The following is a 115,343-nucleotide window of genomic DNA, read 5'->3' as shown; positions in this document are numbered from 1 at the left end:
CTGCGGCATATCACGACCGCGAACACCGCCCGTGACCTGGACGCGATCCGTGCCGCGCTCGGCGAAAAGAAGGCAAGCTTCTTCGGTGCGTCGTACGGGTCGGCCCTGGGTGCCGCGTACGCGTCGATGTTTGCGGACACCACCGACCGTGTCGTGATCGACAGCAACCTCGGCGACACTCACCTCGACTATGCCGCGCAGCGCCGCTTCGGCCTGGGTGTGGAGCAGACGTTTCCGGAGTTCGCCGCGTGGGCGGCGGCCCGGCACGGGGCCTACGGCCTGGGCCGTACCCCGGCGCAGGTACGCAAGACCTACTTCCGGCTCGCTGAACGGTTGGACGAGACTCCGGTGGGCTACGTCAACGGGGCAGCCTTCCGGTTCACCACCTTCGCGGCGCTATACGGGAAGGTCAACTATCCGGCACTGGCGCAGGACTGGCAGTCGCTGCTCCGCGGCGATAACCGGGTCGGGCGACGCGACCCCGCCGGAGGTGTTGCCCTGGGACAACTTCTTGTCGGCGTACCTCGCCGTGACCTGCAACGACGTCAACTGGCCCGAGGACGTCAGCACCTACCGGCACCCGGTCGCCAAGGACCGCGAGAGATACCCGATGTACGGCGCGGCCAGCGCCAACATCACCCCCTGCGCGTACTGGGCGCACGAGCCGTCCGAGCCGCCGGTGCAGATCAACGGCAAGGGGCCACGCAACGTACTGATCGTGCAGAACCTTCGCGACCCGGGCACGCCGCACCGAGGTGGTGAGCTGATCCGGGAGAAGTTCGCCGAGCGTTCCCGGCTGGTCAGCGTCGACGGCAGCGGGCACGGCGTCTACGTGTACGGCGACAACGTGTGCGCGCTGAACGTGACCACGGCGTACCTGGTAGACGGCACGATGCCGAGGGACACCTTCTGCGGGCCCGCCCCCCGCCTGGAGCCCGGGACTGCTGCATTCGGAGCGAATGTCGGGGCCGCCGAGTTGCGAACCCTCACCGCAGCCGGCCGGACTGCTGGTGCGCGAGGCCCCGCGGACAGCCTCCTCGAGAACCTGAGGAGGGTCGATGCGGCCAGTTGTTCCCGACTATCTGCTTGAGGTGCTCGGGGATGTCGAATCGGACACCTCCGGGGAGTTGGCGGGGTATATCCCCGAGCTTGCGACAGCTGATCCTGATCGTCTCGCGGCGGTCTTCGCCACGGTCGACGGCACAATCCACGGTGCCGGTGACGTCGATGCCGAGTTCACGATCCAGTCGATCTCGAAGCCGTTTGTGTACGCGATGGCGCTTGCTGATCGTGGCTTCGCTCGGGTGCTTGCCAGGGTCGGGGTCGAGCCGTCCGGGGAGGCGTTCAACGAGATCTCCCTCGAAAGCGACACGGGGCGTCCCCGCAATCCGATGATCAACGCGGGTGCGATCACCACTCACTCACCCGCCGGTCCGGAGAACCTCACGCCGGCCGAACGGGTCGACCGCGTCGTTCCGGGGCTTTCGGCGTTCGCGGGCCGTCAGCTGACGGTCGATGAGACGGTGTGCGCATCCGAGATGGAGAACGCGCACCGCAACCTCGCCAGCGCGCACATGCTCCGCAGCCACGGCATCCTCACCGAGGACCCGAGGGCCGTCGTCGATGGCTACATCCGTCAGTGCTCGGTGCTGGTGACCGTACGGGATCTGGCGGTGATGGCGGCGACGCTGGCCAACCGCGGGGTGAATCCCCTGTCGAACGAGCAGGTGGTGGACGGGGCAGTGGTGCGCCAGGTCCTCAGCGTGATGGCCACCTGTGGGATGTATGACGCCGCCGGTGACTGGGCCACGCAGGTCGGCATTCCGGCGAAGAGTGGGGTGGCGGGGGGACTGATCGGTGCACTTCCCGGTCAGCTCGGTATTGCCACCTTCTCGCCTCGGCTGGATCGGCACGGCAACAGTGTTCGCGGAGTGTCGCTGTTCGAGCGGTTCTCGGCCGACATGGGGTTGCACGTGATGGAGGTCCCGCCCGCGGCGCGCGCGGTCGTGCGTTCGAATCGAGTACGGGGTTCCGGAGCGGACGCGACCCGGGTTCTGCGGCTGCAGGGTGGAATCCGTTTCGCGGGAGCCGAGCGGATCGTCCGCGAGCTGGTGGAGAGTGCGCCTTCGGAGCCCCGAGTGGTCCTCGACGTTTCTCTGGTGCATTCCATCGACGATGTGGCCCGACGGATGCTCCTGGAGCTTGCGCGTCGGCTCACGCTGGACGGTCGTGAGGTCTATCTCGTCGATCCGGAGATGATGATCCCGGACCCGGACCCCGGCGATGGTGGCCGACTCACGGTCATCGACGCAGCTGATCACGTGCGATCGTCGGCGATGTGAGTGCCGCGCATCGGGCGCGCTACCCCGAGCACGACCGACTGATTGACCGGCCGCTCCGGCGCAGGCCGCAGCCTCCGCCACTCGTTACGTGGACCCACCCACCCGACCGACAGGCCGACGGCACGACCGACAACGCCGACGGGACGACCGATTACCAGGAAGGATCCCATGACCGCTATGGGGATTGAGAAGCCCAATTTCATCGGGTTACGCGCGATGTACATCAACTGCACCCTCAACCGTTCTCCCGGCCGTAGCCACACCCAGGGGGTGGTCGATCGCAGTGTGGCGATCATGGAGGCGAACGGGGTCAGCGTGGACCAGATCCGTGCCGTCGATCATGAAATCGCTACTGGTGTCCGACCTGATATGACCGAGTACGGGGCGGAGACCGACGAATGGCCCGCGCTGCTGACCCGGGTGCTGGAAGCTGACATCCTGGTCATCGCCGGCCCGATCTGGCTCGGTGATAACAGTTCGGTGACCCGTCGGGTGATCGAGCGGCTTTACGGCTACTCCGGTATGCTCAACGAGCAGGGTCAGTACGCCTACTACGGGCGGGTCGGTGGCTGTCTGCTCACCGGTAACGAGGACGGCCTGAAGCACTGCGCGATGAGCATTCTCTACAGCTTGCAGCACATCGGCTTCACCATTGCGCCGCAGGCCGATGCGGGTTGGCTTGGTGAGGTCGGCCCCGGGCCGTCCTACCTCGACGAGGGTTCCGGCGGTTCGGAGAACGACTTCACCAACCGCAATACCGCGTTCATGACCTACAACCTGCTCCACCTCGCGTCGATGATCCGTCGTGCCGGCGGGTTTCCGGCCTACGGCAACCAGCGCACCGCCTGGGACGCCGGAGTTCATCCGGACGCCGCCAACCCCGAGTACCGCTGATCACACAGGACGGTTGTGAGTGTTGATGACAAGCCGGGCGACGATGAGCTGGCCGAGCCTGCGGGTCTCGGACTGGACCGCCACCCGCGAGACCCTGCACATGTGGACCCAGATCGTGGGCAAGATCCGCATGGCGCACGCTCCGTTTCTCAACCACTGGTGGCAGGTGCCCCTGTACGTGAGCCCGCGCGGGTTGACGACGTCCGCCATCCCGTACGGCACGGGGGCTTTCGAGATCGAGTTCGACTTCGTCGGTCATCGGCTCGACGTGCGCAGCAGCGACGGCGGTGCGCGGAGCCTCCCGCTGCGGCCGATGTCGGTCGCCGAGTTCTACTCGAGGGTCATGGCCATGCTCGACGAGCTCGGGATCGAGGCACCGATCCGGCCGCACCCCAACGAGGTCGATCCGGCGATCCCGTTCGCCGAGGACCACGACCACGCCTCCTACGACGCTGAGGCGGCGGCCCTGTTCTGGCGACAGTTGCTGCAGGCGAACCGGGTGATCGGCGAGTTCCGGTCGCACTTCGTGGGCAAGGTCAGCCCGGTGCACTTCTTCTGGGGTGGGATGGACCTCGCCTGCACCCGCTTCTCTGGCCGGTCGGCCCCGCCGCACCCCGGGGGCGTGCCCAACTGCGCGGACTGGGTCATGGTCGAGGGCTACTCCCGTGAGCTGTCCAGTTGCGGGTTCTGGCCCGGCGGCGGTGCGGAGGGCGCCTTCTACTCCTACGCCTACCCCGCTCCCGACGGGTTCGCCGAGCAGCCGGTCGGCCCCGAAGGCGCGTATTTCAATACCGAGTTCCAGCAGTTCCTGCTGCCCTACGAGGTCGTACGCGCCGCACCGGACCCCGACCGCGCGGTCGCGGAGTTCCTCCGCACCACCTACGAAGCCGCCGCGAACCTCGGGCACTGGGACCGCTCCGCGCTGGAGGACAACCCCTCTCGCTGGGATCAAAAATCTGCTCGGTGAAGACCAACAATGTGACCGCACGATCGCGGCGTTACCGCCGGTCGGCCGGTGTCGGAGATGAGACCTGATGGAGGAGAACGTGGTATTGAATGTGAAAGATGTCCCCGAGGCCAAGCGGTACGAGGCGCGGGTCGAGGGAGAGTCCGAGGTCGCGGGTATCGCGCAGTACATCCGCACCCACGAACTCATCGCGTTCGTGCACACCGAGGTCTCGCCGGAGTACGAGGGCAGGGGAGTTGGGGCGGCCCTGGTCCGCGCCGGCCTCGACGAGGCCCGCGCAGCGAATCTGCTGGTCCTGCCCACCTGTCCGTTCTTCGCGGGGTGGATCGCCAGGCACCCCGAGTACCAGGACCTGGTTTACCAGTCCCGCAGCAGGGTCACCGACTGAACAGGGCGAGTCGATCACCGTGACCTTTGGGGCCGGGCGTTGCCTGCACGCCGCCGTCATGCCTCTGCCCGCGCGGCGAGGGCCTTATTCATTGCCGCGAAGCCTGACTCGGTCAAGCGCAACACGCCGGGCAGCATCATCACGAGCAGTCCGGAGAAGCGTTCTGACTGAGTGAACCGGGTCGACGCGGTGGTGAGCGGTTCGTCGAAGGAGTGCGCGCCGTCGAAGATGCCCGGGATGAGCAGACGGCCGAGCCACGCCAGCCGCCGCTCGGGCTCGACGGCGGTAACGGTGGGCGTGAAACGGCGCGGCTTGGCCCCGGGCAGAACGATGGTCACCGCCAGCCGAGATCCACGGGTCAGGCTGCCCTCAAGGTTCGTGATGAATGGGTTCCATTCCGGGTACGCAGCGGCGTCGGTGAGGATCGCCCACACGCGATCCGCGGGTGCGGCGATGTCGATCGTGTGGCTGAGGGTAGGCATGATCATCCTCTCGTGGTCTGGCCTGCGGGCGACTCGGTGGCCAGATCGGTTGTGCGACATGGGATCGCATAGTTTCAGGTTATTTCGGGATAAGGTCTTGCAGTCCGAATCGCCGTCGGTCATCGTCGGGTCACCAGGCTCGCACCCGCGGCGACAGCTCGCGTCAGTGGAAGCTACTGAGGTCCCGACCGGTCGCACCGTGCTGGCAAGTTGTCTGAGCACGGCCGACGCCTCACCGGTCATGAGCCGCGATCGCGAGTAATGAGGTCAAGGCTGCCGAACGCGGCTGGTAGATCGAGTATCGCCGATCGGCCCTGAGTTTGGTCACTGCCTCGCGGCGCGATGGGGCGTAGTGCTCTGAACTGGGGTGATGGGTGCTGGCGGGGTGTTTCTGAGGCACTAATTGGTCCCCTACGCTCGGGTTCGTGGCGTGGATTCGGCGGCTACGGACGGCGTCTGGCGCGACGGCGGTGCAGATCGCCGAGTCGGTCGGCGGGCGTCGGCGTGCACTTCAGCTGGGACTGTAAAAACAACGGTGTAACTCCGATCAAGGGAGTAGCACCTGATGACGGTCACGACCGATGCGGTGGACACTGCCGCTGTGCCTGGTGATGAGAAGGCCAAGCGGCCGCGTACGAAGACGACGCCGGCGGGTGTCGATCCGGCGTTGGTGTCGCAGCTGGTGACCCAGGCCCGCGAGCAGGGGCTGCAGCTGTCCGGTGAGGGTGGGCTGCTGCAGCAGTTGACGAAGATCGTGTTGGAGTCGGCGTTGGATGGGGAGATCACCGACCACCTCGGCTACGACAAGCACGACACGGCTGGCGCGAACTCCGGTAACTCCCGTAACGGCAGCCGGTCCAAGACCGTGCTCACCGATGTGGGGCCGGTGCAGATCGACGTGCCGCGGGATCGGGCGGGCTCGTTCGAACCGGCCATCGTGAAGAAGCGTCAGCGTAGGTTGTCCGGGGTGGAGGACCTGGTGCTGTCGCTGTCGGCGAAGGGCTTGACCACCGGTGAGATCAGCGCTCATTTGGCCGAGGTCTATGGCGCCGAGGTTTCTCGTCAGACGATCTCCACGATCACCGACAAGGTGATGGACGGCATGGCCGAGTGGCAGAACCGGCCCCTCGATCCGGTCTACCCGGTGGTGTTTCTCGACGCGATCAACGTCAAGATCGGCGATGGGAAGGTCGCCAACCGGCCGATCTACGTCGCCCTCGCCGTGACCGCCGACGGCCACCGAGACATCCTCGGCCTGTGGGCCGGCGACGGCGGCGAGGGCGCCAAGTTCTGGCTGCAGATCTGCACCGAACTCAAGAATCGCGGCGTCGACGACGTGCTCATGGCCGTCTGCGACGGACTGACCGGGCTACCCGACGCCATCGGGCAGGTGTGGCCCCGCACCGTGGTGCAGACCTGCGTGGTGCACCTGCTGCGCAACTCGTTCCGCTACGCGGCCCGCCAGCACTGGGACGCGATCGCCAAGGCACTCAAGCCTGTCTACACCGCACCCACCGAGGCCGCCGCCACCGAACGGTTCCTGGAGTTCGCCGAGGCCTGGGGCAGCCGCTACCCGGCCATCGTCAAGTTGTGGGAGAACGCCTGGGCCGAGTTCGTACCATTTTTGGCCTTCGACGCCGAGATCCGCCGGATCATCTGCTCCACCAACGCCATCGAAAGCGTCAACGCCCGCATCCGCCGCGCGGTCCGCGCCCGCGGACACTTCCCCAACGAGCAAGCCGCCCTCAAGTGCGTCTACCTCGCCGTGATGAGCCTGGACCCGACCGGGCAAGGCCGCAAACGCTGGGCCACCCGCTGGAAGAGCGCACTCAACGCCTTCGACATCACCTTCGACGGACGCCTCTCCACCGCCCGCAAGTAGAAGATCAACCAACCCCAGTTACACCGTTAACTTGATGCGATGAAGGAGCGGGGCCTCCGCTCCTCGTGACAGTCACCCTGGTCAGGGGTTTCCCTGGGGTTGTCACGACGTACCACGACGAAGGAGGCCCCTGTGGACGAGTATGACGGCCGGCAGTATGTGGGGATAGATCTGCACCGGCGGCGCAGTGTGATCGTGCGGATGAGGCCGGACGGTGAGCGGATCGGGCCGGTGGTGCGTATCGCCAGCGACCCGGTGGAGTTCGCCGCCCAGGTTGGCTTGTGGGGCGAGGCTCCGGAGGTGGTGCTGGAGGCCACCTATGGCTGGTACTGGGCCGCGGACGTCCTCGCCGACGCCGGCGCCACGGTGCACCTGGCTCACCCGTTGGGGGTGAAGGGTTTTGCGTATCGGCGGGTGAAGAACGACGAGCGTGACGCCGCCGACCTGGCTGACCTGCTGCGTATGGGCCGCCTGCCGGAGGCGTGGATCGCGCCGCCGCAGGTGCGGGCACTGCGGGAGCCTGTACGGCACCGGGCCAAGCTCGTCGCGTTGCGTTCCGGGCTCAAGGCACAGGTCCACGCCGTGCTCGCCCGGCAGGGCGTCACCCTGGCGCCCTCGGACATGTTCGGCGCGGCCGGCCGGCGGCAGCTCGACGAGCTGCGACTCGATCCACCGTTCCAGGCCCGCGTGCTGTCACTGCTCCGCCTGATCGACGCCTACGGCTTCGAGATCGACCTGGTCGGCAAGCGGATCAGCGCCGAGTTGACCCACCACGCGGGGTTCCGGGCGATCCAGGCACTGCCCGGCGTGGGTCCCGTGCTGGGCGCGGTGTTCGTCGCCGAGATCGGCGATGTCACCCGCTTCACCCGTCCGCAGCAGCTGTGCTCCTGGGCCGGCATGACACCCCGGCACCGCGAGTCGGACACGAAAGTCCACCGTGGGCGCATCACCAAGCAGGGCAACAACCTCGTCCGCTGGGCCGCGGTCGAGGCCGTCCAACGCGTCCACCACGGGCCCCTCGCCGCCACCAAAGCCCGGCTCGCCGCCCGGCGGGGCACCAACATCGCCAAGGTCGCCGCCGCCCGCGAACTACTCACCCTCGTCTTCTACGGCCTCCGCGACGGACACATCCGCTGCCTGACCAACCACCGAGCGGCATGAACACCCCCAGTCCCGGCGCGGCCAGGCGCGAGGTCGTGGTCTGTCTGACCCCCACCGGCGTGGTCGAGCGATTTTGATTGACCCCGCCTGGCCGCGGCCGTTTCACTTCATGCCACCAGGGCAGACCTGCGTGGCGAAGGAATGACCGGCACCGGGACCCTCCCGGCTTGCCAACTCGTCCACATTACGGACGGTGAAGAACACGGCCACACCCCCCACAACTTCACCAGCTGAGCGTGTGTCTCCCGGCGCACCGATTGTGCGCCGCACGGGATCGGCGTCAAGACCAAGCCGCTGACGCGGCCGACCTCCGGTCGAATCTTGACCCCGACCCCTCACCGGCGTTTGCCTGTACCAAGCCGGGAATCAGCACAAACCGGAGGCAGCAGTCCGGCCAAGAAGGGTTGACACGGCCCCACTCCTTCAGGAATGACAGACCCGCTCCTACACGTCGCCGCCCGCATCACCCGCACCGCGCGACGCACCCGGCTGCGTATCGCCGAGGGCTGGCCCTGGGCGACCGACCTGGTCAACGCGTTCGCGCGGCTGACCGCACTACCGCAACCAGTCACCTGAACCCCACTCCGCGTCCCGACGAGCAGTCTGGAGGACCCCGGCTACCGCGTCGGGCCATCAGCATGCCCACGAACTCCAGAAAGCCCCAGAGAGATCAACTCCGTTGACTACGGTCTTGATCACCGGCTAACGAAAGACCGAGGCTAATTGAGGTGCTCGGCAGCCACCTTGAGTTGGCTGCTGTCGGGTGGACGTAGACCCGCTTGGCGAGCGTGCCGCCGTCGGCGTGGCCGGCCCAGGCCCCCAGCACCACATCAGCACTCCGGCGCCGGTGAGGTAGTTCCTGCAGGCGTGGCGGGCGCCGTACGGCCGGACCTTGCGTACTCCGACCTTGGCCATCAGCTCGTACACCCGGCGGCGGAGCCAGTCGGTGCGCTGCGGCTGGCCGAGTTCGTTGACCAGGACGTACCCGGTGTCGACGGCCTGATCCCGTCGACCCACTTCCAACAGGAAGGTACCGAGGTTGTTCAAACGCCGGCTGAATTGTCACGCGGTGCCGACACCACCCATCCGGCTCCTGATCGTGGTTGTCCGTCAACGCGGGTCAGACCCTCTGGCCTTGCCGATCAAGCCGAGGTGGGTGTGCTCGAATCCTTCGGCCGTCTTGAGGCCGTAGCCGAGGCCGCGATCGACGCCGATGTGGAACACCCAGGCAAGGGCCAGAACTCCGAGCCAACCGATCCGGTCGCCGAACTCGGCCGCGGCCACGGCTACCGCGCCCAGCGCAGCCGGCAGCGTGTAAGAGTGTGCCAGGTTGTAGCAGAAGGCCCCGAGACGTGGCCCGCGCAGGTAGCCGAGCATGGACAGGTCGAAGACGAGGAAGAGGGCAAGCAACGACCACCACGGGTACCCGGCGGTGACGGTCACGACGACGGCGAGAGCCGCGACGACGAGGCCCTCGACGCGCTGCACTGCGACCGGACTCAGATACGGCATCTCACACCTCGTTGTCGGTCAGGGACGCTCGTGGGTTGTCTTCCCGTCGCTGGCCTGACCTTGGGAAGAGGATAGACCGGTGATGACGACCCTCGTGCTCCGTTACCGGACAACAGCTTCGGCAAAGAGGACCAGCGGCCCCGCGGGGTCGGCCAGATGGGGGTAGTCGTCGGCGCGCCAAGGATTTGGTCGACGAGGCTCTTGCGAGTTGCCCGAGCCGAGGGCCGCGTTGGTCCTGCAGCACCTACGGATGGGGTAGCGGGTCAGCCTTGCCTACCCGCACGCACACAGGCCGGCCCTGGTCCGCGCACGGTCAACTGTCCGACGGAGTTGCGCGTCATCTGCTCGGGCCGGTCTGGTTCTCGGCCCCGCCGTCCACGAGTTCGTACTGCAGTGCCCCCGAGGGGCAGCGCCGAACCACTTCGGCCAGGCGCTCGGCCTCGGCACCGTCGGGCCGGATCCACGGGCGCTGGCTTGGGTCGAAGACCTCCGGCAAGTCGCGGACGCACTCGGCGGCGTGCAAGCAACGCCTCGCCTCGAACGTGACGGTGATCTTCTGGCCCTCGTACGCCTTCTTCTCGGTTCCGCCGCTCGTAGCGACCTCCGTCGTTGCCCTGCTCGGCCGTTCAGCCCCTGACCCTGCTCTAGGACTGGTACACCAGATCCTGATACTCCGGGTGCCTGGCGATCCACCCCGCGATAAATGGGCAGGTCGCCAGGACCAGCAGGTTCGCGGCCCGCGCCTCATCGAGGGCGGTGCGGGCCAGTGCCGCCCCGACTCCGCGGCCCTCGTACTCCGGCGAGACCTCGGTGTGTACGAACGCTACGAGTTCCGCGGTACGGATGTACTGCGCGACGCCCGCGACCTTGGACTCTCCCTCGACCCGGGCCTCGTATCGCTTTGCACACCATGCCTGAGCAAGGTGGGGGTCAACTGTTCGAGTTGCTGGCCGTGGAAGGCGCGTTCGTACTCGCCGACGACGATCGCGTCGAATCCGCGCGCCGGGTCTGCCACGGCGGCGAGCAGCCGTGCCGCCTGCGGCCGATCCGGCCAAGCGATCCGGCGAGCGACACCCTCGTCGAAGAACTCGACCACAATCCGACCGTGGCTGGCGATCAAGTCCTCGGCGTAGTTGCGTTGCCACCGACACGACGACGCCCGATCCTGGAAGTCAACGGTGGACATCCGGCCGCAGAAAAGCGAAGTGGATGACCGGGTGGATTCCATTTTGTCGGGCGCCGCGCCCGCTGGCGGCCTGGCCGATTGGACTGCCGTATCCACGAGCCGAGCAGGTCGGGGCCGTCGAGCTCCGGCGCGTACTGCATCAGAACCCTCCCCACACACGGCGTTGCAACCATCCGACTTGATATGGATGGTTAACGATGTGAGGGGTCGGGGGACTCGGCCACTCCGCAACATCTGTTGGCTCAACCAAGGTGCGCGGGCCCGGCTGGTCACCTGGACTGCAACTGTGCGGTCGCCGTCCAGGCAAGTTCGCGGCTCCCGCTCACCGGCCGGTGGCTGGACTTCGCCAAGGTGGACATCGTGGGAGACGCGGCCGGGACGGTCACCGCCCCGGCTGCTGGTGCCCGGCCCGATGATCGGGGGAACCCAGGTGACGGCGTTCCCCGGGCGGTTCCTGGTCGACCGCCGGTTCGTCCTCACCGCCGTGGCCATTCCGGATTCCGATCGCGCCGGTGCGCCTGCTGAAGTACGGCTTAGTTTGCCGTGAGCCGGCTCTTCTGCACCTTGTCGAGGTGGGCCGGCCGTAGCGGCGCAGTCAAGGTTCGTAGCCGTGATCGGCACGCCGGTGTGCGGGTTGTGCATCAGCCCGGCGGCGTCGAGGACGAACAGCCACACCGGGTGCAGGACCGCCATGCCGACGGCCATCGCCCCGACCATCTCGGTGGAGTAGGCGAACTTCTTGGCGCTCAGACGGTGGCCGCTCTGCGTCACGGCGTCATTTGGCGCGGTGGCTGCGCTCGGGGTGGCGGGTGGCTGTGCATGGCATGTCGTCAGTTCGGTGGTTCGCCTCGTCGTGAGTACGATCCGGCGGTGCCCGTATCTCGTAAGCGGAAGAAGAAGTCCGGGTCCGGCCGCCGGTCCCCGCGTCAGCCGATGGCCCCGACGTCGAGGAGAGCGCCCTTGGCTGATGCCTTCGGTGAGCTTTTCGACCATCGCCGGAAGCTTGCCGAGCATCGCACCGCGCTGGCCGGGGACGCAGCCCGGGCGGTGATCGACTCCCTGGTCACGGTCGCCCCAGGCCGGTCCGACGACGAGCTCGAGGACGAGTTCTGTGCCCGCTACGGCGCGGCGATGACGCAGTTTGAGGGCCGCGCCCTGGAGGACATGGTCAACCCGGAAGACCTCACCCACGCCCTGCTGGCAGTGATCGACGAGCGGCTGCACGAAGCAGCCGGGGCTGGCGCGGACGTCGCTGTTCTCCAACGGCTGCTGACGGTTGTTGCCGGTGTGTTGCCGGTCCCGCTGAGCGAGTCCGCCCGCGATCTGGTCGCCGAGCACGTGAGTGCCGGCGCGGCGAAACAGGTCGCGCGCGGGCGTGCCGTGACGGGCCCGGTGCTGTGGGCGCGCGACGTCTACGGCAGTCGTCGGGCGGTGGTCGCACCGTTCACGTCGCCGGACGGCCCGGATCGGTGGTACCTGTGGGACGTGGATACGTGCGGTTACGAGGTGGTCGCCGTACACAACGGTTTCTACCCCTCGACAGAGTCCGCATTGGCCGCTTGGCGTGAATCGGTCGGGCAGGCGGCGGCCGGTGCGGCCCTGATACCGGTGGACGACGCGGAAACGCTCGGCAGCCTGCTGAGCGGCGATATCGAAAGATTGCGGATCGGCGGGGAGAACGAGGAGCAGTACGCCGAGTTCCTGCGCAGTCGGCGGCTGAGCAGGACCGTCCGGGAGGCGGTCCGCCGCGCGCGCGGCCGAACTTCCGTACGGCTCACGGCTGCCGAAGCGGAGGCACAGTTCGCTCAGCGGCTGCGGCAGCTCGGCTACCACGACGGCACGGCAGGCGATCGGCCGGACGAGGGCCCGGCCGGCGCTGACGAACTCGCCGCGGAGATGGCCGAATCCTGGTCCCCGCACGATCAAGCCGCGCTGTATCCGTTCTGCTCGCCGCACAAGGTAGCGGCGACCGTGCTGCACCTGCGGGATTTCTACAACGATGACTTCGCCGCCGCGCTCGTCGCGGTGCTACCGGAGTGGATCCGCTTCCTCGCCGAACATACCGGCATGGCGGCGGAGCTGACCGAGCGCTGCCTCGCGTACGCCTCAGATGAGCTTCAGTTCCCCGGAATCCTCGACGACAAGGGACGACCGAACCCCATGGCACGAGTAGCCGAATAACGGCCGGAAGTAGGAGAACGGGACGAACACCCGCCGGCCGCAGTGCGTGACGGACCGCCATCCCACTCGGAAGGGCGTGCCTGCCACAACGCCCGTGGCCGGAAGCCACACCGTTTGGCCACATGTGGCGGCGACGAAATCGTGTTTGCCGACCAGCGGCGGATGCGCCACGTCGCGGGTGTTCACCCGCTGTTGCATCAGGCTCCAGCGGATACGCACGAGCTTGGCGAAGCTCCCGCTGCCTCGCGCGACCGACGGCCGCCTGGTCTCGGCGGTGGATGGTGATCGCCTACCCACCACGCGTCCCGGACGGCGCCCGGCCTCGGCGTCTACGGGCAGGACACCCCGCGTGAGTTCCGCAACGGCCACAACGTCGCGCCGGAGATATACGTTGGCGTCGAGGGCGCGCCGGGGCACCGGGCGGGTCCGCCCAACGGTGGGGCCCGGGGCGGCTACGGCAACCGCCCCACCTACGGGGCTTCGACCAGATGACCGCCCGGGTCGGTGGGCTGTGGGACTCGCTGCTCGGTGAGGGCCGGCGCTGGTGGATTACCGCCACGTCCGACTCGCACGTGCACTGGACCCGCGGCGATTCCGACTTCTGGCCGGGGAGTACAGCAAGACGTACGTGCTGGCCCGGCAGGACTACGGCGACATCATGGATTGCCTGCGCACCGGACGAATTTGGGTGACCACCGGTGACCTGGTCACCAGCCTCGATTTGACGGCGAGGGGCCAGGGCCGGTCGGCCGCCGGGATAACGGCGCCGGCAACCGGCTGATGCGGCTACCTGGGCGCCGCTGAGGGTCCACTCCAACCTCGCGGCCGGATTCGGCGGTGGATACGCGGTCGGCGGCTCGTTCTCCCGGACCGCGCTCGGGCGACTGGCCGGCGCCCGCACCCGCGTCAGCGGGGCAATGACCGGCGTGTTGGTGTTCTGCGGATGGATGGCCGGTCGAGTAACAGTCGGTCAGTCGGTTCTCGCTGGAGTACGGGGCGCGGTGTCCGCAGCGGGGATCAATCGGCCGTCGACCTGGGACCAGACGGCCTCCGGGGTGTCTCCGGCCGCAGCGATGTAGCGGTCGGGGCGGACGAGCGCTACCCGCGCCACGCCGTCCACGTGGCGGAGCAGCGAGTCGTCCGTGACGTGAACCAGTGGCAGTCCGTTCCACCGGGGGTGGTTCGGGTCAGGGGTCATTTCGCCGGCGGGTGCCCGTACCACCCAGGTATGCCGGGTGCGGTCCAGTCGCTCGTAGAGCCGGCCGCCGGACCGCATTTCCGGGTTGGGCATGCGGCGGCCGGCGCCGGCCGGGACCGCGGCGGCGGGCACGATCGGGCTCTCCGGGTAGGCGATCTCAAGCATGCCGACGTTGCGGCCGAGTCGGGCCTGGACGGCGGAGCGTCGGATGATCCGTGGCGCCATCGCACCCACCACCGTTCGGATCAGACTGCCTCGGGTCGTCAGGATCCGGGTGACCTGGGCGGTGCCCCGGACCATCGCGTGGCCGACCGGACGACGCTCCGCCTCGTAGCTGTCGAGCAGCCGCTCAGCGGCCTCGGCGTCCATCCGCCGGGCGAGGCCCAGCTTCCAGAGCAAATTGTGCGCGTCCTGTACCCCGGTGTTGAGGCCCTGCCCGCCGACCGGGCTGTGGACGTGCGCCGCGTCACCGGCGAGGAACACTCGCCCACGGCGGTAGTGATCGGCCACGCCGTGGCTCAGGTTGAACTGCGACTCCCACACGACGTCGTGGCTGCCGAACTCGATCCCCGAGCGTTCCCGGATCAGCTCATCAAGGAAGGTGGCGTCGATGGTGATCGGCGCGCCCGCCGGGGGAGTCGGCACGTGAGCGATGATCCGCCACCGCCGGGGCTCCGGCATCGGCACGATCAGCAGCAGTCCAGCCGGGTGGAGAAAGACGTGTCCCTCGTCCTCGACCAGGTTCGCGCTGGTTCTGACGTCTGCCAGGATGAAGGTGGCGCCCGCGTCCGCACGGTCCAGCCGCAGGCCGACCTGCTCGCGTACCCGGCTGCGCCCGCCATCGGCACCGACCACCCAGCGAGCCCGTACCACCTCGTCCTCGCCGTCGGGGTGGGTCAGCGTCACTTCGACGTGGTCGCCACGATCTCGAAGGCGATCGAGGGTGACCTGCCATTCGACATCGCCCCCCAGATCGTTGAGGTGTCCCTCGAGGATGCGTTCGGTCGCGTACTGCGGGATGGACAGCCAGAATGCATAGGTGGTGTCGCCCCAGGGCTGATCAAGCAGATCGACGCGGACGGGGCGACGCCGGCGACCGGCGTGGGTGTTCAGGGCTGCGAACCTGGTGCCCTCGGCGAGGACCTTGTCGGCGATCCCCATCGTCTCGAACACCTCGAGCGTGCGGGCATGGGCCACCAGAGCCTTCGAGAAGGTGGAGCGGTACGGACTGCGCTCGACGATCCGGACAGTCAGGCCATGTCGGATCGCTTCGGACGCCGCGGTCAGACCGGTCGGACCGGCGCCGACAACCAGGACGTCGACCTGGGGGTCCACGTCGTCCTGCACCGGCAGCGGCTGGTGCTGCGGCACATTACGGGTAGCGGTCTGCGCGGCGTTCAGGACGGGGTGCTCGAAAGTCACTTTCTTTCTCCTCCGGGCAGTGAGGTCGGGGAGGTGACTGCCGGCAGCAACCGTAGCCTAAGTGAGACACAGGAGTCTAGTTTCGTCGAGGAAAGCCCGTCTCCTTCGTTCTGGCGTCTCCGGCCAAGCGGCTTTCGACCCGCTGTGTCCGATCCGCACGCGACCGAGCGTGCTGGCCACCGCCGCCACGGCGGCGACGGCGGTCCGAACGCCTTCCCGGACTGATTGAGGCGGTGGTCAGTCGAAGATCAAGGACCTCGAGTACGCCTGCGAGCAACCATCGCTGGCCCTGCTCAACAGGAGCGCCGGCAAGGGCCATCCGTGCGCGCACCTCAAGGGTTGGCGGCGATGCCGTCGGTGAGGGTCTCGAAGCCAGATTGGCCACGGCGCCATGATCGGTATCGCCGGCCATCGTGCGGACGCCCGCTGCCAGGAGCGCGGCCATCGCCGTGACCATCCACTGGGCCGACAGCTCGGGGCGGATCAACCCCGCTTCGTGTCCCCGCCGGACGACTTCATGCAGGGAGGCGAGCACCTCGGCACGCTGCTGCAAAAAGGGCGGGATCCAGGTCGGCGCCCTCGACGAGCAGGGCCCCGAAGCGTACGCCGTGCGACGCCAGGGCCTCTGCTACCGGCAGCCAGGACGAGCAGTTCCGCAGGGGCGGGCACCCGAGCCGGCCGGTGGCCGAGCCGACGAAAGTCGTGGCGCTGGGCGGGCAACCATGGCGGTTCGGCTCAGGGCCGGCAGGGCTCCCGTCGCAATGCCGCATCGGGTTGGTCGGCGGCGTGCCATGCCGGGTTGAGTGCCAACGGCAAGGCTGGCGCCTGCCATGCCCCGGCGACCCGCTGGAGGGCCGAGTATTCCCAACGGAGCAGGTTGCTCGGCGGCTTGCCGGTGAGCTGATCGGCCAGGTGGCGCAGTCCGGCTGGCCGGTCGAGCAAGTGGCCATGGAAGCCGCCCATTTGGACCACGGGAATCCGGGCGTTGAGCTCCGCCGGGACCGTGATGGCATCGACTATTGGCAGTAGCGCGATCATCCGTACGCCCGGCACCGGGCAGAGCAGGCGGTTGCGGTAGAACGGGGCGTCGTCCAGCAGGGAGCGGATGAACGGCGAGTCGGGACTGTCCGGTGCCTCACTGGTGGCCTCCATCAGCCTGAACATGCCGCGCAGTTGCCAGCCCGTGGCGATGCCCCAGCCCGAACGGGCCTGCGGCGGCGGGTAGTAGATTCGCCCGGCCCGCAGGATCGGGCTGTCCAGCACCACCGTGTCGACTGCGGGGTGCGGGTAGCGGTCCAGGTAGTAGCGTACGACGAGAGCGCCTTCGCTCTGTCCGACCAGCGAAACCCGTTTACCGCTACGCGCGTGAAGCTGATCCACCTGGGTGGCGAGCAGTTGGGCGCTGGTGGACAGCGACTGGTGGGTGTCGACCGGGGAGTAGAACACCGGCTTGCCGTGGTTGTCGGTGCCCCGGTACGAGAAGCGCACGATGGGAGGTTGGGATTCCGACGGATCGCCGTAGTGGGCCGAGTTGTAGCCGCCGAGGAAGATCACCGGGTGGTCGATGTCCCCGAACTGTGGCAGGGCGTCGATGGGTTGCAGCGACTGGCCGGCGCCGCGGGCCCCCAGGTCCTCGGCGTATTCGACCAACAGCAGGCTGCTCACGACCAAGGTGAGGACCAGCGGCGTTACGGGCAGTCGAGCCCATCGCACCCGGCGCTGGAGCACCGTGGCGCGCACCTTTTGCTGCCACAGCAGGCCGTTGACCATTCCGGCCACGGCGGCCGCCGGCACCGTCAACCAATCCGGGACGGACCAGACGAGCGCGGCGCCCGCGGCGAGGGTCACGAAGTTGAGCAGCGACCAGCCGACCATGGCGGCCGACGGCAGGCCGCGCCACCAGTTCGGCACAATCCCACCCCGCTGGAGCAGCGGGGCCAGGATTATCACCGGCACCAACTCGAGGAACTGGAAATAGGCCAGCGAAACGTCCGAGGCGACCACGGCCAGTGCGGTCCACGGCGAGAGAACCACGGCGACGACGGCCGTGAAGGCCAGGTTTCGGCCGGCCAGCTGGCGAAACGACGGACACGGCCGCTCAGCCGGCCAGGCGAGCGCGACGAGTACGGCCGAGAACAGTCCGCGGAGCACGATGGCGCCCAGCAACAGGCCGGCGAACATGGCCCAGGAGTTGTGATACACCAGGATCCAGCGCAGGTCGAAGAACGCCCCGTACGGCGTGATCGCACTGGCCTGGGGCGCCAGGCCGAACGCCGAGGTGAAGTTGACGGCGTACAACACGGCAGCCACGGCCGCCGCCGGCACGGCGGTCAGGACGAGCAGCCACAGCAGACGTACCCGCTCAGGGCGCACGGTTCCTCCCTTCCGCCCGTCGACCGGAGGGTGCGAGACCAGTTGGGGTCAACTTACCGTTCTACGACTATTACCGGACCAAGTAGGCGAGCCCGGGGCAGTCTGCGGCATAGCACGTCCCATCCCCTGTTCCGCCCTCATCGAGATAGTCGCAACTGACCCGTACGGCCGAGACGAGACGGTAGGATGGGGCAGGGCGATCGGCCGACTGCTCGTCTTGCCTGCCGCCGTCGACACCCGGTCGGCCAGCCGCCCGCGCCGCGGCGGTGCAGCCCACGGCGATGCTCTTCGACGAATGGTCCGTTGCGCTCGACCCGCACCTGGTCGGTGAGCGAGCGGCCAAGGACTTCCTGCGACGATCCCGACGCGTGAGGGGGTCCCGGGTGGGTGTGCGGCTCCGGGGCCGTGCGCGGTCGAAGAAGGGGAGAGGAATGCGTGTCACGCGGGCGGCGATGGTCGTGGTCGCGGCACTCTCACTCACCACCGGCGCCTGCGGTGGGGGCGACAGCGGCCCGGGTGTCATCGAGAAGGCCGCGAAGACAAAGACGCTCACCATCGGCGTAATTCCCGATCAGCCGGGCCTCAGCCTGAAAACGGATGGCACCTACGTGGGCTTCGATGTCGAGATCGGGAAAATCGTCGCCAAGGGACTCGGCGTCGACCCGGCCAACATCCAGTGGAAGGACACCAACGTACCGATACGCGAACAGGCCATCAAGAAGGGTACGGCCGACTTTGTCGTGACCGCCTACACCATCAACGACGCGCGCAAAAAGGAGGTCAGGTTCGCCGGTCCGTACTACGTCGCCGGCCAGGATCTGCTGGTCAAGACCGACTCGGCCATCAGGGGCCCGGAGGATCTGAAGGGCAAGGTCGTCTGCTCGAACACCGGCTCGACATCGGCCAGGCGGCTCCGGTCCCAGTACCCGGAGGCCCGCTTGCAGCAGTACGACCAGGACTCGAGGTGCCTCCCGGACCTCGAGTCAGGCGCGATCGACGCGATGAGCACCGACGACGTCGTCCTCCTCGGCTACGCCATGCAGCCGGAATACGCGGGCAAATTCAAGCTGGTGGGCAAGACCTTCTCCGAGGAACCCTACGGCATCGGATTGAAAAAGAAGGACAAAGCCGGCTGCGAGAAGATCAACGAGATTCTAAAGGCCGCCGCGCGGGACGGGTCGTACCAAGCGGCCTGGGAGGCCACGTTGGGCAAGAGCGGCAATCCGCTACCGACACCGACGCTGGATGCCGGCAGAATGAGCCACTGCAGTGCGTGAGTGACCCAATGTCGGCGGCGACAAACGTCACGATCCTGCCGCCTCTGCGGCGGCGCGCTTCGTGGCGCTAGCGCTCAGCGGACCTTCTTCGTCGCTCGCTTGCGGGGTGGGGTCAGCAGGTCGGCGATCGCGGATATCGCGGCCGGCACCAGACGGTAGTACGCCCAGACGCCGCGCTTCTCGCGCTCGAGCAGGCCGGCTTCCGTGAGGATTCGGAGGTGGTGACTCACGGTCGGCTGGGAGAGACCGAGCGGTGCGGTGAGGTCGGTGACGGATGCCTCGCCGTTCGGAGCGGACTGGATCAGACTGAGCAGCCGCAATCGGGCCGGATCGGCGATTGCCTTGAGCACCCCCGCGAGCCGCTCGGCGTCGGCACGCTTGATCGGCTCGCCAGCGAGCGGCGAGATGGCAGGCAGTGCAGTTTTCACGATTCCCACGTCCTCCATCGTTCCACCAGCACCATCGACAGGTCCGTGGAAGCGCGGGACCAGCCCCACCAAGACGTACGAGGAACGCTGCGACCCCCAACCCTTGCGCATCCGGACGGGCGACCAGCCCGACGGCGCGCTCACTCCAGCATCGCTGGCGGCAGGATGTTCAGCTCGAGGTACGGCGTGGTGCCGGCTCACCGGGCTGGTCCGTGTGGTCCCGACGAGATGGCTGTTCTGCTCTGTTCACGCGCCGGGGCGGCAGGTAGCGTCGCGTCGATGTTCACGCGGTGAGGGGTGCCATGTTCGGCCGGGGAGACCAAATCGAAGCGCTGCAGGCGCAGGTGGCGCAGCTGCAGGCGCAGGTGGAGCGGCTGGCCCTGGAGAACGCGACGATCCGGCCGCTGCTGGACGACACGTTGCGGCTGCGGGACCTGGCCGCCGAGGCTGATCGGTTACGGGAGTCGGCCGAGACCGCGCTGGCCGCGCTCAGGCAGCTGTCCGCGGCCGAACACGTGGCGCAGGAGCGGTACACGGTGGACTTCAACCTGGTCTATCAGGCCGAGTGCACCGGTTATGTCTCGGCGTACTTCGACAGCGGCTTCACCGACACGGTCCAACTGCTAGTGGGGCCTTCGGACCCGCCAACCGAGCGCGTGTGCGAGGCGAATACCGGCAACGACATCAACTCGTACGCGGGCACGGTGGTGCGCAAGGGCGAGTACTGGATGGTCAAATCCAAGCGTGGGGCGAGGTCCGGGTTCATGTGCGTGTTCACTCCGCTGTTCTAGGTGTTGTGCGGCGCGCTTGCCGGGGCGGCTGGTATCAGCGATGCGGCTCGCAACCGCTGGCGGGCGAAGCGCTCGCCGGGGACGCGCTGCGGACCGTCCACGCTGGTGCCCATGATCCTCGGCAACATCAGGAACTTCGAGCCGGGAGCCGGCGAGCGGCGCTTCGAACAGGGGCGGCAGGAGGCCCGGAAGAAGGAGGAGGCAGCCTCCATCAGCCAAAGTCGACAACCAGAGCCTTACCGCCTGCCGCATACCCCTCGTATCCGGGGGCCATACGCCACGCGCCGCCGGTTGTTGCGGGTCGGAACTGGCTCCCGTGGCGTCAACTGGCCTCGTGGCTGTGCGCGTACTCGGCTCGACGGTGCAACAGCACCAGGGCCATGGCGGGCAGCATCAGGACGTGACCCACGGTCATCACCGCCGACTCGGGCAGCGCGCCGGCCCAGAACGGCACGAGCAGTACCGCGAACGACAGGAGCATCGCGGCGTTCATCTCGACGATGCCGGCCCACCGGTGGCGGCGGTAGGCCATCCAGACCGTCATGCCCGCGCCCATGCTGAACATCATCAGGACGACCCGCGCCTCAAGCGAATCGAGCAGGTCGGCGTGGCCGAGCAGGGTGAGGGCGAGACGGGTGGCCATGCCCAGCACCGCCATGCCGATGAACATCGCCGCCACCATCTCGACGAAGTGCCGAGACAGTCGACGCCAAGGCGCAGCCGGAGCGCTCGCTCCGGTGGGTAGTTCGTCTGCCGCGGTCACCGTCGCCGTCCCTTCACACCCATGGCCATTCCTGCCTCCTCAGGTCGCGGTGGTGCGTCCCACGGTCGTCGGACCACGCAGCCTCCGCGCCACTGTGCCCGAGCCCGGCCAACCCGACGACCAGGGCGGCGACCGGCACTACGACCACCGTGGCGTGCACGACCAACGGGTGCGTCGGCAGGCCGGCAATGGTGTCGAACACGGGGCTCCACTCCTTCCAAACAGCAGGCCACGTGGCCGTGGCGGGACCCGGGCAGCGGGTGCCGCGGGAGGGGCGGACCGGTTGGCCGCCGGCCTGACTCTAGGCGAACTGTGACATGAACGTCTAGCTTCTAGAGGTGCGGATGTATGCGAGGCGCGTGCCGGATGCAGGCACACCGGAGGGCCGGGGCATGCTGCTGACGGCACGAGGCCGCCGCTGCGGCCGGGGGAGATCGGCAGACGGTGGGAGGATCGATGGCACGGACCGGCAGGCGCCCGGCTGGCTCGGACACGCGCGAGACCATCCTCGCCGCCGCGCGGGACGCCTTCGCCGCGCGCGGCTTCGGTGGTGTCACGATCCGGCAGATCGCTTCGGCCGCCGCCGTGGACCCTGCGTTGGTGCACCACTACTTCGGTGCCAAGGAGCAGCTCTTCCTCACCGTACTGCGCAGTGCGGTCGATCCTGACCGGATCCTCGCACACGTGCTCACCGGTGCCGTCGACACGCTGGGCGAGCGGATCGTTGCCGAGTTTCTCCGGTTGTGGGAGGGCGGCGCGGGTGCGAACGCCAGCGCGCTGTTGCGTACGGCGGCGACGGGCGACCAGATCGCACGGTTGGTCCGGGAGGTCATCTTTCCCGACGTGGTCGACGCGGTGATCAGCAGGTGCGGGCTCGATCGGGCCGAAGCACCGCTACGGGTGGCGTTCGTCGCCTCGCAGCTGGCCGGCCTTGCGTTCAGTCGCTACCTGGTCGGGTTGGAGCCGTTGGTGGCGGCCCCGGCCGACATCGTGATCAGGACCGTCGGCGCGACCCTGCAGCGGTACCTTACCGGTGAGCTGTCGTCCGCCGAGCGGTAACCGCAGGGTCGAGCGGCATCGGCGGCCGGGCCCGGCCCGGTCGGGAGCGGGAAACTGCTATTAAGGACAGGTGCCGGCCAAGCCCCCGCCAATGTCGCGTAGCGACGCGGAGCGTAACCGTAGGACGTTGTTGGAAGCTGCCACGGCTGCGCTTGCGCGTAGCCCCGGCGCATCCATGGCCCAGGTCGCGCAGGCGGCCGGTCTCGCCCGCGCGACCCTGTACCGGCACTTCAGCACCCGGCAGGAGCTCTTCGCGGCGATGCGTGCGGAGGCGCTGGTCCGCGCCGCCGAGGCGATCACCGCATCCCGGCTTGACGAGGGTACGCCGCTGGAGGGACTGCGCCGCGCGGTCGAAGCGCTCGCGTCCCTCGGTGTACGGTTCCGCGCACTGATCGTCGAAGGGGCCGACCTGGACGCGACGTTCCTCCAGCAACGCGCCGAGGTGCTCGCCCCGCTGCAGGCGGTGGTGCGGCGTGGGCAGGAGGCGGGACTGATCCGGTCGGACCTGCCGCCGGAGTGGGTCGTGATCGCGATGGCCTCGATGCTCGTTGCCGCTGTCCGCGCGTCGGCCGACACGGGGTTCGGTGACGGCCAGGTGGCTGACCTCGTCTTCGGCACCCTCACCAGCGGTATCACGCCACGCCCCTGACCGCCCCGTCGCGGGGTGCACCCGCACCAACCTGCGCCACGGCTTTGCCGACCGTTACCGGCGGCTGTTTCTGGTCGCCGGTGCCGCGATAGCCCGGCGGGCCCGGCCGCAACGCGGCCGGGCCCGACAGGGGTACGGGTCGTGCCGTCAGGAAGCGGACCTCGACCCGTCGCCGCTCGCCGCCGAGGGCTGGTCAACCCCGGGACGCCCAGCTCGATCGCGGAGCGACCGTCGGCTGGCCCGACGTTTCCGGCCCGGCATCCACCAGGCGGCCCGGCCGAGAGTCGTGAGCAGCGCCGGGGTCAGTACGAGCATGGCGACGAGCGCGTACATCGCGATCGCGGTCGCCAGCCCGAAGCCGAACAGTTGGACGGTGCGTTGGTCGTTGAGGACGAAGCTGGCGAAGACGACGACCATCACCGACGCCGCGGCCAGGATCACCCGCGAGGTGGCGCCGATACCGCTGACGATCGAGCGTCGGGCGTCGCCGGTCTTCTTGTACTCCTCGTGGACGCGGCTGAGCAAGAACACCGCGTAGTCGGTGGAGAGGCCGAAGAGGACGGCGAAGAGCATCACCGGGGCGAACGACTCGACCGGTCCGGGCTGGGCGCCGATGAGGTCGGCGGGCCACCAGCCCCACTGGAAGACCGCCACGACCGGGCCGTAGGCGGCGCCGACGGCGAGCAGGTTCATCGCGACCGCGACGAGCGGGACCAGCAGTGAGCGGAACTCGATCAGCAGGACCAGGAAGGCCAGGCCGACGACGAGCAGCATGAACCAGATCATCCGCTCGTCGAGCTTGTCGGCCAGGTCGATGCTGGTGGCCGTCGCGCCGCCGACGTGGGCCTCGGCCGCATCCGCCGCTGACGGCAGCACGTCGCTGCGCAGCTGGTGCACCAGGCGCTCGGTGGACTCGTCGTCAGGCGAACCGATGGGCACCACGGTCAGCACCGCCGTGCGGCCGTCGGAATCGAGGCGCGGTGGCGACACCTGAGCCACGCCCTCGGTCGCCGCCAGGTCGGCGCGCAGTTCGCCGCTGGCCCGCTGGGCCTGCTCGGGCGAGGTGCCCGTGGGGTAGCCGACGGTCACCAGCAGTGGGCCGGTCATGCCGGGGCCGAAGTCCTCGGCCACCAGGTCGTACGCCTTGCGTTGCGTGGACTCCGTCGGTTGGGAGCCACCGTCGCCGGTGCCCAGCCGCAGCGAGGCAAGCGGCAGGGCGAGGACGACCAGCAGCGCCGCGGCCAGCGGTACGGCGATCCACCGCCAGCGCTGCACCCCGCGCGCCCAGCGGTGCCAGCCGCCCTCCCGGCCGTGGTCGAAGCGGATCCGCCGGACCCGCAGCCGGTCAAGCTTGCGGCCGAAGATCCCGAGCAGGGCGGGCAGCAGCGTCACCGCGGCCAGCAGCGTGGCCGCCACGGTGATCGCGCTGGCCAGACCAAGCGCGGACACGAACGGAATACCGATCAGGTAGAGGCTCAGAATCGCCACGATGACGGTGGCGCCGGCGACGAGGACAGCACGGCCGGCCGTCCGCATCGCCTGCTCGATCGACTCGGCCGGGTCCTGGCCCTGGGCGAGCCCTTCGCGGTGCCGAGTGACGACCAGCAGCGCGTAGTCGATGCCCACACCGAGCCCGATCATGGCGGCGACCACCGGACCGGAGGTGCCGATCGTCACCCAGTTGGTGAGCAGTTCGATCACCGCCAGGCCCAGCCCCAGCGCCATCAGCGCGGTGACGATCGGCACGAGCATGGCGAACAGTGACCCGAACGCGACCAGGAGGACGACGACGGCGGCGATGAGCCCGTAGACCTCGCTGCCCGAGGGGCCGGACTCCGTCTGCACCGCCGGGCCGCCGTACTCGACCTGCACGCCCAGGTCGCGCAGCGAGTCGAACGACGCCTGCGCCTGCTCGACCGCGCCCTCCGGGATGTCCTTGGCGCGATCGGTGAACTGCACGGTGGCGATCGCGGTCCGGCCGTCGTCGGAGACCAGACGCTGGCCGGGCCCGTACGGCGACTGCGCCGTCGCGACGTCCGGGTCGGCGCGCACCTGCGACAACGACGCGTCGACCGCGCGCCGCACCTCGGGCGAGGTCACCCCGTCGTCGCTGTGGATGACCACCTGCATGCCATCACCCGACATATCGGGAAACCGCTCGCGCAACGTGTCGTACGCCGCCTGCGAGTCGGTGTTCGACAGCGTCAAGTCGTTGGTGAACGACCCGCCGTACTGCTGGCCGCCTGCCAGCGCGCCGACCAGCAACACAGCCCAGGCGATCACCACGAGCCAACGGTGCCGTACCGAGAATCTACCGAAAGCAGCTAGCAAGGCTGAAACCTCCAAAACGGGACAAGGTACGGGTCAATCGAACCCCCCGGAAGGGGGCGGTGTCCAGAACGAGACACGTGTCTAGACAGACGATACACACGCGTCGAAGTAGCAGTCTCACGGCGGGCGACGGCGGAGGAGAGAGCCGACTGGCGTAGATTTGTGGCCAGGTGACCGTCAAGGCGTGCCCGGACCCGCGCGACCGGATTTGGAGGATCAGATGGCCGTACGCCCACCCGGCTTCGGCCCGGTCGGTGCCGACCTGCGCGAACGGGCCCGCGACCAGCTGCTGGAAACCGCGTTACGGCTGTTCGCCGAACGCGGCTACGTCGGCGTACGGGTCGAGGACATAGCGAAGGCGGCGGGCATCTCCCGCGCCACCTTCTACAAGCACTTCGCCGAGCGTGAGGAGATCCTCGCCGAACTCTTCGCCCGGCTGCTCGGCCGAGAGCCCGTGGCCGCGCCACCAGGACCGCCCGCCGAGGCGCTACCTCGAATCCGCGAACTCCTGGTCGGTGCCGCGACCCGGATGGCGAGCAACGAACAGCTCGCCAGGTTCGTCTACACCCTGCCCATCCGGCACGCCGCTCTGCTCGGCCAGGGAGCCCGCCCGCCCGTCCTCGACGTGGTGGAACGCATGATCGAGGAGGGTGCAGCGGCCGGGGCAGTCCGCACCGACATCCCTCCGGCCCTGATCACCGCACACATCGCGCGAACCTTCGAGGCCGCCATGCGCGACTGGGCCGAGGGTCGGGCGAAGGACGTGGCCTCGCACCTGACGCTCCTGCTCGACCTGGCGTTCCAGGGGGCCAGGACAGCGTCGCACGGGCCAGAGGGCCAGAGCCCGGATCGGCGACGGTCACCGGGGCTGCCGTAGCCACCTCAGCGTGTCCCTGCCGCCAACGCGAGGCGTGCGGCTGCCGCAGGTGCCCGGAACTGGCATATCGTGCCCGGCGCATCGGAACGTGTCAAGGGATTGAGGCCAGCGGGAGTTAAGCGGCTTGTGGGAGGGGCTTCGTTTCCTGGTCGGGCTTGTTGATCCAGACCTGTTCGGGCAGGTCGAGGATCTTCGGTAGTAGCCGGGTGGTGCTGAACCGTTCCGGGTGCGCGGCGCGGGCTGCGGCCAGGGTGTCCTCCCGGTGGGCGCGGACCGTGTGGTGCCGGCCGTGGTGGATGTCGGCGGGGGTGTGCAGACCGATGCCGGAGTGCCGGTGGGCATGGTTGTACCAGGTCACGAAGTTGGTCATGAACGTTCGGGCGTCCGCGAGGGACGCGAACCGGTCGGGGAACACCGGCGCGTACTTCAACGTCTTGAACCAGGCCTCGCTGTACGGGTTGTCGTTGGACACCTTCGGCCGGGAGTGTGAGCGGGTAACGGCCAGGTCCTCGAGCAGGTCAGCGACGGATTTCGAGGTCATCGAGGTGCCCCGGTCGGCGTGGACCACGTGCGGGACGCCGTGGGTGTCGAACACCTGGCGGATCATGGCCTCGGCCAAGGGCCCGGACTCGCGGGCGTGCACCCGCACCCCGACGATGTACCGGGAGTAGATGTCGATCATCACGTAGGCGTCGTAGTAGACGCTCTTCGCAGGGCCGGGCAGTTTCGTGATGTCCCAGCTGTAGACCTGCCTCGGGGCGTCAGCGACCAGCTCGGGACGCCGGCGGGCCGGGTGCCGGGCCAGCCTGCGCCGCTCGCGGACCTGCCGGTGCTCGCGCAGGATCCGGTACATCGTGGCGATCGAGCCCACGTACACACCCTGGTCCAGCAACGCCGCGTAGATCTGCGCCGGCGCGGCGTCAACGAACTCGGGACTGTCCAGCAGCTGCAGGACCTGCTCCCGTTCGGCCGGGCTGAGCGCGTTCACCGGCGGACGCCGCGCCGGGCGTGACGGTGTCGGCCGACGTCGGTCACGATCGGCGCTGGACCGGGCGATCCCGGTCAGCCGCTTCGCGTCCCGCGTGGTGGTCCCCGCACCGGTCAACGCGTGGTAGGTGTCCATCAGCGCCTGCCGAGCCCGAACACGTCCGGATCGTCCGGCTCGCTCCTGGAGATCTCCTCCAAGAGCTCGCGCGCTTTTCCCATGATCGTCAGCGCCGTCTCGGTCCGCGCCAGCTTCGCCTGCGTACGCTCCAGCTCCCGCCGCAACCGGGCGATCTCGGCCTGCTCGGCGCTGGGCCGCCCGACCGTCTCCCCAGCCGGCTTGCCCTGCAACAGCCCGGCATCGCGGGCCCGGCGCCACTCACTCATCAACGACGAGTACAAGCCCTCCCGCCGCAGAAACGCCCCGCCCTCACCCGCCGCGACAGCCTGCTCATACCGGGTCAACAGGTCCAGCTTCTGCCCCGGGCTGAACGACCGGCGCGCCCGCGGCCCGTCCGACCGCGGACCCTTCTTGCGACTCATGACCCCATCCTGGGCCACCGTCATATCAACAGCAGTACTCAACGCATCTCGATCCTGAACTCGCCCTGCCAGACGGACTTGCTATGAACCGTTGGCCTCAACTCACCCTGGCAGACAGGGCATCGACGACGCGGCGAAGGTCTGTCTCCAACGTGGCTCGGGGCATGACGCCATGCCACTTCATCGTCCGCCGGTGGCGCAGGCGTGGGTGGGGGGCTTCCTCGGTGAATTGGTAATCCCCGTTGGGTGGGCGCGAAAGCGTCAGCGGGTCGCCGCCACCGATGAGGAGGTGGGGTCGCTCGCCCTCGCGGCCGGAATGGACGTCGAACTGCCGGCCGGGCGAAGAACAGTGCACGCGAGGTACCGGCGGCGTGGCGACCACCACCTGGCCTGCTCGGCGCGGTGCGGCGCCGGGCCTGAGGCCCGGCGCCGCGATCCGAATCGCCGTCCCACCGCCGGCCCAACAGACGGGCAGCGAGGCGGTGAAGGGGTTAGTTGAAGCCCTTGGCGTCGATGTGGAGTTCTTCGATGCGGGTCTTGTCCTTGTTCCACTTGCTCACCCTGTGCATGAGGTACGCGAACGTTGTCCCCTCCTCGAGCACGATCGTCGCCGAGCCGCGCGAACCGCCCGAGTACTTGGCGGTGAGCTGCAGCTTGGCGGCCGAGGTGATCGCGGCCTCGACGGCGTTGGTGGAGGTTCCGGCCGCTTCGAACGACTCGGCGATCTCGCCTTCCATCACGACCCAGATCGTCGAGACGATCCGGCCGTCCCGGCCCTCGTCGGCGAGGAAGCGCCGCGCCCCGGAGGCCTCGTTGTTCAGCAGCGACTTCAGCGGGCCCTCGTCGATGACGAACTTCGCGAGCTTCAGGTGGCTGCTCTTCGCCTTGTCGTACGAGAACCTTGCAGTGCCGGAGGCACCCAGGGTGAAGTACTTCAGTCGGCCCTCGGTCTCGACGTCCGCTCTGGTTTCGCGTTCCCACTCGATGTTCGCGGTGGTGACGAAGCGGACCCTGCCCTTCAGCAGGTCCCGCTGGATGTGGTTGGTGACGTTGAGGCTGGCTTTCGTACCCAACGGGTCCTCCTTCTCGCCGAAGGAGCAGATCAGCACGTCCTCGGACTTGTCTCGGAAGTAGCGCTCCCCGTTGTAGACGAACGTGTGCTTGGCGACCCTGGTCTCAGCCATGATCCGGTTCCTTTGCTCGTGGGCCCGAGCGGCCCGGCCTGCGGACACACCGAGCATCGGCGCCGGTCAAGGCGCGCAGTAGCGGGATTTCCCTACACCTTCCGCGGCGGTCAGCGGATGCCGCTGCCGTGCCGATGCGCCGTGTCGCCGCCGCCCCTCCGGCGTACCGTAAGGCTGCCGTCGGTGACCAGCCGGGTGAGGTCACTGCGGGACCGGATCCGCAGCTTGCGGTACAAGCGCGTCAGGTGGGCCTCCACGGTGGCCACGCTCATGAACAGCTCTCCGGCGATCTCCCGGTTCGTACGCCCCTCGGCGACCAGCGCGGCGACGCGGGTCTCGGCCGTGGTCAACTCACCGGAAGCGCGGCCTGGGGCGACCCGCTCGAGTCCCTCGGCCGCGCGCTGCGCCCACAACCGGGCACCCATCGCGGCGAACTCCCCGCGTGCCTCGGCGAACGCGTCGGCGGCGAGGGTGCGCTGCCCGGCCCGCTGGTGCGCGCGAGCGGCCAGCAGGACGGCGCGCGCCGCGTCCGGCCGGTATCCGAGCGCGCTGAACGTGGCGGCCGAGCGGCGCAGCACCCTGGCCGCCTGCCCGTCCCCGCGCGCCAAGGCCACCGTGCCCGACGCCCGATCAAGAGCCGCGTCCGCCCAGGCCCCGCATCCCGGCACCAGGCCGGCCAGCCGTTCCAGGAGGGCCTCGGCGGTGTCGTACTGCCCGGCCAGGACCGTCGCCTCGACCGCGTCCGGCAACGCCGGCACCGCGCCCGGGTGGCGCAGCCCCATCTTGTCCAGGAGGTGGACCGCGTCCAACAGTTCCCCGGCGGCGGTCTGCGGATCGCCCTCGGAGAGGGCCAGCAGTCCGATGACGCTCCGCGCCCGGGCGATGCCGGGTCGCTCACCGCGCCGGGTGGCCTGGGCGATGCGCCGCCCCGCGACCGCGCGGGCCTCGTCGGCGCGGCCCAGCCATGCGGCCACCAGGGCACGCCGGTAGAAGATCCAGGACTCGACGTGGGCGTCCTCGCAGTCCCGCGCGGACTCCACCGCCTGCCCGAGCAGCCGGTCGGCCCGGGCCAGATTGCCGGCCGCGCCCTCGACGGCGGCCAGGTCGTAGAGACTGTACGGTTTCCACCGCTCGTGGTTCTGCCGCTCGGCGTGCGCGACGGCGGCCTCCAGCAGCTCCCTCGCCCGGGCCAGGTCGCCAGTCCACATCAGCTGCTCGGCCCGGAGCACCCGCGGGCCGGCCCACAGCGGCGGGCGTCCGACTTCGTTCTCCAGCGCGACGGCTCGGTCCATCAGCTCCGGTCGCGGCGTGCCCGCCAGCGTCATCATGTTGGACAGACCCGCGGCCGCCGACATCTGAAACTCTCGGTCACCGCTGCGGTCGGCGTACCGGAGGGCCTCCCGCGCGTACCGGATGCCACCCGGCAGGTCGCCCCGGAACACACCGCGCAGCCAACCCAACTGGTCGAGCAGCCGACCCCGCAGCGCCTCGTCGTCACCGGCCTCGCTCAGTGCCCGCTCCAGCAGTGCCTCGCCGGTGTCGATGTCGTCGTCCTCCAACTGTGCGCGCGCGACCAGCGCCTCGGCCCGCGCCGGCCCGCTCGGCAGCCGGGCGATCGCGCGGTCGGCGATGTCGAGCGCCTGGCCCATGTCCCCTGCGGCGGCCAGGTGCCGGATCAGCTCCAGCGTGCGCCGTCGTTCCGCGTCGGCGTCCGGCGCCGGGGTCAGTCGCAGGCTGTGCTCGGCGAACTCGGCGGCCAGTCCGAGGGCACCCCGCGCGCTCGCCCGGTCGGCGGCCTCCTCCAACGCGGTGGCGATCGCCGAGTCCGGCTCCTCCGTGCACCGTGCGAGGTGCCGTGCACGCAGATCGGGGTCGTCGGTGAGATCGGCGAGGCGCGCGTGCAGGTGCCGACGGGCGAGCGGCCCTATTCGGTCGTAGAGGACCGAGCCGATCAATGGATGCGTGAACCGGACCGTAAGATCGGCGTCGACGGTCAGCAGCCCCGACCGGGCCGCCACGTCGAGCAACCGGTCCACGTCCTGCCCGGGCAGCGCCTGGCGGACCTGGGCCACCGATGCGCGAGCGAGCGCCGAGACTGTCTCCAGTAGCGCCAGCAGATCCGCGGGCAGGCCGTCCAGGCGCAGGCCGATCGCCATCTGCAGCGATTCCGGCATCCGTAGGCCCTGCTGCCCGTCCCGGCCGTTGCTCAGGCCGCGCTGATTGTCGCGGCCGTGGCTCAGACCGCGCGCCAGCTCCAGGGCGAACATCGGGTTCCCGCCGGACACCTCGTAGAGCCGGCCCAGCGTACGCGGGGAGACCGTCGACAGCACCCCGCCGACCAGCCGGCGGATGGCCCGTGGATCCAGCGGGCCGATGTCGACCGTGTCGAGCCGTCCAGGCGGCAGCAGGCTCCGCAGGTCCAGCGGATCCTGGGCCGACGAACTGGTTCGCATGGTGGCGAGGATTCCCACCCGCTCGCTGTCCAGGCGACGCAGCGCGTACCGCAACGCGCGGGCCGACGCGGCGTCCAGCCACTGGAGGTCGTCGACGGCGATCAGCGCCGGCCGCTCGGCGGCGACATCACGCAGGACCTCCAGCACGGCCCGGCCGCGGGCGATCGGGTCGGCCGCACCGCTCAGCGCGACCGGATCCGGCACGTGGTGCTCGAGCAGGTCGACCAGCCCGGAGTACGCCTGAGCCATCTCCTCCGCGACCGGCCGGGTGACGAGGACGATGCCCCCGGCGGACCGCCAGGCCGACAACGCCTGGCGCCACAGGGTCGTCTTGCCGATGCCGGGCCCGCCGCGCAGGAGCAGGGCGCGTGCACCGTCCGCCACCGCGGCCGACCATGCCTCGACCTGCGAAGACTCCCGCTCGCGTCCCACCACCGGCGTGTCGCGGAGGTTGGTCTCGCCCACCAGGTCATTGTTTACGGCTGGCGTTCAGAATCGCTACGGTCCATGTCTGTCGGGTTCGCATACCTTGCCCGGTCCGTGGACTGCTGTGCAAATCGTGGGTCGGGCAGGACGGCGGGGCCGGCCGCAACGTGAGCGTCACGGGCCGGTGCGTCAACTTCGGCTGTCCGACCGGGTTTACGAACGCCGAGCCGACCTCCACCAGGCCCTGATCACCTTGGCCTGCGCAGCCTTCGACCTTGGTCGCGATGGCCGGGTCGAGGAAGACGGCCGCGGTGAACGACTGCCAGACGTAGGACTGCCGGTTCGGGTCCGCCTGGAAGCGAGGGCCGTGCAGGTCCTGGAACGTCTTGGTGATGGGTGTCGGGCCCGCTGACGATCCAGCGGCTGTCGTTCGAGGCGAGGGACGCCACTGTGTCGGCCGCGGGGCGCTACCGTCGGCGGCGCACCCACGCTCAGGAGACCTTCGCGAGCAGGTCGGTGACGGTCTCGGCGTCCGGGTGCTGCATCTCGGACCGAGCCGAGGGTGTCCCACGCCGCTGCCTCGCCCCGCCGGCTGCCCACCTCTGCGAGCAGGGCGATCGCCAGCTCGACGATGGGCACCGCGGCATCGTGGTCGCCGAGCCGCGTGCGCTGCAGGGCGATCAAGTTCAGCGCCAGGCCTTCTCCGCTGCGATCACCCGCCGAGCGGCAGAGTTCCAGCGCCAGCTCGGAGTGGCGCAGCGCCAGGTCGCGTCGTCCCTGCCGTTCCTGCGCGAAGGACAGCCCGCGTTGCGCGATTGCCTGCCCCTCGACGTCACCCACCCGCTGGAACAGCGTGGTGGCCTCGACAAAGTGCGGCGTGGCTTCCTCAGCGGTGCCGGTGACCAGGGCGATCAGGCCGAGGCCACGGTGCGCCTGGGCCAGCGCGTACGGGTCATCGAGCCGGCGAGCGGCCCGCATCGCGGTGTGCCACGTCCGCGTCCAGTCGGCCCAGTGGCCCCACCGTTCCAGGTACTGCTCCAGGCTCCAGGCCAGTCGCCAGGCCTGGCCGTCAAGACCGCCGGTGTGGGCGGCATCGAGGGCGGCGAGCAGCGCCGGTCGCTCCGCGGTGAGCCACGCGACGGCGTTGGCCTCGTCCGGGAACTTCCGCGCCGTCGCCCCGGCCGCCGGGGCGGGCAGGTGCAGCGGTGGCCGGGTCGGGCTGATCCGCCGGTCCGCCGCGTACGCCGAGTGCAGGTAGTGGTCGATCATCCGGCCGAGTGCCGCCTGACGGTCCGTCGGTGACCCGACGGTAAGGCACAGCTCGGCGGCGTATGCGCGCAGCAGGTCGTGGAAGGCGTAGCGGCCGCATGCGGGCTCGCCGACCAGGTGTGTGCCGGTGAGTTCGTTCAGCAGGGGCCGAACTTCCTCGGGCGGTACGCCGGCCAGGCTGGCGGCCGCCTCGACGCTGGCCGGTGGGCTTGGGTGCAGGGCGAGCAGCCGGAACAGTCGTGCTGCGGCCGGTTGCAGCGTCGCGTAGGACCAGGAGAAGACCGATCGCACGTCGACGGCCGCCTCGGAGCCGGTGAACGCCGCGAGGCCGCCGGTGGCGCGACGCAGCTCCTCGGCTATCGCGGCGAGCGGAAACCGGCGATGGGTGGCGGCGCGGGCGGCGACGATGGCCAGCGCCAGTGGCAGCCGTGCGCACCGCTCGACGAGCTCGTCGCCGGCAGCGGGCTCTGCGGCGACCCGGGCCGCATCGAGCCGGCGGGCCAGCACCTGGCGGGCGTCGTCGTGGTCGGGCAGGTCCAGTGGCGTGGGGTGGGCACCGTGGGTGGCGACCAGGCAGGGTAGCTAACTGCGGCTGGTGACGATCACCAGGCTGCCGGCTGAGCCGGGCAGCAGCGGTAGTACCTGATCGGTGTCCCGCGCGTTGTCCAGCAGCACCAGCATCCGCCGCCCGGCGAGCCGGCTGCGGTTGAGGGCGGCTTGGGCTTCCACGCCGTCGGGTACCTGGCGGGACGGCACGCCGAGCGCGTCGAGGAATCCGCGCAGCACATCCTCGGTCCGGGCGGCACCGGCCGGGTCGAAGCCGCGCAGGTTGGCGAAGAGTCGGCCGTCCGGGCACAGCGGGGCGACCCGATGCGCGCAGTGCACCGCCAGTGTGGTCTTCTCTATACCGTCGTGACACTATCGGCGAATTTAGCACCGGTTTGTGGACAATTGCCGTCCCTCCAAGTGCACGGCAGGTGTCGGCTTGCACTGGCAGTGCCTCGCGTCGTGACCGGACGGCGGCGGAACCCGAACCGCATTCATGCTGCTTGGTGCCCTCGCCAACGACCTGGCACGCCCCCGTTTCCCGGAGTCACGGAAGATTGGCGATCGTCGACCCACCGTTTGCATATGCGACATCAGGTCAACCAGATTGCGGTGCGGCATCGGCGACCACCTGGCTGAGCAGATCGATCAGCTCTTCTCGGTCGGACGGGGACAGCGGCGCGAGGAGATCATCCTGCAGTGAGGCCATCAGCTTGTCCAGTCGGGCGAGCTGCCGGGCGCCATGCGAGGTCATGGAGATGACGTTGCGGCGGCGGTCAGCAGGGTCAGGTGCACGTCGCAGGAAGTCCCGCTCTTCCAGCTCGTTGAGCACAGCGACCAGGTCGCTGCGAAAGATGCCGGTCCGGCCGCTGAGCTCGCTTTGGCTGGCAGGGCCGCTCTCATCGAGTGCGGCGAGGACGGCGTAGTGCCACTTGTGCGCGTCGGCGTTTGCAAGGCCGGCCGTGACAAGCCGATCTGCGCGTGCCGCGGCCATCGCGAGCAGTCGGCTCGGCAGACGCCGCAGCCGGGAGGGCGTAGACGGGCCGTCTGCGGCGTGCGGCATGTTGATCGCGGCCATGACGTAGATCATACCTCTTGCGTTAGTGGCTCTAACGATCTATTTTCGTTAGGAAGTCAAACGTTAGGGGTGCTAACAGTTTAGGAGAAGCGATGCCGACCATCGACGTGCTCGACTCGACCATGCACTACGAGGAGACCGGTACCGGTACACCGATCGTGTTCCTGCACGGTAACCCGGCCTCCTCCCACGCCTGGCGCAATGTGCTGCCGGCGTTCGGGGAGCCCGGCCACCTGCTGGCCCCCGATCTGATCGGAATGGGTCAGTCCGGCAAGCCTGCCATCGAGTACACCTTCGCCGACCACGCCCGCTACCTGGACGCCTGGATCGACCGGCTCGGCTTGGAGCAGGTAGTCCTCGTGGGCCACGACTGGGGCGGCGCACTGGCCTTCGACTGGGCCACCCGTCACCCACACCGAGTTCGCGGCGTGGCTTTCCTCGAAACCATCGTGCGCCCAATGTCCTGGAGTGAGCTCGGAGAAGGCCCCCGCCAGCGGGCACAGACAATGCGATCTCCGCGGGGCGAACAGCTGATCCTCGACCAGAACTTCTTCATCGAGACCGCCTTCACCGGTGGCGTGTTGAATCCGCTCAGCCAACAGCTGATCGAACCGTACGTGGCGCCCTACCCGACCCGCGAAAGCCGCCGACCTATCTTGCAATGGGCCCGGTCCCTGCCGCTGGGCGGCGAGCCGGCCGACGTCGCCGAACGCGTCGACGCCTACGGCGCGTGGCTGGCCACCAGCCCGGAGGTGCCCAAGCTGCTGATGACCTTCGACTCCTCACCCACGCTGCTGATCACGGAGCAGGTGGCAGCGTGGTGCGCCGACAACATCGCCGGCCTGCAGACCGAGCACCTCGGCCCGGCTGGACACCACGCCACCGAAGACCAGCCTGACGCGATCGGCAAGGCGATCGCGGCCTGGACCAACCGCACCAAGCTCCGCTGACAGCAGCGCGGAAGACGCGTTCCCAAGCAGTCGGCAGCCGACGGGAAACGAACTCAGAGGCGTCCGCGGGCGGGCTCGCCCACCTGCGGACGCCCGCCCCGGAGGATTGGCGACAGCGCTCCCCGCGTCCCGGGCTCACTCCGACTCGTCTGTGCCCACACGGAGACTCTGCGTCGCGGCTATTCGGTCGCCATGGGTTAGGTTTCGTGGGCACGTACCCACAACCACGGCGAGAACCGAGGAACGCCGGACCATGACCGACCGCTCGTTTATGTTTCTGCTGACCAGCAGCCGCTCTTGCGGCAACACCGAAGCGCTGGCGCCGAGATCGACCTCGGCGGTCGGATCGTGCAACTATGGCACTTCGGCCCGGGCAACGGCCCCGGCGACACCGTCGTCTACATACCCGACGCTCGCGTCGCGTGGACCGGCAACCTGCTGTGACGACACCGGACCACTACAAGCCCCCTTCCCAAGGCGCGGCGACCTCCGTACTGCTGGCAGGCGCACCGCTGCTGGCCGGTGTCACGGGCCGATACTTCGAGGACAACCAGGAAGCCGAGATCGTTCCCGGCGGCCGGACGCCATGACCGGGGTGGCCGAGCGCGCCGTCGACCTGGTGGCCGCCGACCGGCTCCTGGCGTACGCCGATCGGGTTCTCGCAGCCCGCTGAGCGCGGACCGGCCGGCGCGGCGCCGGCGGTCCACGCGCCGGGTGAGACGGTGGTGGCGTACGAGAAGCCGGCGATCAGCGGGGCCAGTCAGATGTTCTGTCACGCCGAGCCGAGCAGCAGGTCCGCGATGGCCCTCGGGAGCTGACCCGCACTGGCGACGTGGACGTTCAGTCGGGCGACCCCGGTTCGCTTCCGAGCGGCGTGAGCAAGGTGTCGAATGCCGAGAAGAAGGCGTCGAAGGCGGCAGGGGACCGGTCGGTGCGTGCGCGCATGAGCGTCCCCTCCCAGGCGTTGACGAGGAAGCCTGCGGTGACCTCGGGGTCGACGTCGGTGCGGACGGTCCTGGCCTGCTGCGCCTCGACCAGTGTTCTCGCGACGAGAGCCGCCCACCTGTCAAGGCTGTGCCGCACAGCGTCCCGAATGGCTTCGCGGTGGTCGACGATCTCGGTGCCGAAGTTGCCGTACAGGCAGCCGCGGTTGTACCCGTACCGGATGGCCTCGTCGCGGAGGAACTCGAAGTGCGCCCGGAGCCGCTGCACCGGCGGTACCGAGCCGTCGGTGAGGTCCTCGAGTCGGCGTCCGGCGCCGTACCGTTCGAGCGTCACCACGGCAAGGGCTTCCTTGCTGGCGAAGTGGTTGTAGAACGACCCCTTCGGTACCCCGGCCGCCTGGGTGATGTCGTTGACGCCAGCGGCATTGAACCCATGGGTGTGGAACCGGTCGAGGGCAGCCGTGATGATCTCTTCGCGCGTGCTCTTCCTGGCCAAGGACGTAGCCACTACCCCTTCAAGGCGCCTGATCTGCATACCTCATTCGCGGCTGAGCGAGTGGCCGTGGAGAGCGACGCCGGCGAGGTGAAATCCGAGCGCATCAACCCCCGTGCCTCCTTCGCGGGTCATGTCCTCGAAACCCCCTGGGACGACCTGGACGTCGCCTACTTCGCCGGGTATGCCATGTGGACGTACCTGACATCCCCGTTCACCTTTGTGCGGCCGGACTTCCAGACCGAGGAACTGTCTCCCGTGACCGAGGAGGGAGAGACCTGGAACCGGCTCAAGGTCACCTTCCCAGACAGCATCGCCACCCACTGCCGGGAACAGATCTTCTACTTCGGCCAGGACGGGCTGCTGCGCAGGCACGACTACACAGCCGAGGTGATCAACGCCGGGCCGGTAGCGCACTACAGCTCCCACCACAAGGAGTTCGGCGGCATCATGATTCCGACCCGGCGACGCGTGCACCCATTGGGTGAGGACGGAGCTGTGGCCCGTGACATCGACCTTGTCACCATCGATGTCGACAGGGTCCTGTTCGCCTGATGCCTGAGACCCGCCGATGTCCCCTGCCACCCATTGCTGGTGGGGGACACCGGGCGTCCGAGCCCGGCGCGGTGCGCGCCTACCTGGTCCGGCGTCGCACGCCACACGGTGTACCAAGTGGTCGGACGTGCCGCCGCCCTGGGCGTAGCTGATCGCCCCGCAGCCCGACGACGTAATGCTCGGACAGGACGAATGATTCGAGCAGTGGGCCGAACGGGGAGCCCGGCCGGAGCGGTGCCCTGGCGTCGGTCGCGATCTCGTTGGCGGCGACGCGCGGCTCGACCCACGCCACTTCACCCTCGACACGGTGATGGACGCGCACGCCCTGGTCGCCGGCGGCACCGCCGACGGCAAGATTGTCATCGACATCGAAGTCAAGGGATGAAGCCGGACGAGGGCTACCTGCCGAGAAGCCCGGGGCCACCAGCCGTTTCACCGTCGCACCGTGGGTAATCAGCCGACCCGGTGCAGGTCGAGCGCAGTACGCACACAACGTCGTCCGTGGGCAAGGAGTTGGTCGTCGTGTCGGATCAGAGGCTCGCTGTCGTCCTCGTCCACGGCGCGTTCGCCGAGTCGGCGAGCTGGAACGGTGTGATCGAGCGGCTCGGTCCTGCCTACTTCGTGGTGGCCGCCGCCAACCCGCTGCGCGGCGTCGCCGGGGACGCGGCCTACGTGCGGGACGTGGTACGAGGGATCGGCGGTCCGGTTGTGCTCGTCGGCCATTCGTACGGCGGCATGGTGATCACGGAGGCGGCGGCGGACGACCCGGCGGTGCGTGCCCTGGTCTACGTCAACGCGTTCTGCCCGGACACCGGTGAGTCGGCGCTCACGCTCTCCGGAAAGTTCCCCGGCAGCACGCTCGCCGACACCCTCGTCTCCTATCCGGTGGCCACCGGCGGCAACGAGGTGGCGATCGGCCAGGACGCCTACCACGCGCAGTTTGCCGCGGACGTACCCGACGACATGGCGGCGCTGATGGCGCGGACGCAGCGGCCGGTGACCGAGCAGGCGCTCGGCGACGGCCTGGCGACGGCTGCTCCGCCGTGGCGGTCGTTGCCCACCTGGTTCGTGTTCGGTGACGCGGACCGCAACATCCCGGTCGCCGCGCACCGTTTCATGGCCGAACGCGCCGGCGCCCGCGGCGTCCGGGAGGTCGCCGGCGCCTCCCACGCGATGGCGGTGTCCCAGCCCGGCGAGGTCGCCCAGTCCATCACCGAAGCGGTACGAGGCGTCGGGCCCGGCTCGTCCTGAGACACCAGCGCACCGAGAAACGAGGAAGAGGAAATGCCCTACATCACGACCAACGACGGCACCGAGATCTTCTACAAGGACTGGGGTTCCGGCCAGCCGATCGTGTTCAGTCACGGATGGCCGCTGTCGGCCGACGACTGGGACAACCAGATGCTGTACTTCCAGCAGCAGGGCTACCGCGTCATCGCCCACGACCGCCGTGGTCACGGCCGATCGGCCCAGGTAACAGATGGGCACGATCTGAACCACTACGCCGACGACCTGGCTGCGGTCACCGCACACCTGGACCTGCGTGATGCCATCCATGTCGGCCACTCGACCGGTGGCGGTGAGGTGGTGCGATACCTCGCTCGGCACGGCGAGGCGCGCGTGGCCAAGGCGGCAATCATCTCCGCGATCCCGCCGCTCATGGTGCGGACCGGGGCTAACCCGGGCGGGCTTCCCAAGAGCGCCTTCGACGACCTGCAGGCGCAGCTTGCCGCGAATCGGTCCGAGTTCTACCGGGCGCTGCCGTCCGGGCCGTTCTACGGATTCAACCGGCCGGGCGCCGAGTCGTCTGAGGCGATCATCCAGAACTGGTGGCGCCAGGGCATGATGGGCGCAGCGAAGGCCCACTACGACGGCATCGTGGCGTTCTCACAGACCGACTTCACCGAGGACCTCAAGAAGATCATGGTCCCGGTGCTGGTCATGCATGGCGACGACGACCAGATCGTGCCCTATGCCGACTCCGCCCCGCTGTCGGCGAAACTGCTGCCCAACGGCACATTGAAGACGTACGCGGGCTTCCCGCACGGCATGCCCACCACCCATGCCGACACCATCAACGCCGACCTGCTGGAGTTCTTCCGATCCTGAGGTGCTTGAGGGGTGTCCGGGACAACCCGTATAGAAGATCGCGTAGGCGAGCCGGGCGATGCGCCGTATGGCCGGGTTCAGGTCCTCGGCGTGCGCGGCGAGTAGGTTGATGGCTTCTCGGACGTACCGCCAGGCCGTCGTGACGCTGACCGCGAAGCCGCAGGCCAGACGGGCGATGGTGTCCTCGTTACGCAGATGGGCCAATGCGAGCAGCGCCTGTTGGCCGGCATCAAGACGTCGCCACCGGCCGCGGCGGCGGGTGCGTTCGGCGCGGATGAGGTCGGCCAGGTGGTTCAGGGTGCGCTGGACAGGGCAACCGTTGACGGGTAAGACAGCACAGCGAGGCTCCCGGTTGGGGCATCGGATCTTGGTCGACTGCTGTCTTACCGGGAGCCTCGTCCTATGTCGACACATGCTCCGCCGCGCCCATCGTGAGCAGGCCCATCACGATGAAAAGCCCTCAATGACCGAGCGGTTTCGTCGGTCGTCATCGAATCATGCTGCTGTGACCCATCTCCCGTTGCGGTTGCCCCAGCGCCAACAGACTTACGGCCTTGCGCTGGCTACAGATCGGCAAACCACCCCGCCTTTGCTGATCTGCCAGTGCGGGGATCGTCAGCAGAAGGCGCGCTTCAATGCCACCCAGCACAAAGCCGGACTGCCGCACTTCAGCCGGTGAACGGCTCGAGGCCGAAGCGGCCCCAGGCCACGAAGGCGGCCGCAGCGAGAAGTGCGAGACACAGCGCGACGTTTTTGTAGTGCCCGTAGCGGGCGTGGGTGATCATCCCTCCGATCATCAACAGAATCCAGCAGGCGGCGGTCACCGGCACCAGCACCGGTGCGATGTCGAGCGCTGCGGGCAGGATCAGGCCCGCCGCGGCCAGGATCTCGAGGCCTCCGATGGTTTTGACGAAACCGGCGCTTGCGCTCTCGGTCCAATCCGTTGATTCGTCCAGCTTGGACTTAGGAAAAAAAACTTTGGTAGCACCACTGAACAGGGCGAGGGCGGCGAGCAGCCCGGCAACGATCCAAAGGGCGAGGTTCATGAGCTTCCTTTCAGGGGGTGGGCGACTCGGGCCGGCCGTCGATCCGCCGAACCGTTCGTCGCCGACGGGGCTGCCAGACAATGCCGTTCGCGGGCATCCCTGTCGGCTTCCCAATGGTGTAACCGGTCGGACATAAGACACCGCCAGTCGCGATCTTCTGACAGCCCTGGCCGGTGGTGTGGATCACTTAGGGGACTCATCCGGCCGACGACCGGCTAACGGAACACCCGCAGGGATCAACTCGCGCCCTGAGAGGGCTACTTGCGGCTCGGGCCAGCCTCAGGATTCATGGGCACACCGGGGGCGGGAACATGCAGGAGAAAAGTCCCAGTCGGTCGCGAGGGCGGAAGTGCGTTCTGCGGCGAACCGCGGGTGGCAGCCGACGAGGTCGGCGAGGACTGGTGCGAGGATGTCGCGTAGGATTTCGTTGAAGGCCGCGACTCGGCCGGCGCTGGTGATGCCTCGAAAAGCCGTCATCTAGCAGCCGTCCGCCCGGCGTCGAAGCGCGCTTCGTTCGCATTCTCGAACTGCCCAGAGGGGCCTGGGTCGTCGGCACCGCAGGTGGCGCAGACGAATCCGGATGGTTTGTTGCTCATTGGGATTCCGGGGTGATGCGAGCGCGTCGGGATCGGCCAATCCGGTTGAGGTCGACGACATCGCCGGATAGGTCGGCACCGACTGCCTTGTGCCACTCGACAGTTTCGACCTGTGGAACCGATGAGGTCGTTCGGGGCACAGGACAAGATGTCACAGAGCGCCACCAGGATCGGCGATCGGCGACCATTCCCAGCTCCGAGCCCGAATCTGGTGCCGCATGCAATCGTTCATTAGAAGAAATACGGCCAGAGGAGATAGCGGCCCATTATCTGCCATAGACTGCGAATCGTCCTGGCGCAACACCGCATCCGTGCCGGGGTGACTCGGGAAACTTGTCGGGCAGGCCGGCGAACGATTCGGTGAGAATCACGCTGTCTTCGTCGCTACGGGTCATGTGGCGACGGTTTGAGAACTACGCCCGCTGATACTCCTTTCGAATTGCACGTTCAGGATTCGAGGTGGCGCGGTGTGCGCGCAGGCCGCCGATCAGGCACAGCACCGCCCCGAGTGCGGCCCAGACGACCAGGACGGTGACGGCGGGGGTAGCGCCGCGGCCGTCGAAGAAGGCGGTCGATCGCAGTAACCGACCACCCGCCCCGGGCGGCAGCAACTGCCCGAGTACGCCGGACCAGCCGGGCAGCATTTCGGGGGCTGTGGCCGTCCCCGAGAGCGGGTTGCCGATGAGCATCATGATCACGGCGCCGATCCCGATTCCGGCGTATCCGAACACCGATTCGAGCCCGAGAACGGTCAGGGAGACCGCCGCGATGCTCAATGCGATGGCACCGGCATTGGCCGGGTAGGAGCCGCTGAGCGAGCCGAACCAGAACTGCAGGATCCCCGCCACGGCTAGGCCACCTGTGATTGCGAAGGCCAGTGTCCCGGCGAGGCGGCGGCCGGTGCCGCGCACGAGCCTGGTCAGCAGCACCGCGGCGAGCAGGCCACCCATGACCAGCGGCAGGGCACCGGCGGACAGGCCGGCGCCGCGCGGGTCGTCGGCGGGCAGGGCGGCGAGGTCGCGGACCGCCACCCGCGTATCGGCATTGCCGTCCCGTCCGAGTCCGGCCGCCATGGTCTGCAGGGTTTGGGCGACCGCGATGCTGGCAGCGGACGCGATGATGGCCTGCGGGGTGCCGGAGCTGAGATCTATAGCTCCGTACACCTGCCGGTCGCGGATCAGCTGTTCCGCGCTCGCGGTGTCGGCGACTTCGGTGATGTCGAAGCCGCCCGGCGCACGCTGCTCGAGCGCGGTCCGGACCTGGGCGACCGCGGCGGTCGGCCCGGCGACGGCGATCGGCACATCGTGCACCGAGGACCGCACCGACGGCCAGGCGAAGGCGATGAGCAATACGCTGGTGATCGTCGTGAGCACGACGACGGCTGCGGCCACGGTCGGCCATCGTGACGGAGGCGTGTCGGTGGCGAGGGATGCCCGCGTGGTCATGTCTACTCCCTTGAACGGTCGGGGTAGTGGCCGGTGTCAGCGCAGGGTGAGTGGGGTTTCGGCGTCGATGTGGGTCAGCTTGTGCGGGTTGCGGACGAAGTAGAGACCGGTAATGCGGGTGTCCTCGACCCGCACCGCGATGACACCGTCGAGTTCCCCATCGACGTGCAGCGCCAATGCGGGGCTGCCGTTGATCGCGGTCGGTTCGACGGTGAGCGCGACGTCGTGCTTGGTGAGGCCCCTGACCATGAACCGCGCCACCTTGTCCGCGCCGCTGACGGGCCGCGGGGTGGCCTGCTTGATGCCGCCGCCGTCGCTGATCGCCACCACCTCGGGGGCGAGTACGTCGAGCAGGCCCTGCAGGTCCCGGGTCTCGAGCGCGCGCCGGAACGCTTCGACAGCCGCTTGTGCCTCGCGCGCGGTGACCGCTCGGCGCGGTCGGCGGGCTTCGACGTGGCGGCGGGCGCGGTGGGCGATCTGGTGGACGGCGGCGGGGGATTTCTCCACCGCGGCCGCGATCTCGTCATAGCCTAGCCCGAACGCTTCGCGCAGCACGAATACTGCTCGTTCGGTCGGGGTTAAGGTCTCGAGCACGACCATCAGCCCCATCGACACGCTTTCGGCGAGTTCAACATCGGCAGCCACATCCGGAGTAGTGAGCAGCGGCTCCGGCAGCCAGTAGCCCACGTACGCCTCCCGGCGGCGCTTCACCGCACGCAGCCGGTTGAGCGCCTGCCGGGTGGTAATCCGAACCAGGTAGGCGCGCGGGTCGTCGACGTGCGCCGCGTCGACGCCGACCCAGCGCAACCAGGTTTCCTGCAGGACGTCGTCGGCGTCTGCTGCGGATCCGAGCATCTCGTAGGCGACGGTGAACAGTAGATTGCGGTGCGCGACAAACGTTTCCGTCGCCGCGAGGGTGGCGTGGTCACCGTCGCCGAGACTCGCAATCTCGCCCTCGGCCTGCCGGGGAGCGCTGGATTCACCTGTCGTATGCATGAGTTCCTTCCTGGAGGTGGTCGTAGGGCCGGTACGGGCGCACGATGTGCGGCGTTCTCGATCCGAACGATGCACACCGTGCGACTGGTGCGGGAAACCGGCGTCTACGCGCTCGGTGTCGTCACGTTCTCATTCCGGGCTCTTAGCAGGGCGGGCCGGTGTTCACCATCCTTCGGCCAGTGGTGCGAGCCTGGCTTGCGCGCCTCGGTCATCAGGTGCTTGACGCTGGCGGTGCAGGAGAACTCCTTGAGCTTGCGGCCCATGAACCCGGTGAAGTACAACCGCTTCGCTGTGTCGTCCTTATTGAGCAGTTGAAAGATCCCGGTGCCGCGCCCGAAACTGAAGCACATGGCCTGGAATGCCAGGTCGATCGGCGCCGGCCGCTCACCCGCGAGCCGGGCCAGCATCGTGTCGGCTGCGTGGGCGCCCAGGCATCCAGCGATGTAGGCACTCATCCGGAACGGCAGGTCCGACGGCGCCGACGCGTCACCCGCCGCGATGATGCGATCGCTGTCGATGCTGGTCAGTGTCTCGTCGGTGAGCAGCCGCCCGGCGGCGTCGGTGCGCAACCCGCTGCGGTCGGCCAGATCGGGCACACCGAAACCCGCGGCCCAAATGGTGACCTGACTCGCCAGGGTGCGGCCGTCACCGAGTTCCACGGTTCCCGACCTCACCGCGGTGACCGACGTATCTGGGCCTTCGATTACCTCGACGTCCAGTTTGGTCAGGTATTTGCGGGCTGTGCGCCGAGCGCTGGGGTGCAGGCACGGGCCGAGGACACCGCCGCAGACCAGCCTGACGCTGCGACCCTGTTCCGCGAGTTCCGCAGCGGTCTCGATCCCAACCGGACCGCCCCCGACGACCGTCACCGTGGCCGTCATAGGCGTGTCGAAGAGCACCGACCGCAGCCGCTGCGCGGCCTCCAAAGTCGCGACCGGATAAGCGAATTCGGCCGCGCCCGGCACCTGCGGGCCGCCGCTGAGGCTGCCTACCGCGTAGATCAGGTAGTCGTAGCCGATGCTGCCACCCTCGGCGAGGGTCACGGTGCGCCCAGTCGCGTCGATGTGCGTCGCATTGTCGACCACCAGCTCGACGCCCTCCGCGAGTACCTCCTGGTAGTCGACGACCGCATCGTGGGTCCCGCCCACCAGCTGGTGCAGCCGCAGCCGCGGTACGAAGACCTGCCGCGGATTGATCACGGTGACCGTCACATCGTCGCGCTGCCGCACACGATTGGCCGCCATCACTCCGGCGTATCCGCCGCCAATCACGACTACCTCGGTTCTCTTGCCCATGATGTCTCCTTCGATCCGAGTAGGTCGAGAACAAGACACCGCATCGACAAAAATCCTGACCTCTTGTGAAGCAGATCACAGCATTGTTCGACCTATGGGCTCGCGTGCGATCGACGCACCGATGGTTCCGCATGGAAATCGTCGACCGACGAGGCTCCGGGGAGTGATCCACATCACTGGTCAAGGCTGTCGGAAAATCGCGGCCAGCGGTATCTCGTTCAGCAAGCACGCGAACCAGACAGGAGTCTCAACATGAAGCACCGCATCGTCGTTCACGGGGCCGGATACGCCGGTGCCTTCTCCGTCACATTCCTGGCACGCCAGCTCCACTCCGACGACTTCGAGATCACCGTAGTCAACGCCGAACCCGATTTCGTGGAGCGGCTGCGTCCGCATCAGCTCGCCGTCGGGCAGGAGCTACGCCACCGGCCGCTGGCGAAGGTATTCGCGCGCACCGACATCCGGCTACGACTGGCACGCGTCACCAGCGTCGACGTCGAGCATCGGACCGTCACTCCTTCCGTCGGCGGCGGTGTCGACCGCTCGAATACGACACCCTCCTCTACGCGCTCGGCAGCACCACCGCACGACCACGGCGTTCCGGCGTCGGTGGTGCACACCGCCGCCTCAGGGGCCGGGCGGCGGTGTCGTCGCTGCCGTGGCCGGCCCGCCGCGGACGGTTGGTGGACCCGGCGCTGCCGCGCGGTCGTTCAGTGGTCCGGCCGTCCGGTAAGGCGGCAACTGGTGTCCTCTGCAGACGCAGCGTTAGCAGTGGCGTAGATCACATTGATGTGCAGATGCATTGGTCGCGTCGCCACGTCACGTGACGTGGCCGTCTATGGGCGCCCAGTCGCCGTGAGCCTCGCCGACTCCGCCGCTGCGTTGCGGGCGGTGCTGGACGACATCGCTCAACTCAGGGCACTGGCTGAGGTCGGGGTCGCATGACACCGTCACGGCAGCGGCGGCGGATCGTCAGGTGCGAGCGCCGGCGGCTGGTCGGTCGCCTTGCCGCCGCCTGCCCAACCGCCGTCCGCGTCGCTGCCTTTACCGGATCGGATAGGGCTACGGCGTGTCGAGTTCAGCGCCGCCGAGCCGGGTACGAACGATGCTGCTCGGGCACCTGGCGAACAGATGCATCACCGGTGCCGTCAGTGAGCCCTTTTCGTGCGCCCAGCAGAGTGGAGGTTGATCGTGTAGGTGGTTGATCTTCGTTCGTAAGCTCGTCGTCGCTTGCCGGTGGAAGTCCGGTCCGGGTAGCTGCCAGGAGGCCCGGTAGCAGACTGGCGGCTCGGTCTGGAAACGGGTCGGGTCGAAGCCCAGTGTCGAAAGCCCTGTTGGGGGAGCGACTGAGCGGTCCGTAGCGTGAAGCGAAGCCTGCGGCGTCGTTACTCAGCTGCCCGTGAGGGTGGCACAGGGGAGTGCTGAGCCCTTCGAAATCGGGGTGAAGGCCATGGAAGCGGTGAAGCACCTGGATTGCAGCCGTGAAGGACTCCTCGGCGTATGGGGCGCGGAACGTTCAGATAGTGGCGGCGGGAACTGGGGAGGCCCTCCCCGGCCCGGTGACCTGCGCGTATGTCACCGGAAGCGCGGCGTTCTATAACCGATGATCTCGGGAAGTGAGCGACCGGCCGGGAGGGCGTCGGAGGCGGTCGTAGTACCGATCGAGCCGGGCGGACAACACAACCGCCGGTGAGGGAAGGGCCGCTGCTTCGTCGGTGCGTGTGGTGTTGAGGAGGGGCCCGGTGAGTGCCGTTTCGGCTAGTCCCGCCGCTGGCGGATCGATCGTTGATCCGGTCCGTGCCTTGCAGCGTGCGCTGTACCGGGCGGCCAAGGCCGATCCCGGACGTCGGTTCCACGCGCTGCGAGACAAAGTCCTGCGCAGGGACGTCTTGTGGCGGGCGTGGGTCGCGGTGCGTCGTAACGACGGCGCGCCGGGCATCGACAAGACCAGCCTTGACCAGGTCGAGCAGGACGGCGTTGGCCGGCTGCTGGATGACCTGGCGCGCGAGCTCAGGGACGGCAGCTATCGGCCGTTGCCGGCGCGGCGGGTGTTCATCCCCAAGTCCGGCAGCAGCGAGTTGAGGCCGCTGTCGATCCCGTCGGTTCGTGACCGGATAGTGCAGGCCGCGGTGAAGATCGTGCTCGAGCCGGTCTTTGAAGCGGACATGCTGCCGTGCAGTTTCGGGTTCCGCCCGAAACGTTCGGCGCACGATGCCCTGCAGGTGCTCATCGAGGAGTCCGCGCGGGGTAGGCGGTGGGTGGTCGAGACGGATATCGCCAACTGCTTCTCGGCGATACCGCACCAGGAGTTGATGCACGCGGTTGAGGAACGGGTCTGCGACCAGGCGCTGTTGAAGCTGCTGCGGGTGATGCTGCGCGCAGGAGTGATGGAACACGGTCTGGTCCGTCGGGAAGTGACCGGCACCCCGCAGGGCGGGGTGATCTCCCCGTTGCTCTGCAACGTCTACCTTCACCGCCTCGATCGGGTGTGGTCGACGCGGGAGCATGGGGTGCTGGTCCGGTATGCCGACGACGTGTTGGTGATGTGCAAGTCCCGCGAGCAAGCCAACGCCGCCCTGCAGCGGTTGCGGCAGTTGCTGGCCGATCTCGGCCTGGAGCCGAAGGAGGCCAAGACCAGGATCGTGCACTTGCAGGTTGGTGGGGAAGGCGTGGACTTCCTCGGCTTCCACCACCGCCTGGTGCGGTCCCGGCCTCGCGACGGACAACGCCCGTTCACGTTCCTCGCCCGCTGGCCTGCGGACAAGGCCATGCAGCACGCCCGTGACCGGATCCGGGACCTGACCGCCCGGCGCAGGCTGCTGCTACCTGTTGAAGCAATCGTGCAGGACGTCAACCAGTTCCTGCGCGGCTGGACCGCCTACTTCAAGTACGGTCACTCAGCTGAACGCTTCAGCAAGATCAGGTACTACGTGCGGATGCGGATCGCGTTGTGGTTGAGCAAGCGCTATCGCCGCAGCCGACACTTCGGCCGTTGGGCGCTGCTGAACTTCACGCCCAACGAGTTCGGCCTGGTCAGGCTCTACGGAATCGTCGTGCAACCCAGGGCCGGCAAGCCCTGGCGGGACAAGCCGAATGCCGGCGGTGAACGACGTCGGTAAGCCGTGTGCGGGAGAACCGCACGCACGGTTTGACGGGCGGGAGCTGGAAACGGGGCACGTCAAGGCCAGGGTCACAGCAGTGGGACAACCGCGCGGGAAACCGCAGGAACTCGAAGGCTGCTGGACCTACCGCAATGGCACGCCACCGCGCCAGCTCCCGACCCTCCATCGTGACGGGCAGGTCACGGCGGGTGGAACCCTGCCGCGCCAGTGCCGCGGCGCCCGCCGCGGCGGCTGTTGAAATCGCTGTCCGGTTGTCGGAGCACAGTGATAGGAAGCCGGGGTGCACAAATTTCTCACGTTCTCTGATCATCTGCGGCTGATTGACGAACGGTCGACCGCCTTCCGCGCCGCGGTCGCTGCGGCGCCCAGCCTCGACATGCCGGTGCCGACCCATCCCGAGCGGACGCTGTTCGATCTCGTGCAACACGTGGGCATGGGCCGCCGCAAGTCGGCCGCCATCGTCGCCGCAGGGCCTGCAGACGCTCCCCCGGAGAAGTCCGCTTGGGAGGACGGCACGGGTGCGCCTCGGGAACGCGAGGCTCTCCTGGCCTGGTGGACCGAGTCCGTCGAGCGACTGACGAGCGCGCTGCGCGAGGCGGGCCCGGACCGCGGTTGTTGGACGTGGTGGGGTGACTCGCAGTCACCGCAAACCTCCGGTGCATGGGCGCGGCGCCAGGTTCCCGAGATCGCGGTGCACACCTACGACGTCCAGCTCACCGTGGGTGCCCCGCAGCCGCTGCCGAACGAGGTCGCCCTCGACGGTTTCGACGACTGCCAGTTCACCCTCTGCTCGACGGATGTCGCCTGGCCGCACGAACCCGCCGTCGTCGATTACTACGCCACCGAGGGCCGCTCTTGGCGCCTTCGGCTGTCCCGCGACGGCGCATGGGCCGCCCGCGTCGGCGCGCCGGCTGCCAGCGAGGACCCGGACCCGGACACGGCCGACGCCTCCGCCCGGGGCACGGCCAGTGACCTGGTCCTGTTCTTTTACGGCCGCATACCGCCGGATTCTCTGAAGCTGAAGCTGGACGGCGACCGTCGCATCTTCGACCAGCTCATCGCCTGGGACCCGTCCGTGTAACGCCTGCGGGTTCGCCAACTGGGAGCGCGCACGCGGTGCATGCCGGCAGGCTCGGATGGCGCGCCCTCCGGATGATCCCGGCGGTGGCGTCTGAGGGCCAAGATCCACCACGCCTGTGCCCAAACCATACCGGTCAGCCCAACGGTCGCGAGGACAGCCGCGATCAGCCATCGCTCTGCTTCGCGCGCAATCGCGGCTCCGAAAAAGCCTCCGTAGGTCATCACCAACAGTGCCGCAGGTGCGCGAAGGTTTCGGAAGGGCTGGACCCAACTGGCTGCCGCAAGCACGACCAGAGCAACGACGATGAACCATGGCGGCTCCTGGGGCACGTCCACAGGCTAGCGCCCGTTCGGATGCTTGCCAAGCAGGGTGTACCTGGTTCTGAAACAAGCGGATCAAGAGACCGTGAGCCAATGTCATCGTATGTAGCGGGCGTCTTCGGCGGCTTGAAGGACCAGGCGGTCCGAGCCCGGTCGACCGCGCCCGTCCGGGCTCGAAGCACCACGTCCTGACCGAGGGCGCCGGCATCCCTCTGGCAGTGTCGCTGACCGGCGGCAACCGCCACGACGTCACCGAACTGCTCCCGCTGATCGACAAAGATCCTACCGGCACGCGGCCGCCGTGGCCGACCCCGCCAGCGCCCCGACCAGCTGTTCGCCGACCGCCCTACGACCACGACAAGTACCGCCGGGCTGTGCGGGCCAAGGGCATCCGTCCGCGGATCGCTCGCCGATGCTGTAGCAGCCGTGGAACTGCCGGATCCCGTGCAGCTTGTGGTAGTTCGTGGGAAGCCGGCGCGGGCGCCAGGCCGGCGCCCATCCGGTGCCGGCCTGCGGTCGGATGACCAGGGGCCCGAACTCGTCGAAGGCGAACACCCGCTGCGGGAAGTGGCCGCTGACGTACTCGATCCGGGCGAGTTTGGCGTCACGCTGCGGGTCGGTGGACTCCTTCCACGTCTTGGTCCTCTGGAAGGTGATCCAGTGTCGGTGCGCGATCTGCCGCAGCCGTTCCCGGCCCCACCCGGACCCGTCGGGGAGTGAACGCGCAGGTGGTCGGCGAGCTTGCGGACGCTCCAGCGGGGTTCGTGACCGGTTTGCTGTCTGATCTTGAGGTGGAGACGTGCGGTACTCCGACGCTGCAGGTAAATCCGCGACTGACGTAGACACGGCAGCCTCCCCGCACGGTACGCGGAGAGGCTGCCGTCGACTCAGCGCCCGGCAGGCCGGGGTGACATCCGACCGCAGCGGGTCACAACTGCGCAACCCAGTACGGGCTGATGTCCATCCAGCCGTTGGCGGCCGCGCCGTTCTTCCGGCCGCTGCTGGCGGTGCTCAGCGTGTACCAGGCGTCCACGAAGTCCGGGTCGTCGGTGTACCAGGAGGTCGGGATGGCGTCCAGGATCGCGTTGACCAGCGGGGTGTACGCGCCACCGTCAACGATCACCAGCAGGGCGTTGGCGATCGCCTTGACCAGCGCCGAGTAGTTGGTGTCTCCGTCGTCTTCCATCATGACCACGTCGGCCAGGTTGTACTTGTACGACGAGAAGTGCACGAGGAGCTGGTTCGGGTAGTACGTGGTGCCGTCGTGGTCCAGGTACGGCATCTGCACCAGGTCGACCTTGACCTTGCCGTCCAGCCCGAACCCGGCCACGATGTTGTAGATCTCGGCAGCGCCCTTGATCCAGGGTTCCTTGTCGTCGCTGAGCCGGATGGCGTCGACTTTGGTGGCCCAGTAACCGGCTGCGGCGGTCATCTCCCCAGCCGAGGCACGGGACGCGGGCCGCGCCGAAGCCGTCTGGCCGATGCCGAGCTCGCCCAGTTCCTCGCGCATCATCGTCAGGCCGGCGGAGAGCGCCTGCTCGGTGTCCACGTCGACCAGCAACACCGGCCGCTGCGGCACCTGGGCGGCGTCCAGCACCACCTCGCCACCGGAACGGTCGTACGCGGTCACGCTCGTCACCGAGTCGTCGGCCGGGGTGGCAGCGACCAGCGGCGCCTCGCCGTAGGCCAGTTCCGCGCGCATGTCCGGGTGGGCCAGCCGCAACCTCAGCAACGAGCCGGTGCCACCCGGCAACCCCTTGGCGATCAACAGCCGCTGGTTGGCCGAGCGCAGGTCCTCGGTAAGCGGGCCGTTCACCTTGACGGTGAGCAGGTCAACCGGGCCCGTCGCGGTGGCGGAGCTCAGCCGATGCATGGTGGACCGGTCGGCGAAGGCACCCGCCACCTGGCGGGCCACTCCGTCGAGGATGTGGTAGACCGGGCTGGCGGCGACGGTTGCCGGTGCCGGGTGGTCGGGTCGGGCGTACGCCGGGGTGGCGACCGTTGTGGCCAGGGTGGTGGCCGCGATGCCCAGCGACACGGCGGCGCGGCGGAAGGTACGTGGGTTCACGTGGACTCCTCTGCGTGTCCCGGCCACCGACTTGTGGCGGTGATCGAGATGCTGACGGCGATAGAAGATTGATATATACGCATGAAGGTTTCGTCAATGATCCGTTTGTGAACGCAAGGCGTCAGGTTTGACGGTGGCTGCGCCGGCACCGGGATGGCCGGGTGACCTCGAACCAGCTGGGGGCGCGGGCACGGGCCCTTCGTGCGGCAGGCAAGATGCCCAAGCTGATCGCCCGGGACCTGCGGTGAAGCCCTCCGGCGTTCTGGCGCGGCCGCCCAGAGGAGACCGAAGTGGTCGGCGTGGCTGAAGCGGCGGCTGTGGGTGCCTGGGATTCCAGGTCGACGGCCGAAGTGGGCCGATTACGAGCGCAATGATCGGTGTACATCTATGTAAGACCGTCTGTCGGTCTGGCGTCGTCCTGAGTTCCGGAGGATCCATCCCACTGGCAAGGGTCTGACCAGCGCTTCCCGTTCGGTGACCTCTTCGGCGACAGCGAAGTGCTCATCGTACGGATCAGCTTTGTCCGCCGGCGTCGCCGGGCGGCGACTGCTTTGGATGCCGCGAGCAGCGCTGGTACGGCATACCCCTGGGTTCCCGCCAAGCTGATCTTGCAGCTCAGGCCGGGTGTGGCGGGTCCGGGTGATCGATGAGGGCGGGGCTCCAGGTAAGAAAGCAGTCGACCAAGATCTGTGAGTGGGCGGTCATCCGGTACGGCGGTCAGTCGACGCTGACCCGGACCGGTTCGCCATCTGCGGCCTGGACGGTCAGAATGGTCCGATCGCCGGCCACGGTCACCTCACCCCGGTCGGTGCGTACCGGCCGGTCGGTGGCGAAGATCGCGACATCCTCGGGCTGGGTCGGCCGGAGCAGCACCTCCGAGCCGTTCCGGGCCACCAGTTCGCAACTGCTCTCCACCAGTATGGCCGGCCCGACGCGGATTCCGGCGGGCAGCATCAGCCCGGCGCGGGCGCCGATGCGCAGCCGCCGGCCGGACAGTACCGGCTTGTCCCGGTGCCACAGGCCGAACTCGATCGCCGACGGCGCGACGTTGACCAGGTGAAGCAGCCGCTGGCCGGACCGGTCCACGGTCGAGGTGAGCAGCAGCCCGGGGTCGCCTGCGTCGTGCCGGAGCCGGGGTCGCACCCCGAGCCGGTTCAGTGCTGCTCGCCAGAAGTCCAGGTGGCATGGGTAGTCGGTGGCGATCACCACAGCCCGGCCGGCGCCCACGGTCACCTCGGTGCCGCACGGCCGGCCGGAGCCGACTTCGGTGAGGAGCCGTTCACCGGGCCCGGCGAGCAGTTGGGCGTAGCCGACCCGGACCTCGGCGGGGCCGGCCGCCCAGTCGTGGCCCACCACCGATGGGAAGTAGTGTGGCCCGCCCTCCAGCCAGCCGTCCGGCCGCAGCCCGAGCGCGTCGGCTAGCAGGGTGCACGGCGTGCCGTCGTGGTCGCGGGAGGGCAGCGGCCCGTGCAGCAGCAGCCGGCCGCCGGCCCGCAGATGGTCGACCAGCCGCTGCTGAACGTCCGAACCGAGGGTGGGGGCGGTGGCCAGCACCAGCACCGGCGGTGTGCCGCCCGGCACGTGTGCTGCGTCGCCCGGGGCCTGCAGGTCCGCTGCGGGGAACGAGTAGCCGGCGAGCAGCAGTGCCCGCGCCAGCACGTCCCGCGCGCCCATGCCGCGGAACCGTTCCAATTCGGCGACCTGCTCCGCCCGGCTGATGGACGCTGGGTGGTGGTACTCGGTCAGGTAGTGGTCTCGAACGAATCCGAGGGCGAACCCGTCGTGTTCCTCGTCGCCGTCGGCGAGCAGGTCGCCTACCCCACGTACGGCCTGCAGTGTCCGCCTTACCGCCGCGTACGTCGGGTTGAGCTGCCCCTCGGGGCCGACCGGGGCGGCGAAGCCGTGCCGCTCGCCGGTGAACGCGATCCGGTTGTTGCCGTCGCCGACCGGCTCGGCCATCGGCGGGTTGTGGCCGCCGGCGAACAGGTAGAGGTTGAGCAGCCGGTTGCCCTGCGCCACGCAGAGCCGGGTCTTCAGGTCGATCGCCTCGGGTGGGTAGAGCGTGGACAGGTCCTCGCCGTAGTCGCCGTTGCCGGCCTCGAACTCCAGGCAGGTCAGCGGCTGGGCGCGGTCGTGTGTGGCGGCCAGGAAGGCGTTGGACACGTACAGGTCGGCGACGTTGCCGACGGTCAGGTCGCCGAGGTAGTAGTCCGAGCCCGAGGTGAGCTGCGGCTGCCCCCGGTACGCCTCGACCAACTGGCTGATCCCGATCGGGAAGGTGCGGCCCCGCCGGTCGGCGGTGCCATGGACGTTGACCAGGAACGGCACCCCGGTCACCCCGTGCCGCTCGGCGCTGGCCCGCAGCGCCGCCACGTACCGGCGGTAGCGGTCCCGCATGTAGCGGCCCAGGTCGTCGTGCAGCGCCAGCGACCGCTCCTCGGCCGGGGTGCGCAGGGCGGTGGACCACGCCGCCGGGTCGGCCGGGTCGGCGCCGATCCGTGCCGCAGCGGTGTCCTTGCCGTACCGCTCGACGGCCCAGCGGGCCAGGTCGGCGCAGAGGCCGTCGGTGAGGTCGGGGGAGTTGGTCACCCAGGACAGCATGCCGATCTCGTTGTCGAGTTGGACCGCCACCACCGGTCCGCCGCGCGGCGCGAGCCGCTCCGCCACCAGCGGCATCACCTGGGCGTACCAGCCGTCGGCCGCGGCGAGGAACTCGGGCGCCAGGTAGTCGATGGTGCGGGTGCTGATCGGCGCGCCGTCCCAGGTGGTGGGGAGCAGGCGCGGGTACTCGGCGTACACCCGGTAGGGGATGCCCTCGTTCTTCAGCTCGGCCATGACGAACGGGCCCGGGCGGACCACGGCCCGTAGTCCGCGCTGGTGCGCGAGGTCGAGGAAGCCGGCCAGGTCGCGCTGCTCGTGGGTACGCCCGGTCAGGTCGACCGAGCCGTCCGGCAGTTCATGCCACAGCCACGGCACGTAGGTGGCGACGGTGTCGCCGCCGCAGTCGCGGAGCTGGTCGAGCCGGACCGGCCAGTCGGCCCGGGGGACGCGGAAGTAGTGCACCTCACCGGCGAGCAGCAGCTCGGGCCGGCCGTCGACGAGGATTCGGTGATCCCGCAGTAGTACTTCTGGCATTTGGGGCAGGCCTCCTCGCACGGGAGATTGTGGACCCGAGGGTTGTGAACTTCCTCGCGGCTGCCTATGGTCGCCTGAAACCGGTTTCTGTGAGGCACGTTACGGATTGAGGGAGCGATGGGCAACAGCCGTATGACGGTTCGCGAGATCGCCAAGCTCGCCGGTGTCTCCGTGGCCACCGTCTCGCGGGTTTCCAACGGGACCGGCCAGGTCTCGGAGGAGATGCGCCGCCGCGTGCTGGAGGCGATCGAGAAGCACGGATACCGCCCCGACCACCTCGGCCGGGCCCTGGCCGCCGGCCGGCACGGTGCCCTCGGTTTGGTCTTTCCCGGTCTGTCCGGCCCCTACTTCACCGAGCTGATCCAGGGCTTCGAGTCCGAGGCGGTGGGGTCGCGGGCCAGCGTGCACATCCTCTGCACGCATCTGCGCTCCGACTCCGATGATCAGGTGCTGGAGATGGGCCGACGGGTGGACGGCGTCGCCGTCATGGGCGGCACCATCTCCGACGAGGCGTTGCTTCGGCTCGCCAGGATGGTCCCCGTGGTGGTGGTCGCCGGCGAGGGACCCGGCGACATCCCCTCGGTGCGCGCCGACAACGCCGGCAGCATGCTGGCGCTCACCCGTCACCTGATCGCCGACCACGACCTGCGCGATCTGGCCTTCGTCGGCAACCCGGCGGGCTCGCCCGACGTCAGCGAACGCTGGGCCGCCTTCCGGCGTGCGCACCACGATCTCGGCGTCGAGCCACCGGCCGAGCCGGTTGCGGTCAGCATGCAGCAGGCCGACGGGTTGCTCGCCGCCGAGCAGTTGCTGGGCGGCGACGCGCCCCAGCCAGGCGGGGTGGTCTGCGCCAACGACGAGATCGCCCTCGGCGTGCTGGTCGGCGCGCTCGGCCGGGGCCTGCGGGTGCCGCAGGACCTGGTCATCACCGGCTTCGACGACGTGCCGGCAGCCGCCCTCGTCACCCCCTCCCTGACCACCGTCCGGCAACCCGTACGCGAGCTCACCGCCGAGGCGGCCCGGCTGATCCTGCGTGCCGCCGACCAGCCCGACAACACCCCCGCGGGCAATCTCGTGCTGCCCACGGAACTCGTCCTGCGCGGCAGTTGCGGCTGCACGGCGCCGCCGACTGGAGATACGGGCAGGTGAACAGCTCACACCCCTAAAAACCACCAAACCCTCGGAGGTACGACATGAGAAGTAGGCGGTTAGCCGCCGCGGCCGCGGTCGCCTTGGCCGCGTCGGTCGCGCTGGCCGGTTGTGGCCGTGACTCGGGCGGCAGCCAGGACGAGGCGAAGTCCGTCGGGGCAGGCAAGGCGAGCGGGGACATCACCGTCTGGGCGATGGGGACCGAAGGCGAGAAGCTCGCTGAGTTCGCGAAGGAGTTCTCCACCGAGAATCCCGACGCCAAGGTCTCCGTGACGGCGGTGCCATGGGACGCGGCGCATCAGAAGATCGCGAGCGCCATCGCCGCGAAGCAGACGCCGGACGTGTCGATGATCGGTACCACGTGGCAGGGCGAGTTCGCCAAGTCCGGCGCGCTCGACCCGACCCCGCCGGACCTGATCAAGAAAGACGACTTCTTCCCCGGCGCCTGGGACACCACGAACGTCGACAACACCTCGTACGGCGTCCCCTGGTACGTGGAGACCCGGCTGATCTACTACCGCAAGGACCTGGCGACCAAGGCCGGGTTCCCGGACGGCCCGAAGACCTGGGACGACCTCAAGGCCATGGCCAAGGGCATGAAGGACAAGGCCGGCGCCAAGTGGGGCCTCAACCTCCAACCCGGCAAGACCGGCAGCTGGCAGTCGGTTATGCCGTTCGCCTGGTCCAACGGCGCCGACGTGGCCAGCGCAAACAAGTTGAGCTTCGACACACCGGAGATGACCGAGGCGCTCGGCTACTACCAGTCCTTCTTCAAGGAGGGCCTGTCCCCGACGGCGCTGCCGGACGGCTCGCTCGAGCCCGGCTTCGTCAAGGGTGAGATCGGCGCGTTCATCTCCGGCCCATGGCACATGGGCATCGTCGAGGAGCAGGGCGGCGCCGGCTTCAAGGACAAGTACGCGCTCGCGCAGATGCCGACGAAGAAGTCGTCGACCTCGTTCATCGGCGGCAGCAATCTCGCGGTCTTCAAGGACGCCAAGAACCGTGACGGCGGCTGGAAATTCGTGCAGTGGCTGAGCAAGCCAGAGGTGCAGGTCAAGTGGTACCAGGCGGTCAAGGACCTGCCTGCCGTGCAGTCGGCCTGGACCGACCCGACGCTCTCCGGCGACACGTTCCTGGCCGCGTTCGGCCAGCAGCTCAAGAGTGCCAAGGCGCCGCCGTCGATCCCGACCTGGGAGCAGATCGCGGCCGCCTTCGACCTTGAGGTCGAGAAGCTGTGCAAGCAGAACGCCGACCCGGCCGCGACCGCCAAGGCGATCCAGGAGAAGGCGAGCGCCATCGGGGCCGGGAGCTGACATGGCCAGCGCCCCCGCGGCGACGGCACCGGCGCGACCGGCCGGGGCGAGAAGCCCCGACCGGCCCGCCGGGTCGGTCCGGCGACGTCAACGCCTGCGGCGCGCGCTGACCGGCTGGGCCTTCTCCGCACCCTTCACCGTGCTGTTCGCAGTGTTCATGGCACTGCCGGTGGTGGTCTCGCTGGCCATGAGCTTCACCGACCTGCGCTCCACCGACCTGCGCAACCCGCTCGCCGTCAACGTCGTCGGCATCGACAACTACACCCGCCTGTTCTCCGATCAGCTGTTCCTGCGCTCGTCGGTCAACACGCTGGTGTTCGTCGTCATCGGCGTGCCGCTGACGATGGTGCTGGCCCTGGCCGCCGCGACCGCGCTCAACTCCGGGCTCGTCCGCTTCCGCGCGCTGTTCCGGGTCGGTTTCTACCTGCCGGTCGTGACCAGCATCGTGGCGATTGCGGTGGTCTGGCGCTTTCTGCTCGACCCCGAGATCGGGCTGGTCAACAACCTGCTGCGACTGGTCGGGATCGACGGGCCGAACTGGCTGTACGACACCAGGCTCGCGCTGCCGTCGCTGATCGTCATGGCGGCGTGGCGCAACTTCGGTTTCCTGATGGTGATCTTCCTGGCCGGACTCCAGGCGGTGCCGGCCGACCTCTACGAGGCGGCGACGCTCGACGGCGCGACGCGGTGGCAGCAGTTCCGCAACGTCACCCTGCCGATGCTCCGGCCGACGCTGCTCTTCGGCGGGGTGGTCACCGGCATCGGCTATCTCCAGTTCTTCGAGGAGCCGTTCGTCATGACGCAGGGCGGCCCGCTCTCCTCGACGCTGTCGGTGTCGTTCCACATCTACAACCAGTTCGGCTTCGGCAACTACGGCTACGCGGCCGCTGCCAGCTATGTGCTCTTCCTGGCGGTCGTGGCGCTGTCGGTCGTGCAGTTCCGCCTGCTAGGAGAGAGGAACTGACGATGGCCACGAAGGACACCAGCCTGCGTACCCGTGACCGGATCGCCAGGACGCTCCTCCACGTCGTTCTGGTCCTCGGGCTGCTCGCCGTGGCCGGACCGTTCGTCTGGATGGCCCTCTCGTCGGTCAAGCCGGAGCGGGAGATCCGCGAGGTGCCGCCGACCTGGTGGCCCGAGACGTTCACGCTCGACAACTTCCGCGAGCTGTTCTCCCGGCTGGACTTCCCGCTCTACTTCTTCAACTCGGCCTTGGTCGCGACCGTGGTCACGGTCGGCAACGTGCTGTTCTGCTCGCTCGTCGGGTACGCGTTGGCAAAGCTGCGCTACCCCGGCAAGCGAGTGCTCTTCCTAGCCGTGCTCGGCATGCTCATGGTGCCCGGCATGGTGACCTTCGTGCCGCAGTTCGTGCTGGTCAGCAACATGGGCCTGACCAACACGTACGCCGGCCTGATCCTGCCGTTCCTCGTCGGACCGTTCGGCGTGTTCCTCATGCGGCAGTTTCTCCAGTCGATCCCCGACGACCTCATCGAGGCGGCCCGGGTCGACGGCGCCGGCGAGTTCCGGATCTTCTGGCGGGTGGTGCTGCCGCTGTGCCGGCCGGCACTGGCCACCCTCGGGATCCTCACGTTCCTCGCCTCCTGGAACAACTTCCTATGGCCCCTCGTGGTCGCCACCACAGAGGACAAGTACACGTTGCCGGTCGCCCTCGCGCTCTACAGCGTCGGCCAGAACCGCACCGACTACGGTCTGCTTCTCGCGGGAGCGGTCGTCGTCGTGCTCCCGGTGCTCATCGTGTTCCTGCTTCTCCAGCGGCACTTCCTGCGCGGCATCGCGACCACCGGAATCAAGTGACCCATCCCCGGAACCAGACAAGGAGACTCATGCGACGCCTTCTCGCACCGCTCCTCGCGCTGGCACTCGTGCTGGCAGGCGGCTCGGCCGCCGTCGCGGCACCCGACGAGCGTGGTCCCGACCGGGCCCTGCTCCGCTATGCCAAGGACACGTGGCGGTCGATGGCCGCCATGACCGACCCCGGCACCGGCCTGGTCGCCGACAACATCACCGGCGACCTCGCCGCCGGCGGCCGCGCCACCTACACGTCCCCCACCAACATCGGCGGCTACCTGTGGTCCGCGGTGGTCGCCCGCGAACTCGGCATCATCCCGCCCGCCGAAGCCCGCGAACGGATCGCCAGGACCCTCGACACGCTCGCCCGGCTCAAGCACCACACCGCGTCGGGCATGTACTACAACTGGTACGACCCGCGGGACGGCTCGGTCGTCACGGTTTGGCCCGACAACGGCAACACTGTCTATCCGTTCCTGTCCAGCGTGGACAACGGCTGGCTCGCGGCCGCGCTCAACGTGGTCAAGGGCGCCGTGCCGGAGCTGCGCGGCAAGGCCGACGCGATCCTGCGAAAGATGAACTTCGGCTTCTACTACAACCCGGCGGCGTCGACCCCGTTCGGGGCCAGCGGCCTGATCGCCGGCGGCTTCTGGGACGCGCCACCGCCGGGGTGCTCGCGGCAGCGCGACGGCGTCTGGTTCACCTGCAACCACTACGACATCACCGTCACCGAGCCGCGCATCGCGACGTACCTCGGCATCGCGATGGGCCAGATCCCGCCGAAGGCCTACTACAACACGATGCGCACCCTGCCGGCCACCTGCGACTGGAGCTGGCACGAGATGCAGCCGGTCGGCTTCGACACCACCTACGAGGACGTTCCGGTGTACGAGGGCGCGTACCGGTACCGCGGTATCCAGTTCGTACCCAGTTGGGGCGGCGACATGTTCGAGGCCCTGATGCCCGACCTGTTCGTGCCCGAGGCGCGGTGGGCGCCCAACAGTTGGGGTCGTAACCATCCCGCGACAGTCGCCGGCCAGATCGAGCACGGGATGAATGACGCCGGGTACGGTTACTGGGGTTTCTCCCCGGCCAGCGATCCGGCCGGCGGTTACCTGGCCTGGGGTGTCGACGCGATGGGCATGGACACCGACGGCTACCCGTCCGACATGGAGCGGTCGAAGTTTGATGCGGGGTTCGGCGATTGCCGCCCGGCAGGCCCGGACCCCGACTACGGCGACGGCGTGGTGACGCCGCACGCGGTATTCCTCGCTCTCCCGTACGCCAAGGCAGCGGGCGTCGACAACCTCGCCCGGCTGAAGGCCAACTACGACTCGTACGGCCCCGGCGGCTTCTACGACGCGATCGCGGTCGGCAGCGGCACCGTGGCCAAGCGCTACCTCTCACTCGACCAGTCCATGATCATGGGCGCGCTCGGCAATGAGCTCGCCAACGACCTCCTCCGCCGCGCGTTCGTCTCGCCGCAGTTCGAACGCCGGATCCGTCCACTGATCGCCCAGGAGACGTTCAACGTGCCGGCCAACCAGAACCTTCCACAGCTGCGCGGAGCCGTCTGACGGCATCGTAGGAGGTAGCCGGTCCCCATCCAGTCGATCGCGCCGCAGGAGGGAAGTAGGGCCCTCGGCCGCCGCCGCCGGGCCCTACTTCCCTGATCGAGCAGGATCTTGCCGGTGGCCGGCGCGACGGAGGCCGGGCCGAGGCCGGACGGTCCCGCGGACATGACTGGCCGGTACCCGGCGGAGGGCGCCAGTCGTGGCGGGCACGAGTCAGGCCCGGGGCACCTCGACCAGCACCGCGCCGGGCTGCGGCAGGTCCAGTTCGATCACCGCCGCTCCGGCATCGGCGGAGGGCTGCACCTTCTCCACCGTGAGCTGGTCGGCAGCGCGCAGCGCGGCCCACTGCTCGTCGGTCGGCCACTCGGCGACCCCCAGCCGCTCGGCGAGGGTGGTGATGTCACCGTGCTCCCGGTCGAGCCGGGAAACCAGGGCCGGCCGGCCGGCCGCGCCGTCGATGACCAACCGGATCCGCCGGGCCAGCGCCGGGTCTCCGTCCCGCTTGTCCTGGTCAAGGGTGGACACCCAGACCAGGATCGCCAGGCCGCCGTCGCCGCGCCGGCTGGCCCAGGTCTGCACCAGGCCGTCGGCGCCGTCGCCGGCGGCCCGTACCGGCAGTTCGGTCTCGCCGAGCTGGGCGAGCATCCGCAGCGCGTGGTAGCGCGGCTTGGCGATACCGCCGACGGTGAGCAGGCCGAACCCGCCGTGCAGCAGCCTCGGCGGCCGGCCGAGTTCCTCGAAGTGGTCGCTGGCGACCCAGTAGGACAGTGCCTCGACCCTGCCGGCGGCCGACCGCATGCCGGTGAGCAGGAACGTGGCGGCCGAGGTGCCGTCGTTGACCGGGTGGAAGTGGGTGGGGGTGACGCCCCACTCGGTCCACAGGATTCGCGTGTCGGGGAAGCCGAGGCGGGCCAGAGTGGGCCGCAGGTCCAGCGGCGGGCTGCCGTACGTGTGGGTGGAGACGAAGTCCACCGGCGCCCCGGACCGCACGGCATGCTCCAGCAGCGCGTCCACCCAGCCAGCGGCCGCCGACGAGGGCCCACCCACCGGAATCCTCGGGTCGACGTCCTTGACCGCGCGGGCGGTCACGTCGTACAGCCGCATCCATTCCTCGCGGCTGCCACTCCAGAAAACCTCCAGGTTGGCCTCGTTCCACACCTCGAAGTCCCAACCGAGCACCTGCTCGCCGTACCGGTCCAGCAGGTGTGCCACCAGTGCCCGAACCAGCCCGGACCACCGGTCCCAGTCACGCGGCGGGGAAATGATGCCGCGGTAGGTGAAGACGGTACGGTCCGGGTCGCTGGCCAGGTCGCGGGGCATGAACCCGATCTCGACCACCGGCGTCATTCCGATCTCCAGGAGCAGATCGTAGATCTGGTCCACGCGGCTGAAGTCGTATACCGGCTCGCCGTCGATCTCGCGGTAAACGCCAAGGTCGTCGTGCAGGATCGAGTGCGCCCGCACGGTGGTTACGCCGATCTCCTCGCGTACCCGGCGGAGCGCGGCCAGCAGTTCGATGCCGATCTCCCGGCCGCCTGAGCGGTCCCGGCAGAGCAGCTGGGACAGCCGCTCGCTGCCGATCATCGGCTGCCAGGGACGGTGCAGGGTGGTGCCCGCGGCGTCCGCGTCGAGGCGCAGCGTGACGGTAGGCGGTTCCTCGGCGGTCGGCAGGGCGGCCGCCGTGACCGGGTCGCTCAGCGCGCCGGTCACGGTCACCTCGGGTACGGCGGCCACCGCGTACGCGTACCGCTCGCCCGGGGTGCCGGTGGTGTCGACATACCAGGTGTCGGGAACGGAGAGGACGTCGCCGCCGAGGTGGTCCAGCGGGGTGAACGGCCCGGACACCCGATCACCGTCCAGCGTTGCACGATGCACCAGATAGCCGACTGCGCCGTCGACGGGTTGCCAAGAGAGGCGGACGTGTCCGTGGCCGGGGGTGGCGGTGAGCCAGGCCGGCGGTGGCAGCTCGGGTAGCGCGGCCGTGCCGCCTTCGTCGCTGCGGCGGGCGATGCGGGCTTCCCAATCGGTCCGGGCGTCGGACGACTCGGGTCCGCTGGCGTTCGTCACCGGGTACCTCCTGGCGGTCGTGGTTGAACCGGTTCGAGGAATGTAACCGGTTACCGTCGGTCGTGCGATCCGGCTACCGGCGGCGGGCGACCTGCCTGCGCACCCCGTAGCTGACAGTGGAGCGCCATCGCTAACCAAGATCGCCGGAAACACCGTTAGCGAGACAGACTCTGACCCGGCCCCACCACCATCGGGGGCGGTCAGCTTCCGACCACCGCGCGACCGCTCGCCCATCGGCGGGGTCAGCGACAGCTGTGCGGCGGCCGGGGTGGCGGCGGGGCGGAATGCCGATCCGGCGTTGACCAGGGCGGCGACGGCGCGGTCGGTGGACTCCTCCGGCCAAGGGCCAGGACCAGGGTGGTCGGGGTCAGGTCGGTGACCGGCACGGCGACCACGCCCGTGCCGAGACGGCCCGGCGCGCTCGCGCCCACCACGACTATGAGCCGGCGCAGGGCGACGAGTTCCACGATCTCGTCCAGACCGACCGGTGGGCAGGACGCCGCGTACGTGGCGCCCCGTAGTTGCCCCGTGCCGATGTCGTTGAGGTCGGCCAGGGGACGCCCGGCGGGGAGCAGGTCCGCAGGAGTGACGAGCCCCGGCGCTGTTCGACGTCACCGGACGTGACCCATAGTATGCCCGTGAACATCGACCGGAACGAGAACCGGCGCTATTGCGTGTTGGGCCCGGTGGCGGTTTACGAGGGCGGCGCACCGCTGCCGTTGGGCGGCCCCAAGCCGCGCACCATTCTGGCCGCGCTGCTGCTGCGGGCGGGCAGGGTGGTCCCACAAGAGCGGCTGTTCGATCTCACCTGGGGCGAGATGTGGCCAGCCACGGTCCTCGGTCAGCTCCAGACGTACGTCTCAAGTCTGCGCCGCTGGCTCGGCGCCGAGACGATCGTCCGCCGTCCACCCGGTTATCTGATCGCCATCGCGCCCGGCGAGTTGGACCTGCACGAGTTCGAGGCGGCGGTGGCCCGTGCGCAGCGGGAGACCGACGCGGCCGTCCGGGCCGACCTGCTGCGGCGGGCCCTGGAGGACTGGCCCGGCCCGGAGCTGTCCGGCACCACCGCGTGGCTGCGCGAGGCCCACGGGCCTGCCCTGCGGGACCGCCACCTCGCCGTGATGGAGGCGCGGTACGACGCCGAGCTCGCCGCCGGCCGGCACGCTGAGGTGATCGCGTCGCTGCGGCAGGCCGTGCAGACTGATCCGTTGCGGGAACGGCTGCACGCCCAGTTGATGCTCGCCCTGCATGCCTGTGGTCAGACCGCCGAGGCCCTCGACGTCTACTCGGCCGTCCGGGTCCGGCTCTCCGACGACCTCGGCGTGAATCCGGGTGAACTGCTGCGCCGCGCGTACCGGCTGGTGCTCGGCGCCGACGGGCCGAGGCGCATCGAGTCGACGGTCAGTGTGCCCCGCCAGCTTCCCGCCCCACTGTCCGGGTTCATCGGCCGTAACCGACAGCTCGCTGACCTGGACGCGGCGGTGCGGCCCGGCTCCGGGGCACGGATCGTCGCGATCACCGGCACCGCCGGCGTCGGAAAGACGGCGCTGGCGGTGCGGTGGGCACACTCGGTGCGAGCCCGGTTCCCGGACGGGCAGTTGCATCTCGACCTGCGCGGTTTCGACCCCACCGGCCCGGCGGCGACCCCGGCCGAGGCGGTCCGCAGCCTGCTTGACGCGATGCAGGTGCCGGCCGACCGGATCCCGACCGGCCTGGACGCCCAGATCGGCCTCTACCGCAGCCTGCTGGCCGACCGGCGGGTGCTGCTGGTACTGGACAACGCCCGCGACGCCGACCAGGTGCATCCGCTGCTGCCCGGCAGCGCCTCCTGCTTCACCGTGCTGACCAGCCGAGCCGACCTCGTCAGCATCGTCGCGACGGAAGGAGGGGTGCCGGTACCGCTCGATCTGCTCACCACCGGCGAGGCCCGGCAGCTGCTGGCGCGACGCATCGGCGCGGACCGGGTGCAGCGGGAACAGTCGGCGGCGGACGAGATCGTTGCCGCCTCGGCCCGGCTACCGCTCGCCCTGGCGGTCGTCGCGGCGCGGGCCGCCGCTCGGCCGTCGTTCCCGCTGGCCGCTCTCGCCGCCGAGCTGCGTGACCACGACCGGCTCGATTCCTTCGACGGGGGCGCGCCACGCAGCGACATACGGGCAGTGCTCGCGGCCTCCTACCGCACCCTCGACGCCGCCGCCGCCGCGATGTTCCGGCTGCTCGGCCTGCACCCGGGGCCGACGATCTCGCTGCCCGCCGCGGCGAGCCTGGCCGGTGCGGACATCGAGACGGTCCGCCGGGCACTGGTCGCGCTCACCCGCGCCCACCTGGCCGACGAGCCGTCCCCGGGCCGCTACGGCATGCACGACCTGCTGCGCGGGTACGCCGCCGAGCTGGCCCGGCGCCACGACGACGGGACGTGGCGGCGGGCGGCCACCCACCGGCTGCTCGACCACTACCTGCACACGGCGCTGGCGGCCGACAGGAGGCTGAACCCCCACCGGGACGCGATCACGCCCGCGTCTGCGTGCGACGGGGCGCGACCCGAGCCGATCGGTGACGCCCACCGGGCGATGGAGTGGTTCACCGTCGAGCATCCGGTGCTGGTCGCGCTGGTCCTGTCCACGTCGGCCGGCTACGACGCGCACCGCTGGCAGCTGGCCTGGACACTGGTCACCTACTTCGACCGGCAGGGACACTGGGACGACTACGTTGCGGTCCACCGTGCAGCGGTCGGTGCGGCGGAGCGTGATGCGGGGGCGCTGGCGAGCGCGCACGCTCACCGCAACCTGGGTCGCGCGTACAGCCGCTTGCAGATGCTGTCCGACGCGGACACCCACCTGCGGCAGGCGCTGGAGCTGTACGGCCAGGCGGGCGAGGAGGCCGGCGCGGCACACGTGCACGGCAACCTGTCCTGGGTGCTGGAGCGAGACGGTCGCCATGTCGAGGCGTTGCACCACGCGCGGCGGGCGATGGTGCTGTACGAGCGGATCGGCGACACGGCGATGACCGCCAACGCCCGCAACACGGTGGGCTGGCAGCACGCCCAGCTCGGCGAGCTGGACGAGGCGTTCGGACACTGCCGGGCGGCGCTGACTCTGCTGCGGGAGACCGGGGACCGGTTCGGTGAGGCGGTCACCTGGGACAGTCTCGGGTACATCCACCAGCGGCGGGGCGAGGCGATGGAGGCGGTGGCGTGTTATCGGCGGGCGCTGGAGCTGTTCCGGGAGGTGCGGGACCTCAGCAACGAGGGGCAGACCTTGAGCAAGCTTGCCGTCGCCTACGAGGTGGCGGGCAACCAGGCGGCGGCACGCGAATCGCGGCAGGAGGCGCTGCGGATCCTCGACGCGTTGGGACACCCGGACGCGGAGAAGCTACCCCCCTCGGCTGTGCCGACCGCAGGCGGGTGAGGCCTCCGGAGGGGTGGTCGTAGGGGAGCCTGTCGGGCGGGCACTCGAGCGGGCTTGCCGGGTCGATGGCGTCGCGATAGCCATCCCCATCATGCTGCGGTCACCTGACGTCGAGGGGGAGTCCTGATGCCCGCCCGCAGCACATCGATGCCGGCCGTCCCGGTCCGAAGCGCTCGCCCGCCCCGCCGGGTGCGGGCCGCCGTGCTTGCCTCCCTGATCAGCGCGGCCGTAACGGCGGCCCTGGTCCAGCCCGTGCCGGAGGTCGCGGCCGCCGCACCGCCGAGCCCGTCGGCGCTGGGCGAGGCCGCCGCCCGCGCGGCGGCGGTGTCCTCCGGACAGCCGGTGGAAGCCACCGCGCTGCGGACCGAGCGGCAGCAGGTGTTCGCGAACCCGGACGGGACGTTCACCCTGAAGCAGTCTGTGCAGCCGGTGCGGGTGCGGCGCGGCGCGGATTGGGTGCCGGTCGACACCACGCTGCGGGTCGCCTCGGACGGCACGGTGGCGCCTGTGGCGAGCGTGCTGGACATGGCGTTCTCCGGCGGTGGGGACGCGCCGCTGGTGCGGATGCGGCGCGACCGGTCCGAGCTGGCGCTGCGCTGGCCAGGCCGGCTGCCCGCCCCGGTGCTGTCGGGCGCCATGGCCACGTATCCAGAGGTGCTGCCCGGCGTGGATCTCACGGTGCGCGCCGACCCGGAGGGTTTCTCCCAGGTGCTGGTGGTCAAATCGGCGCGGGCGGCGGCGAACCCCGCGCTCACCCGGCTGCGGCTGGCAACGAGCGCCCAAGGCGTGACGGTACGGGCGGCGAACGACGGCAGCCTGGCTGCGGTGGACTCGATAGGTGAGCCGGTGTTCGAGGCACCCGCGCCGTACATGTGGGACTCCAGCGGCAGCGGCTCCCGCATGGTGCCGGGCGGGCGGGTCCGTACGGTGCGGGTGGGGATCGCCGCCGACGAGTTGGCCCTGGTGCCGGACCGCGAACTGCTCACCGGGGCGACCACCCGCTACCCGGTATACATCGACCCTTCCTGGTCGGGCTCGCGTACGGCGTGGACGCAGGTGTGGAGCAACCTGCCGACCACGTCGTTCTACAACGGTGCCAACGACGCCGAGAAGGAGGCGCGGGTCGGCTACGACTCGTACGACGGCAAGAAAACCCGCTCGTTCTTCCGCTTCGACGTCAGTGGTGTGAAGGGCAAGCACATCATCTCGGCGACCCTGCAGACGTACGAGGTGTGGGCGTACTCGTGCACAGCCCGGGAGGTGCAGGTCTGGGAGACCGGCGGCATCTCGTCGTCGACGACGTGGAACAGCCAGCCGAGCTGGATCAGCAAGCTGGCGGCGAAGAGCTTCGCGAAGGGCTGGTCGTCGAGCTGCCCGGCCGGTGGCGCGGAGTTCAGCGTGACCGCGCACGTGGCGAAGGCGGCGAAGAACGGCTGGGACGCCATCACCCAGGGCCTGCGCGCGTCGAGCACGGCGGAGTCGAACCGGGATCCCTATTCGTGGAAGCGGGTCCGGAACAACCCGTCGATCACCATCACCTACAACACGGTGCCGAAGCTGCCCACGAACCTGACCACCGACGGATCGGCGACGTGCACGACCGGCTCCGGCCGGCTGGTGATCGGCACCGGCACCCCGACGCTGCGGGCCACGGTGAGCGACGCCGACAACGCGGTGAAGGCGCACTTCCAGTGGTGGCGGGTCGACGGGACGGCTCCGGTCGGGGAGTGGACGTCGGCGTCGGTGGCCGGCAAGACCCCGACCGTGGTGGCGAAGCAGATCCCGTCCGGCGCGTTCGGCAACGGCGTGACCGCCAAGTGGCGGGTACGCGCCGAGGACGGCACGGACAACAGCGCGTGGAGTTCGTGGTGCGAGTTCCAGGTCGACACGAGCCGCCCGCCGATCCCGACGGTGACCTCGACCGCGTTCCCGGACAATGCCGAGGGTGACTCGGTGATGGGCAGCAGTTCGTCGGTGACGTTCGCGGCGAACGGTGGCACCGACACCACCTCGTACGAGTACGTGCTCAACGGCGACTCCACGGCGCTGAGCAAGAAGGCCACCCCGTCGACCGCGGGCGGGTCGGTGACCGTGACCGTCGCCCCGGACCGCTTCGTCAACTGGCTGCACGTGCGGTCGGTCGACAAGGCGGCGAACCGGTCCGAGGTCGCGACCGTGGTGTTCTACGCAGCCGCGCCACCCGGCCCGGTCGGCGACTGGTCCCTGGACGAGTCCGGTGACGGCACGGTCGCCGTGGACGGATCCGGCAACGGGCGCGACGCCACCCTGTACGGCGGTGCCACCTGGGGTGACGGCGTGTCCGGCGGTGCGCTGCACCTCGACGGCACGAACGACTACGCCGCGACCAGCGGCGTCGTGCTCGACACGTCGAAGTCGTTCTCGGTGTCGGCGTGGACGCGTCTCACCACCTCGTCGGGCAACCGGGGCGTGCTCAGCCAGGACGGCACCCACCGCAGTTCCTTCTACCTTCAGTACCTGGCCAGCAGCGACAAGTTCCGGTGGTCGTTCCCGGTCGCCGACAGCGTCGAACGGCCGGCCTACGTGACCGTCGACTCCCTGTCGACTGTGACGCAGGGCGAGTGGGTGCACCTGGCCGGCGTCTACGACAAGTCGGCGGGCCAGATCCGGCTCTACGTCAATGGCGTCCTACAGGGCTCGGCGAGCTACAGCGCGGCCTGGACCGGGACGGGTCCGCTCACCATCGGCCGGGCGCTCACCAACGACACCCTCGTCGACTTCTGGTCCGGCGACATCGACGACGTCCGCGTCTACGACCGGGTGCTGCTCGCCGGTGAACTGCAGCAGGTGCCGAGGCTGGCCGGGCACTGGAAACTCAACGAAACCTCCGGGACCACCGCCGCCGACTCCGCCGGTACGCGGCCGGCCACCTGGTCCTCCAGTGGCGTGACCCGCGTCGCCGGGGTCGAGGGCAACGCGGTCGCGGTCAACGGCACCACCGGCGTGCTCACCACCAGCGGCCCGTCGATCCGCACCGACGGCAGCTACACCGTCACCGCGTGGGTGCGTCCCGACTCACTGAGCAAGAACGGCATCGCGGTCAGCCAGCTCGGCAGCAAGGTCGGCGGATTCAACCTCGGCTGGTCGTGGAGCGACGACTACTACACGTACCTCTGGTCGGTGCGCAGCTCTGACCAGGACGCGACCGGGTCACCGCTGCGCGAGGCGGTGGACCTGTTCGACGTACCCACCACCGGGGCGTGGACCCACCTCGCCGCGGTGTACGACGCCCGCGCCCACCGGCTTCGCCTCTACGTCAACGGGCAGGCCGTGGACGAGACCTACCATGCCAGCGCCTGGAACGCGGGCGGTGCCCTGGTCCTGGGGCGCGGGCAGGTCTCGGACGTCACGTTCTCGCAGTGGCTGACCGGCGGGATCGACGACGTGCGGGCGTACTCCGGAGTGCTCAGCGACCAGGAGATCTTCGATGCCTACAACGCCATCGCCAACCCGTAGTCAGCCATTGAGCATCCGGAGACGAACCGTGCGGAGACAAGGGATCATGGGGCGTCGGACCGCTGCCGGAGCAGTGGCGCTCGCGGTGCTGGCCGCCGGTCTGGTGGCCACGCCGGCGCCCGCGGCGGCTGCCCCGGCATGGCAACGGCCCGAAGTGCCGTCAGAGCGTTCGGTGCCGGGCCGGGACTTCGTGCCAAGCGCAAAGCCGTCCGCTCGGGCGGCAGCCGCCGTGCAGCGTCGGCCCGTGTCCGTCAGATGGCCGGCCGGCGGCACGGTGGAGGTGACCGTGCCGGCGGCCGGTTCGGCGCGGGTCCGGGCCGGCGCCCTGCCGGTCTGGGTCGGGCGAAGCGGCGGCGGGTCGGCGGCGGTCAGGGCGGCGGCGCCGCAGGCGGCCCGGGTGCGGGTGCTGGACCGTGCGGCTGCCGACCGCGCCGGCGTGTCGGGCCTGCTGGTGACGGTTTCACCCGGTGTGATCGACAAAACCGTGGCGACCACCGCCGTCCCGGCCAGGAGCCGGCTGTCCGTGCAGCTGGACTACTCCTCGTTCCGCCACGCCTACGGCGGGGATTGGGCATCCCGGCTGCGGCTGGTGCAGCTGCCCGCCTGTGCCGTGTCGACGCCGGAGCGGGCGGAGTGCCGCTCGGGTACCGCGCTGCCCACCAGCAACGCGGTCAAGGAGGGACGCCTCACCGCCGACGTCACGATGGCGGCGGGGGAGATGACCGTGCTGGCGGCAGCGGCGGCGCCGGCGGGCAGCGCGGGCGACTACCAGGCCACGAAGCTGTCGCCGTCCTCCTCGTGGGAGGCCGGCGGACCGTCCGGGGACTTCACCTGGACGTATCCCATGGACGGGGTGCCCGGCCTCGGCGGCCCGGAGCCGGACCTCGAACTCGGCTACTCGTCCGGCGGCGTGGACGGGCGCACCGCGTCGACCAACAACCAGTCCTCCTGGGTCGGCGAGGGATGGGATCTGAGCGAGGGCTTCGTCGAGCGGCGCTACAAGTCCTGCTCCGACGACGTGACGTCCACGCCGAAGCCCTACGACCTGTGCTGGGAGACCGACAACGCCTTCCTGTCGATGAACGGGCAGACGGTGGAGTTGGTCAAGGACGCCACCACGGGGGCCTGGCACCTGCGCAACGATGACGGATCCAGGGTCGAGCGGCTGACCGGCGCGACAAACGGCGACAACGACGGCGAGCACTGGAAGATCACCACCCGCGACGGCACCCAGTACTTCTACGGGCTCAACCGGCTGCCGGGCTGGGCCAGTGGCAAGGAGGTGACGAACTCCGCGTGGACGGTGCCCGTGTTCGGCAACGACGCCGGCGAGCCGTGCCACGCGAACACCTTCGCCACGTCGTACTGCAACCAGGCGTGGCGGTGGAGCCTCGACTACGTCGTCGACCCCAACGGCAACGCGATGTCGTACTTCTACACCACCGAGACCAACTACTACGGCCGGAACCGGACCGCCACCGCCGGCACCGCCTACCACCGGGCCGGCTACCTGAGCCGGATCGACTACGGGCAGCGTGCGGACACCATGTACTCGGCGCCCGCGCCGATGCGGGTGCTGTTCGGCGTGGCGGAGCGGTGCGCGGCCGGAGCAACCTGCGGCACCGGGACGATCACGAAGGACACCGCCAGGAACTGGCCGGATGTGCCGTACGACCAGAACTGTGCCGCCGGGGCGACCTGCACCGACCTGTACGCGCCGACGTTCTGGACCCGTAAGCGGCTGGCGAGCGTGACCACGCAGGTGTGGGTTTCCGGCACCACTTACCGGGACGTCGACGTCTGGGCCCTCGGCTACCAGTTCCGGGAGCCCGGGGACGGCACCTCACCGGCACTGTGGCTGGCGTCGATCACCCGGACCGGGAAGGTGGGTGGCAGCCTGACGCTGCCGGCGGTGACCTTCGAGGGTGTCCAGTTGGAGAACCGGGTCGATGCCATGGAGGGCATCCCGCCGATGTACAAGTGGCGGCTGACCGACGTCTACGACGAGTCCGGCGGCCACGTCCGCGTGAACTACTCCGGCAAGGACTGCACCCGGGCCGCCACACCGGTCCCGGATTCGAACACCAGGCGGTGTTTCCCGCAGTACTGGACCCCGGAGGGCGCCACCGCGCCAACCCTCGACTGGTTCCACAAGTACGTGGCCGTGCAGGTGCTGGAAGACGACGTTTCGGGTGTGGCGGGCATCGAGCAGACCGACTACGAGTACGTCGGCGGCGGCGCCTGGCACTACGACGACAACGAGCTGACCCCGACGAAGTACCGCACCTGGAGCCAGTGGCGCGGATTCGCCAAGGTGCGCACCACGAAGGGCGCTGTCGGCGGGGTGCGCTCGCAGTCCGAGCAGCTGTTCATGCGCGGCATGGACGGTGACAAGACGGCCGGCGGCACCCGCAGCGTCACGGTGACCGACTCCGAGGGCACCGCGATCACGGACCATCCCGCCCTGGCCGGCTTCGGCCGTGAGTACATCTCCTACAACGGCGTCGGCGGCAGCGCGCTCGACGGGGAGATCAACGACCCATGGATCTCCGCGGCGACGGCGACCCGCGGCGCCACCAAGGCGTACCTGATCGGCGTGGCGAAGGCACGCAGCCGGGTGGCGCTGTCCTCGGGCGGCTGGCGGCGTACCGAGGTGCAGACGACCTACGACTCGTACGGGCTGCCGTCCCAGGTCAACGACCTCGGTGACACATCGATCGGAAACGACGACGAGTGCAACCGGACGACCTATGCCCGCAACACGGTCCGGTGGATGGTCGACTACAAGGTGCGCGAGGAGCGGGTCTCCGTGTCGTGCGGCGCGGCAGCGTCGTACCCGGCCGACCTGATCTCCGACGTGCGCACCTTCTACGACGGGTCGACCACGTTCGGCACCGCACCCACCAGGGGCGACGTCACCCTGACCCAGGAGGTGGCGTCGTACTCGGGCGGCACCCCGACGTACGTGCAGTCGACCCGGGCCGAGTTCGACAGCTACGGCCGCGCCGTGGCCAGCTACGACGCGCTGAACCAGAAGACCGCCACCGCGTTCACTCCGGCGACCGGCGGGCCGGTCACCAGCAGCACCGTGACCAATCCGATGGGGCACGCGGTCACCAAGACGCTGGACCCGGCGTGGGGGCGGGAGACGGCGGTCGTCGACGCGAACACCCGACGTACCGACATCACCTACGACCCGCTCGGCCGGGTCACCGCGGTCTGGCTGCCGGACCGCTCGAAGGCGGGCAGCGAGACGCCGAACGCGAAGTTCTCCTACCTCGTGCGCAAGGACGCGCCGAACGTGGTGACGACCCAGAACATCCGCGACGACGCGACGTACGACGCGCAGTACGACTTCTTCGACGGCCGGCTGCGCCCGCGCCAGACCCAGAAGCCCGCGCCCGGTGGCGGCCGGGTGGTGACCGACACCTTCTACGACTCCCGCGGCCTGACCGTGAAGCAGAACGAGGCCTACTGGAACGATCAGCCGGCGGGGACCACGCTGCTGACCGTCACCGACAACACCGTCCCGTCGCAGACCCGCACGGTGTTCGACGGCGACGAGCGGGAGACCGCCCGGATCACGCTGTCGTTCGGCACGGAGAAGTGGCGTACCACCACCAGCTACGGCGGCGACCGGGTCACCGTGGATCCGCCGGCCGGCGACACCCCGACGACCACGATCACCAACGCCGACGGGCAGACCGTGGAGCTACGGCAGTACACGGGGGATTCGCCGAGCGGGGCCTACGACGCCACGACGTACACCTACACGCCCGGCGGTGACGTGGCGACCGTCACCGACCCGAGCGGCAACGTCTGGCGGAATCACTACGACCTGCGCGGTCGCAAGGTCACGGAGGAGGACCCGGACAAGGGCAGCACGACCTACACCTACGACAACGCCGACCAGGTGAGCACCACCACCGACGGGCGCGGTGTCACGCTCGCCTACAGCTACGACGCGTTGGGCCGCAAGACCGGCGTGTACGACGGCTCGACGGCAGGTCCGAAGCGGATCGGCTGGACGTACGACACGCTGGCCAACGGGGTCGTGGTGAAGGGGCAGCTGGCCACCACCACCCGGTACGTGGGCGGCACCGCCTACCGGATGTCCGTGGACGGCTACGACGTGCGCTACCGGTCGCTGGGCACCACGCTCACGGTTCCGTCCGCCGAGGGCGCGCTGGCCGGCACGTACCGGATCAGCACCGGTTACACCGACACCGGTCTGCCGCTGCTGACCACGTATCCGGCGGTCGGCGGCCTGGGCGCGGAGACGCTGCGGTACACCTACGACGCCGACGGCCGGCTGAAGACCGCGCAGACCAACCTGGGGAGGCTGCTCAGCGACGCGCGCTACACCCCGTACGACGAGCCGGCACAGTACACCCTGGAGGCCGTGACCGGTAAGCAGCTGGTCCAGACCTTCAGCTACGACGAAGCCACCCGACGGATGACCCGGGCCCTCGTGGACCGGAACGTCTCGCCGATGCACCTGGCGGATGTCAACTACACGTACGACGCCTCGGGCAACGTCACCCGCATCGCCGACGAGCCGGCCGGCGGCACGGCGGACACGCAGTGTTTCCGGTACGACTACCTGCAGCGCCTCACGAGCGCCTGGACGGCGACGGACGGTTGCGCCGCCGCGCCGAGCCCGTCGGTGATCGGTGGGCCGGCACCGTACTGGCAGGACTGGACGTACGACAAGGTCGGCAACCGGCTCACCGAGACGAACCACAACACCGTCACGGGCACCGGTACCACCAGCACATCGGCCTACCCGGACGCCGGGCACGGTCCGCACACCCTCGCGACGGTGACCATCGGCGGCACCATCAACAGCTACGACTACGACGCGCTGGGCAACACCACCCGCCGTACCGTCGCCGGCTCGACCCAGGAGCTGAGCTGGGACGCCGAGGCCCACCTGGCCACGGTGACCGAGGGCGGCAAGGTCACCGAGTACCTCTACGACGGCGACGGCAACCGCCTGATCCGCCGCGACCCGGACGCCGTCACCCTCTACCTCGGCAACAGCGAGGTGAAGCTGACGAAGTCCACTGGCGCGACATCGGCCACCCGCTACTACCAGCTCGGTAGCGTCACGGCCGTCCGGACCTCCGCGAAGGGGCTGTCCTTCGAGGCCGCCGACCGGGTCGGCACCGCCCAGCTCTCGGTGGACGCCGACGACCTCGCCGTGACCCAGCGCCGGTTCCTGCCGTTCGGGGAGCAGCGCAGCGTGCCGGTGAGCTGGCCGACCGAGAAGGGGTACGTCGGCGGCACGGTCGACGCGTCCACCGGGCTCACCCATCTCGGCGCGCGCGAGTACGACCCGGACACCGGGCGGTTCATCTCGGTCGACCCGCTGATCGACTACAACGATCCCCAGCAGATGAACGGGTACGCGTACGCCAACAACACGCCGGTCACCATGAGCGACCCGGACGGCCGGTGGCGAGTCCTCCCCGGCGGCCACTACTGCGACGGCTGCGGCGGCTACAACAACGAGGACCAGCCGAAGAAAAAGAAGAAGTCGGGCGGCAGCAGGAAAAAGAAGTCCTCCGGCGGAGGCGGGACCGCGAAGCACTACTGCGACGGCTGCGACTATTCCAAGCGGGCCTCGTCCTCGCCGGCCACGCGCCACTACTGCGACGGCTGCGACTACATGCGCAGGGCGGCCGAGGCGCGGCGGCTGGCCCGAGAGTACGCGGCCAAGAAGGCCAAGGCCGCGGCCGAACGCAAGGCTCGTGAGGCGGCGCGGGCGGCGAAGCAGAAGAAGTGGAACGACTGTGTCGCCGTGTACGGTCCCGCCCGCAACTCGAAATGCGGACCCAACCCGGCCAACGCCGGCAAGAAGTCCTCGGGGGGCCTGATCTCCTACCTCGCCCCCCGCGTGTTCGCCGAGTGGCAGGCATGTCTGGTCCACCACTGCGCCAAGGCGAAGGTCCAGAACGGCAAGACCAAGGTCGGCTACGGGTACCAGACCTCGTCCTCCATGCCGTCGGTCGACACCCTGCTCAACGGTCTGTTCCCCCGCCTCGGATATTCGCACAAGCACGGAGAGCGCCGGGAGAAGCAGAGCATGACGATCTCGGTCGGCCGGTATTCCGTGGGCTGGGGCATCGGCAAGAACGGCACGCTGAACTTCGACGACTGGGAGGTGAAGGTCAGCACGAACCCGAGGGGCGGCTGGCTCGGGACGGGAGGAATCAACATCTCCGGAACCCGATCACTGTTCTCCCTCGGATAGCCGGGCCCGACCTGGACGGTGGATGGCCTCGGCGTGAACGGCCGAGGCCATCCACCTGCCATTTCGGTTCGTGACCTTCCCGCGATGTCATCGACCGGAGATGATCTCCTACGCGACACGGCCGACGGTCGTGGCGGAGCGGAACGGTCGGGTTCGATGACGTTGACGCACAGCGAGGCATCCGGTGGTCCGCAGCCGAGGCCTCCGATGCTCGATGCGACCGGGACGCGCGGCCTGGCCGGTACCCCGCCGGAACACCCGATTCGCCATGGCCGTGAACCCAGCAGCGACCCGGACCGGCCGGGGCCCCGATTCGGTCTTCTCGGCCCGCTGCTCGTGCACGGTGGGGCGGGCCCGGTTGCCATGCCGGGAGCCCGACAACGGGTCGCCCTCGCCACCCTGCTGCTACGCGCCAACCAGGTGGTACCCGTCGACGACCTCATCGACAACCTCTGGCCGGACCAGCCACCCACCACCGCCCGGGACCAGGTGGTCAACGTGGTCTCCGGGCTACGCCGCCGGCTCGGCACGGCGGCCGGCCCCGCCGGACGCGAGTCACTGGTCACCCGGCCCACCGGCTACCTGCTGCGCGTCGACGCGGATGAGCTGGACGTCGAACGGTGCGAGGCACTCATCCGCGACGCCGACGCGCACGCGGCGGCGGGACGCCTGCCGCAGGCCGTGGCGGCGCTGCGTACGGCCCTGGCGCTGTACCGTGGCCCGGCGCTGGCCGATGTGCCCGGCCGGTTCGCCGTCGCCGAGGCGCGCCGGCTGGAGGAGCTGCGGCTCGCCGCGGTGGAGAAGCTCATGGAGGCCGAGTTCGCGCTCGGCCGGCATCGCGACGTCGTGCCGGGACTCGCCCGGCTGGTGGGGGAGCACCCGCTGCGGGAGCGGCTGCGCGGGCAGCTCATGGTGGCCCTGCACGCGGTCGGACGCACGGGCGACGCCCTGGAGATCTACCGGGCCGGCCACCGCCTGATGGTGCAGGAGCTGGGGCTGGACCCGAGCGCCGAGCTGCGCGTGCTCGAACGGGCCATCCGTGCCGATGCGTCCGCTCCCGCCCAGACCGGCCCGGCGCCAGGCGAGCCCGCTCGGCCGGGCGGTGCCCCGTCCCAGCTTCCGCCGGACGTCGCCGACTTCACCGGCCGCGCCGGCGAGGTCGCCGCGATCCGCCAGTGGCTCGACCCGAGCAGCTCCCCAGGCACCGGTACCGCCCTTCCCATCGTCGTGGTCACCGGGCCCGCCGGCGTTGGCAAGAGCACATCCGCCACCCACGTGGGGCATCTCGTCCGTGCTGACTTCCCTGATGGACAGCTCTACGTCGCCCCCGGCCGCGGGGACACCGCCGTCGTCTTGGCGCGGATGCTCGCGGCACTGGGCCTGTCGCCTGATGCGGCTCCCGGCGGCCTCGACGGCCAGCTGCGGCTGTACCGGTCGGTGACCGCGGCACGCCGCTGTCTGATTGTTTTCGACGACGTCGCCGCGGCGGCCGACGTCCGCCCGCTGCTTCCCGGCGGCTCGGGCTGCGCGGTGCTGATCACCAGCCGGCGCCGCCTGGCCGGGCTGGACGGCGTGCACCGGCTCCGGTTGGACGTCCTCTCCGACGTCGATTCACTGGCCCTGCTCAGCGCCACCGCCGGTCCCGAGCGGGTGGCCGCCGAGCCGGAGGCGGCCCGGCGGATCGTCGACCTGTGCGGGCGGCTGCCGCTGGCGTTGCGGGCCGCGGGCACGAAGGCGGCGTCGCCCGGTGACCTTCGGCTGGGCGCGCTCGCCGACCGGCTGGCCGACCCTCGGCTGCGCCTCGACGAACTGCGCGTCGGGTCGATCGACGTACGCGCCACGCTCGAGTCGGATCTGCGCGAGCTGCCGCCCGCGGTGGCGCGCGCCGCGCGGCAACTGGCCGCGCTCGCCCCGTCGCCCTTCTCCCTGCCTGCTGCCGTCGCGGCGCTGGGCGTGACCCGGGCACGCGGTGAGGATCTCACGGATCGACTCGTCGAGTGGGGGGTCCTGGAGTACGTCCCGCCGCAACCGTCGGTACCGCCCCGGTACCGGTTCCCCGAACTGGTCCGGTTGTGCCTGCGCGGGCATTCCGCGCCCGGCGGCGTTCGTCGCGAACGGGCGGGACGGTCGCGCGATCACGCCTCCGGCAGCTGACCTGCCCCCATGCCCCGGGTCGCCGGCTCGCGCAGGTACAGGCGGGTCAGCGCGGGTAGCCGGTACCGGGGCGGCCGGGCGCCGCGTCGGGCCGGCACGAGCACGTGGTGCCGTGCCAACAGGTCGAGCAGCTCCGCGGCGGCCCCGATCGACGTGCCGAGCACCTCCGCGGCCATGCGGGACGGGAAGTCGGCTCCTTCCAGTAGTGCGAGTCGCCGCGCGGCCAGCTCCACCCGTGGCGGCAGGCGACGTACTGCCGACGCCAGGCTCGCCCGTACGTCAAGGTCGTCGATCCGCAACTCATCAAGGCGGCGCTCCGGGGCGGCGAGTCGTCGCTCCAGCATCGTCAGCGACCAGCGCGGTCGCGTGGCCAGCCTGGCGCCGGCGATCCGCACGGCCAGCGGCAGACGCCCACAATGATCGACGACGCGCGCGGCCGCCCGAGGCTCGGCGGTCACCCGATCCGGTCCCACGACGAGGGCCAGCAGCGCCAGCGCGTCGTCAGCGGACATGACGTCAAGTGGTACGTGCCGCGCGCCGCCGAGGTCGGGTAGGTGACATCGGCTGGTGACCAGAACCGCGCAGCCTGGCCCGCTCGGAATGAACGGCCACACCTGGCTCGCATCGAACACATCGTCCAACACGACCAGTACCTGCCTTCGGGCCGTGACGGCGCGAAAGACGCGTACCCGCTCAGCGAACCCCTCAGGGATCGTGGAGGGCCGCACCCCGAAGGACGCGACAAGGCTCGCCAGGGTCTCCGACACGTCGCCCGGGCGCTCGCCGCTGCCGCGCAGGTCGACGTGCAACTGCCCGCCGGGGAAGCGACGACGAAGCAGGTGCCCGACATGCGTGGCGAGTACGCTCTTGCCCACCCCGGGCGGCCCGGTGATGGTGACAATCTGCACGGCGTCACCCGCGTTGCCGATCGCCTGCCGGATGCCGTCGATCTCCCGGCGACGCCTGCTGAAGTCGCACAGGTCGGCCGGGAGCTGCGCCGGACGAGCGAGGTAGGACGCCGGCGGCGACGCAGCCCGCGCCGACGTTCGGTCGGCGCTGGTTGCGCGCGACGACGCGTCGCTCACCTCGGCGATCGAGTGAACGACGGAGTCGGCCAGGACCGCCCGTTCGATCCGTTGCAGTTCCGCACCAGGCTCCAGGCCGAGTTCGGCGACCATCAACCGACGGCCGGCCCGGTACGTCTCCAACGCCTCGGCCCGGCGCCCCGTCGCGTTCAGTGCGATCATCAACTGGCCGCGCAGCCGCTCCCGCAGCGGGTGCACGGCGACCAACTGGCTCAGCCGCGGCACGAGTTGGTGATGCTGGCCCTGTGCGAGCTGCGCATCGATCAGCTTTTCCACGGCGCACAACCGAAGCTCCGTCAACCGCTGCGCTTCGATGACGGCCTGCCCGCTCGCTACTCCGGTCAGCGCCTGCCCCCGCCACAGCGACAACGCCGATTCCAGCAGCCGGATTGCCTCGGCGCGACGGTCGGCGGTCAATTCCCGATCCGCTTCCCGCAGCAGGGCCTCGAAACGGCGCGCGTCGAGTTGCGCGGGAGCGAGCTGCAACACGTAGCCCGGTCGCCGCGTGAGTAGAACCTCGGCCCCGTGCGGCACCCCCGCGTCGCGCAACAGCCGGCGCAGGCCGGAGACGACGATCGGCACCTGATCGCGGGCGGTCGGCGGGACGCGGTGCGGCCACAGCTGGTCGACAATCTCGTCCGTCGCGACCACCTTGTTCGCCCTCAACAGCAATGTAGCCAGGACGATGCGCTGCCGCGCCCCACGTGGCGTCACCGGGCTCGTCCGGCCCTGGATCTCCAAGGGGCCGAGGATGTGGAAGGTCGCCGGCCCTCCGCTGCGAACAGTGCCAGCGGGCGGCGACGCCGGCTCGGGTGCCGTCTTCGTCTCGATGGCCGACCACATCCCGTACCGGTGCTGGACAACCATCCGATGCGCGACGGGGTTGCCGATCTGTCGATCACGACCCGGTCACGGTAGGAACAGCCGCTCCAAAGAGCCTTCGATGCACACGCCGCGCCTGAGCCTTCGTGAACGGGCACCTACTTCCGGGTGACATCCGCATGTCGGGTCGGTTGCCCGCGTCGGCGCGGTGCGGGGATGCTCCGTCTCTCCCTTGCCGGCTCGCCGACCGGAATATGGATCATCACCCGGCGGGGAACCTCGGCTGGTGACCGGTGACCGCATCTCGCTCGTCTCCACCGACGGCCACCACCGCTCGATACGACCGGGCAAGGGGCGTACGGCATGCGCTTCGCCGTCGAGCGGGCCGGTGACAGCCCGTACGTGGTCCCGTCCGACGTTGCGGGCCTGGTCAAGGCCGGCTACCACGATCACGAACGGGACAGCTTGCCGCTGATCGTGCAGTACGGCACCGGCTCGTCCGCCCGCGTCACGGCCAGCGGCACCCTGTCCACCGCAGGTGCCCGGGTAGCTCGGGAGCTCCCGGCGGTGGGCGGTGCCGGTCACGGTCGATGGGCAACCGCGCCCCCGCGCAAGAGATCACGGAGCTGACCGTCGAGGTCTCGTACGATGATGGTCTGACCTGGTCGAAGGCACAGGTCAGGGCGTGTCCGGATGGCTGGACCGCCACCGTCCGGCATCCGGCCGGTGGCAGCTTCGTGTCGCTTCGGGCCACGGCGACCGATGCCGCCGGCAATTCGGTGACCCAGACGATCACCCACGCCTACCGGCTGAACACCAGGTAGGTGCGGCCAAACTCCGTTCGGTGATGTGCCCGGCCACGCCGCACGCGTGGCCGGGCACATCACCTGCCTACACCAGCGGCTGATGCGTACCCCCAAGGCCGGGTCGGGTGGGGTCGAGCCGTCGGCCACCTAGCCGTCGGGGAGCGCCGTCAGCCGGTCATGGTCCACCGTCGCGACGAACGTCGTCGCGGCCAGGGATCGCCGCGGCGTGCCGTCACCGACGTCACGCCGCCGCCACCCTGATCGCGTCGGGTCTGCCTCAGGCGCACACCGGAAAGTTGGCGCGGAACATGTCGTGCGGGTCGTGGCGGTGCTTGATGTCGCGGAGGCGGTTCACCACGTCGGGGGTGAAGGCGTCGGCGACGCTTTCGCTCGGGTTGAGAAACGTGAATGGTTTGCGGCCGCTGGAGGGTAGCGCGTCGGCGAGGGCGCGTTGTCTGGCGGTGACGGCTTCGGCGCGGGCGGGGTCGGTGGGCAGGCCGAACATGTACAGCGCGTAGGGCTCGGTGAGGGGGCCGTGCGGGCTGTCCGACGGGCGGGCGAGCGCGCCGCCCAGGTGCCGCAGCTGCGCGCTGAGCAGCGGCTCGATCGGATCGTCCAGCAACGTCCGGACCGCCCTGTCGTCGAGCACGGTCAGCAGTTCGGTGTGGGACAGGCCGGCGCTGGGCTCTGTCGGTTCGGCGGTGATGGCGCCGAGTTCGGCTACCGACATGGGTTGCCGGCTGTCGGACAGCGGCGAGGGCAGGCGGTCCAGCGGGCTGAGGAGCTCGCGGGCCTCGTCCGGGTCGCCGAGGTAGGTGGCGTCGACGGCGACCATCGGCTCGGCGCCGGGGAAGTGCAACAGGTCGAGCCAAACGGTCAGCTCGTCCGGTGCGGTGGCGGTGATCGTGCGGTACGCGTCCATCACCGCCGGGGCGTGCCAGGCGGGCCACAGGATCCTGCCTCCGTACAGGCTCGGTGCGGGGTGCAGGGCGAGTTCCAGGGCGGTGACGATGGCGAAGCTGCCGCCGCCGCCGCGCAACGCCCAGTACAGCTCCGGCTCGGTGTCGGCGGTGACGTGTCGTTCATGGCCTTCGGCATCGACAATGTCGAAGGCGGTAACGCTGTCGGCGACCCAGCCGTGTGCGCGGCCGAACCAGCTCAGTCCACCGCCGAGCGCGACGCCGGCGACGCTGACCACCGGTGAGCTGCCGGGCAGGCCGGTCAGGCCGTGGGGTGCGGCGGCCGCTTGGAGCAGGCCGGACGGTACGCCCGCGCCGACGCGGGCGCGCCGGGTTGCCGGGTCGACCTGGAGGGCGTCCAGGCGCCGGGTGCGCAGCAGGATCGTGCCGCCTGTGCGGCCGGTGGCGCCGTGTCCGTTGGGTTGAGTGGTGATGCTCAGCCCGGCGGTGCGGGCGTGGCGGACGAGCGCGACGACGTCGGCGCCGTCGGCGGCCTCGACCACGGCGTCGACCTGCTGCTCGATGGCGAGGTTCCAGGGCCGGCGGGCGGTGTCGAAGGTGGGCTCGCCGGGCAGCCACACCTGACCGCGGATGGAGGAGCGCAGAGCGTGCAGGGCGTTCATGGTGTTCCTTTTCTCGTGGGTTCAGGCGGCGACGCGCGCGACCGCGACGGCGGTCCGTGGTGGTGCGGCGGTTGGCGGGGTGCAGCCGAACGCGATCAGCGCGGTGACGCCGATGCCGGCTGCCGCAACGAAGACGGCCACGCAATGCCGACCGGTCCGACCAGTGGCACCTGGCACCAACGGCCAGGGCCTGGCCGTCGGTGACCTACATGGTTGCTCCCGCAGGTTGATCGGGTGTTCGGTACCTCAATCCTGCGGCCGGCCCGACCGACGAACAATGCCGACGTGTGCCACAATCGTGAAGCTGCGATTAACGATGCAGGGAGACGGGCATGCTGGAGCGGCACGAACTGGAGGCGTTTCTCGCCGTCGCCGAGGAACTGCACTTCGGCCGCGCCGCCGAACGGCTACGGGTCTCCACCGCGAGAGTCAGCCAGACCATTCGCAAGTTGGAACGACGGGTCGGCGTCGCCCTGTTCAACCGGACCAGCCGCCGGGTCGAGCTGTCCCGGGTCGGGCGCGCGCTCTACGAAGATCTCCGACCGGCCTGGAATCAGATCGCCGAGGCAGTCGGCCGAGCGGTCGAGGCCGGCCGAGGATTCACCGGAACCCTGCGGGTCTGCTTCACCGGCGCGGCCGGTGGTCAGTTGCTGGTCGGCATCACCGAAGTGTTCCGGCGGCGCCATCCCGAGTGCCAGGTCCAGATCCGCGAAGCGCAGCTGGGTGAGCTGATGCCCTGGCTGCGCGGCGGCGAGGTCGACCTGGCCCTGGCCACCTTGCCCGTGGACGAGCCCGGCATCGTCGCGGGTCCGGTCCTGGTGTCCGAGGCGCGGTTCCTGGCCGTGCCGGTCGGGCATCCCTTCGCCCGTCGCGACGCTGTCTCGGTCGAAGACCTGGCCGAGGTCGCCATGCTACAACTGCCCGACACGCTGCCGCGGTCTCTGCGCGCCGACCGCACACCGCACGCCACCCCGGCCGGGCGACCCATCAGGGCCGGGCTCTGCGCCGCGACGTTCCACGAGATCCTCACCCACGTCGGCGCCGGTCTCGGCGTCTTCCCTGTCGGCGCCAACGCCAAGCGCTACTACGCCCGCCCCGACGTCGCGTACGTGCACCTGCGCGACGCGCAACCCCTGCAGTGGGGCCTGCTCTGGCGCGCCGACGGCGCCACTGCCCGCGTCCGCGCCTTCGCGGACGCCGCCCACGCGCTCATGTTCGAAGACTGATGAGACGACATCACCGGCGGCAACCGGACCGTCTGCCGCGCCGAGGCGGCCACCGACCGCGTGGACGTTCGACGCCACGGCCGCGGTGGGGATCGCCGCGACCGTCGCGGTCGGCGCACTGTGGCCGCCGGTGTCGGGTGTCTGCTCGTCGCGGGCGCCGCCGCCGGTGCGATGTCCGCCGGCGCCGGCTACATGGCAGGCATGAGTGACACCACCGTGGGCCGGGCGGAGCTGGATGCGGCTCGGCTGTTGCTCGCGCGGATGGGATCTCGCCCGCTGCCCTGTCACGACGGCCTTCCTGCTGGCGGCGACGGCGCTTCGGGTGGACGCCCTCGAGAGCGGGCCGCGTCGGAGACGGCGATCCCGGCCAGGACGGCGGTGGCGGCGAGGGCAGCCACGAGAAGCGGTACGAGGAGCATCACCGGTGTCAGGGCGGCGAGCACGAGCACGCCGAGCGGTCGATCACGGGACACGCGGCCGAACACCTCGTACTCGAAGACGGCGCGCCCGGCCAGGAACAGCGCGGGTCCGCCGAAGGCGGCGGCGACCCAGGCCGGTTCGGTGTGTCCCAGCGGGTGCGCGATGACGTACTCGGCCCCGACGGCGGCAACGATGATGCCGGCCACCATGACCAGGTGGGCGTGGGACGTCCGGCGGGCGGGCCTGGCCGGGTCGGCGGCCGCTGCGATGACAGCGGGCAGCAACTGCCCGGCTCGATGAATGTAGATTCGCCAGAACAGCGCCGTGGTGCCAACGGACACCAGGGCGGCTATAGCGCGGTCCGCCGTGAAGCTTGCGGCGCTGAGTGTCAGGCCAGTCACCAGGATCAAGTCTCCGAGCGCGATGACGAAGAACTGTCGGTAGCGCTCCGAGAGGTGTTCGGCGGCGTTCGGCCACACCGTCGGTTGAACTCGGCCCAGCCGGGGCGCGGGGTAGCGGAGCGTGTAGCCGACGTAGTCCACGGCCACCGCTGTTGCCCACAGCGCACCTCGCACCGCGCCGTCCACCAGCGCCCCGGCGATCAACAGCACCCCGGACAAGCTGAACCACAAGAGCACCCGTAAGGGGGCGTCCTGCCACTCGTGGCCGCGCAGCACGGCCACGAGAAACAGTTGGCGACCGATGTGGATGGCGACGATGCTGCTCGCGAAGATCAGGGCTTTGTCGTTGAACGCTGCCGGCAACGCGGCGGCCATCATCATGCTGCCGGCCAATATCGCGATGACCAGCCACTGTATCACCGGGCGGGCCGGGTCGAACCGGTCGGTTATCCCCGCCGTGCTGAACCAGACCCACCAAGTGGCCAACAGCAGCAGCAGCGTCTGAGCAGCGCCTACCCATGTAAGGTTTTGGATCAGTCCTCGCGAGAGTTGAGTGAGCACCAGAACGAAGACGACGTCGAAGAACAATTCCAGGAATGTCGCCTGCTGTGGATCCTCTGGCCTTCGCAGCAGTTCTATCGCTCGATTTCTCTTCACTGACGTGCTGCTTTCTGCCTCCGGCGTCTGTGGCGAGGCGTACGTGCGGACGCCGGCACCGCGGGGGTGACTCAACGAGCATCGGGAGCGGCCGGTGGTCCACGGCCCGTGTCGGCGCGATGAGGCCGACCGTGGAGGCCGTCGCGCCGGTCGCCGGGTGGGCCGCGGATGGATGCGTGGGTCACCCGTCGACGGAGCACCGACAAGTTCGTCCAGTGCAACGCGGTACTCCCTGGCCAGGGGAGAAGCGAGCTCAAGCGTGGGCCCACGCTGCTCATCTCGTCCGCCATGCCTGGAGCTTGCCATAGCCGCAAGTTCTCTCGTCGATTGTTGCCGCACGGTCGGATGCTGCCGCGACGCTTCGACAGCTGACCTTCCTTGCTGAAACAGCAAAGAACCTTGCTGTCTGTCAGGAAGCGATGAAGCATCTGCGGCGAAACGTGGGTTCGAGATGAACGAGAAGATGGAGCGGATCATGACGATCGGAGATCAGAACCTCGGCGCGCTGGAGCCGTATGACAACGCCCAGGAGTTCGGCAGCGACCGGCGGCTCTGGCTGGTCGGGTCGCGAGGAGTTCCTGACCGAGCCGGACCGTGGTGAACTCCTCGACCGGGAGTCGCCGTCGCGGCGCGACTCCCAGGGTGTGCCCACCTACGGGCCGGACCCAAAAAGGGTGTTGTGGGGGATGTGAGCCCCTACACGCCGTAAAGGCTGTCACGCTCGAATCCGTGCCGTGGCATGCCTCCTACCCCTCACTGCATTTCCCCATCTGCTCGGTCCCACCGCAGGAAATCGACTGGCCTTCGCCGTCGAAGCCGGCGAGAAGACCCCGCACGAGAAGGCTGACTGAGTCGCCTGGGCCGGCCCCGTCGCCGTGACGGGGCCGGTCGGTGCGCGGCGACAGCCTCGTGTCACGTCAAGATCCGCAGAGCGTGTAGTTGCCGACGCCGACGAGAACCGGCCCGAGGACGTCGCGCTCTGCCCATGCCATATGTCTGTCTAGGAGACAGGGAATGTTGCAAGGCACCAAGGTTACGCGTCCGGGTCTCGTCCTGGCCGTCGTTGCCACCACCCAACTCATGATCGTGCTCGACAACACCGTCGTGAACCTCGCGCTGCCCTCGATCAAGGAGGGGCTCGGCGCCTCCACCGCCGCGCTGGCCTGGGTCGTGAACGCCTACATCCTGGCCTTCGGTGGACTGCTCCTGCTCGGTGGCCGCCTTGGCGACGTGCTGGGCCGCCGCCGCGTCTTCATCGCAGGCGTAGCCCTGTTCACCCTCTCATCGCTCATCGGCGGTGCCGCCTCCAGTGACACCGTGCTCATCACCGCCCGGGCGGTGCAGGGCATCGGCGCGGCGATCGCCGCACCGAGCGCCCTGGCCATCCTGCTCGCCACATTCGTCGAGGGCCGGCCTCGTAACAAGGCACTCGGTCTCTTCTTCGCGATGTCCGCCGCAGGCGGCGCGATCGGTCTGCTGCTCGGCGGAGTCCTGACATCCGGGCTGTCCTGGCGCTGGGTCCTGTGGATCAACGTGCCGGTCGGCGCCGTGATCGTCGCCTTGACCCTGCTCGTGGTCACCGAAACCGTGCGTGTTCCCCGTCGCTTCGACGTGGCCGGTACCGTGACGTCTTCGGTCGCCATGGTCAGCCTGGTCTACGGCTTCATCCGGGCCGGGGACCACGGCTGGGGTGACGACCTCTCCGTGGTGGCCTTCGCGCTCGCGGTGGTGTTGCTGGCGCTGTTCGTCATGGTCGAGAGGCGCGCTGAGCAGCCACTGCTGCCGCTGCGACTGCTGGCCCACCGGGTCACCGCGAGCGCCTATCTGACCATGATGCTGGTCACCGCGATCATGGTCAGCATGTTCTTCTTCGGCTCGCAGTTCATGCAGGTCGCCCTCGGCTATTCGGCGATCCGGACCGGGTTGGCCTTCCTGCCCCTGAGCGTGCTCATCTTCACGGCGTCGCGGACCATCCCGACGCTGATGGCCCGCTTCGGACCTCGTCCTCTGCTGATCGTCGGCGCGTCATCGTTGACCGTGGCGATGGTGTGGCTCACCCAGCTCACCGCGTCGAGCGGCTATCTCACCTCGCTCGCGCCGCCGCTGGTTCTGTTCGGACTCGGCGCAGGACTGCTGTACGCGCCGCTCAGTGCGGTACTGCTCTCCGGCGTCGCACCGGAGGATTCCGGAGCGGCATCGGGCGCGATGCAGGCCATGCAGCAGATCGGCGCGGCACTCGGCGTCGCCATTCTGGTGTCGGTGTTCGGCGCGACCACCGGCCGGGCGGACGAGACGACACCTGTCCAGTTCGCCGACGCGGTGGCTGACACCTTCATCGCCGGCGTGATGTTCGCCGCCTTGGCACTGCTGCTGATCGTGTTCGCGGTGCGCCTGCAACGCCCAGCACCGGCTACTCGGGAGGCGACTGCGTCCAGGACGTCCTGACGCCCTCGTGTGTCCAGAACCCGACGTCAGCGGGATGACAGCCCAGCTGAGGTTCACTGACTGTGAGGCTGGCCGGGTCGGCTCGTACTGATGGCTGGCGGCAGTGGACGTGACTCTGGCGCTGACTGGCTTTATGCCTTTCGCGCGACTTGTCCGTCTGCTGCCGCCGGTGCCCGGCCCGGCGGGAGGCGTCACCGGGGCGGGCGCGGTCTCGGGGACCGCGGCGTACCGGGCCGACGGCGGCCCGGCCACGGGCGACCCGGTGGACCGGCGGGTCCGAGCCGTCATGGCCGACATGAGCCTGGCGGAGAAGATCGGCCAGATGTTCGTCCTGGAGGTCTACGGCGAGACCGCCACGACTACCAACCCTTCCGACGTCGCTGCCAATCAGGCGCTCTACGGCAGCGACGTCCGCAACGGCGCGGACCTGCTGGCGACGTACCACCCCGGCGGCATCATCTACTTCACCAACACCAATAACCTGAACCATCCGCAGCAGATCGCGCTGCTGTCCAACGGGTTGCAGAAGGCGGCGCTCGCTGACACCGGCGTGCCGGTGCAGATCAGCACCGACCAGGAGGGCGGCGTCGTCACCCGGATCCCGCCGCCGGCGGCGGTGTCGCCGGGCAACATGGCGATCGGAGCGACGTTCGACCGCGACGTGTCGTACGCGACGGCCGCCGCGACCGGCCGGCAACTGCGGACGATGGGCATCAACATGGACCACGCGCCGGTGGTGGACGTCAACACCAACCCGCGAAACACGGCTGACGGACCACGCGCGTTCAGCGACCGCACAAAGATGGTCTCCGAGTTCGGGGCGGCGGCCGTCCGCGGCTTCCAGCGCAACGGGGTCGCCACGACAGCCAAGCACTTCCCCGGCCTGGGCGACGCGGAGGCCAACCCGGACACCGGGGTCGCCGTCGTCGACGAGACCCGCGAGGAGATCCTGCGGACGCACATCCCCCCGTTCCGGGCGGCGATCGACGTCGGCGTCAAGTCGATCATGCCGACCGCGGTGATCGTCCCCGCACTGGATCCCACCCGGACCCCGGCCATCCTGTCCAAGCCCATCATCACCGGGCTGCTCCGCGACAAGCTGAACTACGACGGGGTCGTGGTCACCGACGCGCTGCGTGCGGACGCGCTCCAGGACATCCCGCAGGAGCAGGTGATCCTCGGCGCCATCCAGGCCGGCAACGATGAACTGCTCCTGCCGGCGGATCCGCCAGCCGCGATCGCCACCGTGCTCGACGCCGTACGCGACGGCACGATCAGCCAGCACCGCATCGACCAGTCCGTGTACCGGATCCTGCGCATGAAGGCCGAGCTGGGGCTGCTCGACGATCCGTTCACCACCAGCGAGGCGGTCGACTCGACGGTCGGCACCCCGGCCCAGCGGCAGGTCGTGGCCGACGCCGCGCGCCGCTCGATCACCCTGCTCCGCAACCAGGCCGGTGTGCTGCCGCTGCCGGCGAACTCCGGCCAACACGTGCTGGTCACCGGCTGGGGCTTCAACTCGGTCCCCGCCCTGGCCGACAAGCTGTCCGCCGAGGGCCTGGTCGCCACTCCGATGTGGACCGGATCGCCCGACCAGCAGACGATCCAACAGGTGGTGGCGGCGGCCGGCGCGAGCGATGTCACGGTGGTGCTCACCAACAACGCCTGGGGCGACGTGGCCCAGCAGAATCTGGTCAAGGCGCTGCCGGCGGCGAACGTGAAGGTGGTGACCGTCGCCGTCGGGAGCCCGTACGACATCGCCTACTTCCCGTCGGCCCCCACCTACCTGGCGGCGTACGGCTACCGCGAGGTCTCACTCGCCGCCGTGGCGGACTCCCTGGTCGGCGAAGTGCCGATCGGCCGCCTGCCGGTCACCGTCGGCACGGCGGACGGTACGCGAGTCCTCTTCCCGTTCGGGTCGGGCATGGGTTACCGGACCGTTGATCAGTGGCGTTCCGAACGGCTGGTGCCCAAGGTTGCCAGAGGTGCCCGAAGTGAGGAAGGTTGAGGCGATTCACCGCCGCCGTCCTGCTGTTCGCCGCCGCCTGCGCGGCTGGCCCGGCCGCCGCAGCCCACCGCTGCTCCAACCGGGCCCGTCCCGCCGGAGCCGCGAACCACCCTCACCACCACGACCGTTGACCTGCTCGTCCACCCGCCGCTGACCGAACCGGTCACCATGGACGCCAAGGCCGACGGGAAGTCCGGTCACGACTTCACCCAGGTGCTCGCCGCCGTCGCGCCGATCATCTCCGTCGCCGAGCCGGCCCACCGTGTCCGGCGGCCGCCGCGCCGTTCTCCCGAGCCCGGTCGACGAGCTTGTGCACGGTGCGGAACATCTGCTCGCGGGCCCTGGTGACGTCCGCGTTCAGGTCGCCGGCTTCCTGCAGGAACGACAGGTCGCGTTGCTGTTGTCGGTCCGCGGCGACGGTGAGGAACTCCAGCAGCGCTGCCCACGGGTCCGCCGCGTCGAGCAACTGTTCGCCGACGGCGTTGAGCTTGTCGATCCGGCCGAGGACGATCGTGGCGAGTAGGTCGTCCTTCGAGCCGGTGCCGGACGCCTCGCCCGACGGGTGGCAGCCATACCTCGCCATCATCTTCGACGGCCTACCCCCAGAAGGCGTCCACCCGTTCATCCGACCGTTAGTCCGCGAGAAGTTCGATGGCGAGCGGTGACGGGCCCGGACCATTGATGGGAACGATGTCCTGTGGACAGGCGGACAGCACGAATAAACAGTCCATCAGAGCCTCGAACACGATACGATCGCCCGATCGAGAGACAGCCGGTTCCCAGGTCAACTTGCCGGACTTCACCACCTGGATGTTCATGAACACGTTGATCGGTTGCGGCACCCAGTCCATTTCCAGGTCGAGTCCGGCCATGACCTGGTGCAGATTGTTCGCGCAGGACGCGTGATCCTCACCTGCGCCCAGCCCCACGTACCTGGCGGTGTCGCAAGCCGGTATCAGCATGTCGTGCAGTCCTGGCGAGGTGTCTTCGATCAAGCGCAGGATAGGTCGCCTGCGGTTTGTTGCGAAGCATTCTCCCAACGCGGGGAAGAGGCGGTCGACGATGCTGCGGGTGTGGGCGGCGCTGTGATATTCGGTGACGTCGTCGCCGGCGAAGGCGAAGACATCGCCGACCTGCTGGCCTTCCAGGTCGACGACTGCCAGCCGATCTCCGGCGCGCAGGCGGACGCCGCGCCCCTCACGGGCAGGCACGGTCAGCTGGTCGGCAATGAGTTTCCGGTTCATGGGAGATGGTTACCCCAACGGTGACACCTCATCGGCTGCCACAGTCAAAACGTGCGTTTTCCGGATCACAGAGGCCGGGTAGAAGGCAGCCCTCGACGTCCCGCCGCCGTTCTCGCCTGAGGATATCCGGCCCTCGGCAGCACCGCTGCCGTAACCGGCGCATCCGCTCCGCCAGCCACCGGCCCGAAGACTCACGGGGTGGATCGACACGGAATGACTCAGGATGGCACAGCGACGGCTTCGCGTAGCAGCCGTCGGCCCAGCACGACCCGCTCCTCGTCGTTGTCCAGCCCGGGCAGCTCGCCGACCCGGGACACGGTTCCCGTCAGCACCGCGCGTAGGGCGGGCCGGCACCGAGCCGGGAAGCTGATCACCCGGTCGAGCACCTGGAGGATGACGCGATCGGCGTCCTGGGCGATGAGCTGCCAGCGCAGCCCCGGCCGGGGGACGAGCCGCGTACTGACGTCGACCTCGGCGAGTGCGGCGGCCTGGGCCAGTGGCCGGATCGGTGCGGGACGCGCGAGCGACCACGACCGGGCGCGCAGCCGTCCGGCGATCGCAACCGGATCGGCACCGAGAAGCCACTCGCGCAGCGCCGCCACCGTCTCGGTGAGCTGCGGTTCGATGGCGTCGGGTTCAGTGACGTCAACACCGAACGGCAGGCTGGATCGCAGTCGCTGATCCTGCGCGGCGAGGACGAGCAACTCCTCGACCAACGCGTACCGGGTCAGCGCCCGGATTCCGACACTCAAATGCAGCGAATCGCTCTCCTCGGTCTCCGTGCCGTGCAGCCAGCCGCGTGGCAGGTAAAGCGCGTCGCCGGGCGACAGGAGCACATCCAGTACGGCCGGCCCGTCGGCGACCGCCGCCACCTCGTCGGCCTGCCCGTCCCAGGGTTGCCGTTTGAGCGGGTCCGGCAGCACCGGCTCGTGGACGCGCCAGCGCTTGCGCCCGGCCACCTGCAGCACGAACACGTCATGGGTGTCGTAGTGCATCTCGAAGCCTCGGCTGCCGCGTGGGATCACGTAGGCGTTCACCTGTACCGGCTGCCGCAGGATGGTGCCGAGTTCCCAGGCGAAATCGATGGTGGGCGGCCACAGCCGGTGCAGACTCTGCAACACCACGGTGGCGCCGGCGGCGTACTGGGCCAGGACCTGCTCGTCGAGGACTTGATCGGCGATCTCCGCGCCAGCACCGCCGCTCCCCGTGTACCGGGTTGCGGACACCAGCGCACCCTCCTGGAGCACGCGCAGGAAAGGCGTACGCAGGCCGCGGCGGCTAAGCAGCTCATCTGCGTCCGCGAGGCTGAACAGGTCGGTGAAGCCCGCCGGGTTGGGCAGGTCAGCCTCCCGGGAGAGCAGCGGAATGCGTCCCCAGTGCGCGGCGGCGAAGGTGGCCGGTTCGACCGCTGCACAGCGAGCCAGCGCCGACGGTTCGGACGGGACGACCACCATCCGCTGACCCACAGTGCCAGCCTCCGCGGCGCCGTCACCAGCCGCCGGCCCCGTCGGACCCGGGTGGCCGGTGGTCGTCCGGATGTCGTCGTCGAGAGTCATTCCACTCACCCAGGCCCCATTCCGACCAGCCTCGTGCCGAGCCGCGTTCCGCGTGGTCGCATTACACCCGCATCAGACTAGCCTCCATCTTTCGCCAACCTCGGTCATTCGCCAGGCCAGGACCGCGTCCGACGTGACGTGCGGACGGCGAGAGTCAGCAGAGCCTTGGCGACCTCACCCATTGCGGGTGATGTCCGGTAACCCTTGCCCTGGCGATGCTGCCTGGCGGAGGGCAACAGAGGGAGCAGCTCATGACGGACCCGACCGAGGAGTTCTTCGACGCGCTTGGCCGTCGCGGTCACGAGCCTCTGCTCACCGAGGTCAAGGGCACCATACGGTTCGACCTCGCGCGCGATCATTCAACCGATCACTGGTTTCTCTCCATCTGCCAGGGCGACGTCAGCGTGTCACGGGCAGAAGGTGCTGCCGACTGCGTGTTGCGCACCGACGGCGCGCTTTTCGACCGTCTCGCCTGCGGCGAGGCGAACGCCCACGCGGCATGGTTGCGTAACAAGATCACGATCGAGGGAAACCGGCCACAGTTGATCGACGCCTTCCAGCGAATCCTTCCGGGGCCGCCTGGGGCGCATGATCCGAGACCCGCCGTCCATCATGGGAGGGCTAGCCATGGAGGATGATCTCGTCAGACTCCTGGACGGAAACACGTTCGCCATAAGTGATCGACGTGGTGACATGGCCGCGACTCCGACGGCGGTCACTGGGCTGTTCGCATTCGACACCCGATTTCTCTCGACGTGGCGGCTGAGCATCAACGGCGGTCGGCTGAACCCGCTGTCCGTCGACGATCTGCAATACTACGAAAGCCGTTTTTTCCTCGTCCCCGGTGCCCCCAGCCACTACATCGACGCCAAGCTCTCGGTGATTCGTTGGCGCTCGATCGGACGCGGCCTCGACGAACAGGTGAAAATCCTCAACCATGACGTGCAGCCGGTCGACCTGCAGATCCGCATGGAGGTCGACAGCGACTTCGCCGACCCGTTCGAGGCGCAGGACGCGAAACAGAAGAAGGGTACCTACTACAGTCGCACCGACGAGCGATCTCTTCTTCTCGGTTACGAACGGGAGACCTTCCGACGCGAGAGCGTCGTTTCCACAACCGCTCCAGCCGATATCGACGACCAGGGACTGACATTCCGTATTTGCCTAGAGCCAGGAGGCGAGTGGTCGACCGATCTGCACGTGGAAATCCTCGGAGCCAACGGGCGCGAAATTCGGGCAAGCCTGCAGGGTCGACCCAGCCGGGCCAGGCCGCAGATGCGCCAGCAGTTGGACGAATGGCTCGGGCGGGCACCTCGCCTGACAACGGATCACAAACCGCTGCTGAGAACATACCAACGCAGCCTGGTGGATCTCGCGTCGCTGCGACTGTCGCCGCTGGTCTTCGGCGGGCACAGCGTAACGGCTGCCGGCCTGCCGTCGTTCATGACCATCTTCGGCCGTGACAGTCTTCTCACCAGTCTCCAAGTGCTGCCGTTCGTGCCGGAGCTCGCCGCCACCACGCTGAACCTGATGGCGAGCATGCAGGGGAGCAAGCTGGACGACTTCCGCGACGAGGAGCCGGGCAAGATCATGCGGGAGTGGCGGTACGGGGAAACCGCCGCGTTCGAGGAGCAGCCACAGAGCTCGTACTTCGGGGCCGCCGACACCACCCCGCTCTTTCTGGTGCTCCTCGACGAGTACGAGCGCTGGACTGGCGATGGCGAGCTGGTGCGGCATCTGCAACGCCCGGCCCGCGCGGCCCTCGAGTGGATCGATGACTACGGCGACCTCGCGGGTAACGGCTACATCTGGTATGAACGCCGCAACCAGACATTCGGGCTGCTGAACCAGTGCTGGAAGGATTCTTGGAACTCGATCTCCTACCGGGATGGGCGGCTCCCCGGCTTCCCTCGCGCTACCTGCGAACTGCAGGGCTACGCGTACGACGCGAAGATTCGCGGAGCCCGTCTTGCCCGTGAATTCTGGGACGACCCCGCCTACGCCGAACGGCTCGAACAGAGTGCAGCCGACCTCAGGCAACGCTTCAACCGTGATTACTGGCTCGAGGACCGGCAGTACTACGCCCTCGCCCTTGATGCCGACGGCACCCCTGTCGATGCCCTCTCTTCCAACATCGGTCACCTATTGTGGAGTGGCATTGTCGAACCGGAACGGGCCGACAAGATCGCCGAGCACCTGCTCGGGCCGGACCTCTACACCGGTTGGGGCGTCCGCAGTCTGGCCGCGAGTGCGGCACGCTTCAACCCCATCGGCTATCACGTGGGCACGGTCTGGCCGTTTGACAACTCCTTCATCGCGTGGGGACTGCGGCGTTACGGATTCAAAGCCGAAGCAGCCCGTATCGCGGAGGGCATTATCGACGCGGCCCAGTTCTTTGAGGGGAGGCTGCCCGAGACTTTCGGCGGCTATGACCGTAAATTCACCAAGTACCCGGTCCGCTACCCGACTGCCTGCAGTCCCCAGGCCTGGTCCGCCGGCACACCTCTGCTGCTGCTCCGCAGCGTGCTCGGCATGGAACCGCTCGGAGACAAGTTGCTGGTGGATCCAGTGCTGCCTGCACACATCGAGCGGATCGAACTACTCGACATCCCCGGACGCTGGGGGCGCATCGATGCCTTTGGACTCGCCAGCGTATCGCACCTGTGAGCTGCGCTGGCTCGATGAAGAAGGGACGGCTGGGTTGGGATGAGAGCGAGTTGGCACGGGGGAGCCGCGACGGTCTGCACCCTCACCTTCGACGTCGACGCGGAGAGCCCAATTCTCGCCCGCGGACGCCGGTACGCCGAACATGCCACGGCCATGTCGCACCAGGCATACGGCCCCGACGTCGGCGTGCCGCGGTTGCTCGACCTTCTCGACGAGACGCAGGTGCCGGCCACGTTCTTCGTGCCGGCCTGGGTCGCCGAGCAACGACCAGGGCTTGCCGCCTCCATCGCCGAGCGCGGCCATGAGGTCGCCCACCACTCCTACAGCCACCGGTCGCCCACCGAGTTGACGCCGGAGGAGGAGCGAGCGGACTTCGTCCGTGGGCTCGAGGTCTTCGCCGATCAGGGCATCCCGGTGGTTGGTCACCGCGCGGCCCTCTGGGAGGCCAGCTGGCAGACCGTCATCCTGGTCGCCGAGCACGGCCTGTCGTACGACTCTTCGTTGATGGGGGACGACCGGCCGTACCGGATTTCCACACGTGCCGGGGAGGTGGTGGAGCTGCCGGTCCACTGGTCGCTCGACGATTGGGAGCAGTACGCCTTCCTGCCCTCGCCGCACGTCGGCGAGGTCATCGAGTCTCCTGCCAAGGTGCTGGAGATGTGGCGGTTGGAGCTGGATGCCAGGCGCCGGTTCGGGGCCCTGTTCAACCTCACCATCCACCCGTTCCTGACCGGCCATCCCTCCCGAACCCTTGCGTTGCGCCAGCTCATCCAGTACGCCCAGGAGTGCTCCGACGTGCGGTTCGTGCGGTGCCGTGAGGTCGCGGAGGCAGCGCGGCTCGATCCAGACCTTGCCGTGCGGCCGCACACTCCGGTGGTTGCCTGCGCAGACGCCTATCCGCGCTGGTAGGCCGCTCCCACCAGGGCAACACAGGCCAGCATGTGAAATCACCACTTCCGGGTGATGCCCGGTCACCCTTCACGGCGGGACGGTGCACGTGGGCCCGCCCGGCAGGCTCGGGTGGCCAGCGTCGGTTTTCCGGAGGACGTACGCCAGGCAGACACGGAACAGTATGGGAGTGCGAGTTGATGCGCGACCCGAGCGCGGAGTTCATGCAACGGCTCGACCATACCCACCCCGAAACTTTGTCGCGGTTGAGGAGAGGGACGATCCGCTTCGATCTTGAATCCGGTGAGCGGACCGATCACTGGCTTTTCCGGATCGATCAGGGCATCGTACACACTTCGCGGCACGACCAGAGCGCGGACTGCGTCGTCCACGCGGACAAGAAGCTGTTCGACCGCATCGTCACGGGCGAGGTGAACTTTATCGCGGCGCTGTTCCGGAATCAGGTCACGGTTGAGGGCGACATGCTGCTGCTCACCACCTTCCGGAAGCTTCTCCCAGGGCCGGCCGGCGCGCATGACCCGGGTTCGCCAAACGCAGGAAAGGGCGCCAGCGATGGGTGAGTACGTCAGCATCCTGGACGGCAACACGTTCGTTGTCAGCGACAGAAACGGCGACATCGATCCGTCGTCGACCTTTCCGACCGGCCTCTTCTCGTTCGACACGCGATTCCTGTCGGCATGGCAGCTTAAGATCAACGGCCAACGGCTGCACGCGCTGTCCGTCGACGACCTGCAGTATTTCGAGACTCGCTTCTTTCTCGTTCCGGGTGCGCCCGCGCATGACGCCGATTCCGCACTGTCGGTTGTCCGGCAGCGCACGATCGGAGGTAGTTTCAGTGAAGAACTGACGGTTCTCAACCATGGTGAGGATCCGCTCGAGTTGGAAATCCGCGTTGACGTCGACTGCGACTTCGCTGATCTGTTCGAGGTCAAGAACGTGACACTCGAGAAGATGGGAATACGGTCGAGCCGCGTCGCTGACGGTTCGTTGCGTTTCATGTACGAGCGGGAAATGTTCCGACGGGAAACCGTGATCTGGTCCAGTGAGCCGGCCGAGTTTGACGAGCACGGGCTGACCTTCCGTGTACGGATCGACCCGAACCGGAGGTGGCTCACCAGTCTGCAGGTGGAGACATCGGTGCTCCCCGCGCCGGGACGGGCGATCCAGGCAAGCCTACGAGCCCATGCAAGCCAGGTTAAGCTGAGTATGCGGCAGGATCTGGACCGGTGGCTCGAAGATGCACCGAAGCTGGTCAGCAGCTACGACGCATTGACCGAGTCGTACGAGCGCGGCATGGTCGACCTTGCCGCGCTGCGGTTCGTCTCGCACGTCTCCGCTGGCATGAGTGTGCCGGCAGCCGGACTGCCCTGGTTCATGACGCTGTTCGGTCGCGACAGCATTCTCACCAGCCTTCAGGCGCTGCCGTTCCGACCCGACCTTGCCGCTGCGGCGCTCCGCGTGTTGGCAGCCACGCAGGGCCATTGCCTTGACGACTTTCGTGATCAGGAGCCGGGCAAGGTCGTGCACGAAATCCGGTACGGAGAGTCGGCTGCATTCGAAGAGCAGCCGCACACCGCATATTTCGGCTCCGCGGATGCCACCCCTCTGTTCGTGGTTCTGCTCGACGAGTACGAGCGCTGGACCGGTGACGGCGACCTGGTCCGCCTTCTTGAGTACGAAGCTCGTGCCGCCCTGAGGTGGATTGACAGGTACGGCGATCTCATGGGCGATGGCTACGTCTGGTATCAGCGTCGCAACACCAAGAACGGGTTGGAGAACCAGTGTTGGAAGGATTCCTGGGACTCGATTTCCTACCGGGACGGCCGACTGCCTGGCTTTCCTCGCGCCACCTGCGAGCTACAGGGTTACGCCTACGACGCCAAAGTTCGGGGCGCCCGGTTGGCCCGTGAGTTCTGGAACGACCCTGGGTACGCTGCTGAGTTGGAAGAGCAAGCAGCCAACCTGAAAGATCGCTTCAATCGCGATTTCTGGGTCGAGGACGGGGAGTTCTTCGCCCTCGCGCTCGACAACGAGAGGCGACCGGTGGACGTACTGTCCTCCAACATCGGTCATCTGCTCTGGAGCGGCATCGTGGAGACGTCGCGGGCTGACCGGATCGCTCAGCACCTGCTCGGGCCCCGGTTGTTCTCCGGATGGGGCGTACGAACGCTGGCCGTGGGCGAAGCTCGGTACAATCCGATCGGCTATCACGTGGGCGCGGTGTGGCCCTTTGACAACTCGTTCATCGCCTGGGGACTCTGGCGCTACGGCTTCAGAAAGGAAGCCAGCCGTGTCGCCGTAGGCATCATCGACGCTGCCAGATACTTCCGCGGACGCTTGCCGGAGGCGTTCGCAGGGTACGACCGGGAGCTGACCAAGTACCCGGTTGAGTATCCGACTGCATGCAACCCACAGGCCTGGTCGACCGGCGCGCCGATGCTTTTGCTGCGGACGATGCTCGGCCTCGAACCACAAGGCGACCACCTGGTGGTCGATCCCGCATTCCCCACGGACATCGGCCGGATCGGACTGCTCAACATCCCTGGTCGGTGGGGCCGCGCCAACGCCGTCGGGCGCGGCCGACTGTGACGATCTCCCCGCACACCCCAACCAGACTTCGGTTGATCATTCACGGGGCGGCCCTGGGCCGCACCGGCACCTGCGGTGCAGGACGGGCCCTTCCTCCCGCTGGCATCGTATCTGCGCGATGGTCGACGGTGGGCCCAACGCCGTCACGCGGTATCGTCAGGCGGACTTGTCTACGGGTTCCGGTCGGTACGGCTCGGCGTCGCCCGGCGGGCCCGGATGTAATGGACCGTCACCGTGACGGTGGCGGCGAGGAAGATCAGCTGCATCATCGTGCGCGGCACGAGCTGGTCGGTGAAGTCGTTGCTGAGCCCTTCCGCCGCCTTGTACACGTTGGCGGGGAACATCCCCAGGAGCATCGCGGTCAGGCCGGCGGCGGCCCATGGTGTGGTGGGCCGGTACAGCAGCCCCAGGGCGCCGGCCGCTTCCAGCAGTCCGGTCACGGTGACCAACAGCTCGGGCGCGGGCAGGGCCGGCGGCACCATGGCGACCAGTTCGTCGCGCTTGCCGATGAAGTGGGCGCCGGCGGTCAGCAGGAACATGGCGGCGAGACCACCGCGCAGCGCCACCGGCCACGAGGCCAGCCGACGGGCGCCGAGGGCGCCGGCGGCACGCACGCCGAGGGTGACGGCGGTGAGAGTGATCAACGGTTCCATGAGGGATTCCTTCGTGATCAGGTCGAGTTTGTTCGGGCGGGACGAATCAGCAGGTACGCGGCGACGAGGAACACCGTCACGACCCCGTCGGCGACGGCGACCGTCGTCGCGTCGGAGACGCCGGATCCGGCGTACGCCAGCGCGGTCACCGTCACGGCGGCCTTGTGGCCGATCGCCAGCAGCCACACGACGGGATGCTGCCCGGGGCGCGACGCAAGCAGCGCGAACAGCCCTGCGAAGACCAGAAGACCGTAGCCGCGCCACGTCTCCGCGATCCTCGTCTCAGGGGCCGCAGCGGCCACCGCACCCAGGGACGCGAGGGCGGATGCCGCAGCACCGAGCGCGCAGACCCACAGCATGGCTCGGCCGACGGTGGCAGCACGAGAGCTGCCGGGGGAGCCGTCCACGAATGTCACGCCCCTTCTGATTGAAGATCTGTACTGGACTTCCGGCGCGGCCTCCGGCGGCGAACCGTTCGGAGACGGCAGCGCGTGCGGCTGACCGGTACGCCGTTTTCGTGCGTCGATCCCCGCGCCTTCGCGCCCTGATGGCTCGCTGACGACGTCAGTCGTGGGCGGCTGCGTGGAGGGTCCGGACGAATGCCAGGGTGGGCCCGGTGGTCACCCTCGAATCCACCCTGCAGCGAGTTCATGCCGGTGCCCGGGTAGCTGCCCCGCCCCGTGCCGCGCGGCGCAACAGGTCCTCGTACACCGCCGGGTCATCGTGCTCGATGACGGGCCAGCCGACGCCATATCCACCGGACCAGCCGGATCGGATCCCGGGGTTGGCGCTGTCGGTGCCGTCGGGCAGGAAGAGGTGCGGGCTGCAGACGACGGTGTCGGTCGCCGCGATCTCGGCCTGGCGGGTGAGCGCGGCGCGGGCCCGCCCGTCGCCCAGCGCCGCAGCCAGTACGGCGGCGTCGACCTCGGGGGTCTCGTCGGCCACGTCCAGGATCGTCTTCAGGTAGCTGACGTTGCGGGACTCCGCCCAGAACGCCCGCCTCAGTGCGCGGTCGAGGGCCTCCGAAGCGCGCAGCCCCTGTTCCTTGGCGGCCTGGACGGCTTCGAGGGCGGGCAGCATGGTGGACGGGTAGGTCCAGTCCTTGGCCTGCCACAGCTGCCAGCCGGCGTCCGGTTCCAGCGCGGCCAGCCGGGCCACCTCGCTGTCCGTGCCGGGGCGAGGGCTGGGCGCCGTGTTGAGCAGTTCCAGCGGGAACGCCCGCAGGTCGAAGACGACGCGGTCGGTGAGTCCCAGCCGTTGCCGGGTGACGTGCATCCGGTGGATGGCGATGTGCGCGAACGAGCACCAGATGTCGGCGAAGACGACGATGACCCCCTTCGGCGGGGTCAGGTCCCGTGGGTGGGTCGTAGGTGTGGTCATGTCGGTGGTTCCCCGGCCTTCAGTCTGGGTTGGTGACGCGGGCGAGCGCGATGCCGCCGATGATCAGTGCGAGTGCGGCGAACCGGCCGATGCTGAGCGGGTCCTTGTGCACGACGATGCCCAGTGAGATCGCTCCGATGGCGCCGATGCCGGTGAACACGGCGTAGGCGGTGCCGACCGGCAGGTCCTGCATCGCCCGGGACAGCAGGTAGATGGAACCGGCGCCGAGGACGAAACACACCAGGGTCGGCAGCGGCCTGGTGAAGTTCTGCGTCGGTTTGATGCTCTGTGAAAAGGCGATCTCGACCAGGCCGGCCAGCGCCAGGATGAGCCAACTCATGCGGCACCCCCGGCCGTGACGGGATCACCGGCGGCAAGGACACGGGCGAGGTCGGACGCCGCCCGCTTCGCTTCGGCGTACGACGCGGCGTACGACTCGCGCCACTTCTCCAGCGTCGGGTCCACTGTCGAGTTGACGAACTCGGCGTTGATGACGGTCACGTCGTCGACCTGGAAGTGACCCCGGAAGAAGTCACGCAGGTAACGCTCCTGATGGTCGACCGGCTCACGGGGCGTACCGGGTGCGTACGAGCCGCCGCGGGCGGAGGCGACGACCACCTTGACGTCCAACGACGCGCGCGGGAACGTCACCTGGTCGATCCACAGCTTCAGGCTCGCCGGGATCGAGAAGTTGTACATCGGAGCGCCGATGAGCAGCACATCCGCCGCGACCAGTTCGGTCAGCAGCGGTTCGACGACGGCCCACGCTTCCCGCTGCGCCGGGGTGCGCACCCCCTCGACAAGGCGACCCGGATCGGTGATGCCGTGCTCGAGGGCGTAGTCGCAGAGCTCGGTCCACGCCTGCCCGATCACCGGCACCGGATTCGCGGCGAGATCCCGGTAGGTGTAGGTGCTCTCCGGACTCGCCGCCCGCCACTGCTCGGCGAACAACCTGCCTAGTGCGCGGGAGTGCGACGCACGGCGGGCGCTGGTGTCCAGGTGCAGCAGATTGGCCATGACAGCCTTCCCCTTCTTCCGAGCATGCGGACACCCTGTCCGCTTGCGCTGCTCGACGGTAGCAACCAACCGGACAGGGCGTCCATTTCTCGAGCCGCCGTGACCCCCGCCACAGGTTGTGGGAGGCGCTCGGGCGCCAGGTCGACCAGGTCACCTCAAGACGGGAGGCCTTCGGCGCGTTCCGCCCGGGTTTGTGTGATGCGTCGCCGCGCTTCCTGCCAGGCGATCGGCAGTTCGCTGGTGCGGACCTTCCAGTAGACGAAGTTGGAGTTGCGCATGGTTGGGCGAAGGTCGCGCATGATCGCGCGATGCGGCTGACTGCGAGCGTAGGCGGACAACGTGTCTTCGCCCGTCCATGCCGACAGCGTCCAGAAGACGCCACCGAGCAGGTCGGCGTCCAGCGAGGCGCCAAGGACGCCGGGCGCCTTGCCGAGCTGGCGCCACGCGATCAGTGATTTCCACAAGAACCGTGGTACGTGCGATCGCGAGGCGACTTCCAGACGGGAGGCCATCACCACCGCCTCGTCATGACCGTCACTGGAATTGGGTGCGATCCAGGGGAGCGCGACCATTGGGTTTCTCCTCAGCGTCTCTCGCCGGCCGGCCGCGAGTGGGTCCCGGCCTACTGACATCACGTATGACGGGACGAGTCTTTGCTGGTCAGGTCATCTTGTCAATGGCAAGATAGCGTGACGCGGGCAACGCCGGTAAGTCGGAGAACCGGTGTCACAGGACCAGCGGCCGCGTGACGAGCGTGTTCCACCCCACACCGTTGATCAGGTCGAGCGCCAGCGGCTCGCCCATCAGGGCCACCTAATGGCACCTCGACGGCTTGACGCATTAGCAGAAGCTGGGTTATACCCTAATGCAAACACAGCGACAGGAGGGATGTGGCAGTGGTTGTCAACGTGACCCGGGTCAGGCACCGGCACCTCGACGTGGACGGACTCCGGATCTTCTACCGGGAGTCCGTCCCCTCGCAGGACGGAAGCACAGAGCGGCCGACAGTTCTGTTGTTGCACGGTTTCCCGTCCGCCTCGCACCAGTACCGGCGGCTCATCGACGCGCTGGGCACCCGCTACCGCCTCATCGCCCCGGACTACCCGGGCTTCGGCCACAGCGACGTTCCCGTCTCGGCGACGGAAGGTGGTCCCTTCACCTATACCTTCGACCGGCTCGCGGACGTGGTCGAGCGCTTCGTCGACGAGCTCGGGTTGACCCGTTTCGTGCTGTACATGTTTGACTTCGGCGCACCCGTCGGTTTCCGCCTCGCCATGCGGCAGCCGGACCGCGTTGCGGGCCTCATCGTGCAGAACGGCAACGCGTATGCCGATGGGCTCTCCGATGGGGCGCGGGACTTCATCGCGCTGCGGCCCGAGGACCCGGACGCCGAGGAGCAGATCCACAACCTGCTGACGCTGGCCTCGACCCGCTTCCAGTACGAGAGCGGCACCTCGAACCCGGTGGAGGTGTCTCCTGACGGCTGGACCCTCGACCAACACTTCCTCGATCAGCCTGGCCGCGTCCAGCCGCAGATCGACCTGGCCTTCGACTACAAGTCGAACGTGCAGCAGTACAGCCGCTGGCAGGAGTGGCTGCGGACGCACAAGCCGCCAACGCTGATCGTCTGGGGGAGCAACGACCCCTTCTTCCCCGCGCCCGGCGCCAAGGCGTACCTGAAGGATGTGCCCGACGCCGAACTGCACCTGTTCGACACGGGTCACTTCGCCCTTGAGGAGAAACTGCCCGAGATCGCCCCGCTCATCGACGGCTTCCTCGACCGGATCGCTTCTTCCGGCAAGTGACCATCAGCCCAGGGACGAGGACAGGCAGGAACCCGAGCAGTCACCGTGCCCTCCCGGCGGTGGCGGTCCTGCTTCTCGCAGCGACCGCCACCATCACCACGGAGGTATTGCCGACCGGGCTGCTCCCGCAGATGGCGGACAACTTCCAGGTGAACCACCACCGGATCGGCCTGTTCGTCTCGATCTTCGCCGCGACGGTCATGGTTTCCACGCTGCCATTGATCGCGCTCACCAACCGGCGGCCACGACGGCGGCTGTTCATGGCGGTGATGGCGGCGTTCGCCGCCGGCAACGCTCTGCTGGCGGTCGCGCCCTCGTACGAGGTGGCGCTCGTCGCCCGGGTCGTGGTTGGGCTTGGTCACGGCGTGTTGTGGGCCGGGATGGCCGCGTACATCACGGCGATCGTCCCGCCCGAGCGAGCTGGACGAGCGGTCGCGTTCGTGTTCAGTGGCAACTCCCTCGCGCTGACGGTCGGGGTCCCCGCATTCACCGCGCTCGGCGATGCTGTGGGGTGGCGAGTCTCCTTCGCGGCGCTCGCGCTGATGGCCGCCGCGATCATGGCCGCCGCGCCGGTAGCGCTCCCCGAAGTGCCGGGAACTCCCGCCAACGGCCCGTCGGGCATCAGTGACGCGCTGCGTCAGCCGGTGCTGTTGGCGATCGCCGCTACCACAGCGATCGTGATGGGCGGGCATTTCGCGCTGCACACCTATCTCGTCCCGGTCCTGATGGCGTACGGATTTCCCGCGGCCGGATCGAGTCTGGCCCTGGCCGTGTTCGGTGGAGCCGGGATCGCGGGAGCGTGGGCAGCCGGCGTCCTCGTGGATCGGCGCGTCCCACTCGGCCTGCCAGCCAGTGTGGGTCTGCTCGTCGTGGCCATGGCCGGAATTGCCGCCACTGCTGCCTGGCCGGGCGGCCTCCTGGTGGCCATAGCCCTGTGGGGCGCGACGTACGCGGCTCTGCCGATCATGCTGCAGTCGACGGTCATGTCCGCTCTGCCGGCGATGAAGACGAGCGCCTCGGCCGTGTTTCTCCTCGCCTTCAACCTGGGGATCAGCGCCGGGTCCTGGACCGGCGGCGCGGTAGTGGGCGCTGTTGGCTCGCACGCGCTGCCAGTCGTTGCGGCACTGCTTGCTGCGCCGGCAGCCGCCGTCGCCCTGCTCTGCACGCGGCAACCTCGCCATCCCGCAGGAGCGGTCGCCACCGCCTCGGCGGAGCAGGGTGCGTCCGTCTGATTGAGATCCGACGAGGCAGGCTACCGACGGGTGATCCAGGGTGGTCCGCTCCAGCAGGTGCTGTTGTGGAAAGCTCCCAGCGGCGCTGGCGACGCGCACAGCGCGAGCTGGGCGTACGGCTGCCGGACGAGCTGGCGACGGCGACCGACCGGTGGCCGCGGACTACCGCAACCGCGATCAGCGGCTGCGCGCCCTCGGCCGCCGCGTGTCGCGCCGACATGGACCGGACCGCCGCACCGGCCAGCGGCCCTCGAACCGGTGGCAGCACGCCCAGCGCAAGCTGGGCCGGGCATACAGCCGCATCACACCTCTGCGCGACGGTCTGCACAAGCTCACCACCCGGCTTGCCCACGAGCACGGCACAGTCGTGGTGGAAGACCTCAACGTCGCCGGGATGCTGTGTAACCGGAGACCGGCGCGGCAGATCGCCGACGCCGGGTTCGCTCATCGCCCTGGCCGGAGGCTACCGGCGAGGCCCTTGACGATTTCCGCGGCCATCACGGCCTGCCCGGCCGCGGCGAAGTGGATGCGGTCCGCGCTCAGCAGGTCCGGACGGTCGTTGATCGGGTGATCCCACATGTCGACCAGGACCGCGCCATGGCGACTGGCCAGGGCACGGGTGATCTCGTTGACCCTGCGCACCCGGTCGCTCCAGTCCGCGTATCGCGGAACGACGAACGCCCTGCCCAGCGTGAACACCGTCAGCTGGGCCCCGGTCCCAGCAGCGATGTCGAACACCCGTCCCAGCTCGCGCGCGATGACCGCGTAGTCCGGGTCTGGCCGGAACAGGTCGTTCGCGCCACAGGGCACGTGGACCAGGTCGGGGCCGAACTCCACGAGTCGGTCCAGCTGCGTGCGCAACGCCTTGTCGGTGGTTGCGCCGACCTCGGCGAGGTTCAGGTAGGCCAGGTCAGGATGGACCCGGCGCAGGACGTCCGCGACCCGGGCGGGCCATCCCAGGCTGGCATAACCGGGACTCGGATCCCCGGTGCCCGCCGACAGGCTGTCGCCGATGGTCGCGAAGCGGCGCCACGGCGCCTGGCCGAGCAATGCCGCGGCATGCGCCGCGGTCAGGCAGTAGGGATCGGATTCTTCGACCAGACGCGTGGTTGCTGTAGTCACCAACAAAACGTACGATCGTTCGTACGTATTTCGCAAGTGCCGATGAGTGAGTTGCCATGACCAGCGATCAACGCCTGATCCGCGGTGCGCGCGCCAGAAGGGCGATCACCCGTCACGCCGCAGACATCGCCTCCCTGACGGGCTTGGACGGGCTGAGCCTCGGCCGTCTCGCCACCGATCTGGGGCTGAGCAAGAGCGGGGTGGCAACCCTGTTCCGTAGCAAGGAACAACTCCAACTCGCCACCGTCGAGACCGCCCGGGAGACGTTCCTGGACGCGGTCGTGCGGCCCGCCTCAGACGCGACGCGCGGTTCCGCCCGGCTGTGGGCACTCATCGAACACTGGATCTCCTACGCCCAGCAGCCGCTCTTCCGGGGCGGCTGCTTCTGGGCGGCGAACCTTCCCGACTTCGACAGCCGACCCGGCCCGGTCCGCGACGCCCTGCGACACCACCGCCAGGCGTGGCTGGCTCTCCTTGCCGAACAGCTGCGCCACGCGATCGCGGCCGGCGAGATGCCTGACGTGGACACCGAGTTGGCCGCCTTCCAGATCGACGCGGTGCTCACCGCAGCCAACACAGCCATGCGCCTCGAGGAACCGCACGCCGCAGACAAGGTCCGCCGCACTCTCGACAGCCTCGTCCCACGGTGATCGTCGCTCCCACCGCCATCACCCAGGAGTAGGTGCTGTCCGGTTTGGCGCCGCCAGACGCGCAACCCGGACACGGGCCTGGTCAACCAGTGCTGGAAGGACTCGTGGGACGCTGTCTCGTTCCATGACGGTTCCCTACCGGGCTTTCCTCGGGCGACCTGCGAACTCCAGGGATACGCCTACGACGCGAAGGTCCGCGCCGCGAGGCTCGCCCGGCTCCGCTGGGGCGACCCGGACTACGCCGACCAGCTGGAGCGTGCCGCCGCCGAGTTGAAGGCGAGATTCAACCGCGACTTCTGGATCGATGACCGCCAGTTCTACGCCATTGCCTTGGACCAGGAGGGCCGGCGCGTCGACTCACTTTCCTCGAACATCGGCCATCTGCTGTGGAGTGGCATCGTCGATGACGACAAGGCTCGCGCGATCGTCGATCACCTGATGGGCGACGAACTCTTCTCCGGCTGGGGGATCCGGACGCTCGCCACTCGGGAGGGTCGCTACAACCCCGTGGGATACCACGTCGGTACGGTCTGGCCGTTCGACAACTCCTTCATCGCCTGGGGCCTGCAGCGCTACGGCTTCCGGCGGGAATCGGCGCGGGTCGCGCAGGGCCATGATCGACGCGGCCGGCTTCTTCCAGGGGCGGCTGCCTGAAGCGTTCGCGGGCTACGAGCGGGGCCTGACCTGCTTCCCGGTCGAGTACCCCACGGCCTGTAGCCCACAGGCGTGGTCGGCCGGAACCCCACTGCTGCTGCTGACTCTGATGCTCGGGCTCGAGCCGGGCGACGAGTTGTCGTCGTCCCCCTACCTGCCTGACCGGGTCCAGTGGGTCGAGCTGCGTGACCTCAAGGGCAGGTGGGGCCGCACCGACGTGCGCGCGCATCGCGGTCAGGGATAGCTGCCCACCGGGCTGGTGCCGCACGGGTCGATGACGGTGCTGAAGCAGTTGGGGCCGGCCGACGCTCGTCGTCGGCAGACAGTGAACCGCGGCTCGGGCTCACCAGTGCCGTCCCACCTTGAGGTCGGTGAGGTGCGGGGTGGACAGGTGCAGCACCTGGTAGCGGGTTCCGGCTGTCTCGGCGGCGGTGTGCTCCCAGAGCGTGAACTGCACCAGTTCCCAATGGTGGGGATCGACGGCGAGGGCCGTCGAATGCACTCCCGGCGTGCCGGCGCGCTGCTTCAGGTCATCGAGGGCCCGCTCCACCGCGCCGGTGGGATCGACGCCGGCCGGAATGGCTTCGGTGTGGCGGGTGGCCGCGCGGGGGGTGCCGCGTCGGGCCGGCCCGTGCTCGAACGCGGCGCCTATCCAGTTTCGGACGGCGGGCCGCCCGAAGTCGTCGATGATCCCGCGGAATCCACCGGCTCCCCACAGAAAGCGGTTCATGCCGCTGGTGGCGGCCCAGAGGTAGAACGGCGCGTACTCGTTGACCGGCGAGCCGTCGCGCCCGCGTTCGCGGATGAGGTACGCCTTGAGCCCCAGCCCGTCGTACGCGTCGGTGAGATGCCCTCTTGTTGCCACCCGGTGCCGGATGATGTCCATGTCGTAGTTGGCAGGAAGCCGAAGTTCGTACTGTTTGGCGTGCATGTCGGGGTGCTCACTTTCCCTGGACGTTCTCAGGCCGGATCCGCCGCGCCCGTTCCTCGGCGGCTTCCGCTGCCGAGAGCTTGCTGATGAATCACTCCGCGGCGCTGGCTGCTTGGGACGCGAGTAGGGCGAGGATTCCGTCGATCGCCTGATTGAACGGGTCGACCGTGCCGGCGGCCCGGGCCAGGACGTAGCCGCCCTGCAGCACGGCGGCGATCGCGGCCGCGGTGTCGGCGGGGTGGAGAGCGGGCGGGAATTCGCCGCGGGCCTTGCCTTCGGCGAGTACGCCGGCCAGCCGCTGCCGCAGCCAGTCGAAGGTTTCCTGCAGCGGTCGCCGGAGCGCCGGACTGGCGATGATGTCCGGGTCCTGGGTCAACCGTCCGATCTGGCAGCCGCGGAGCACGTCCCGTTCCCGTTTCAGGTAGGCCGAGATCCGCTCGAACGCCGATCCGGTGCCGGAGAACTGGGCGTCAGCCAGCGTGCGCATCTGTTCGGCGCTGCGCCGCACGGCCGCCAGCGCGAGGTCGGCCTTGCCGGCGAAGTGGTGGTACATGCTGCCCTGTCCGGCGCCGGCGCGCTGCTGGATCGCCTTGGGGCTGGTCCCGACGTAGCCCCGCTCCCAGAGCAGCTCCTGGGTGCTCGCGATCAACCGTTCCGAGGCGTTCATGCTCGCAATGTACGTACTAGTAGGTACAGAATCAAGCAGAGCGCCAACGTCCGGGGGATGGCACGGCGAAGCCGTCCCATCCCCCGGAGCGCGAATCAGTAGTAGTTGTCGATCGGCTTGCGGGCCTCGTCGAACAGCGCCGGCCCTTCGTACCGCACCGGGGGCAGTGGCGGGGTGGCCGGCTTGACGTCCTCGAACTGTTCGGCGGACAGGGCGTACACCACCCGGCCGAGGCCGGACCGGTCGATCGCGGTCGCGCACATCGGGCAGGGCTGGCAACTGGTGAACATGGTGGTACCGGCCGCTACGTCGGGGGCGAGTTCCCGGGCGGCCCAGCGGGCCAGCTTCAGTTCGGGGTGGGCGGTGATGTCCGAGTCGGAGACCACGGTGTTGTGGTCCTCGATCAGGACGGTGCCGTCCGCGTCGACCAGCAGCGAACCGAACGGCCGCTCGCCGGACGCCCCGGCCTGGCTGGCGATCTCCACGGCACGGCGGAGAAACTTCTCGTCGTCGGGTGTCATCGGTCCTCCTGGGATCTGTGATACGCGGCAACCGCCGCGAGGGTCCGCCAGGCGCGTTCGGGCTGGCGGATCTCGGTCAGGTCGTCGTTGAACGGGTCGAGCAGCACCGTCTCCGCGCCGAGCAGGCGGATGTGGTCGAGGTCGGCGATGATCTGGTCGATGGTGCCGACACCGGCGAGTCGGTCCGGTGCGGTGACCGGTTCCCGGGTCTCCCGAAGGGCGATGCGGGGCGCCATCGCGGGCACCGGCCGGCCGAGTTCGTCGGCGGTGATCTTCAGCCGGCCGGCCGCCTCGGCCAGCCACTCGGGCGTGAACCGCAGCGGGTGCCAGGCGTCACCGAGGAGGACCGCGCGGCGTATGCCGGCGTCGCTGTTGCCACCGACCCAGATCGGGATCGGGGGCGTCTGGTAGTCGTCGGTGTCCTGCCAGGCGTCGCGCATGGTGTGCAGATATTCGTCGGTCAGTGCGCCACGCCTCCGGTACGGCACGCCGAGCGCCTCGAATTCCTGCCGTGCCCAGCCGACGCCGACGCCGAGGACGAACCGCCCGTCGCTGAGCCGGTTGAGGTTCGCTGCCATGCGGGCGGTGAGTAGCGGGTGCCGGTACGGAACGATGAGCACCGTGGTGCCCAGCCGGACCCGGCACGTGATCCCGGCCAACCAGGACAGCGTGGTGAACGGCTCGTAGAAGGGTGCCGGGTACTGCTCGGCCACGTCCGGGGTGATTGCGATGTGATCGGAGACCATCAGTAGGTCGAACCCGAGGCCCTCCACTGTCTGCGCCCACTGCCGCAGCACGCCGGGGTCGGTGCCCGGGGCGAAGTTGGGTACGTTCACGCCGATTTGCACGAGTCCTACGCTAACCGGCGTGAGAACGAGCTGGGAACACCATGCTCCCTGCCTTTGCTGGCTTTCACCGTGGATTCGCCGGTAGATTGGAGCAGTGGCCGAGAATCTTGACCCCGTCGATTGGTCTATCCTGTGCGAGTTGCAGACTGATGGGCGGGTGCCGATCACCGAACTGAGCCGCCGGGTCAAGCTGAGCGCTTCGGCTACCAGCGAGCGGGTCAGGCGGTTGGAGGCGATCGGCGTCATCACCGGATACCGCGCCGAGGTCGACCTGGCCAAGGCGGGCTTCGCCGTACTCGCGGTGGTCCGGTTGAAGTATCCCGGCAGCCGGCACGAACCGCTGCACCGGTTGCTGGAGCGACGGTCGGAGATTCTGGAGTGCCTGCGCACCACCGGAGACGACTGCTACGTGCTGAAGGTGGCCGCGACGTCGATGGCACACCTGGAGCAGGTCGTCAACGAGCTCGCGGCGTTCGGCAGCACCACCACCAACGTCGTATACAGCGCCACCCTGCCGTATCGCGGCCCTCGCCCGACGCCGCCCACCCCGTGAGGCGTCACTGCCGCTGACCATCGGAAGCGGTGCCGGCCGGCCCTGACCGTCCTGCCTTGTGCCGTTGGTAGTACCGGGAGACGCGGGCACGATTGCCGCATCGTGTGCGGGAGCACCAGCGACGACGGGGATGCGCCGGCAGGAACAGCACGACGCAGCTCTCGGCCTCGCACTGGCGGATGGTGGCTACCGCTGGATCGGTGAGCAGGTCGACAGCGGCTTCGGCGAGACGGGCGGCAAGCTGCTCACCCAGGCTTCCCCCGCGGTGAACGCGAGCCTGCACCGCTCCCGACAGCCAGCGCAGCTCCCGGACGGCCGGGGCTCTGCGCTGGCTGTCGTTGATGCCCTTGATCGCGGCGGCCGGCGGTGCCAGGCCGCGCCGAGCATGGTCGACAGCAACCGCGATGTGACCGCGTACGGCCTGGACGGTGACCACGTCGTCCGGCGTGATCTCGCCCGCGATGACGTCGGGCAGGTCGGGAACGCGCTCGGCCTGGGCGGCGAGCCAGGCCTGCAACTGCGCGGGCGTGGCCAGCAGGTCGACAGTGGTGTCGCCGTTCCGCACCACCGTGTTGACCAGGTCGAGTGCTAGCGGCTCGCCCACGAGCGGTGTCGGGTCACTCACAACCTAATGATACCTCTGCCGATTGACGCGTTAGGCTCCCGCGGTACGGCTGGTGCGTCATCAGGCGGCGGAGACGTAGCTCGGTTACGGGGTCTTGGCCTTCGTCGGGCTGATCGCGTTGCGCGATGCACCCTCGTGGGGCGAGGGTTGCCGCCCCCGCATGGTCGCTCGCTTCCGCCATACCTCGGCCTCCCGGCGGGTCGCTCACTCGTCAACCGCGGTCGCAGGCCCGGACCGCGCCCCTTCCCGCGCTGCTGCCGGCAACGGGGCCTCGGAGCGCGGCGCCGCGCGCGGCAACATGACGGCGAGCAGTCCGCCCAGAGCGGCCAGGGCGGCGCTCACAACGAATCCGGCGTGCAGGCCGCCAAGATACGCGGCGGGGCCGGACCCGCGGGCGGCGGCCTCGACGAGGAGGAGGACGGCGGTGACGTCGAGGCCGGAACCGACCCGCTGGGTGGTGTTGATGATCCCCGCGGTGACCCCGGTGTCGCCATCGTCGACTGCCGTCACGGCGGGGACGGTGACGCCGACGAAGGCGGCGGGCAGGGCGGCGAACCACACCAGCGCGAGGGTCTGCAGTCCCAGTCCGGCGGCCAGCACCGTCCGGGCGCCGAAGCGCTTCATGGCCTGCGGCAGGACCATCCGGCCGACGACCAGGCCCACGATCGCCATCGGCATGACGGCGAAACCGGATTGGATCGGACTGTAGTGCTGCACGTTCTGCAGGTAGAGGGCCAGCAGGACGAAGGCGGGGACGTGGGCGGCGCCGACGAGGGCGCTGACGACGGACGACCTGGTGACCGCACGGACTCGGAACAGGCGCAGCGGCAGCAGCGGTCGGGCGGCGCGGGCCCCACCGCCACGAATGCAGCAGGTACCGCCAACGCCACCACCAGCATGGCGGCGGTCGGGCGCGCGGCCGGGTCGGCTAGGGCGCGGAGGGCGTATCCGATGAGCAGCAGCCCGCCGGTGCCGAGGAGCGCCCCGGGCAGGTCGAGCCGGCCCGCGGACATCGCCCGGCGGGCCGGATCGGCAGGCAGCAGCCGCCCGACACCGGCCAGCGCGGCCACGCCGATCGGCAGATTGATCAGGAAGATGGACCGCCAGCCCAGCCCCTGGGCGAGCAGGCCGCCGGCAGCGGTGCCGATCGCCGCGCCGGCGGCTCCCATCGCACCCCACACCCCGAATGCGCGGCGGCGGGCCGCCGGTTCGGTGAAGGTCCGGGCGAGCAGGGCGAGCTGGGCCGGGATGATCACGGCAGCCCCGGTGCCCTGGGCGGCGCGAGCGACGACCGGGCCGGGCACCCGCGCCGGACCGACATCGCGCAACGGCACACCGTGCTGGCCGTGTTCACCGGCGCCCTCGCCGCGAAGTCGGGACTGCGGCCCGGCCTGGACGCGCTGCGCGCGGCCGACATGGCGCTGACGATCCTGGCGCCCGAGTCGTATCACCTGCTGGTACACGAGCGGGGTTGGCACCCGGACGCCTGGAGGGAATGGGCAAGCGACACGCTGGCCCGTACCCTTCTCGCTTAGCTAGAGCGCTCCTCTAGCCGAATGTCCGGTCCGATCGCGCGGGTGCTTTCGTCGAGCGCACACCGCCAGAGTGACGACGGCAGGAGTGACTAACGGGTCCCTGCGTCCTTCCGGTCCGGCTTCCGGTCAGGGGATGTCCGGGCGGGACGGGTGAGGAGGTATGCGGCGACGAGAAACACCGTGACGACCCCGTCGGCGACAGCGACCGTGTTGGTGTTGGGCACCCCGGATCTGGTCCACGCCAACGCCGTCACGGTCATGGCCGCCTTGTGGCCGATCACCAGCACCCACACCACCGGATGCTGTCCGGGACGCACCGCCAGCAGCGCGAACAACCCGGCGAACACCAGGAACCCGTAACCACGCCAGGCCTCCGCCACCTTCGCCTCGGGCGCCGCATCGGCCACGGCGGCCAGAGACGCCACAGCCGCCGCCGCAGCGCCCAGCGCGCACACCCACAGCAGCGCCCGCCCGACGAAGACGCCGCGGGCGGCCGGTGGGCGGCTCATCGGAGGGTCGGTCATAACCAGCACTTTGACACGGGTAGGCCGTCAGCGGCAGTGGCTTGAACCACATCACACGATAGAATCGCGCCATGCCCGCGTCGCTGGCTTCGACCCGCTCGGCCACCGCCGTCGGCGTGCTGCTCGGTGCCGGGGCGGGGCTGCTCGAGCTCTCGGTGCCACCCCGGGTCTTCGGCGTCGATCTGTCCGCCCGCGGCGGACCGCGGTTCGACGTCGTCACCGTCGCCGAACGGCCGGGCCCGGTCGCCACCACGGCCGGCATCGAGTTGCACGCGCCGTACCCGTTGAGCGCGCTCGCGACGGCCGGCATCGTGATCGTGCCGGGCTGGCGCGACCCGTCGTGCGACCCGGTCGCGCCCGAGGCGCTGGACATGGTGCGCGCGGCGTACGAGGAGGGAGCGATCGTCGCGGGGCTCTGCCTCGGCGCGTTCGTGCTCGCCGAGGCGGGCCTGCTCGACTGCCGTCGCGCCACCACGCATTGGCTCTACACCGACGTGCTGGCCAGGCGGCATCCGTCGACGCAGGTGACCCACGACGTCCTCTACGTCGACGAGGGCCGGATCATCACCAGCGCGGGCAGCGCCGCCGGCATCGACGCCTGCCTGCACCTGCTGCACCGCGAGTACGGCGTCGACGCCGCGAACGCCGTGGCCCGGCAGATGGTGGTGGCGCCGCACCGGACGGGCGGGCAGGCGCAGTTCATCGAGTACCCGGTGCGCGAGAGCCAGCAGGCCGACCTGGTCGGCGACGCGATCGACTACGCCCTCGCTCGCCTCGACGACGCCGGCCTGGACATCGACGCCCTGGCGGCCCGTGCGCACATGAGCCGGCGCACCTTCGACCGCCGGTTTCGGCAGGCCACCGGCTCGTCACCGCTGCAGTGGCTGCTGCACCAGCGGGTGCTACGCGCGCAGCAGCTGCTGGAGGGGACCACCCTCAACATCGACGGGGTGGCCCGTCGCTGCGGCTTCGCCGACGCTGTCGCCTTCCGACCGCACTTCCGGCGGATCGTGGGCGTGTCGCCCCAGGCCTACCGGACGACCTTCCGGGCTGCGTGACCGCCCGGTGCCCGACTGCCTGCCTGGCCCGGGTTGCCCAACCGCCTTCCTGCGCACGCTGCTCCGCCAGCCTGCGAAACCGGTTGCTGCGGCTGGGCGCGGGCGCGGCATCCTTCGGCGCCGCGGAGCGGAACGTGCGGCCGGACTGACGCCAACCAGGAACAGCGCTACCTGCTCCTGGTCCGGCGGGCCGGACCAGCGTCAGCTGGAGCGGAACGCGGGCTTACCTGAGCGACGTTTCGGGGTGATCACCCGCACCACGACATCCCCGGCGGCTGTCCTCGAAAGACACCATCCGGCTCACGGGACGTCTCGCTCGCCGGTCCCCAACTGCTGTCCGAGCGTGATGGCGTAGACGGCAGCGGCCTCGAGGAGGTTGCCGATCGGGACATGTTCGTCGGGCGAATGCATCTCGGCGAGCGGGCCCGGGCCGTAGGCGACCGAGGGGATGCCGAGGTTGCTGTAGATGCGAGTCTCGAGGCAGCCCGGGCACATGGACAGCGGCACCGTCCGGCCGTTCGTGGCGAGTGCCGCCGTTCGCAGCGTCTGGATCAGCGGGACGTCCTCGTCGGTGTAGGCGGGAAGCACGTCCTGAAGAACCTCGACGGTCAGGCGATGGTCCTTGCCGAAGTCCTCGATCACATCGAGCAGTTCCTGACGTGCCGCCGGGTAATCCTCGTCGGGGTTCGGCCGACGATCGATGGTGAACCTGAACGTGTCGGGCACGATGTTGAAGTTCGTCCCGCCGGAGGCGAGGCCACCGATCAACATGATCGACTCCCTGGCCGCCGCTGGGGTGATCTTCATGTTGGTCTTGTGCCTGGCGATCGAGTCGCGATAGGCCAGCAACCTCCCGATCAACTCATGAGCTTCCTCAAAGGCGTTGACTCCGGCATAGTGCAGTCCGACATGCGCCGGGCGACCATGGACCGTGACCTTCACGGTGAAGGCGCCGCGAGCGGCGTACCACAGTTCGGGGAAGCTGGGCTCGCCCACGATCGCCCCGACACAGTCCTCGGCGTCGATCAGGCCGCGTTCGACCATGCGTTCAGAGCCGTGCTCCCCGCCGGTCTCCTCGTCGGGCACGTAGACGAGCCGGATGCGCCCGAGGCCGCCGAGATCGCGGTGG

Annotated in this window: 94 protein-coding genes and 7 pseudogenes (2 of these 101 cut by a window edge); 53 read left to right on the top strand and 48 right to left on the bottom strand. The window is 69.1% G+C overall.

What is annotated here, in order from left to right:
- The 6 genes and pseudogenes from FHX32_RS35250 to FHX32_RS19910 form a co-directional block, all read left to right on the top strand.
- Positions 1-279 (top strand): annotated as a pseudogene (locus FHX32_RS35250) (alpha/beta fold hydrolase); its annotated part reaches 108 nt to the left of the window's first position; the annotation flags it as partial.
- Entirely contained in the window at positions 191-1,090 is a 900-nt protein-coding gene (locus FHX32_RS35245; protein ID WP_486481244.1) for an alpha/beta hydrolase, read from the top strand. The pseudogene FHX32_RS35250 and the gene FHX32_RS35245, both read left to right, overlap by 89 nt.
- Positions 1,059-2,342, top strand: a complete 1,284-nt coding sequence (locus FHX32_RS19925) for a glutaminase (RefSeq protein WP_167185120.1) — start codon at positions 1,059-1,061, stop codon at positions 2,340-2,342. The genes FHX32_RS35245 and FHX32_RS19925 overlap by 32 nt, the downstream gene beginning before the upstream one ends.
- 168 nt (positions 2,343-2,510) lie before the next feature.
- Positions 2,511-3,236, top strand: a complete 726-nt coding sequence (locus tag FHX32_RS19920; protein ID WP_167185117.1) for a flavodoxin family protein — start codon at positions 2,511-2,513, stop codon at positions 3,234-3,236.
- Positions 3,237-3,279: 43 nt separating this feature from the next.
- On the top strand, positions 3,280-4,203 hold the full coding sequence (locus tag FHX32_RS19915; RefSeq protein WP_486481198.1) for a DUF5996 family protein: 924 nt from the start codon (positions 3,280-3,282) through the stop codon (positions 4,201-4,203).
- A 67-nt stretch (positions 4,204-4,270) separates the two neighbouring features.
- Positions 4,271-4,591, top strand: a complete 321-nt coding sequence (locus FHX32_RS19910; RefSeq protein ID WP_208418893.1) for a GNAT family N-acetyltransferase — start codon at positions 4,271-4,273, stop codon at positions 4,589-4,591.
- A gap of 56 nt (positions 4,592-4,647) precedes the next feature.
- On the opposite strand, the gene FHX32_RS19905 is transcribed toward FHX32_RS19910, so the two are convergent.
- The gene (locus FHX32_RS19905) at positions 4,648-5,073 is read right to left on the bottom strand and encodes an SRPBCC domain-containing protein (protein ID WP_167185111.1); all 426 of its coding nucleotides are present in this window, start codon (positions 5,071-5,073) and stop codon (positions 4,648-4,650) included.
- A gap of 565 nt (positions 5,074-5,638) precedes the next feature.
- Here FHX32_RS19905 and FHX32_RS19900 point away from each other — a divergent pair.
- From FHX32_RS19900 to FHX32_RS19890, 3 genes are all read left to right on the top strand, one after another.
- The gene (locus FHX32_RS19900; RefSeq protein ID WP_167185108.1) at positions 5,639-6,955 is read left to right on the top strand and encodes an IS256 family transposase; all 1,317 of its coding nucleotides are present in this window, start codon (positions 5,639-5,641) and stop codon (positions 6,953-6,955) included.
- Between the two features lie 132 nt (positions 6,956-7,087).
- Positions 7,088-8,116, top strand: a complete 1,029-nt coding sequence (locus tag FHX32_RS19895; protein ID WP_167181226.1) for an IS110 family RNA-guided transposase — start codon at positions 7,088-7,090, stop codon at positions 8,114-8,116.
- Between the two features lie 429 nt (positions 8,117-8,545).
- Positions 8,546-8,692: a hypothetical protein gene (locus FHX32_RS19890; RefSeq protein ID WP_486481197.1), complete on the top strand. Its 147-nt coding sequence runs from the start codon at positions 8,546-8,548 to the stop codon at positions 8,690-8,692.
- 534 nt (positions 8,693-9,226) lie between these two features.
- Here FHX32_RS19890 and FHX32_RS19885 read toward each other — a convergent pair.
- The 3 genes from FHX32_RS19885 to FHX32_RS19875 all read right to left on the bottom strand — a co-directional run bounded on the left by FHX32_RS19885 (position 9,227) and on the right by FHX32_RS19875 (position 10,623).
- Positions 9,227-9,628: a DUF4260 domain-containing protein gene (locus FHX32_RS19885; RefSeq protein WP_167185105.1), complete on the bottom strand. Its 402-nt coding sequence runs from the start codon at positions 9,626-9,628 to the stop codon at positions 9,227-9,229.
- A gap of 337 nt (positions 9,629-9,965) precedes the next feature.
- Positions 9,966-10,376, bottom strand: a complete 411-nt coding sequence (locus tag FHX32_RS19880) for a (4Fe-4S)-binding protein (protein WP_167185103.1) — start codon at positions 10,374-10,376, stop codon at positions 9,966-9,968.
- Positions 10,273-10,623, bottom strand: a complete 351-nt coding sequence (locus FHX32_RS19875; protein WP_167186269.1) for a GNAT family N-acetyltransferase — start codon at positions 10,621-10,623, stop codon at positions 10,273-10,275. Before FHX32_RS19875 ends, FHX32_RS19880 begins: the two co-directional genes overlap by 104 nt.
- Between FHX32_RS19875 and FHX32_RS35240 the strand changes: the two genes are divergently transcribed.
- The 4 genes from FHX32_RS35240 to FHX32_RS19855 all read left to right on the top strand — a co-directional run bounded on the left by FHX32_RS35240 (position 10,539) and on the right by FHX32_RS19855 (position 14,074).
- On the top strand, positions 10,539-10,841 hold the full coding sequence (locus FHX32_RS35240; RefSeq protein WP_167182778.1) for a hypothetical protein: 303 nt from the start codon (positions 10,539-10,541) through the stop codon (positions 10,839-10,841). The two genes, FHX32_RS19875 and FHX32_RS35240, sit on opposite strands and share 85 nt — an antisense overlap.
- Positions 10,842-11,774: 933 nt before the next feature.
- A complete protein-coding gene (locus tag FHX32_RS19865; protein ID WP_167185100.1) occupies positions 11,775-12,995 on the top strand; it encodes a hypothetical protein in 1,221 nt (406 codons plus the stop codon).
- A 628-nt stretch (positions 12,996-13,623) separates the two neighbouring features.
- Positions 13,624-13,776 carry a hypothetical protein gene (locus FHX32_RS34575; RefSeq protein WP_208418891.1) on the top strand — a complete coding sequence of 51 codons (153 nt, stop codon included), beginning with the start codon at positions 13,624-13,626 and terminating at the stop codon, positions 13,774-13,776.
- Between the two features lie 19 nt (positions 13,777-13,795).
- Positions 13,796-14,074, top strand: coding sequence for a SulP family inorganic anion transporter (locus tag FHX32_RS19855; protein WP_167186266.1), 279 nt, complete (start codon positions 13,796-13,798; stop codon positions 14,072-14,074).
- Here FHX32_RS19855 and FHX32_RS19850 read toward each other — a convergent pair.
- On the bottom strand, positions 13,966-15,615 hold the full coding sequence (locus tag FHX32_RS19850) for an FAD-dependent monooxygenase (RefSeq protein WP_167185097.1): 1,650 nt from the start codon (positions 15,613-15,615) through the stop codon (positions 13,966-13,968). The two genes, FHX32_RS19855 and FHX32_RS19850, sit on opposite strands and share 109 nt — an antisense overlap.
- 735 nt (positions 15,616-16,350) lie before the next feature.
- Positions 16,351-17,988, bottom strand: a complete 1,638-nt coding sequence (locus tag FHX32_RS19845; RefSeq protein WP_167185094.1) for an alpha/beta hydrolase family protein — start codon at positions 17,986-17,988, stop codon at positions 16,351-16,353.
- Positions 17,989-18,419: 431 nt separating this feature from the next.
- Here FHX32_RS19845 and FHX32_RS19840 point away from each other — a divergent pair, with 431 nt between their 5' ends.
- Positions 18,420-19,265, top strand: coding sequence for a glutamate ABC transporter substrate-binding protein (locus tag FHX32_RS19840; protein WP_167186263.1), 846 nt, complete (start codon positions 18,420-18,422; stop codon positions 19,263-19,265).
- A gap of 74 nt (positions 19,266-19,339) precedes the next feature.
- On the opposite strand, the gene FHX32_RS19835 is transcribed toward FHX32_RS19840, so the two are convergent.
- Positions 19,340-19,711, bottom strand: coding sequence for a metalloregulator ArsR/SmtB family transcription factor (locus FHX32_RS19835; protein ID WP_167185090.1), 372 nt, complete (start codon positions 19,709-19,711; stop codon positions 19,340-19,342).
- 272 nt (positions 19,712-19,983) lie between these two features.
- Between FHX32_RS19835 and FHX32_RS19830 the strand changes: the two genes are divergently transcribed.
- A complete protein-coding gene (locus FHX32_RS19830) occupies positions 19,984-20,484 on the top strand; it encodes a hypothetical protein (protein ID WP_167185088.1) in 501 nt (166 codons plus the stop codon).
- Positions 20,485-20,806: 322 nt separating this feature from the next.
- On the opposite strand, the gene FHX32_RS19825 is transcribed toward FHX32_RS19830, so the two are convergent.
- Together FHX32_RS19825 and FHX32_RS19820 are read right to left on the bottom strand one after the other, a co-directional pair.
- On the bottom strand, positions 20,807-21,154 hold the full coding sequence (locus tag FHX32_RS19825; protein WP_208418890.1) for a hypothetical protein: 348 nt from the start codon (positions 21,152-21,154) through the stop codon (positions 20,807-20,809).
- A gap of 106 nt (positions 21,155-21,260) precedes the next feature.
- Complete coding sequence (locus tag FHX32_RS19820; protein ID WP_167185084.1) at positions 21,261-21,449, bottom strand: hypothetical protein; 189 nt, start codon at positions 21,447-21,449, stop codon at positions 21,261-21,263.
- A 254-nt stretch (positions 21,450-21,703) separates the two neighbouring features.
- Between FHX32_RS19820 and FHX32_RS19815 the strand changes: the two genes are divergently transcribed.
- A complete protein-coding gene (locus FHX32_RS19815) occupies positions 21,704-22,306 on the top strand; it encodes a TetR/AcrR family transcriptional regulator (RefSeq protein ID WP_167185081.1) in 603 nt (200 codons plus the stop codon).
- 127 nt (positions 22,307-22,433) lie between these two features.
- On the top strand, positions 22,434-22,955 hold the full coding sequence (locus FHX32_RS19810) for a TetR/AcrR family transcriptional regulator (protein ID WP_167185078.1): 522 nt from the start codon (positions 22,434-22,436) through the stop codon (positions 22,953-22,955).
- A 147-nt stretch (positions 22,956-23,102) separates the two neighbouring features.
- On the opposite strand, the gene FHX32_RS19805 is transcribed toward FHX32_RS19810, so the two are convergent.
- Complete coding sequence (locus tag FHX32_RS19805) at positions 23,103-25,301, bottom strand: MMPL family transporter (RefSeq protein WP_208418889.1); 2,199 nt, start codon at positions 25,299-25,301, stop codon at positions 23,103-23,105.
- Positions 25,302-25,506: 205 nt separating this feature from the next.
- Between FHX32_RS19805 and FHX32_RS19800 the strand changes: the two genes are divergently transcribed.
- Entirely contained in the window at positions 25,507-26,163 is a 657-nt protein-coding gene (locus FHX32_RS19800) for a TetR/AcrR family transcriptional regulator (RefSeq protein ID WP_167185072.1), read from the top strand.
- A 115-nt stretch (positions 26,164-26,278) separates the two neighbouring features.
- Here FHX32_RS19800 and FHX32_RS19795 read toward each other — a convergent pair.
- The 6 genes from FHX32_RS19795 to FHX32_RS19770 all read right to left on the bottom strand — a co-directional run bounded on the left by FHX32_RS19795 (position 26,279) and on the right by FHX32_RS19770 (position 34,646).
- A protein-coding gene (locus FHX32_RS19795; protein ID WP_486481008.1) for an IS3 family transposase occupies positions 26,279-27,690 on the bottom strand; the annotation gives its coding sequence in 2 pieces (ribosomal slippage) (positions 26,279-27,337 and positions 27,340-27,690; 1,410 coding nt in all).
- A 491-nt stretch (positions 27,691-28,181) separates the two neighbouring features.
- Entirely contained in the window at positions 28,182-28,874 is a 693-nt protein-coding gene (locus FHX32_RS19790; protein ID WP_167185069.1) for a hypothetical protein, read from the bottom strand.
- 110 nt (positions 28,875-28,984) lie between these two features.
- The gene (locus FHX32_RS19785; protein ID WP_167185066.1) at positions 28,985-31,792 is read right to left on the bottom strand and encodes a helix-turn-helix transcriptional regulator; all 2,808 of its coding nucleotides are present in this window, start codon (positions 31,790-31,792) and stop codon (positions 28,985-28,987) included.
- A 174-nt stretch (positions 31,793-31,966) separates the two neighbouring features.
- On the bottom strand, positions 31,967-33,529 hold the full coding sequence (locus tag FHX32_RS19780) for a tetratricopeptide repeat protein (protein WP_167185061.1): 1,563 nt from the start codon (positions 33,527-33,529) through the stop codon (positions 31,967-31,969).
- Positions 33,530-33,604: 75 nt separating this feature from the next.
- Positions 33,605-33,907, bottom strand: a complete 303-nt coding sequence (locus FHX32_RS19775) for a hypothetical protein (RefSeq protein ID WP_167185058.1) — start codon at positions 33,905-33,907, stop codon at positions 33,605-33,607.
- A 259-nt stretch (positions 33,908-34,166) separates the two neighbouring features.
- Positions 34,167-34,646 (bottom strand): MarR family winged helix-turn-helix transcriptional regulator, encoded by a 480-nt coding sequence (locus tag FHX32_RS19770; protein WP_486481196.1) that lies wholly within the window; start codon positions 34,644-34,646, stop codon positions 34,167-34,169.
- Between the two features lie 92 nt (positions 34,647-34,738).
- Between FHX32_RS19770 and FHX32_RS19765 the strand changes: the two genes are divergently transcribed.
- Both FHX32_RS19765 and FHX32_RS19760 read left to right on the top strand, forming a co-directional pair.
- Positions 34,739-35,596 (top strand): haloalkane dehalogenase, encoded by an 858-nt coding sequence (locus FHX32_RS19765; RefSeq protein WP_167185052.1) that lies wholly within the window; start codon positions 34,739-34,741, stop codon positions 35,594-35,596.
- A 297-nt stretch (positions 35,597-35,893) separates the two neighbouring features.
- Complete coding sequence (locus FHX32_RS19760) at positions 35,894-36,040, top strand: hypothetical protein (RefSeq protein WP_208418888.1); 147 nt, start codon at positions 35,894-35,896, stop codon at positions 36,038-36,040.
- 396 nt (positions 36,041-36,436) lie between these two features.
- On the opposite strand, the gene FHX32_RS19755 is transcribed toward FHX32_RS19760, so the two are convergent.
- Positions 36,437-37,048: a TetR/AcrR family transcriptional regulator gene (locus tag FHX32_RS19755; protein WP_167185049.1), complete on the bottom strand. Its 612-nt coding sequence runs from the start codon at positions 37,046-37,048 to the stop codon at positions 36,437-36,439.
- A gap of 54 nt (positions 37,049-37,102) precedes the next feature.
- Between FHX32_RS19755 and FHX32_RS19750 the strand changes: the two genes are divergently transcribed.
- The 3 genes from FHX32_RS19750 (at position 37,103) to FHX32_RS19740 (ending at position 39,697) form a co-directional block, all read left to right on the top strand.
- Positions 37,103-37,588, top strand: a complete 486-nt coding sequence (locus tag FHX32_RS19750) for a hypothetical protein (protein ID WP_167185046.1) — start codon at positions 37,103-37,105, stop codon at positions 37,586-37,588.
- 522 nt (positions 37,589-38,110) lie between these two features.
- The gene (locus FHX32_RS19745) at positions 38,111-38,839 is read left to right on the top strand and encodes an alpha/beta fold hydrolase (RefSeq protein ID WP_167185043.1); all 729 of its coding nucleotides are present in this window, start codon (positions 38,111-38,113) and stop codon (positions 38,837-38,839) included.
- A gap of 33 nt (positions 38,840-38,872) precedes the next feature.
- Positions 38,873-39,697, top strand: coding sequence for an alpha/beta fold hydrolase (locus FHX32_RS19740; RefSeq protein WP_167185040.1), 825 nt, complete (start codon positions 38,873-38,875; stop codon positions 39,695-39,697).
- 36 nt (positions 39,698-39,733) lie between these two features.
- On the opposite strand, the pseudogene FHX32_RS35235 reads toward FHX32_RS19740, so the two are convergent.
- The 5 genes and pseudogenes from FHX32_RS35235 to FHX32_RS19720 form a co-directional block, all read right to left on the bottom strand.
- Positions 39,734-40,035: pseudogene (locus tag FHX32_RS35235) on the bottom strand (helix-turn-helix domain-containing protein); the annotation flags it as partial.
- Positions 40,036-40,365: 330 nt separating this feature from the next.
- Entirely contained in the window at positions 40,366-40,743 is a 378-nt protein-coding gene (locus FHX32_RS19735; RefSeq protein WP_167185037.1) for a DoxX family protein, read from the bottom strand.
- A 1,009-nt stretch (positions 40,744-41,752) separates the two neighbouring features.
- Positions 41,753-42,784 carry an ABC transporter permease gene (locus FHX32_RS19730; protein ID WP_167185034.1) on the bottom strand — a complete coding sequence of 344 codons (1,032 nt, stop codon included), beginning with the start codon at positions 42,782-42,784 and terminating at the stop codon, positions 41,753-41,755.
- A gap of 36 nt (positions 42,785-42,820) precedes the next feature.
- Positions 42,821-43,780, bottom strand: coding sequence for an RNA polymerase sigma-70 factor (locus FHX32_RS19725; RefSeq protein ID WP_167185031.1), 960 nt, complete (start codon positions 43,778-43,780; stop codon positions 42,821-42,823).
- A 104-nt stretch (positions 43,781-43,884) separates the two neighbouring features.
- On the bottom strand, positions 43,885-45,075 hold the full coding sequence (locus tag FHX32_RS19720; protein WP_167185028.1) for an FAD-dependent oxidoreductase: 1,191 nt from the start codon (positions 45,073-45,075) through the stop codon (positions 43,885-43,887).
- 252 nt (positions 45,076-45,327) lie between these two features.
- Between FHX32_RS19720 and FHX32_RS34570 the strand changes: the two genes are divergently transcribed.
- The 4 genes and pseudogenes from FHX32_RS34570 to FHX32_RS19700 form a co-directional block, all read left to right on the top strand.
- The gene (locus FHX32_RS34570) at positions 45,328-45,855 is read left to right on the top strand and encodes a hypothetical protein (protein ID WP_208418887.1); all 528 of its coding nucleotides are present in this window, start codon (positions 45,328-45,330) and stop codon (positions 45,853-45,855) included.
- A 962-nt stretch (positions 45,856-46,817) separates the two neighbouring features.
- Positions 46,818-48,194, top strand: a complete 1,377-nt coding sequence (gene ltrA, locus FHX32_RS19710) for a group II intron reverse transcriptase/maturase (protein WP_167185025.1) — start codon at positions 46,818-46,820, stop codon at positions 48,192-48,194.
- A 283-nt stretch (positions 48,195-48,477) separates the two neighbouring features.
- Positions 48,478-49,278, top strand: a complete 801-nt coding sequence (locus FHX32_RS19705; protein WP_167185022.1) for a maleylpyruvate isomerase N-terminal domain-containing protein — start codon at positions 48,478-48,480, stop codon at positions 49,276-49,278.
- Positions 49,279-49,738: 460 nt separating this feature from the next.
- A pseudogene (locus FHX32_RS19700) lies at positions 49,739-50,011 on the top strand (transposase); the annotation flags it as partial.
- Between the two features lie 515 nt (positions 50,012-50,526).
- Here FHX32_RS19700 and FHX32_RS19695 read toward each other — a convergent pair.
- Positions 50,527-51,666 carry a DUF3103 family protein gene (locus tag FHX32_RS19695; RefSeq protein WP_167185019.1) on the bottom strand — a complete coding sequence of 380 codons (1,140 nt, stop codon included), beginning with the start codon at positions 51,664-51,666 and terminating at the stop codon, positions 50,527-50,529.
- Positions 51,667-52,383: 717 nt separating this feature from the next.
- The gene (locus FHX32_RS19690; protein ID WP_167185016.1) at positions 52,384-54,801 is read right to left on the bottom strand and encodes a beta-galactosidase; all 2,418 of its coding nucleotides are present in this window, start codon (positions 54,799-54,801) and stop codon (positions 52,384-52,386) included.
- A gap of 117 nt (positions 54,802-54,918) precedes the next feature.
- Between FHX32_RS19690 and FHX32_RS19685 the strand changes: the two genes are divergently transcribed.
- The 5 genes from FHX32_RS19685 to FHX32_RS19665 are packed head-to-tail and all read left to right on the top strand — an operon-like array spanning position 54,919 to position 60,649.
- Positions 54,919-55,950: a LacI family DNA-binding transcriptional regulator gene (locus tag FHX32_RS19685; RefSeq protein WP_167185013.1), complete on the top strand. Its 1,032-nt coding sequence runs from the start codon at positions 54,919-54,921 to the stop codon at positions 55,948-55,950.
- 44 nt (positions 55,951-55,994) lie between these two features.
- A complete protein-coding gene (locus tag FHX32_RS19680; protein ID WP_167185010.1) occupies positions 55,995-57,263 on the top strand; it encodes a sugar ABC transporter substrate-binding protein in 1,269 nt (422 codons plus the stop codon).
- Position 57,264: 1 nt separating this feature from the next.
- A complete protein-coding gene (locus FHX32_RS19675; protein WP_167185007.1) occupies positions 57,265-58,227 on the top strand; it encodes a carbohydrate ABC transporter permease in 963 nt (320 codons plus the stop codon).
- Between the two features lie 2 nt (positions 58,228-58,229).
- The gene (locus tag FHX32_RS19670; protein WP_167185005.1) at positions 58,230-59,078 is read left to right on the top strand and encodes a carbohydrate ABC transporter permease; all 849 of its coding nucleotides are present in this window, start codon (positions 58,230-58,232) and stop codon (positions 59,076-59,078) included.
- Positions 59,079-59,107: 29 nt separating this feature from the next.
- The gene (locus FHX32_RS19665; RefSeq protein WP_167185002.1) at positions 59,108-60,649 is read left to right on the top strand and encodes a DUF3131 domain-containing protein; all 1,542 of its coding nucleotides are present in this window, start codon (positions 59,108-59,110) and stop codon (positions 60,647-60,649) included.
- A gap of 210 nt (positions 60,650-60,859) precedes the next feature.
- Here the strand turns inward: FHX32_RS19665 and FHX32_RS19660 are convergent, their stop codons facing one another.
- The gene (locus tag FHX32_RS19660; RefSeq protein WP_208418886.1) at positions 60,860-62,491 is read right to left on the bottom strand and encodes a GH39 family glycosyl hydrolase; all 1,632 of its coding nucleotides are present in this window, start codon (positions 62,489-62,491) and stop codon (positions 60,860-60,862) included.
- Positions 62,492-63,351: 860 nt separating this feature from the next.
- On the opposite strand from FHX32_RS19660, the gene FHX32_RS19655 reads away from it, so the two are divergent.
- The 4 genes from FHX32_RS19655 to FHX32_RS19640 all read left to right on the top strand — a co-directional run bounded on the left by FHX32_RS19655 (position 63,352) and on the right by FHX32_RS19640 (position 78,022).
- The gene (locus FHX32_RS19655) at positions 63,352-66,117 is read left to right on the top strand and encodes a BTAD domain-containing putative transcriptional regulator (protein WP_208418885.1); all 2,766 of its coding nucleotides are present in this window, start codon (positions 63,352-63,354) and stop codon (positions 66,115-66,117) included.
- A gap of 201 nt (positions 66,118-66,318) precedes the next feature.
- A complete protein-coding gene (locus tag FHX32_RS19650; protein ID WP_167184993.1) occupies positions 66,319-69,612 on the top strand; it encodes a LamG-like jellyroll fold domain-containing protein in 3,294 nt (1,097 codons plus the stop codon).
- A 244-nt stretch (positions 69,613-69,856) separates the two neighbouring features.
- Positions 69,857-75,868: an RHS repeat-associated core domain-containing protein gene (locus FHX32_RS19645; RefSeq protein WP_167184990.1), complete on the top strand. Its 6,012-nt coding sequence runs from the start codon at positions 69,857-69,859 to the stop codon at positions 75,866-75,868.
- 363 nt (positions 75,869-76,231) lie between these two features.
- Positions 76,232-78,022 carry a BTAD domain-containing putative transcriptional regulator gene (locus tag FHX32_RS19640; RefSeq protein WP_167184987.1) on the top strand — a complete coding sequence of 597 codons (1,791 nt, stop codon included), beginning with the start codon at positions 76,232-76,234 and terminating at the stop codon, positions 78,020-78,022.
- Here the strand turns inward: FHX32_RS19640 and FHX32_RS19635 are convergent.
- Positions 78,004-79,848, bottom strand: coding sequence for an AfsR/SARP family transcriptional regulator (locus tag FHX32_RS19635; RefSeq protein WP_167184985.1), 1,845 nt, complete (start codon positions 79,846-79,848; stop codon positions 78,004-78,006). The two genes, FHX32_RS19640 and FHX32_RS19635, sit on opposite strands and share 19 nt — an antisense overlap.
- A gap of 671 nt (positions 79,849-80,519) precedes the next feature.
- On the opposite strand from FHX32_RS19635, the gene FHX32_RS19630 reads away from it, so the two are divergent.
- A complete protein-coding gene (locus FHX32_RS19630; RefSeq protein ID WP_167184982.1) occupies positions 80,520-80,753 on the top strand; it encodes a molybdopterin-binding protein in 234 nt (77 codons plus the stop codon).
- Between the two features lie 259 nt (positions 80,754-81,012).
- On the opposite strand, the gene FHX32_RS19625 is transcribed toward FHX32_RS19630, so the two are convergent.
- A complete protein-coding gene (locus FHX32_RS19625) occupies positions 81,013-82,317 on the bottom strand; it encodes an FAD-binding oxidoreductase (RefSeq protein WP_167184979.1) in 1,305 nt (434 codons plus the stop codon).
- Positions 82,318-82,649: 332 nt separating this feature from the next.
- Between FHX32_RS19625 and FHX32_RS19620 the strand changes: the two genes are divergently transcribed.
- On the top strand, positions 82,650-83,543 hold the full coding sequence (locus tag FHX32_RS19620) for a LysR family transcriptional regulator (RefSeq protein WP_167184976.1): 894 nt from the start codon (positions 82,650-82,652) through the stop codon (positions 83,541-83,543).
- Positions 83,544-83,827: 284 nt separating this feature from the next.
- Here the strand turns inward: FHX32_RS19620 and FHX32_RS19615 are convergent, their stop codons facing one another.
- Entirely contained in the window at positions 83,828-85,021 is a 1,194-nt protein-coding gene (locus FHX32_RS19615) for a low temperature requirement protein A (protein ID WP_167186257.1), read from the bottom strand.
- Positions 85,022-85,180: 159 nt separating this feature from the next.
- Positions 85,181-85,291, bottom strand: a pseudogene (locus FHX32_RS19610) (XRE family transcriptional regulator); the annotation flags it as partial.
- Between the two features lie 181 nt (positions 85,292-85,472).
- Between FHX32_RS19610 and FHX32_RS19605 the strand changes: the two are divergent.
- From FHX32_RS19605 to FHX32_RS19595, 3 genes are all read left to right on the top strand, one after another.
- Positions 85,473-85,622 (top strand): hypothetical protein, encoded by a 150-nt coding sequence (locus FHX32_RS19605; protein ID WP_167182775.1) that lies wholly within the window; start codon positions 85,473-85,475, stop codon positions 85,620-85,622.
- Between the two features lie 413 nt (positions 85,623-86,035).
- A complete protein-coding gene (locus FHX32_RS19600) occupies positions 86,036-87,466 on the top strand; it encodes an MFS transporter (protein ID WP_167184973.1) in 1,431 nt (476 codons plus the stop codon).
- 109 nt (positions 87,467-87,575) lie between these two features.
- Positions 87,576-89,474: a glycoside hydrolase family 3 protein gene (locus tag FHX32_RS19595; RefSeq protein WP_167184970.1), complete on the top strand. Its 1,899-nt coding sequence runs from the start codon at positions 87,576-87,578 to the stop codon at positions 89,472-89,474.
- 235 nt (positions 89,475-89,709) lie between these two features.
- Here FHX32_RS19595 and FHX32_RS19590 read toward each other — a convergent pair whose 3' ends face one another.
- From FHX32_RS19590 to FHX32_RS19580, 3 genes are all read right to left on the bottom strand, one after another.
- Positions 89,710-90,060, bottom strand: coding sequence for a hypothetical protein (locus FHX32_RS19590; protein WP_208418884.1), 351 nt, complete (start codon positions 90,058-90,060; stop codon positions 89,710-89,712).
- A 46-nt stretch (positions 90,061-90,106) separates the two neighbouring features.
- Positions 90,107-90,718 carry an urea carboxylase-associated family protein gene (locus FHX32_RS19585; RefSeq protein WP_167184967.1) on the bottom strand — a complete coding sequence of 204 codons (612 nt, stop codon included), beginning with the start codon at positions 90,716-90,718 and terminating at the stop codon, positions 90,107-90,109.
- A gap of 218 nt (positions 90,719-90,936) precedes the next feature.
- Complete coding sequence (locus tag FHX32_RS19580) at positions 90,937-92,172, bottom strand: JmjC domain-containing protein (protein ID WP_167186254.1); 1,236 nt, start codon at positions 92,170-92,172, stop codon at positions 90,937-90,939.
- 353 nt (positions 92,173-92,525) lie between these two features.
- Here FHX32_RS19580 and FHX32_RS19575 point away from each other — a divergent pair, with 353 nt between their 5' ends.
- From FHX32_RS19575 to FHX32_RS19555, 5 genes are all read left to right on the top strand, one after another.
- Positions 92,526-92,912 carry an SCP2 sterol-binding domain-containing protein gene (locus FHX32_RS19575; RefSeq protein ID WP_167184964.1) on the top strand — a complete coding sequence of 129 codons (387 nt, stop codon included), beginning with the start codon at positions 92,526-92,528 and terminating at the stop codon, positions 92,910-92,912.
- Entirely contained in the window at positions 92,902-94,941 is a 2,040-nt protein-coding gene (locus FHX32_RS19570) for an amylo-alpha-1,6-glucosidase (protein ID WP_167184960.1), read from the top strand. The genes FHX32_RS19575 and FHX32_RS19570 overlap by 11 nt, the downstream gene beginning before the upstream one ends.
- A 39-nt stretch (positions 94,942-94,980) precedes the next feature.
- The gene (locus tag FHX32_RS19565) at positions 94,981-95,850 is read left to right on the top strand and encodes a polysaccharide deacetylase family protein (RefSeq protein ID WP_167184957.1); all 870 of its coding nucleotides are present in this window, start codon (positions 94,981-94,983) and stop codon (positions 95,848-95,850) included.
- A 179-nt stretch (positions 95,851-96,029) separates the two neighbouring features.
- Positions 96,030-96,410, top strand: a complete 381-nt coding sequence (locus FHX32_RS19560; RefSeq protein WP_167184954.1) for an SCP2 sterol-binding domain-containing protein — start codon at positions 96,030-96,032, stop codon at positions 96,408-96,410.
- Complete coding sequence (locus tag FHX32_RS19555; RefSeq protein ID WP_167184951.1) at positions 96,403-98,439, top strand: glycogen debranching N-terminal domain-containing protein; 2,037 nt, start codon at positions 96,403-96,405, stop codon at positions 98,437-98,439. Before FHX32_RS19560 ends, FHX32_RS19555 begins: the two co-directional genes overlap by 8 nt.
- 170 nt (positions 98,440-98,609) lie before the next feature.
- Here FHX32_RS19555 and FHX32_RS19550 read toward each other — a convergent pair whose 3' ends face one another.
- From FHX32_RS19550 to FHX32_RS19525, 6 genes are all read right to left on the bottom strand, one after another.
- On the bottom strand, positions 98,610-99,092 hold the full coding sequence (locus FHX32_RS19550; protein ID WP_167184948.1) for a DoxX family protein: 483 nt from the start codon (positions 99,090-99,092) through the stop codon (positions 98,610-98,612).
- A gap of 17 nt (positions 99,093-99,109) precedes the next feature.
- Entirely contained in the window at positions 99,110-99,508 is a 399-nt protein-coding gene (locus FHX32_RS19545; RefSeq protein ID WP_167184945.1) for a hypothetical protein, read from the bottom strand.
- 232 nt (positions 99,509-99,740) lie between these two features.
- Complete coding sequence (locus FHX32_RS19540; RefSeq protein WP_167184942.1) at positions 99,741-100,472, bottom strand: DsbA family protein; 732 nt, start codon at positions 100,470-100,472, stop codon at positions 99,741-99,743.
- Positions 100,473-100,491: 19 nt separating this feature from the next.
- Complete coding sequence (locus FHX32_RS19535; protein WP_167184939.1) at positions 100,492-100,812, bottom strand: DMT family transporter; 321 nt, start codon at positions 100,810-100,812, stop codon at positions 100,492-100,494.
- Positions 100,809-101,489, bottom strand: a complete 681-nt coding sequence (locus FHX32_RS19530; protein ID WP_167184936.1) for an NAD(P)H-dependent oxidoreductase — start codon at positions 101,487-101,489, stop codon at positions 100,809-100,811. Before FHX32_RS19530 ends, FHX32_RS19535 begins: the two co-directional genes overlap by 4 nt.
- A gap of 155 nt (positions 101,490-101,644) precedes the next feature.
- Positions 101,645-102,061: a DUF3291 domain-containing protein gene (locus tag FHX32_RS19525; protein WP_167184933.1), complete on the bottom strand. Its 417-nt coding sequence runs from the start codon at positions 102,059-102,061 to the stop codon at positions 101,645-101,647.
- Positions 102,062-102,385: 324 nt separating this feature from the next.
- On the opposite strand from FHX32_RS19525, the gene FHX32_RS19520 reads away from it, so the two are divergent.
- The 3 genes and pseudogenes from FHX32_RS19520 to FHX32_RS35230 form a co-directional block, all read left to right on the top strand.
- Entirely contained in the window at positions 102,386-103,294 is a 909-nt protein-coding gene (locus FHX32_RS19520; protein WP_167184930.1) for an alpha/beta hydrolase, read from the top strand.
- Between the two features lie 59 nt (positions 103,295-103,353).
- Positions 103,354-104,526, top strand: coding sequence for an MFS transporter (locus FHX32_RS19515; RefSeq protein ID WP_167184926.1), 1,173 nt, complete (start codon positions 103,354-103,356; stop codon positions 104,524-104,526).
- A gap of 40 nt (positions 104,527-104,566) precedes the next feature.
- Positions 104,567-104,914 (top strand): annotated as a pseudogene (locus FHX32_RS35230) (transposase); the annotation flags it as partial.
- A 56-nt stretch (positions 104,915-104,970) separates the two neighbouring features.
- Here the strand turns inward: FHX32_RS35230 and FHX32_RS19505 are convergent.
- Positions 104,971-105,648, bottom strand: coding sequence for an SGNH/GDSL hydrolase family protein (locus FHX32_RS19505; protein WP_167184923.1), 678 nt, complete (start codon positions 105,646-105,648; stop codon positions 104,971-104,973).
- 56 nt (positions 105,649-105,704) lie between these two features.
- Between FHX32_RS19505 and FHX32_RS19500 the strand changes: the two genes are divergently transcribed.
- Positions 105,705-106,298, top strand: a complete 594-nt coding sequence (locus FHX32_RS19500; RefSeq protein ID WP_167184921.1) for a TetR/AcrR family transcriptional regulator — start codon at positions 105,705-105,707, stop codon at positions 106,296-106,298.
- A 54-nt stretch (positions 106,299-106,352) separates the two neighbouring features.
- Positions 106,353-107,196 (top strand): annotated as a pseudogene (locus tag FHX32_RS19495) (amylo-alpha-1,6-glucosidase); the annotation flags it as partial.
- A gap of 99 nt (positions 107,197-107,295) precedes the next feature.
- Here FHX32_RS19495 and FHX32_RS19490 read toward each other — a convergent pair.
- From FHX32_RS19490 to FHX32_RS19475, 4 genes are all read right to left on the bottom strand, one after another.
- Entirely contained in the window at positions 107,296-107,883 is a 588-nt protein-coding gene (locus FHX32_RS19490) for a DUF4865 family protein (RefSeq protein ID WP_167184918.1), read from the bottom strand.
- A gap of 91 nt (positions 107,884-107,974) precedes the next feature.
- Positions 107,975-108,550 (bottom strand): TetR/AcrR family transcriptional regulator, encoded by a 576-nt coding sequence (locus FHX32_RS19485; RefSeq protein ID WP_167184915.1) that lies wholly within the window; start codon positions 108,548-108,550, stop codon positions 107,975-107,977.
- A gap of 95 nt (positions 108,551-108,645) precedes the next feature.
- On the bottom strand, positions 108,646-109,071 hold the full coding sequence (locus FHX32_RS19480) for a nucleoside deaminase (RefSeq protein ID WP_167184912.1): 426 nt from the start codon (positions 109,069-109,071) through the stop codon (positions 108,646-108,648).
- A complete protein-coding gene (locus FHX32_RS19475; RefSeq protein WP_167184909.1) occupies positions 109,068-109,919 on the bottom strand; it encodes an LLM class flavin-dependent oxidoreductase in 852 nt (283 codons plus the stop codon). The genes FHX32_RS19480 and FHX32_RS19475 overlap by 4 nt, the downstream gene beginning before the upstream one ends.
- A 94-nt stretch (positions 109,920-110,013) precedes the next feature.
- On the opposite strand from FHX32_RS19475, the gene FHX32_RS19470 reads away from it, so the two are divergent.
- On the top strand, positions 110,014-110,472 hold the full coding sequence (locus FHX32_RS19470; protein WP_167184906.1) for an Lrp/AsnC family transcriptional regulator: 459 nt from the start codon (positions 110,014-110,016) through the stop codon (positions 110,470-110,472).
- 4 nt (positions 110,473-110,476) lie between these two features.
- On the opposite strand, the gene FHX32_RS19465 is transcribed toward FHX32_RS19470, so the two are convergent.
- From FHX32_RS19465 to FHX32_RS19450, 4 genes and pseudogenes are all read right to left on the bottom strand, one after another.
- Complete coding sequence (locus tag FHX32_RS19465) at positions 110,477-111,097, bottom strand: ABATE domain-containing protein (protein WP_167184903.1); 621 nt, start codon at positions 111,095-111,097, stop codon at positions 110,477-110,479.
- Positions 111,098-111,301: 204 nt separating this feature from the next.
- Positions 111,302-112,045: an MFS transporter gene (locus tag FHX32_RS35225; RefSeq protein ID WP_486481243.1), complete on the bottom strand. Its 744-nt coding sequence runs from the start codon at positions 112,043-112,045 to the stop codon at positions 111,302-111,304.
- Between the two features lie 53 nt (positions 112,046-112,098).
- Positions 112,099-112,401, bottom strand: a pseudogene (locus FHX32_RS35220) (MFS transporter); the annotation flags it as partial.
- Positions 112,402-112,721: 320 nt separating this feature from the next.
- Positions 112,722-113,141: a hypothetical protein gene (locus tag FHX32_RS19450; protein ID WP_167184897.1), complete on the bottom strand. Its 420-nt coding sequence runs from the start codon at positions 113,139-113,141 to the stop codon at positions 112,722-112,724.
- Positions 113,142-113,227: 86 nt separating this feature from the next.
- On the opposite strand from FHX32_RS19450, the gene FHX32_RS19445 reads away from it, so the two are divergent.
- The gene (locus FHX32_RS19445; protein ID WP_167184894.1) at positions 113,228-114,214 is read left to right on the top strand and encodes a helix-turn-helix domain-containing protein; all 987 of its coding nucleotides are present in this window, start codon (positions 113,228-113,230) and stop codon (positions 114,212-114,214) included.
- Between the two features lie 300 nt (positions 114,215-114,514).
- Here FHX32_RS19445 and FHX32_RS19440 read toward each other — a convergent pair whose 3' ends face one another.
- Positions 114,515-115,343: the 3' portion of an ArgE/DapE family deacylase gene (locus FHX32_RS19440; RefSeq protein ID WP_167184891.1), read on the bottom strand. Its footprint extends 398 nt past the window's final position; only the last 829 of its 1,227 coding nucleotides appear in the window; its start codon lies off the right edge, out of view; the stop codon is at positions 114,515-114,517.

The sequence above is a fragment of the Micromonospora sp. CNZ280 genome, from assembly GCF_011759515.1.
This window is presented reverse-complemented; position numbering and strand designations above follow the sequence as displayed.

Bases quoted from the DNA above. Each gene is read 5' to 3' on its own strand.
- FHX32_RS35245 (WP_486481244.1), top strand. From the start codon at position 191: ATGCCGCGCAGCGCCGCTTCGGCCTGGGTGTGGAGCAGACGTTTCCGG.
- FHX32_RS19925 (WP_167185120.1), top strand. From the start codon at position 1,059: ATGCGGCCAGTTGTTCCCGACTATCTGCTTGAGGTGCTCGGGGATGTC.
- FHX32_RS19920 (WP_167185117.1), top strand. From the start codon at position 2,511: ATGACCGCTATGGGGATTGAGAAGCCCAATTTCATCGGGTTACGCGCG.
- FHX32_RS19915 (WP_486481198.1), top strand. From the start codon at position 3,280: ATGAGCTGGCCGAGCCTGCGGGTCTCGGACTGGACCGCCACCCGCGAG.
- FHX32_RS19910 (WP_208418893.1), top strand. From the start codon at position 4,271: ATGGAGGAGAACGTGGTATTGAATGTGAAAGATGTCCCCGAGGCCAAG.
- FHX32_RS19905 (WP_167185111.1), bottom strand. From the start codon at position 5,073: ATGCCTACCCTCAGCCACACGATCGACATCGCCGCACCCGCGGATCGC.
- FHX32_RS19900 (WP_167185108.1), top strand. From the start codon at position 5,639: ATGACGGTCACGACCGATGCGGTGGACACTGCCGCTGTGCCTGGTGAT.
- FHX32_RS19890 (WP_486481197.1), top strand. From the start codon at position 8,546: ATGACAGACCCGCTCCTACACGTCGCCGCCCGCATCACCCGCACCGCG.
- FHX32_RS19885 (WP_167185105.1), bottom strand. From the start codon at position 9,628: ATGCCGTATCTGAGTCCGGTCGCAGTGCAGCGCGTCGAGGGCCTCGTC.
- FHX32_RS19880 (WP_167185103.1), bottom strand. From the start codon at position 10,376: ATGAGGCGCGGGCCGCGAACCTGCTGGTCCTGGCGACCTGCCCATTTA.
- FHX32_RS35240 (WP_167182778.1), top strand. From the start codon at position 10,539: ATGCCTGAGCAAGGTGGGGGTCAACTGTTCGAGTTGCTGGCCGTGGAA.
- FHX32_RS19840 (WP_167186263.1), top strand. From the start codon at position 18,420: ATGCGTGTCACGCGGGCGGCGATGGTCGTGGTCGCGGCACTCTCACTC.
- FHX32_RS19835 (WP_167185090.1), bottom strand. From the start codon at position 19,711: ATGGAGGACGTGGGAATCGTGAAAACTGCACTGCCTGCCATCTCGCCG.
- FHX32_RS19825 (WP_208418890.1), bottom strand. From the start codon at position 21,154: ATGTTCATCGGCATGGCGGTGCTGGGCATGGCCACCCGTCTCGCCCTC.
- FHX32_RS19815 (WP_167185081.1), top strand. From the start codon at position 21,704: ATGGCACGGACCGGCAGGCGCCCGGCTGGCTCGGACACGCGCGAGACC.
- FHX32_RS19800 (WP_167185072.1), top strand. From the start codon at position 25,507: ATGGCCGTACGCCCACCCGGCTTCGGCCCGGTCGGTGCCGACCTGCGC.
- FHX32_RS19790 (WP_167185069.1), bottom strand. From the start codon at position 28,874: ATGGCTGAGACCAGGGTCGCCAAGCACACGTTCGTCTACAACGGGGAG.
- FHX32_RS19770 (WP_486481196.1), bottom strand. From the start codon at position 34,646: ATGGCCGCGATCAACATGCCGCACGCCGCAGACGGCCCGTCTACGCCC.
- FHX32_RS19765 (WP_167185052.1), top strand. From the start codon at position 34,739: ATGCCGACCATCGACGTGCTCGACTCGACCATGCACTACGAGGAGACC.
- FHX32_RS19740 (WP_167185040.1), top strand. From the start codon at position 38,873: ATGCCCTACATCACGACCAACGACGGCACCGAGATCTTCTACAAGGAC.
- FHX32_RS19735 (WP_167185037.1), bottom strand. From the start codon at position 40,743: ATGAACCTCGCCCTTTGGATCGTTGCCGGGCTGCTCGCCGCCCTCGCC.
- FHX32_RS19730 (WP_167185034.1), bottom strand. From the start codon at position 42,784: ATGACCACGCGGGCATCCCTCGCCACCGACACGCCTCCGTCACGATGG.
- FHX32_RS19725 (WP_167185031.1), bottom strand. From the start codon at position 43,780: ATGCATACGACAGGTGAATCCAGCGCTCCCCGGCAGGCCGAGGGCGAG.
- FHX32_RS19720 (WP_167185028.1), bottom strand. From the start codon at position 45,075: ATGGGCAAGAGAACCGAGGTAGTCGTGATTGGCGGCGGATACGCCGGA.
- FHX32_RS34570 (WP_208418887.1), top strand. From the start codon at position 45,328: ATGAAGCACCGCATCGTCGTTCACGGGGCCGGATACGCCGGTGCCTTC.
- FHX32_RS19690 (WP_167185016.1), bottom strand. From the start codon at position 54,801: ATGCCAGAAGTACTACTGCGGGATCACCGAATCCTCGTCGACGGCCGG.
- FHX32_RS19685 (WP_167185013.1), top strand. From the start codon at position 54,919: ATGGGCAACAGCCGTATGACGGTTCGCGAGATCGCCAAGCTCGCCGGT.
- FHX32_RS19680 (WP_167185010.1), top strand. From the start codon at position 55,995: ATGAGAAGTAGGCGGTTAGCCGCCGCGGCCGCGGTCGCCTTGGCCGCG.
- FHX32_RS19675 (WP_167185007.1), top strand. From the start codon at position 57,265: ATGGCCAGCGCCCCCGCGGCGACGGCACCGGCGCGACCGGCCGGGGCG.
- FHX32_RS19670 (WP_167185005.1), top strand. From the start codon at position 58,230: ATGGCCACGAAGGACACCAGCCTGCGTACCCGTGACCGGATCGCCAGG.
- FHX32_RS19665 (WP_167185002.1), top strand. From the start codon at position 59,108: ATGCGACGCCTTCTCGCACCGCTCCTCGCGCTGGCACTCGTGCTGGCA.
- FHX32_RS19640 (WP_167184987.1), top strand. From the start codon at position 76,232: ATGCCGGGAGCCCGACAACGGGTCGCCCTCGCCACCCTGCTGCTACGC.
- FHX32_RS19630 (WP_167184982.1), top strand. From the start codon at position 80,520: ATGGGCAACCGCGCCCCCGCGCAAGAGATCACGGAGCTGACCGTCGAG.
- FHX32_RS19625 (WP_167184979.1), bottom strand. From the start codon at position 82,317: ATGAACGCCCTGCACGCTCTGCGCTCCTCCATCCGCGGTCAGGTGTGG.
- FHX32_RS19620 (WP_167184976.1), top strand. From the start codon at position 82,650: ATGCTGGAGCGGCACGAACTGGAGGCGTTTCTCGCCGTCGCCGAGGAA.
- FHX32_RS19605 (WP_167182775.1), top strand. From the start codon at position 85,473: ATGAACGAGAAGATGGAGCGGATCATGACGATCGGAGATCAGAACCTC.
- FHX32_RS19600 (WP_167184973.1), top strand. From the start codon at position 86,036: ATGTTGCAAGGCACCAAGGTTACGCGTCCGGGTCTCGTCCTGGCCGTC.
- FHX32_RS19590 (WP_208418884.1), bottom strand. From the start codon at position 90,060: ATGATGGCGAGGTATGGCTGCCACCCGTCGGGCGAGGCGTCCGGCACC.
- FHX32_RS19585 (WP_167184967.1), bottom strand. From the start codon at position 90,718: ATGAACCGGAAACTCATTGCCGACCAGCTGACCGTGCCTGCCCGTGAG.
- FHX32_RS19580 (WP_167186254.1), bottom strand. From the start codon at position 92,172: ATGGTGGTCGTCCCGTCCGAACCGTCGGCGCTGGCTCGCTGTGCAGCG.
- FHX32_RS19575 (WP_167184964.1), top strand. From the start codon at position 92,526: ATGACGGACCCGACCGAGGAGTTCTTCGACGCGCTTGGCCGTCGCGGT.
- FHX32_RS19570 (WP_167184960.1), top strand. From the start codon at position 92,902: ATGGAGGATGATCTCGTCAGACTCCTGGACGGAAACACGTTCGCCATA.
- FHX32_RS19565 (WP_167184957.1), top strand. From the start codon at position 94,981: ATGAGAGCGAGTTGGCACGGGGGAGCCGCGACGGTCTGCACCCTCACC.
- FHX32_RS19560 (WP_167184954.1), top strand. From the start codon at position 96,030: ATGCGCGACCCGAGCGCGGAGTTCATGCAACGGCTCGACCATACCCAC.
- FHX32_RS19555 (WP_167184951.1), top strand. From the start codon at position 96,403: ATGGGTGAGTACGTCAGCATCCTGGACGGCAACACGTTCGTTGTCAGC.
- FHX32_RS19550 (WP_167184948.1), bottom strand. From the start codon at position 99,092: ATGGAACCGTTGATCACTCTCACCGCCGTCACCCTCGGCGTGCGTGCC.
- FHX32_RS19540 (WP_167184942.1), bottom strand. From the start codon at position 100,472: ATGACCACACCTACGACCCACCCACGGGACCTGACCCCGCCGAAGGGG.
- FHX32_RS19535 (WP_167184939.1), bottom strand. From the start codon at position 100,812: ATGAGTTGGCTCATCCTGGCGCTGGCCGGCCTGGTCGAGATCGCCTTT.
- FHX32_RS19530 (WP_167184936.1), bottom strand. From the start codon at position 101,489: ATGGCCAATCTGCTGCACCTGGACACCAGCGCCCGCCGTGCGTCGCAC.
- FHX32_RS19525 (WP_167184933.1), bottom strand. From the start codon at position 102,061: ATGGTCGCGCTCCCCTGGATCGCACCCAATTCCAGTGACGGTCATGAC.
- FHX32_RS19500 (WP_167184921.1), top strand. From the start codon at position 105,705: ATGACCAGCGATCAACGCCTGATCCGCGGTGCGCGCGCCAGAAGGGCG.
- FHX32_RS19490 (WP_167184918.1), bottom strand. From the start codon at position 107,883: ATGCACGCCAAACAGTACGAACTTCGGCTTCCTGCCAACTACGACATG.
- FHX32_RS19485 (WP_167184915.1), bottom strand. From the start codon at position 108,550: ATGAACGCCTCGGAACGGTTGATCGCGAGCACCCAGGAGCTGCTCTGG.
- FHX32_RS19480 (WP_167184912.1), bottom strand. From the start codon at position 109,071: ATGACACCCGACGACGAGAAGTTTCTCCGCCGTGCCGTGGAGATCGCC.
- FHX32_RS19450 (WP_167184897.1), bottom strand. From the start codon at position 113,141: ATGAGCCGCCCACCGGCCGCCCGCGGCGTCTTCGTCGGGCGGGCGCTG.
- FHX32_RS19445 (WP_167184894.1), top strand. From the start codon at position 113,228: ATGCCCGCGTCGCTGGCTTCGACCCGCTCGGCCACCGCCGTCGGCGTG.